At 68.8% G+C, this 112752-nt stretch carries 108 protein-coding genes and 1 riboswitch (1 of these 109 only partly in view); of the genes, 58 read left to right on the forward strand and 50 right to left on the reverse strand.

The window, feature by feature from the left end; all coding sequences use genetic code 11:
* From IT779_RS17590 to IT779_RS17635, 10 genes are all read left to right on the forward strand, one after another.
* Positions 1-209: hypothetical protein (locus tag IT779_RS17590; RefSeq protein ID WP_196150437.1), on the forward strand; the 209-nt coding region annotated here is incomplete at its 5' end.
* Positions 210-358: 149 nt separating this feature from the next.
* Complete coding sequence (locus IT779_RS17595) at positions 359-1228, forward strand: DUF5666 domain-containing protein (RefSeq protein ID WP_196150438.1); 870 nt, start codon at positions 359-361, stop codon at positions 1226-1228.
* Positions 1229-1332: 104 nt separating this feature from the next.
* Positions 1333-2679, forward strand: a complete 1347-nt coding sequence (locus tag IT779_RS17600) for a hypothetical protein (RefSeq protein ID WP_232541867.1) — start codon at positions 1333-1335, stop codon at positions 2677-2679.
* A gap of 39 nt (positions 2680-2718) precedes the next feature.
* Complete coding sequence (locus tag IT779_RS17605) at positions 2719-3531, forward strand: SDR family NAD(P)-dependent oxidoreductase (protein ID WP_196150439.1); 813 nt, start codon at positions 2719-2721, stop codon at positions 3529-3531.
* Positions 3532-3533: 2 nt separating this feature from the next.
* The gene (gene pyrE, locus IT779_RS17610) at positions 3534-4112 is read left to right on the forward strand and encodes an orotate phosphoribosyltransferase (RefSeq protein WP_196150440.1); all 579 of its coding nucleotides are present in this window, start codon (positions 3534-3536) and stop codon (positions 4110-4112) included.
* Between the two features lie 143 nt (positions 4113-4255).
* Complete coding sequence (locus IT779_RS17615) at positions 4256-5320, forward strand: beta-ketoacyl-ACP synthase 3 (protein WP_196150441.1); 1065 nt, start codon at positions 4256-4258, stop codon at positions 5318-5320.
* A complete protein-coding gene (locus IT779_RS17620) occupies positions 5313-6017 on the forward strand; it encodes a lysoplasmalogenase (RefSeq protein WP_196150442.1) in 705 nt (234 codons plus the stop codon). The genes IT779_RS17615 and IT779_RS17620 overlap by 8 nt, the downstream gene beginning before the upstream one ends.
* Positions 6018-6102: 85 nt before the next feature.
* Positions 6103-6531: a DUF4190 domain-containing protein gene (locus IT779_RS37870; protein ID WP_232541868.1), complete on the forward strand. Its 429-nt coding sequence runs from the start codon at positions 6103-6105 to the stop codon at positions 6529-6531.
* Between the two features lie 142 nt (positions 6532-6673).
* The gene (locus IT779_RS17630; RefSeq protein WP_196150788.1) at positions 6674-7339 is read left to right on the forward strand and encodes a TrmH family RNA methyltransferase; all 666 of its coding nucleotides are present in this window, start codon (positions 6674-6676) and stop codon (positions 7337-7339) included.
* Positions 7340-7426: 87 nt separating this feature from the next.
* Entirely contained in the window at positions 7427-8545 is a 1119-nt protein-coding gene (locus IT779_RS17635; protein ID WP_196150789.1) for a glycoside hydrolase family 76 protein, read from the forward strand.
* 28 nt (positions 8546-8573) lie between these two features.
* Here the strand turns inward: IT779_RS17635 and IT779_RS17640 are convergent, their stop codons facing one another.
* Complete coding sequence (locus tag IT779_RS17640) at positions 8574-9239, reverse strand: DedA family protein (RefSeq protein ID WP_196150790.1); 666 nt, start codon at positions 9237-9239, stop codon at positions 8574-8576.
* A gap of 31 nt (positions 9240-9270) precedes the next feature.
* Positions 9271-9924: a DedA family protein gene (locus tag IT779_RS17645; RefSeq protein ID WP_196150791.1), complete on the reverse strand. Its 654-nt coding sequence runs from the start codon at positions 9922-9924 to the stop codon at positions 9271-9273.
* 339 nt (positions 9925-10263) lie between these two features.
* On the opposite strand from IT779_RS17645, the gene fbaA reads away from it, so the two are divergent.
* Together fbaA and IT779_RS17655 are read left to right on the forward strand one after the other, a co-directional pair.
* Positions 10264-11298: a class II fructose-bisphosphate aldolase gene (gene fbaA, locus IT779_RS17650; RefSeq protein WP_196150443.1), complete on the forward strand. Its 1035-nt coding sequence runs from the start codon at positions 10264-10266 to the stop codon at positions 11296-11298.
* Between the two features lie 28 nt (positions 11299-11326).
* On the forward strand, positions 11327-12445 hold the full coding sequence (locus IT779_RS17655) for a BTAD domain-containing putative transcriptional regulator (protein WP_196150444.1): 1119 nt from the start codon (positions 11327-11329) through the stop codon (positions 12443-12445).
* Between the two features lie 18 nt (positions 12446-12463).
* On the opposite strand, the gene IT779_RS17660 is transcribed toward IT779_RS17655, so the two are convergent.
* Both IT779_RS17660 and IT779_RS17665 read right to left on the reverse strand, forming a co-directional pair.
* Positions 12464-12790, reverse strand: coding sequence for an excalibur calcium-binding domain-containing protein (locus tag IT779_RS17660; protein ID WP_332838852.1), 327 nt, complete (start codon positions 12788-12790; stop codon positions 12464-12466).
* Positions 12791-12829: 39 nt separating this feature from the next.
* A complete protein-coding gene (locus IT779_RS17665) occupies positions 12830-13072 on the reverse strand; it encodes an excalibur calcium-binding domain-containing protein (RefSeq protein ID WP_196150446.1) in 243 nt (80 codons plus the stop codon).
* A gap of 549 nt (positions 13073-13621) precedes the next feature.
* Here IT779_RS17665 and IT779_RS17670 point away from each other — a divergent pair.
* On the forward strand, positions 13622-15076 hold the full coding sequence (locus IT779_RS17670; protein WP_196150792.1) for a DUF4185 domain-containing protein: 1455 nt from the start codon (positions 13622-13624) through the stop codon (positions 15074-15076).
* Between the two features lie 4 nt (positions 15077-15080).
* Here IT779_RS17670 and IT779_RS17675 read toward each other — a convergent pair whose 3' ends face one another.
* The 3 genes from IT779_RS17675 to IT779_RS17685 form a co-directional block, all read right to left on the reverse strand.
* Positions 15081-16184 carry a fused (3R)-hydroxyacyl-ACP dehydratase subunits HadA/HadB gene (locus tag IT779_RS17675; RefSeq protein ID WP_196150447.1) on the reverse strand — a complete coding sequence of 368 codons (1104 nt, stop codon included), beginning with the start codon at positions 16182-16184 and terminating at the stop codon, positions 15081-15083.
* Between the two features lie 143 nt (positions 16185-16327).
* Positions 16328-16936: an Rv0361 family membrane protein gene (locus tag IT779_RS37875; RefSeq protein ID WP_232541869.1), complete on the reverse strand. Its 609-nt coding sequence runs from the start codon at positions 16934-16936 to the stop codon at positions 16328-16330.
* Between the two features lie 875 nt (positions 16937-17811).
* Positions 17812-18132 (reverse strand): hypothetical protein, encoded by a 321-nt coding sequence (locus IT779_RS17685; protein WP_196150448.1) that lies wholly within the window; start codon positions 18130-18132, stop codon positions 17812-17814.
* A gap of 2324 nt (positions 18133-20456) precedes the next feature.
* Here IT779_RS17685 and IT779_RS17690 point away from each other — a divergent pair.
* Positions 20457-20921, forward strand: a complete 465-nt coding sequence (locus IT779_RS17690) for a DUF3151 domain-containing protein (protein ID WP_196150449.1) — start codon at positions 20457-20459, stop codon at positions 20919-20921.
* Between the two features lie 50 nt (positions 20922-20971).
* Positions 20972-22066 carry an FUSC family protein gene (locus IT779_RS17695; protein WP_196150450.1) on the forward strand — a complete coding sequence of 365 codons (1095 nt, stop codon included), beginning with the start codon at positions 20972-20974 and terminating at the stop codon, positions 22064-22066.
* A gap of 210 nt (positions 22067-22276) precedes the next feature.
* Here the strand turns inward: IT779_RS17695 and IT779_RS17700 are convergent, their stop codons facing one another.
* Positions 22277-23062 (reverse strand): site-2 protease family protein, encoded by a 786-nt coding sequence (locus IT779_RS17700; protein ID WP_196150451.1) that lies wholly within the window; start codon positions 23060-23062, stop codon positions 22277-22279.
* Entirely contained in the window at positions 23059-23718 is a 660-nt protein-coding gene (locus IT779_RS17705; RefSeq protein ID WP_232541870.1) for a hypothetical protein, read from the reverse strand. The genes IT779_RS17700 and IT779_RS17705 overlap by 4 nt, the downstream gene beginning before the upstream one ends.
* Positions 23719-23973: 255 nt before the next feature.
* Here IT779_RS17705 and IT779_RS17710 point away from each other — a divergent pair, with 255 nt between their 5' ends.
* From IT779_RS17710 to IT779_RS17725, 4 genes are all read left to right on the forward strand, one after another.
* Entirely contained in the window at positions 23974-25263 is a 1290-nt protein-coding gene (locus IT779_RS17710; protein WP_196150453.1) for an adenylosuccinate synthase, read from the forward strand.
* Between the two features lie 84 nt (positions 25264-25347).
* Positions 25348-27951, forward strand: a complete 2604-nt coding sequence (locus IT779_RS17715; RefSeq protein WP_196150454.1) for a LuxR C-terminal-related transcriptional regulator — start codon at positions 25348-25350, stop codon at positions 27949-27951.
* A 315-nt stretch (positions 27952-28266) separates the two neighbouring features.
* Positions 28267-29067 carry a hypothetical protein gene (locus tag IT779_RS17720; protein WP_196150455.1) on the forward strand — a complete coding sequence of 267 codons (801 nt, stop codon included), beginning with the start codon at positions 28267-28269 and terminating at the stop codon, positions 29065-29067.
* 163 nt (positions 29068-29230) lie between these two features.
* Entirely contained in the window at positions 29231-29509 is a 279-nt protein-coding gene (locus IT779_RS17725) for a hypothetical protein (protein ID WP_196150456.1), read from the forward strand.
* Between the two features lie 8 nt (positions 29510-29517).
* On the opposite strand, the gene IT779_RS17730 is transcribed toward IT779_RS17725, so the two are convergent.
* Together IT779_RS17730 and IT779_RS17735 are read right to left on the reverse strand one after the other, a co-directional pair.
* Positions 29518-30078, reverse strand: coding sequence for a methylated-DNA--[protein]-cysteine S-methyltransferase (locus tag IT779_RS17730; protein ID WP_196150457.1), 561 nt, complete (start codon positions 30076-30078; stop codon positions 29518-29520).
* Positions 30079-30126: 48 nt separating this feature from the next.
* A complete protein-coding gene (locus tag IT779_RS17735) occupies positions 30127-30402 on the reverse strand; it encodes a hypothetical protein (protein ID WP_196150458.1) in 276 nt (91 codons plus the stop codon).
* Between the two features lie 61 nt (positions 30403-30463).
* Here IT779_RS17735 and yczR point away from each other — a divergent pair, with 61 nt between their 5' ends.
* Both yczR and IT779_RS17745 read left to right on the forward strand, forming a co-directional pair.
* Positions 30464-31966 carry a MocR-like transcription factor YczR gene (gene yczR, locus IT779_RS17740; protein ID WP_196150459.1) on the forward strand — a complete coding sequence of 501 codons (1503 nt, stop codon included), beginning with the start codon at positions 30464-30466 and terminating at the stop codon, positions 31964-31966.
* A gap of 131 nt (positions 31967-32097) precedes the next feature.
* On the forward strand, positions 32098-32802 hold the full coding sequence (locus IT779_RS17745) for an NUDIX hydrolase (protein WP_196150460.1): 705 nt from the start codon (positions 32098-32100) through the stop codon (positions 32800-32802).
* A gap of 150 nt (positions 32803-32952) precedes the next feature.
* Here IT779_RS17745 and IT779_RS17750 read toward each other — a convergent pair whose 3' ends face one another.
* Positions 32953-34053: a CaiB/BaiF CoA transferase family protein gene (locus IT779_RS17750; protein ID WP_196150461.1), complete on the reverse strand. Its 1101-nt coding sequence runs from the start codon at positions 34051-34053 to the stop codon at positions 32953-32955.
* Between the two features lie 204 nt (positions 34054-34257).
* Here IT779_RS17750 and IT779_RS17755 point away from each other — a divergent pair, with 204 nt between their 5' ends.
* The 3 genes from IT779_RS17755 (at position 34258) to IT779_RS17765 (ending at position 36017) form a co-directional block, all read left to right on the forward strand.
* Complete coding sequence (locus IT779_RS17755) at positions 34258-34908, forward strand: hypothetical protein (RefSeq protein WP_196150462.1); 651 nt, start codon at positions 34258-34260, stop codon at positions 34906-34908.
* Between the two features lie 18 nt (positions 34909-34926).
* Positions 34927-35400, forward strand: a complete 474-nt coding sequence (locus IT779_RS17760; protein WP_232541871.1) for a hypothetical protein — start codon at positions 34927-34929, stop codon at positions 35398-35400.
* A gap of 134 nt (positions 35401-35534) precedes the next feature.
* Positions 35535-36017, forward strand: coding sequence for a DUF456 domain-containing protein (locus IT779_RS17765; protein WP_196150463.1), 483 nt, complete (start codon positions 35535-35537; stop codon positions 36015-36017).
* Positions 36018-36023: 6 nt separating this feature from the next.
* Here IT779_RS17765 and IT779_RS17770 read toward each other — a convergent pair whose 3' ends face one another.
* On the reverse strand, positions 36024-36875 hold the full coding sequence (locus IT779_RS17770; RefSeq protein ID WP_196150464.1) for an amidohydrolase family protein: 852 nt from the start codon (positions 36873-36875) through the stop codon (positions 36024-36026).
* A gap of 69 nt (positions 36876-36944) precedes the next feature.
* Positions 36945-38336: an FAD-dependent oxidoreductase gene (locus IT779_RS17775; protein WP_196150465.1), complete on the reverse strand. Its 1392-nt coding sequence runs from the start codon at positions 38334-38336 to the stop codon at positions 36945-36947.
* A 362-nt stretch (positions 38337-38698) separates the two neighbouring features.
* Here IT779_RS17775 and IT779_RS17780 point away from each other — a divergent pair, with 362 nt between their 5' ends.
* The 3 genes from IT779_RS17780 to IT779_RS17790 all read left to right on the forward strand — a co-directional run bounded on the left by IT779_RS17780 (position 38699) and on the right by IT779_RS17790 (position 40938).
* Positions 38699-39145 (forward strand): Rv0361 family membrane protein, encoded by a 447-nt coding sequence (locus tag IT779_RS17780; protein WP_196150466.1) that lies wholly within the window; start codon positions 38699-38701, stop codon positions 39143-39145.
* 34 nt (positions 39146-39179) lie between these two features.
* A riboswitch (SAM riboswitch) is annotated at positions 39180-39295 on the forward strand.
* A 15-nt stretch (positions 39296-39310) separates the two neighbouring features.
* The gene (locus tag IT779_RS17785) at positions 39311-39727 is read left to right on the forward strand and encodes a rhodanese-like domain-containing protein (protein WP_196150467.1); all 417 of its coding nucleotides are present in this window, start codon (positions 39311-39313) and stop codon (positions 39725-39727) included.
* Positions 39724-40938: an O-succinylhomoserine sulfhydrylase gene (locus IT779_RS17790; protein ID WP_196150795.1), complete on the forward strand. Its 1215-nt coding sequence runs from the start codon at positions 39724-39726 to the stop codon at positions 40936-40938. The genes IT779_RS17785 and IT779_RS17790 overlap by 4 nt, the downstream gene beginning before the upstream one ends.
* A 301-nt stretch (positions 40939-41239) precedes the next feature.
* Here IT779_RS17790 and IT779_RS17795 read toward each other — a convergent pair whose 3' ends face one another.
* Together IT779_RS17795 and fgd are read right to left on the reverse strand one after the other, a co-directional pair.
* Positions 41240-41815 (reverse strand): hypothetical protein, encoded by a 576-nt coding sequence (locus tag IT779_RS17795; protein WP_232541872.1) that lies wholly within the window; start codon positions 41813-41815, stop codon positions 41240-41242.
* A 209-nt stretch (positions 41816-42024) separates the two neighbouring features.
* Positions 42025-43035 carry a glucose-6-phosphate dehydrogenase (coenzyme-F420) gene (gene fgd, locus IT779_RS17800; protein WP_196150468.1) on the reverse strand — a complete coding sequence of 337 codons (1011 nt, stop codon included), beginning with the start codon at positions 43033-43035 and terminating at the stop codon, positions 42025-42027.
* 174 nt (positions 43036-43209) lie between these two features.
* On the opposite strand from fgd, the gene IT779_RS17805 reads away from it, so the two are divergent.
* A complete protein-coding gene (locus IT779_RS17805) occupies positions 43210-43965 on the forward strand; it encodes an HAD-IIA family hydrolase (protein WP_198428680.1) in 756 nt (251 codons plus the stop codon).
* Positions 43966-44028: 63 nt separating this feature from the next.
* Here IT779_RS17805 and IT779_RS17810 read toward each other — a convergent pair whose 3' ends face one another.
* The 3 genes from IT779_RS17810 to IT779_RS17820 are packed head-to-tail and all read right to left on the reverse strand — an operon-like array spanning position 44029 to position 45637.
* The gene (locus IT779_RS17810; protein ID WP_332838853.1) at positions 44029-44478 is read right to left on the reverse strand and encodes a MarR family winged helix-turn-helix transcriptional regulator; all 450 of its coding nucleotides are present in this window, start codon (positions 44476-44478) and stop codon (positions 44029-44031) included.
* Positions 44479-44511: 33 nt separating this feature from the next.
* Positions 44512-45150: a type 1 glutamine amidotransferase family protein gene (locus IT779_RS17815; RefSeq protein ID WP_196150470.1), complete on the reverse strand. Its 639-nt coding sequence runs from the start codon at positions 45148-45150 to the stop codon at positions 44512-44514.
* A 43-nt stretch (positions 45151-45193) separates the two neighbouring features.
* Entirely contained in the window at positions 45194-45637 is a 444-nt protein-coding gene (locus IT779_RS17820; protein ID WP_196150471.1) for an RpiB/LacA/LacB family sugar-phosphate isomerase, read from the reverse strand.
* Between the two features lie 129 nt (positions 45638-45766).
* Here IT779_RS17820 and pta point away from each other — a divergent pair, with 129 nt between their 5' ends.
* Both pta and IT779_RS17830 read left to right on the forward strand, forming a co-directional pair.
* Entirely contained in the window at positions 45767-47851 is a 2085-nt protein-coding gene (pta, locus tag IT779_RS17825; RefSeq protein WP_196150472.1) for a phosphate acetyltransferase, read from the forward strand.
* Complete coding sequence (locus IT779_RS17830) at positions 47848-49047, forward strand: acetate kinase (protein ID WP_196150473.1); 1200 nt, start codon at positions 47848-47850, stop codon at positions 49045-49047. The genes pta and IT779_RS17830 overlap by 4 nt, the downstream gene beginning before the upstream one ends.
* Positions 49048-49155: 108 nt before the next feature.
* Here IT779_RS17830 and thiG read toward each other — a convergent pair whose 3' ends face one another.
* From thiG to thiO, 3 genes are read right to left on the reverse strand one after another with little or no spacing between them, the layout of a single operon-like run.
* Positions 49156-49932 carry a thiazole synthase gene (gene thiG, locus IT779_RS17835; protein ID WP_196150474.1) on the reverse strand — a complete coding sequence of 259 codons (777 nt, stop codon included), beginning with the start codon at positions 49930-49932 and terminating at the stop codon, positions 49156-49158.
* Positions 49925-50143 (reverse strand): sulfur carrier protein ThiS, encoded by a 219-nt coding sequence (gene thiS / locus IT779_RS17840; RefSeq protein WP_196150475.1) that lies wholly within the window; start codon positions 50141-50143, stop codon positions 49925-49927. The genes thiG and thiS overlap by 8 nt, the downstream gene beginning before the upstream one ends.
* Positions 50143-51234, reverse strand: coding sequence for a glycine oxidase ThiO (thiO, locus tag IT779_RS17845; RefSeq protein WP_196150797.1), 1092 nt, complete (start codon positions 51232-51234; stop codon positions 50143-50145). The genes thiS and thiO overlap by 1 nt, the downstream gene beginning before the upstream one ends.
* A gap of 65 nt (positions 51235-51299) precedes the next feature.
* Between thiO and thiE the strand changes: the two genes are divergently transcribed.
* Entirely contained in the window at positions 51300-51998 is a 699-nt protein-coding gene (gene thiE, locus IT779_RS17850; RefSeq protein ID WP_196150476.1) for a thiamine phosphate synthase, read from the forward strand.
* Between the two features lie 131 nt (positions 51999-52129).
* Here thiE and IT779_RS17855 read toward each other — a convergent pair whose 3' ends face one another.
* Positions 52130-52789, reverse strand: coding sequence for an NUDIX hydrolase (locus IT779_RS17855; protein ID WP_196150477.1), 660 nt, complete (start codon positions 52787-52789; stop codon positions 52130-52132).
* Positions 52790-52926: 137 nt separating this feature from the next.
* On the opposite strand from IT779_RS17855, the gene IT779_RS17860 reads away from it, so the two are divergent.
* The 8 genes from IT779_RS17860 to IT779_RS17895 all read left to right on the forward strand — a co-directional run bounded on the left by IT779_RS17860 (position 52927) and on the right by IT779_RS17895 (position 62289).
* Positions 52927-54297, forward strand: a complete 1371-nt coding sequence (locus tag IT779_RS17860) for a hypothetical protein (protein WP_196150478.1) — start codon at positions 52927-52929, stop codon at positions 54295-54297.
* On the forward strand, positions 54294-55271 hold the full coding sequence (locus IT779_RS17865) for a glutamate ABC transporter substrate-binding protein (RefSeq protein ID WP_196150479.1): 978 nt from the start codon (positions 54294-54296) through the stop codon (positions 55269-55271). Before IT779_RS17860 ends, IT779_RS17865 begins: the two co-directional genes overlap by 4 nt.
* Before the next feature lie 536 nt (positions 55272-55807).
* Positions 55808-58078, forward strand: coding sequence for a serine/threonine-protein kinase (locus tag IT779_RS17870; protein WP_196150798.1), 2271 nt, complete (start codon positions 55808-55810; stop codon positions 58076-58078).
* A 102-nt stretch (positions 58079-58180) separates the two neighbouring features.
* Positions 58181-58633, forward strand: a complete 453-nt coding sequence (locus IT779_RS17875; protein ID WP_196150480.1) for a Panacea domain-containing protein — start codon at positions 58181-58183, stop codon at positions 58631-58633.
* Complete coding sequence (locus tag IT779_RS17880; protein WP_196150481.1) at positions 58623-59042, forward strand: hypothetical protein; 420 nt, start codon at positions 58623-58625, stop codon at positions 59040-59042. Before IT779_RS17875 ends, IT779_RS17880 begins: the two co-directional genes overlap by 11 nt.
* Positions 59043-59203: 161 nt before the next feature.
* On the forward strand, positions 59204-60181 hold the full coding sequence (locus tag IT779_RS17885) for an ABC transporter ATP-binding protein (RefSeq protein ID WP_196150482.1): 978 nt from the start codon (positions 59204-59206) through the stop codon (positions 60179-60181).
* Positions 60181-60996 (forward strand): ABC transporter permease, encoded by an 816-nt coding sequence (locus tag IT779_RS17890; protein WP_196150483.1) that lies wholly within the window; start codon positions 60181-60183, stop codon positions 60994-60996. Before IT779_RS17885 ends, IT779_RS17890 begins: the two co-directional genes overlap by 1 nt.
* 447 nt (positions 60997-61443) lie before the next feature.
* Positions 61444-62289 (forward strand): adenylate/guanylate cyclase domain-containing protein, encoded by an 846-nt coding sequence (locus IT779_RS17895; protein ID WP_408637771.1) that lies wholly within the window; start codon positions 61444-61446, stop codon positions 62287-62289.
* Between the two features lies 1 nt (position 62290).
* Here IT779_RS17895 and IT779_RS17900 read toward each other — a convergent pair whose 3' ends face one another.
* Positions 62291-62446: a hypothetical protein gene (locus IT779_RS17900; RefSeq protein ID WP_196150833.1), complete on the reverse strand. Its 156-nt coding sequence runs from the start codon at positions 62444-62446 to the stop codon at positions 62291-62293.
* Between the two features lie 188 nt (positions 62447-62634).
* Here IT779_RS17900 and IT779_RS17905 point away from each other — a divergent pair, with 188 nt between their 5' ends.
* Genes IT779_RS17905 through IT779_RS17935 form a run of 7 tightly spaced genes read left to right on the forward strand, consistent with a single transcriptional unit; the run spans position 62635 to position 71726 of the window.
* Positions 62635-64359: an acyclic terpene utilization AtuA family protein gene (locus IT779_RS17905; RefSeq protein WP_196150484.1), complete on the forward strand. Its 1725-nt coding sequence runs from the start codon at positions 62635-62637 to the stop codon at positions 64357-64359.
* Positions 64356-65534, forward strand: coding sequence for an acyl-CoA dehydrogenase family protein (locus IT779_RS17910; RefSeq protein ID WP_196150485.1), 1179 nt, complete (start codon positions 64356-64358; stop codon positions 65532-65534). The genes IT779_RS17905 and IT779_RS17910 overlap by 4 nt, the downstream gene beginning before the upstream one ends.
* Positions 65531-67129 carry an acyl-CoA carboxylase subunit beta gene (locus IT779_RS17915; protein ID WP_196150486.1) on the forward strand — a complete coding sequence of 533 codons (1599 nt, stop codon included), beginning with the start codon at positions 65531-65533 and terminating at the stop codon, positions 67127-67129. The genes IT779_RS17910 and IT779_RS17915 overlap by 4 nt, the downstream gene beginning before the upstream one ends.
* An 8-nt stretch (positions 67130-67137) precedes the next feature.
* Positions 67138-69138, forward strand: a complete 2001-nt coding sequence (locus IT779_RS17920; RefSeq protein ID WP_196150487.1) for an acetyl/propionyl/methylcrotonyl-CoA carboxylase subunit alpha — start codon at positions 67138-67140, stop codon at positions 69136-69138.
* A 16-nt stretch (positions 69139-69154) separates the two neighbouring features.
* A complete protein-coding gene (locus IT779_RS17925; protein ID WP_196150488.1) occupies positions 69155-70315 on the forward strand; it encodes an acyl-CoA dehydrogenase family protein in 1161 nt (386 codons plus the stop codon).
* A 23-nt stretch (positions 70316-70338) separates the two neighbouring features.
* Positions 70339-71109 (forward strand): enoyl-CoA hydratase family protein, encoded by a 771-nt coding sequence (locus IT779_RS17930; RefSeq protein ID WP_196150489.1) that lies wholly within the window; start codon positions 70339-70341, stop codon positions 71107-71109.
* A gap of 5 nt (positions 71110-71114) precedes the next feature.
* Positions 71115-71726: a TetR/AcrR family transcriptional regulator gene (locus IT779_RS17935; protein WP_196150490.1), complete on the forward strand. Its 612-nt coding sequence runs from the start codon at positions 71115-71117 to the stop codon at positions 71724-71726.
* Positions 71727-71981: 255 nt separating this feature from the next.
* On the opposite strand, the gene IT779_RS17940 is transcribed toward IT779_RS17935, so the two are convergent.
* The 3 genes from IT779_RS17940 to IT779_RS17950 all read right to left on the reverse strand — a co-directional run bounded on the left by IT779_RS17940 (position 71982) and on the right by IT779_RS17950 (position 76016).
* Positions 71982-74015, reverse strand: coding sequence for a glycosyltransferase family 39 protein (locus tag IT779_RS17940; RefSeq protein WP_196150491.1), 2034 nt, complete (start codon positions 74013-74015; stop codon positions 71982-71984).
* Complete coding sequence (locus IT779_RS17945) at positions 74012-75292, reverse strand: bifunctional glycosyltransferase family 2/GtrA family protein (RefSeq protein WP_196150492.1); 1281 nt, start codon at positions 75290-75292, stop codon at positions 74012-74014. Before IT779_RS17945 ends, IT779_RS17940 begins: the two co-directional genes overlap by 4 nt.
* A gap of 82 nt (positions 75293-75374) precedes the next feature.
* The gene (locus IT779_RS17950; protein ID WP_196150493.1) at positions 75375-76016 is read right to left on the reverse strand and encodes an SAM-dependent methyltransferase; all 642 of its coding nucleotides are present in this window, start codon (positions 76014-76016) and stop codon (positions 75375-75377) included.
* A gap of 99 nt (positions 76017-76115) precedes the next feature.
* Between IT779_RS17950 and IT779_RS17955 the strand changes: the two genes are divergently transcribed.
* Complete coding sequence (locus tag IT779_RS17955) at positions 76116-76841, forward strand: TetR/AcrR family transcriptional regulator (RefSeq protein WP_196150494.1); 726 nt, start codon at positions 76116-76118, stop codon at positions 76839-76841.
* A gap of 119 nt (positions 76842-76960) precedes the next feature.
* Here IT779_RS17955 and thiD read toward each other — a convergent pair whose 3' ends face one another.
* The 4 genes from thiD to IT779_RS17975 all read right to left on the reverse strand — a co-directional run bounded on the left by thiD (position 76961) and on the right by IT779_RS17975 (position 81006).
* Positions 76961-77806: a bifunctional hydroxymethylpyrimidine kinase/phosphomethylpyrimidine kinase gene (gene thiD / locus IT779_RS17960; protein WP_196150495.1), complete on the reverse strand. Its 846-nt coding sequence runs from the start codon at positions 77804-77806 to the stop codon at positions 76961-76963.
* Between the two features lie 252 nt (positions 77807-78058).
* Positions 78059-78682: an NAD(P)-dependent oxidoreductase gene (locus IT779_RS17965; protein ID WP_196150496.1), complete on the reverse strand. Its 624-nt coding sequence runs from the start codon at positions 78680-78682 to the stop codon at positions 78059-78061.
* Positions 78683-78807: 125 nt separating this feature from the next.
* A complete protein-coding gene (locus tag IT779_RS17970; protein WP_196150497.1) occupies positions 78808-79602 on the reverse strand; it encodes a thioesterase family protein in 795 nt (264 codons plus the stop codon).
* 150 nt (positions 79603-79752) lie between these two features.
* Positions 79753-81006 (reverse strand): KasA/KasB family beta-ketoacyl-ACP synthase, encoded by a 1254-nt coding sequence (locus IT779_RS17975; RefSeq protein ID WP_196150498.1) that lies wholly within the window; start codon positions 81004-81006, stop codon positions 79753-79755.
* A gap of 31 nt (positions 81007-81037) precedes the next feature.
* Here IT779_RS17975 and IT779_RS17980 point away from each other — a divergent pair, with 31 nt between their 5' ends.
* The 5 genes from IT779_RS17980 to IT779_RS18000 all read left to right on the forward strand — a co-directional run bounded on the left by IT779_RS17980 (position 81038) and on the right by IT779_RS18000 (position 85308).
* Positions 81038-81595 (forward strand): TetR/AcrR family transcriptional regulator, encoded by a 558-nt coding sequence (locus tag IT779_RS17980; RefSeq protein ID WP_196150499.1) that lies wholly within the window; start codon positions 81038-81040, stop codon positions 81593-81595.
* 256 nt (positions 81596-81851) lie between these two features.
* Positions 81852-83018, forward strand: coding sequence for a helix-turn-helix domain-containing protein (locus IT779_RS17985; RefSeq protein ID WP_196150500.1), 1167 nt, complete (start codon positions 81852-81854; stop codon positions 83016-83018).
* Positions 83019-83205: 187 nt separating this feature from the next.
* On the forward strand, positions 83206-83490 hold the full coding sequence (locus tag IT779_RS17990) for a helix-turn-helix transcriptional regulator (protein WP_196150501.1): 285 nt from the start codon (positions 83206-83208) through the stop codon (positions 83488-83490).
* Between the two features lie 169 nt (positions 83491-83659).
* The gene (locus tag IT779_RS17995) at positions 83660-84895 is read left to right on the forward strand and encodes an MFS transporter (protein WP_196150502.1); all 1236 of its coding nucleotides are present in this window, start codon (positions 83660-83662) and stop codon (positions 84893-84895) included.
* Complete coding sequence (locus IT779_RS18000; RefSeq protein WP_196150503.1) at positions 84892-85308, forward strand: ArsR/SmtB family transcription factor; 417 nt, start codon at positions 84892-84894, stop codon at positions 85306-85308. The genes IT779_RS17995 and IT779_RS18000 overlap by 4 nt, the downstream gene beginning before the upstream one ends.
* A gap of 216 nt (positions 85309-85524) precedes the next feature.
* Here IT779_RS18000 and thiC read toward each other — a convergent pair whose 3' ends face one another.
* The 4 genes from thiC to IT779_RS18020 form a co-directional block, all read right to left on the reverse strand.
* Positions 85525-87141 carry a phosphomethylpyrimidine synthase ThiC gene (gene thiC, locus IT779_RS18005; protein ID WP_196150504.1) on the reverse strand — a complete coding sequence of 539 codons (1617 nt, stop codon included), beginning with the start codon at positions 87139-87141 and terminating at the stop codon, positions 85525-85527.
* A 356-nt stretch (positions 87142-87497) separates the two neighbouring features.
* The gene (fahA, locus tag IT779_RS18010) at positions 87498-88673 is read right to left on the reverse strand and encodes a fumarylacetoacetase (protein WP_196150800.1); all 1176 of its coding nucleotides are present in this window, start codon (positions 88671-88673) and stop codon (positions 87498-87500) included.
* Positions 88673-89869 carry a homogentisate 1,2-dioxygenase gene (locus IT779_RS18015; RefSeq protein WP_196150505.1) on the reverse strand — a complete coding sequence of 399 codons (1197 nt, stop codon included), beginning with the start codon at positions 89867-89869 and terminating at the stop codon, positions 88673-88675. The genes fahA and IT779_RS18015 overlap by 1 nt, the downstream gene beginning before the upstream one ends.
* 133 nt (positions 89870-90002) lie before the next feature.
* On the reverse strand, positions 90003-90629 hold the full coding sequence (locus tag IT779_RS18020) for a TetR/AcrR family transcriptional regulator (protein WP_196150506.1): 627 nt from the start codon (positions 90627-90629) through the stop codon (positions 90003-90005).
* Positions 90630-90774: 145 nt separating this feature from the next.
* Here IT779_RS18020 and IT779_RS18025 point away from each other — a divergent pair, with 145 nt between their 5' ends.
* Positions 90775-91884, forward strand: a complete 1110-nt coding sequence (locus tag IT779_RS18025; RefSeq protein WP_196150507.1) for a hypothetical protein — start codon at positions 90775-90777, stop codon at positions 91882-91884.
* A gap of 24 nt (positions 91885-91908) precedes the next feature.
* On the opposite strand, the gene IT779_RS18030 is transcribed toward IT779_RS18025, so the two are convergent.
* From IT779_RS18030 to IT779_RS18040, 3 genes are all read right to left on the reverse strand, one after another.
* Positions 91909-92724, reverse strand: a complete 816-nt coding sequence (locus tag IT779_RS18030; protein WP_196150508.1) for an exodeoxyribonuclease III — start codon at positions 92722-92724, stop codon at positions 91909-91911.
* A gap of 313 nt (positions 92725-93037) precedes the next feature.
* Positions 93038-94033: an N-acetylglutamate synthase, CG3035 family gene (locus tag IT779_RS18035; protein WP_196150509.1), complete on the reverse strand. Its 996-nt coding sequence runs from the start codon at positions 94031-94033 to the stop codon at positions 93038-93040.
* Positions 94023-94613, reverse strand: a complete 591-nt coding sequence (locus tag IT779_RS18040; RefSeq protein WP_196150510.1) for a peptide deformylase — start codon at positions 94611-94613, stop codon at positions 94023-94025. Before IT779_RS18040 ends, IT779_RS18035 begins: the two co-directional genes overlap by 11 nt.
* Before the next feature lie 170 nt (positions 94614-94783).
* On the opposite strand from IT779_RS18040, the gene IT779_RS18045 reads away from it, so the two are divergent.
* From IT779_RS18045 to IT779_RS18065, 5 genes are all read left to right on the forward strand, one after another.
* The gene (locus IT779_RS18045) at positions 94784-95146 is read left to right on the forward strand and encodes a DUF3263 domain-containing protein (protein WP_196150511.1); all 363 of its coding nucleotides are present in this window, start codon (positions 94784-94786) and stop codon (positions 95144-95146) included.
* A 58-nt stretch (positions 95147-95204) separates the two neighbouring features.
* Positions 95205-95777, forward strand: a complete 573-nt coding sequence (locus tag IT779_RS18050) for a LytR C-terminal domain-containing protein (RefSeq protein WP_196150512.1) — start codon at positions 95205-95207, stop codon at positions 95775-95777.
* A 136-nt stretch (positions 95778-95913) separates the two neighbouring features.
* The gene (sodC, locus tag IT779_RS18055; protein WP_196150513.1) at positions 95914-96600 is read left to right on the forward strand and encodes a superoxide dismutase[Cu-Zn]; all 687 of its coding nucleotides are present in this window, start codon (positions 95914-95916) and stop codon (positions 96598-96600) included.
* A gap of 12 nt (positions 96601-96612) precedes the next feature.
* Complete coding sequence (locus tag IT779_RS18060) at positions 96613-97758, forward strand: glutamate--cysteine ligase (protein ID WP_196150514.1); 1146 nt, start codon at positions 96613-96615, stop codon at positions 97756-97758.
* Positions 97759-97826: 68 nt separating this feature from the next.
* Positions 97827-99188, forward strand: coding sequence for a phosphatase PAP2 family protein (locus IT779_RS18065; protein ID WP_196150515.1), 1362 nt, complete (start codon positions 97827-97829; stop codon positions 99186-99188).
* Positions 99189-99207: 19 nt separating this feature from the next.
* Here IT779_RS18065 and mnhG read toward each other — a convergent pair whose 3' ends face one another.
* From mnhG to IT779_RS18125, 12 genes are all read right to left on the reverse strand, one after another.
* Positions 99208-99540 carry a monovalent cation/H(+) antiporter subunit G gene (gene mnhG / locus IT779_RS18070; protein WP_196150516.1) on the reverse strand — a complete coding sequence of 111 codons (333 nt, stop codon included), beginning with the start codon at positions 99538-99540 and terminating at the stop codon, positions 99208-99210.
* Positions 99537-99797 (reverse strand): monovalent cation/H+ antiporter complex subunit F, encoded by a 261-nt coding sequence (locus tag IT779_RS18075; protein WP_196150517.1) that lies wholly within the window; start codon positions 99795-99797, stop codon positions 99537-99539. The genes mnhG and IT779_RS18075 overlap by 4 nt, the downstream gene beginning before the upstream one ends.
* The gene (locus IT779_RS18080) at positions 99794-100393 is read right to left on the reverse strand and encodes a Na+/H+ antiporter subunit E (RefSeq protein WP_196150518.1); all 600 of its coding nucleotides are present in this window, start codon (positions 100391-100393) and stop codon (positions 99794-99796) included. Before IT779_RS18080 ends, IT779_RS18075 begins: the two co-directional genes overlap by 4 nt.
* A complete protein-coding gene (locus IT779_RS18085) occupies positions 100390-101991 on the reverse strand; it encodes a Na+/H+ antiporter subunit D (protein WP_196150519.1) in 1602 nt (533 codons plus the stop codon). Before IT779_RS18085 ends, IT779_RS18080 begins: the two co-directional genes overlap by 4 nt.
* Entirely contained in the window at positions 101988-102371 is a 384-nt protein-coding gene (locus IT779_RS18090; protein ID WP_196150520.1) for a Na(+)/H(+) antiporter subunit C, read from the reverse strand. Before IT779_RS18090 ends, IT779_RS18085 begins: the two co-directional genes overlap by 4 nt.
* Positions 102368-105250, reverse strand: a complete 2883-nt coding sequence (locus tag IT779_RS18095) for a Na+/H+ antiporter subunit A (protein ID WP_196150521.1) — start codon at positions 105248-105250, stop codon at positions 102368-102370. Before IT779_RS18095 ends, IT779_RS18090 begins: the two co-directional genes overlap by 4 nt.
* 112 nt (positions 105251-105362) lie before the next feature.
* Positions 105363-106661, reverse strand: coding sequence for a hypothetical protein (locus tag IT779_RS18100; RefSeq protein ID WP_196150522.1), 1299 nt, complete (start codon positions 106659-106661; stop codon positions 105363-105365).
* A gap of 121 nt (positions 106662-106782) precedes the next feature.
* Positions 106783-109044 carry an AAA family ATPase gene (locus tag IT779_RS18105; protein WP_196150523.1) on the reverse strand — a complete coding sequence of 754 codons (2262 nt, stop codon included), beginning with the start codon at positions 109042-109044 and terminating at the stop codon, positions 106783-106785.
* A 47-nt stretch (positions 109045-109091) separates the two neighbouring features.
* Positions 109092-109526, reverse strand: a complete 435-nt coding sequence (locus IT779_RS18110; RefSeq protein WP_196150524.1) for a hypothetical protein — start codon at positions 109524-109526, stop codon at positions 109092-109094.
* A gap of 188 nt (positions 109527-109714) precedes the next feature.
* Positions 109715-110056, reverse strand: coding sequence for a UBP-type zinc finger domain-containing protein (locus tag IT779_RS18115; protein ID WP_196150525.1), 342 nt, complete (start codon positions 110054-110056; stop codon positions 109715-109717).
* 56 nt (positions 110057-110112) lie between these two features.
* Positions 110113-111564 (reverse strand): ATP-binding protein, encoded by a 1452-nt coding sequence (locus IT779_RS18120; RefSeq protein WP_196150526.1) that lies wholly within the window; start codon positions 111562-111564, stop codon positions 110113-110115.
* A 26-nt stretch (positions 111565-111590) separates the two neighbouring features.
* A protein-coding gene (locus IT779_RS18125; RefSeq protein ID WP_196150527.1) for an FAD-dependent oxidoreductase crosses the window boundary here: on the reverse strand, positions 111591-112752 show its 3' portion. Its footprint extends 506 nt past the window's final position; 1162 of the gene's 1668 nt are visible here — the last part of the coding sequence; its start codon lies beyond the right edge, outside the window — the gene reads right to left on this strand; it ends in the stop codon at positions 111591-111593.

A 112752-nucleotide genomic window follows, 5' to 3' on the forward strand; every position in this document is an offset into this window, starting at 1 on the left:
TGAAGTTGGACGTCAGCGACTCGGCGCGGTTCTGGCTCGCGGTACGCGGCTACGACCCGGTCTACGGCGCGCGTCCGCTGCGCAGACTGATCCAACAGTCCATCGGCGACACCCTCGCCAAACAACTACTCGCGGGTGCGGTCACCGACGGCGACGTGGTACAGGTCGACCTCGCGAAGGACGGTGACAACCTCATCGTCGGCAGGTGATTCGCCGCCGCCGAACAGGACACAGCGCGCCGTATCCGGCCTGTCCGGGTACGGCGCGCTCTTGTGTCCGACCCCAGCGGCGGCCTGGCGCCGGTGTGATCGGCGTGACCTGACTGCCGGATGCGCGCGCCCGGCATATCGTGGATGCCATGAACAACCCGAAGGATCCCTGGGCGCCACGGCCGGACGACGAGCCGACCCGACAGCTCGGTCCGCAGGGGCGGTCCGGACACCCCGGAAACGACGCCGTTGGCGGCACCGACGACCCGACGGTCGCCTACGGCGCCAACCAGCAGGCGGCGCCGCGGTATCCGTCGACCGAACAGTTCGCGCCGTGGACGCCGCCGCCGGTGAACGCCACCCAGCAGTTGCCGACCGCCGAGAACCAGTGGGGCGCTTACGAGAACGGCGGCAGCTACGAGGGCGGCGGCGCCTACGGCGGATACGGCCCGCAGTGGTCGGGATCGCCGGGGCAGCCCGGTGCGATGCCGCCGGGCGCGCCGCCGCCGGTCGACCAACTGCCGCCGCACGAGCCGCCGCGCAAACGCAACACCGGTCTGTGGATCGCGCTCGCCCTCGGTGTGCTCGCCCTGGTCGCGGTCGCGGGCATCGCGGCGGGCGCGCTGCTCGGGGACAAGAACTCGGATTCGAGCACGGCGGGAGCAGGCGTCACCACGACCCGGGTCCTCCCGCCACAGGCGACGATTCCGACTGTCCCGAAATCGTCGGGTTCGAACAGCCCGAGCGGTCTGCCCGGACTGCCCGGCCTCGATGATCTCGGTGCGACCGCGGGCACCATCAGCGCCAACAGCGGCGGCACGCTCACGCTGGAGACCATGTCCGGGAAGAACGTCACGGTGCGCACCACCGACAAGACCCAGGTGATCTCGCTGTCCGGCGCGAAGGCCAGCGATCTCCCGGTCGGCGATGTGGTGATGGTGCAGGGCGACAAGGCCGCCGACGGCTCCATCAACGCCAAGGTCATCATCAGCACCGGCCTGCCTGGGGGCCCGCGATGACACCGCGGCGGGCGTGGTGCTTCGATCAGTCGACAACCCTCGCCCGGCCCGGTGCGGGGACAATGGCGGGCTCTGTGCCGCCGGGACCATTAGGGTAGAGCGCGATGACGGCAATGTGGTTCGGGTTGGCGGCGATCGCGCTGGTCGGTGCGATCGTGCTGCTCTATTTCGATCGGGTCCAGCGGCAGCGGACCGGTCACGCCCGCCAGGTCTGGGCGAAGTCGCAGGGCTACACCTACGTGTCGGTGGAGCCCGCGCTGCCCGCGACCTGGCGGCGCGGCGCGCTGGCCAAGCTCGGCTACCTGTCGGCTGTCGACGTGGTCTCCGGTATTCGCAAGGGCGAGAAGTTCGTCCTGTTCGATCTGGAGGACGCGGCGACGCTGGTCGCGGTGCGCAGGCAGATCGGCTCCGACATCGACGTGGACATGCGGCTCAAGACCGCGGCGCCGCCCAAGGACGCCGACCTGGAACTGCTCGGCGCGATCGGTGACCGTGTGGTCTTCGCGACCAATCCCGAAATCGCAAGGCACGCCGTCGATCAGCGCATGGTCGCGTTCATCGAATCGCTGCCGGACACCGTCCAGATGCTCTGGAGCGAGGGCAACTGGACCCTCGGCATGCTCTCGGTCGGCACCTCGTCCAAGGACTGGGAGACCGCCATCGACGCGGTCCTGCGGCTCTCGGGTCTGCTGCACGTGCTGCCGCCGGTCGCCGAACCGCGCACGGTCGAATCCGGTGGACACGATCCGGGGCGGCCGCATCCGAACCGGCAGCCGCAGGGCGAGTCCGGCGCGGCGGGCCGCAAGCGGTCGCCCGAGGCGGGCGATGAGTCCGACCGGGCGCGTGCGGATCGGCCGCGCGAGCAGGGCCGTGCGGATCGCAGGCGGGAGCAGGCCGGCGCGGATCGCCCGCGCGAGCAGGGCGGCGCGGGGCGCGAAGCCGAGTCCGAGGCGGGCGCCGATGGCCGCGCGTACGCCGGTCGCCCGTATGACGACGAGTCCGAGGCGCCGTCCGGTCGTCGGCCGTCGCTGGCTGTCGTCCCCGACGCGCGTCAGCGGACCGGTGCGGAACGCTCCGACGACGGCGCGCACGAACAGGCGAGTCCCGACCGGTCCGCCGCCGCTGCCCGGCGCGAGGAAACAGCCGCTGCCCGGCGCGAGGAAACAAGCGCTGCCCGGCGCGAGGAACAGGCCGGTGTGCGGCGCGAGGAACCGGTCGGCGCCCGGCGCGACCGAGCCGGTGTGCCGCGCGAGGAGCAGGTCGAGTCCCGGCGCGAAGCCGCCATCGAGTCACGGCGCGAAGCCGCCGCCGAGTCACGGCGCGAAGCCGCCGCCGAGGCGCGACGCGACGACGACCCCGCCGAGGCGTCCGACGCCCGCGCGGACCTGCCGCCCGCGGGCGGCCCGTTCCACCCCGGATTCCGTCCGTATCAGGGGCCAGTGCCACGATGACCGCGGGTCGCAGCGGCCCGCTCGATTGGATTGTCTCGCATGACAGCTAGCGCCGATTCCGCCCGCCTCCCCGGCGCGATCCGCCCCGTCGCCCTCATCACCGGACCCACATCGGGTATCGGGTTGGGTTATGCGCGCAGGTTGGCCGCGCTCGGTTACGACCTGGTGCTCGTGGCCCGGGACGAGGAGCGGCTATCGGGTCTTGCGGACGAACTCGATCGCAAGTTCGCGACCCGTTCGGAGGTGCTCGCCGCCGACCTGACCGACGCGGAGGACCGGGCGAGAGTGGGCGAGCGGGTGGCCGCGGGCGTCGAATTCCTGATCAACAACGCGGGATTCGGTTTGTCCGGCGAATTCTGGGAACTGCCTTACGAGCGGTTGCAGGCTCAGCTCGACGTGAACGTGACAGCGGTCGTCCAGTTGACCCATGCCGCGCTGCCCGCCATGATCGCTGCCGCCAAGGGGTCGGTCGTGAACGTGGCCAGCGTCGCGGGTCTGATACCGGGACGGGGATCGACGTACTCGGCGTCCAAGGCCTATCTCGTATCCTTCACCGAGGGGTTGTCGAGCGGCCTGGTCGGTACGGGCGTGCGGATCCAGGCCCTGTGCCCCGGATTCGTGCACACCGAGTTCCACGAGCGGGCGGGCATCGAGATGTCGGCGCTGCCCGAACGGCTGTGGCTGTCCGTCGAGCAGGTGGTCGCCGATTCCCTCAGCGATCTGGAGAAGGGCCGGGTGATCAGCGTGCCCGGTGTGCAGTACAAGGTGCTCACCACGGTGGCCGGGATGATCCCTCGGCCGCTGCAGGTCCGGGTCAACCGCGGCCTGTTCAACTCACGCGGAAGGACTTAGACATGATCGACCAGGCGACGGGGCACGAAGTCGCGCTCGGCGCGGGCGGTTCCGACCGGGACCGGTTGGCCGCGCTGGTCCGCGAACTCGCGGTGGTGCACGGCAAGGTCACGCTCTCCTCGGGCAACGAAGCCGACTACTATGTCGATCTACGCCGCGCCACCCTGCACCATCTGGCCGCGCCGCTGATCGGCCGGTTGTTGCGTGATCTGGTGTCGGACTGGGATTTCGAGGCGGTAGGCGGGTTGACGATGGGCGCCGACCCGGTGGCGCTGGCCGTGATGCACGCGCCGGGCAGGCCCATCAACGCGTTCGTGGTCCGCAAGGCCGCCAAGACCCACGGCATGCAGCGCCAGATCGAGGGACCCGATATCGTCGGCAAGCGGGTTCTGGTCGTCGAGGACACCACGACCACCGGGAATTCGCCGCTCACCGCCGTGCGCGCGCTGCGCGAGGCGGGCGCGACCGTGGTCGGCGTGGCCACCGTGGTCGACCGGGAGACCGGCGCCGATCAGGTCATCGCCGCGGAGGGGCTGGAGTACCGTTCGATCCTCGGCTTGAAGGATCTGGCGCTGGGCTGACCCGGCTGGGATTATCGAGGGGAAGTGCGGTTCTCGTTATCCGGCGAGGCGGGTTACCTCCTGCGGGTCCGACACACACCGGTCTGGGCTAGCCTGAACACAGTTCCAATAGGTCCGGACGGTAGAGGACGTGTGATACGGCTGTGGTGAGCATTGCGGTCAATAAGAGTCGCCAGAACGTTGCGATGCTCGGAATCGGCGCATACCGACCCCAGCGCGTGGTCAGCAACGCGGAAGTGTGCGAACTGCTGGAATCTACGCCGGACTGGATCTTCGAACGCACCGGAATCCACAACCGCCGCTGGATCAGCGGCGATGAGACACTGCGGTCCATCTCGGCGGGCGCGGGTGAACGCGCGCTGGTCAACACCGGTATCGACCGGTCGAAGATCGGCGCGCTGATCCTGTGTACGTCGAGTTGGCTGAAGTTGACGCCGCACGGCGCGCCGACCGTCGCCGCCGATCTCGGGCTCAACGGCATCGCGGCCTTCGACCTCACCTCGGGCTGCGGCGGCTTCGGCTACGGACTCGGCGTCGCCGCCGACCTGATCCGCGCGGGCTCGGCCGAATACGTCCTGGTGATCGGCGCCGAGACCATGACCGTCGGACTCGACCCCACCGATCGCGGCACCGCCATGATCTTCGGTGACGGCGCGGGCGCGGTGGTGGTCGGCCCGAGCGAGGAGAACGGCATCTCGCCGACCGTGTGGGGCAGCGACGGCGAGAACGCCGAAGCCATCGCCCAGGACGTGGACTTCCTGGAATACATGAACAAGGCGCAGGAGTCGCAGGGCACCGACCCGGCGGTCGAACCGCTCGGGCGGATGTCGCTGCGGATGGAAGGGCCTCGGGTGTTCCGTTGGGCCGCCGTCACGCTGCCGCGCGCGCTGGCCTCGGCGCTCGAGGTCTCCGGCGTCTCCAAGGAGGAGATCGAGGTCTTCGTCCCGCATCAGGCCAATGCCCGCATCAACGAGTTGATGAAGAAGAATCTCGGTCTGGCCGAGGACATTCCGATGGCCAACGACATCGAGAACACCGGAAACACCTCGGCGGCCTCGATTCCGCTTGCCATCGAGGAGATGCTGGTCACCGGCAAGGCCAAGGGCGGGCAGACGGCCTTGCTGCTCGGCTTCGGCGCTGGGCTCAGCTACGCTGGGCAGGTCGTCACGCTGCCGCCGGCGCCGAAGGAGCCCAGTTTCGATGCCTGAGCGCCGACGGGTGCGGCCGCTGCGTCTGGGTTACGCGGCGGCGGCAGCTGTCACGGTGTTCGGTGCGGTTACCGGCCGGGAGCGATGGCAGGTGGTGGCGAAACCGCTGCTCATGCCCCTGCTCGCCGCCGACGCGGCGGTTTCGGAGTTTCCCTCGGGCGCCGATCGCGCGCTGCTGTTCGGTGCGCTCGGCGCGGCCACCGTCGGCGATGTGCTGCTCATCCGACCCGATGACGATCGCCGCCTGGTCGCGGGCGCGTCGTTCTTCGGGGTGATGCAACTCGGGTACACGGCGCTGTGGTTGCGTCGCGGTGCGCGTCCCACGGTCGCGAATGTCGTTCCGCGCCTGGCCGCTTGGCTCGGCGCGGCGGCGTTGCTGCGCGCGAAGTCGCCCGCGGTCGCGCTCCCGCTCACCGGGTACGGCGCCACCCTCGGCGTCGCGGCCGTCCTCGCGTCGGATCCGGCGTTGGCTCCCGGCGCTACCACCCTCGCGGGGGTGAATCTGCCCGGCCGCGATCCACGGAGTCGGATCGGTCTCGGCGCGCTGTTGTTCACGCTGTCGGACGGTTCGATCGTGCTGCGTCGGATCTTCGCCCGCACCGAACGATCCCGTCGCCTGACCGAAGGGGTCGTGCTCGGCACCTACGCGGCCGCGCAGTACTTCCTCACCGACCCACGCGCGCATATCACCCCCTGAGCCGGGGTGGACAGACCGCGCTCGCGGCGTTGCCTCCCGTGCCGGGCTCGGTACGGAAATCACGTGCCCCGGCTACCATCACCGCATGAGTTATCCGCCGCCGATGGACAAGTACGGGCAGTCCGACCCGTCGTATCCGCAGCAGCCCTACGGTCAGCAGCCGTACGGCCAACAGCCCTACGGCCAGTACCCGCCGCAGCCGTACGCGCAGCCCTACGGCTACGGGTACCCGCCGCCGCCGGACCACCCGCAGGCAACCACGATCCTGATCCTCGGCATCCTGAGCCTGGTCGTCTGCGGTCTGTGCGGACCCTTCGCCTGGTCCATGGGTAGCAAGGCGCTCAAGGAGATCGACGCGGCGGGCGGCACGATCGGCGGTCGCGGCAATGTCAAGGCGGGCTACATCTGCGGGATCATCGGGACGGTGTTCCTGATCCTCGCGGTCCTGTTCGTCATCCTCTACATCATCCTGATCGTGGTGGCGATCGGAGCCTCCTCGCCGAGCAGCTACTGACCCCGGACCGGCCATCGCGGCGGGGGCGATACTCGGCGGCATCGGTGCGACGGCCGGAATTAGCATCGACGGGGTGAATCAGTCGGCGTCGGAGCTCGCGCACGGGCAGCCTGCCCCATCGGAGAACACCTCGGGGGAAAACATCGCGGGGGCGGATCTGCCCGGTCCCACCGAGTGGGGCGAGCATCCGCACGGGGTCGGGCCGTGGGTGGCGGAGTACGGCACGCCCGCGCCCGACGATCCGCGTCTCGATCCCGAACTGCTGGCCAATGGTGATCGCCGCAATGTCGTCGACGCCTACCGCTACTGGACGCGTGACGCCATTGTCGCCGATATCGATCGGCGCAGGCACACCTTCCACGTCGCCATCGAGAACTTCGGCCACGACGCGAATATCGGCACCGTGGTGCGCACCGCCAACGCCTTCGCGGCCGCGGCCGTGCACATCGTCGGCAGACGCCGGTGGAATCGGCGCGGCGCCATGGTGACCGATCGCTACCAGCACATCGAACACCACACCGGCATACCGGAATTGCTCGAGTACGCCACCCGGCACGATCTGACCGTCGTCGCGGTCGACAATGTCGCGGGGTCGGTGCCGCTCGAGACCGCGGAACTGCCGCGGCGCTGCCTGCTGCTGTTCGGCCAGGAAGGGCCCGGCGTCACCGAGGACGCGAAACACGCGGCGGCCCTGACGGTATCGATCGCCCAGTTCGGTTCGACCCGCAGTATCAATGCCGGAGTCGCCGCAGGTATCGCGATGCACGCATGGATCCGCAGCCATGCCGATTTGACCACATCTTGGTAACGGAATGGGGCGCAGAATTCGGGCGCGACCTGGCACCATTGAGGCATGACGACGCGGAGCCCACAGACCGGGCATGACGCCGCACCGATGCCGGCGGTGTGGTCAGAGCGCGCCGATATGGCCGAGTCCGCGGTCATCACCCGGCACCTGCGGGCACTGTGGGCGCTGCCGGGCACCGAACTCGGCGTGGTCGGCTGGCCCGCCACGCGCCGGGAACGCGTCTTCGGTTCCTGGCACTACTGGTGGCAGGCGCACCTCATCGACTGCGCCGTCGACGCCGCGAACCGGGTGCCGACGCCCGCGCGCCGCAAACGCATCGCCGAGATCGTGCGCACACACCGTCTCCGCAACATCACCGGCTGGACCAACGACTACTACGACGACATGGCCTGGCTCGCCATCGCCGCCGAGCGCGCCGAACGCACCCAGGGCATCGAGGAGGCCCGCCGCGGCCTGCTCGCGCTGGAGCGCAAACTCTACGAGGGCTGGCAACCCGAGGTCGGTGGCGGCGTGCCGTGGAAGGTCGGCACCGACTACTTCAACGCCCCCGCCAACGGACCCGTCGGGATCGCGCTGCTGCGCCTCGGCAGGCAGGCGCGCGCCGAGCAGATCGCCGACTGGATCGACGCGACGCTGCGCCACCCCGAGAACGGTCTGATCCTCGACGGCATCCACCTGCCGTCCGGGACCATCGAATACCCGACGTTCTCCTACTGCCAGGGCGTCGTCCTCGGCCTGGAGACCGAACTCGCGGTGCGCACCGGCGAGCCGAGGCACCTGGAGCGCGTGCACCGGTTACTCGCCGCGGTGCGCGAGCACATGACCACCGGCGACATCGTGCAGGGCGGTGGCGGCGGCGACGGCGGACTGTTCAACGGCATCCTGGCCCGCTACCTCGCGGTGGTCGCGATGATGCTGCCCGGCGAGGACCGCGACCAGGTCGCCGACCGCCGTGCCGCCGCCGCGATCGTGCTCGCCTCGGCGGGCGCGGCCTGGTCGAACCGACTCGATGTCGAGGGCGAACCGCTGTTCGGGGCCGACTGGCGCACCCGCGCGCGGCTGCCGGGCAGCAGCCTCGGTGCGGGCGAGTTCACCTCGGGCGGTTCGGTGACCGCGTCCAAGGTGCCCGAACGCGATATGTCCGTGCAGTTGTCGGGCTGGATGTTGATGGAGGCGGCGCACCAGGTGAGTGCCGCCGGGTACTGAGCGGTATCGGTCGGTGTCGACGGCGGCGTCAGTCGGCGTCCACGCCTGCGGGCGCCGCGTCGAGATCGAAGTCCTCGGCGGGCCGCGACATCTCCTGGCGGTAATGCCGCACGCCGATCACGGTGCCGATGACGAGGCCGACCACCAGCGTGCCGATCACCGCGGGCATGAGCCACGGCACCCGTTCCAGGAATCCGCCCGCGTAGTAGCCGATCAGCAGCAGCACCGGCGCCCAGATGATCGCGCCGATGGTGCTCGCGACGGTGTATTTGCGGTGGTCCATGTGCGCCGCGCCCGCGACCATCGGGCACAGCGTGCGAACCCACGGAATCCAGCGCGCCACCAGCACCGCGAGGAAGCCGTGCCGCCGCAGCAGTTCGGTGACCCGCGCCAGATTGCGGGTGTTGATATATCGGCCGTTCTTGCGGGCGACCAGATGGTGACCGGTGCGCTGGCCGAACACGTAACCGACCTGGTTGCCCGCGATCGCCGCGACCATCGTGCCAAGCGAGAGCGCCCACACCTGGGCCTCGCCGTCCGCGTGCGAGGCCATCACGACGCCCGCGGTGATCAGCATCGAGTCGCCGGGTAGGAAGAGCCCGATGATGAACGCGCATTCCAGGAACACGAAGGTGAGCACCACCGTCCACACGAGCGCGGGGCCCGCGGAGATCAGTGGATCGAACCTGCCCATGGCGATGGGCAACGCCGCCGCCGACACCGGTTCAGCGGGTCGGCTCGTTCGTGGCGGCGGTCAACTCGGCCTCCGGCCGCGTGGGTTCCGCGCCGCGGTTGAGCAGCTTCTTCGCGACCGCGATGATGCCGGGCAGAATCGACACGAACACGATCAGCAGGAAGATCGCCTCGACGTGATCGCGGATGAAGGCGACATTGCCCAGGAAGTAGCCGAGCACGGTGATGCCGCCGCCCCACAGGATCGCGCCGATGATGTCGAAGGCGACGAACGTGCGGTAGTCCATCTTGGAGACGCCCGCGAGCACCGGCATGAAGGTGCGCACGATCGGCACGAAACGCGCGAGGATGATCGTCTTCGGGCCGTGTTTCTCGAAGAAGGCGTGCGTCTCGGTGATGTAGTGCTTCTTGAAGAAGCGGGTGTCCTCTTTGTGGAAGATCTTGGGGCCGATGCCGCGCCCGATCCAGTAGGCGGTCTGGTCGCCCGCGAACGCGACGAACGTGACGGCCGGGACCAGGATCCAGATGTTGACCGGCGGATTCTCCTGTGCCGCGAGCAGGCCGCCGGTGAACAGCAGCGAGTCGCCGGGCAGGATCGGGAACAGTAGACCCGTCTCGATGAAGACGATGATCAGGATCGCAGGCAGTACGGCGTTCTTGAGCCACGATTCGGTGAGCAGATACATCGGATCGAGCAACTGGGTCAGCGCGACGTTGCTCGTCACCGATTCGGTCGCTGCCAGCAGAAACACGCGGCCTCCTGTCGGGAATGCGGCCGGCCAGGGGAACTGCCTCGCCACCGCGAGACATGCGGCCGGCGCAAGTACGTCGACCACCCTACCGTCTGTTCGCGCGAACTACGGACCGAGTACGAAACTACTCGCGGGTCACCAGCTACCGCACAGCCCGCCTGCCTGCGGGGAGAGCAAGGGGGGATGACCCCGGGTGCCTTGGGTCACGAAACATCCCTGCCTTAGTGTTGGCCTGAAAGAATCGTCTTCTGCCGCACAACACGGAGGTTTCAAGTGCCCATCGCGACTCCGGAGGTCTACGCCGAGATGCTCGGTCGGGCCAAAGCGCACTCCTTCGCCTTCCCGGCCATCAACTGCACGTCATCGGAGACGATCAACGCGGCGATCAAGGGTTTCGCCGACGCGGGCAGCGACGGCATCATCCAGTTCTCCACCGGTGGCGCGGAATTCGGTTCCGGCCTCGGTGTGAAGGACATGGTCGCCGGTTCGGTCGCGCTGGCCGAGTTCGCCCACGTGATCGCCGCCAGGTACGACGTCACCATCGCGCTGCACACCGATCACTGCCCCAAGAACAAGCTCGACGGCTTCGTCCGCCCGCTCATCGCGATCTCGCAGGAACGCGTCAACGCGGGCAAGAACCCGCTGTTCCAGTCGCACATGTGGGACGGTTCGGCGGTCCCGATCGACGAGAACCTCGAGATCGCCAAGGAACTGCTGAAGGCCACCGCCGCCGCGAACATCATTCTCGAGGTCGAGATCGGTGTCGTCGGCGGTGAGGAGGACGGCGTCGAGGCCGAGATCAACGACAAGCTCTACACCACCTCCGAGGACTTCGAGAAGACCATCGAGGCGCTCGGCGCGGGCGAGAACGGCAAGTACCTGCTCGCGGCCACCTTCGGCAACGTGCACGGCGTCTACAAGCCGGGCAACGTGGTGCTCAAGCCCGAGGTGCTGGCCGAGGGGCAGCGCGTCGCGGCCGCCAAACTCGGCCTCGGCGCCGACGCGCAGCCGTTCGACTTCGTCTTCCACGGCGGCTCGGGCTCGCTGAAGTCCGAGATCGAGGATTCGCTGCGTTACGGCGTCGTGAAGATGAACGTCGACACCGACACCCAATACGCGTTCACCCGCCCGATCGCCGGACACATGTTCGCAAACTACGACGGCGTGCTGAAGATCGACGGCGAGGTCGGCGACAAGAAGACCTACGATCCGCGTTCGTACCTGAAGAAGGCCGAAGCGGCGATGTCGGCGCGGGTCGTCGAGGCGTGCAATGATCTGAAGTCCGCGGGACGGTCGATCAGCGCCTGATCCCAAGATCGCTCGAGGGCCCGAGTTCATGAGTCTCGATGTGCGTGTGCTCGGGCCCGTCCGTTTGTTCGTCGGTGGTGAACCGGTGGCGGTGGGCGGGCCCAAGCCGCGGGCTTTGCTTGCCGCGCTCACCGTCAACCGGCGGCGGGCCGTGGCCTCGGCCGCATTGGCCGACATGGTGTGGAACGAAGCTCCACCGGATTCCTACGCCGCGAGTCTCCAGGTCTTCGTGTCGAATATCCGGAAGGCGCTGCGCAATTCCGGCGTCGATCCGGCGCAGGTGCTGCGCACCGAATCCTCCGGCTACCGGTTGGAGATCCCCGAGAGCGCCTGCGATATCGGCCGTTTCGAAGCGGCCCGCGACGCCGCCGCCAAATGCGCCGAAGTGGGCGACCACTCGGGTGCGTCCCAACTGTTCGGCACCGCGCTGCGGGAATGGAGCGGGCGGGCGCTGGCCGACCTGTCCGGCCTGCAATTCGCCGACGGATTCGCCACCGCCATGGACGAGGAGCGGCTGCTCGCCGCCTCGGCCCGCATCGACGCCGAGATCGCCTGCGGGCGCGCGTCGTCGGTGATCGGCGAACTGGTGTCGATGACGGGAGAGCATCCGCTGCGCGAACCGCTCTGGGCGCAGTTGATCACCGCGCTGTACCTGTCCGGTCGCCAGGCCGACGCGCTCGACGCGTGCCGCCGGGTCCGCACCGTGCTCGCCGACGAACTCGGTATCGATCCGAGCCCGCCGCTGGTCGAGTTGGAGCAGCGGGTGTTGCGGCAGGAGCCGCTGAACACGGTGGAACTCAAGCGTTCCGAGCGGTTGGCGGCGGCCATGACAGAAACGGTCACCGAGATGCCGCGCTCGGTGCGCGCCGGACAGTTGCGCATGGCCGACGGGCGGATACTGGTCATCGGGCAGGGCGGTATGCGCATCGGCCGGATGACCGACAACGACTTCGTCCTCGAAGACCCCAAGGCCAGCCGCTATCACGCGCACATCATGCCGAGCCGCGCCGGCCTGCTCATCAAGGATCTGCATTCGGCCAACGGCGTGTACGTGAACGAGGAAGCCATCGACAGCGGCACTCTGCTCGCCGACGGCGATGTGATCAGAATCGGCGCGACGGTCCTCACCTTCCAGGCGTTGACCTAGCAGGCGCGAGGCGCTGACCTAGCAGGCGCGGCCGTCGCCGTCGGGGTCGAGCAGCCGTGAGTAGCCAGGCTGGCCCGCGTACAGCGGCCACTTCCCGTCGATGATCACCTCGGTGCAGTTGGTGTAGTGGCGGTTCGGCGCCTTGTCCTCCGATTGCGGCGGAACCACATTCGAGCCCTTCGGGCCGGGACGGTAGGTGGGTGCGGGTTCGTCGGCGTGCGGTCGGGAGACCGGGAGCCGGGGATCGGCGGCGGCCGCCACCGGCGCCGATCCCACGCCGAGGGCGATGAGCCCCAGCGTGCCGACGGCGAGCAGGGCGCGGTGCGGATGTCTGTGTAGGGTCACGCCATCCATCGTGCGCCCGTATCGTCGTCGCGGCACGTCCTACTTGGTTTCGCAGGCGATGCCGTCGCCGTCGCGGTCCAGGTGCGAGGCGTAGCCGGGCTGGCCCTGGTAGAGCGGGGCCTTGCCCGCGTTGCGGACCTCGGTGCAGTTCTTGTAATACACCTGATCCTGGTTGGACGGCTGCGCGGCCGCGACGGTGATTCCGGTGAGGGTTGCCGCACCCGCCAGCAACAGGGTGGCGCCGGTGCCGACGATGGTGCGCAGACGTGTCGAATTGCTCATGGTCGCGAATCCTGTGAGGTCGGCGGGCAGCTGAAATAGCAACGCCCGCAGTCGATATTATGAACAACCGAGATCTGCCGCCTCCCGGTCGACGCCAGCTCCCCCCGACAGGAGTGTCGCGTTGAAAAGGTTAGCAGGGTTGTCGCTCGTGACTCGGAAGAATGCCGCAAATCGGTCCGGTTAATCGCCTCGAGGCGTGTCGATCCGACCGAATTCGGATGTGTGGTCGCGTAGGGCGTGACTGGAGGGGCGCGTTCGGGCCGGGCGTGGTCATGACGAGGCGTTCGGGTCGGGTGCGGTCAGGAGAAAGCGGTCAGGAGGAAACGTTCGGGCCGGGTGCAGTCGGAGCGAAGTTCGGGGTAGGCGTGGTCAGACAAGGTGAATTCACTGTTGCCGTCCTTGTCGCGGGGTTCTCGATCCGAGATGCGGCGCGACACAGCTGTGCTGTCGGGCTGCCGAGTCGGGGGTGGCCGGGTAGGTTCGTGCGCTGATGCGGACCGTCGGGGAACGCACGCGAGGGAACGAGGGGTGACCGAGGTGAGGCGTCTCATGGCCGCTGTCGGCGCGGTGATCGTCGGTGCGGGAACGCTGGTCTGTCTCGACCGAGCGAGCCTCGCGCAGGCGGAAACCGAAGTGCCGAGCGTGATTCCGGGTGTCGGACCGTGCCCGACCGCCGCCGCGCCGACCCACGAACCGCTGGTGCCGAAAACCGTCGAGGTGCCGGTGCCCATTCCGGTCGTCACCGTACTGCCGCCCGCGCCGCCGGACCCGACCCCCGCCCGCGTCGACATGACCCTGCCCGCCGACCCGTGCGCGAACCCGTGCCCCGACCTCACCGACGGCCCCACCCCGCCGCCCGGCCTCCTGCGCCAGTTCGGCATACCCGAACTCCTGTTGACCCCCAAGCCTTTCTACTTCGCCATCCCCGGACCCGGCCCCGATCCCGGACAGGCGCCACCACCGCCGCCGCGCGTCGAACCGCCGACCGAACCGGCCGCGCGCACCGCCGCCCGGCCCGCGCCGAACATCACATCCGTGCGCGAGGTATCCAAACAGACCGGGGCCGATTCGGTGAACCGCACCGACAAACGCTGGCAGGTCGAAGGCACCGACCTCGGGATCATGTGGGAGAGCGCGCCAGGCCGGATCGCCACCGCCTTCGGCGACACCGTGGGGCGCGGCTTCCACCCGCCCGGCGGCATGGGCGGTGACTACCGCAGCAATGTGCTCGCCTTCAGCAGTGACCGCGACCTGTCCGACGGCATGAGCTACGACAGCATGGTCACCGACACCCGCTGCCACGCCGCCGAAGTGCTCTCCAGCCGCAAACTCGACAATGTCGAGGTCACCACCATTCCGACCTCCGGATTCGCCCTCGGCGACCGGCAATATATGAGCTACATGTCGATCCGCACCTGGCAGAGCGTGCCAGGCACCTTCTACACCAACTACGGCGGCATCGCCTACTCCGACGACCAGGGCCGGACCTGGACCAAGGACCCGCACGCCCGCTGGGACAACATCTTCGGACTCGCGAACTTCCAAGTCAGCGCGATGGTTCCGCACGAAGGTCACGTCTACATGTTCGGCACGCCCAACACCCGGCTCGGTGCGGTGGGACTGGCAAGGGTGGCCGAGGACCAGATCCTCAACACCAGCGCCTACCAGTACTGGATCGACGGGCAGTGGAGCCCGGTCGGCGGATTCGCTTCCGCCACACCCATTGTCGACGCGCCCGCGGGCGAGTTGTCGGTGCGCTACGACGCGGATCGGAAGGTGTGGCAGATGAGTTACCTCGACACCGCGAAGGCCGCGATCGTTGTGCGCGAATCGGATTCACCGCAGGGCGCGTGGTCGCTCGGTTCGCCCACGGTGACCGTGCTCGACCACGCCGAGCTCTACGGCGGGTTCATCCACCCGTGGTCGAGCGGACCCGACCTCTATTTCACGATCTCCACCTGGAGCGATTACAACGTCTACCTGATGCACGCCACGCTCGGCTAGCGGATCAGGCGAGGCGGACCTCGACGAATGCGCGCCCGAAGACTTCTCGGCCCGCGCACGCGGCGGTGAGAGCGAGGGTGGCGGTGCGGGCGGTCGGGTCGACGGATCGGACGCGCGCGCCGAATGTGACTTCGGTCGGTGCGTGCGAACCGACCGGGACGAAGCCCACGAACCGCACACTGATCCGTCGGACGGCGGTGGGGTCACCGAGCCATTCGGTCACGTGGTCGACGGCCAACCCCATGGTGAACACGCCGTGTGCGACGACCGTCGGCAGGCCGATCGCCCGCGCCGCGCGCTCGCTGAAATGGATGGGGTTGGGGTCGCCCGTGACGCCCGCGTAGTTCACCAGGTCGCCGCGCGTGATCGTGGTGGTCACGGTCGGTAGCGCGAGTCCGGGGGTGAGTGCATCGAGGTCGGGAAGAGTATGTGGGACAGCGGGTTCCATGGCGATCGCGGTCGTGGTGTATGCGGTGCGTGCCTCGCGTCCGATAGGGGCCTCGCGTGTGGCGGCGGGTTCGTGCGCGAAAGTGGACGCGCGTGCGGTGGACAACTCGTGTGGCGGGAGGCTCGACGGTCGTGTGCGTGCGAGGACGTTCGCCGCGGCGGCTGCCAGGTTCGGGTCGATCTGCGTGTCGCGGCGCGCGGTCATCGTCACCGAACCGGTCTGGATCGGCTCCCCGCGTGGATCGGTGAGGACGAATGCGATTCGGATGACGTCGTTCTCGCGGTAGCGGCGGATCGACTCGATTCGCAGTTCGGTGTGGACGCTGTCGCCCGACAGGATCGGGCGGTGGATCTCGAAGACCTGCTCGGTCTGGAGGAGCTGGGACCGGTCGTATTCGGTGAGGACCGTGTCGAGCAGGTCGCGGATGCAGGCCGTGCCGATCACCGTGGAAAAGGTCGGCGGTGCGATAGCTGATTCATAGCCGAGCTTGCGGGCGTCGGGTTCGAACCGGTGTGCGCCGTGACGGTTGCGTACCGCTCGGGCGAACTCGCGCACCTTCTCCCGGTCGACCACGTAGTGGTCGCGCACGCGGAACCGCCGCACCGGGGCTATCTCCGGTGAAACCGTTCTATCCGGCGCTTCCGTGATCTCCGTGCCCATGATCCGGGCCACGTTACCCGGATATCGACCCGGAATTCGGGGGCGATCGCGAGGGTGACGCCGCCGGGTCGCGGCGGTGCGGCGATCCGCCCAGGTCGGAGCGATATCGCGCCGGTCGTATAGTTAGCTAATTGATAGCTAAATCAAGGTGTCGTGGCGGGGTCGCACACCTTCCATCCGGAATCGGAGCGTTGCAGGTCGAAAGTGCGCGCCGAACGCTTCGCCGGATCGGCCTCGGTGTACACCGTCGCCTCAGCGATCGCCGTATCGCCGGTGATCGAGATCGCGTTCACCGCGTCGACCACCGGAATGCTCTTGCGCTCCAACGACATCCGATGCACGTTCGCGAACTGGTCCTCCGGGATCTTGGCGTAGAAATCGTGCAGCGGACCGCACGTGCTCGACCGCAACTGCGCCAGGTTCCCGGTGCGCAGCCCATCGGTGTACTGCGAGATCGCGGCACGCACCTCGGCATCCGGCGACGACCCGGACTTGCCGACCAGCGCGAACGCCACCGCGACGATGATCGCGACCAGCACCGCCGCCGCACCGAGCACCGCGAGCAGCCACTTCTTCGACCGACCGCCCGCCGCACCGTCGGACGGCGCCTGATCGACCGGCGGCGGCGTTGGCGCGATCCGCTGCGGCGCGGCGATCGGCCGCTGCCCGACCGGAGCGCCCCGCCCGACCGGAGCACCCTGCCCGACCGGAACACCCTGCGGATGATTCGTCGACTGCACCGGTGACGTCATCTGCGTATCCGCGGGCGAAGGCGCCTTCGCCACCGAAGGCCGAGGGCGCCCCGGCGGCAGCGGTGGCGTGGGTCGTGTGTCCTCCACCATTCCCGGCGGCCCACCCTGCGGCCCTTGCCTCGGCCCCTGCGCGGGTCCGGCCTGCTTGGGCCCGGCGGGTCCCGGCTGCTTCGGCCCTGCCGCAGGTCCCGCTTGCTTCGGCCCTGCCGCGGGTCCCGCTTGTTTCGGCCCCGTGGCGGGCCGCGGCGTCGCGGGCGGCTTCGACAACGGCACCCCCGGCCGCGTACCGACCACCCGATCCGTCCCCGCCTGCCCCGTCCGAATCCGCTGCGTAGCCTGCTGATCCGGCGGCGTCTGCACCGGCATCGCCATCGTCGGCGCATTCGCCGGATCGATGAGCGGCATGGCGACGGTCTGGTCTTCACTCACATCGTCCGCGGGACCCGGCCCACCCACCGGAGGCACCCGCATGACCATCGTCTTGTCACCCGAACCGTCCGCGACCTCAGCCGCGCCCGCCTCCACCGCATCCTGCGGCTCCGCGGCGCCACCGCCCGGACTCGCACCCCGCTGACCGACATCGCCCCGCCCGGGCCGACGGATAACGGTTGTCTTACCCGCGTCATCGGCGGCGGAATCCGATCCGGAAGCGCCCTCCCGCGCACTTCCCCCGGCCGCGCGCCGCACATCTTCCGCATCGACCTTGTCGGTGACCGCCCCCGGAGCATCGGCCGCTCCGGGCCGCCCACCCCCGGCCGCGGCACTCGCCACGCCCGCGGCGCCACGCCCTGAACCGGAGCCGCCGTCCGCCGACCCAGCCGACTCCCGGTCTTCAGCGCCACCCTGCGCACCGCCGCGATCGGTGCCCGCGCCACTCACGTCGGCGGATGAACTCCCCGGCGCACCAGCGGTTTTTCCCGCCGCCGCACCTGCTGCCGCCGCACCTGCTGCCGCCGCACCTGCTGCGGCCGCAGCACCCGCGACTCCCGCTGCCGCCGCTTTGCCGACTCCGCTTCCCGCAGTCGCCTCCTTCGCCGCACCGCCGGTCCCGCCGGACCGCTGTGCACCCGCGTCGGATCCACCCGCCGCTGGGCCCGCACTCGCATCGGACCGCGATCCCGCAGTCTCAGCAGCGCCTTCTCCCACGACGGCACCTGCGGTTCCCGCCGATCCGGTCGCGGCCGCACCGCCCCCACTCGCACCTTTCGCGGCTGATTCCGCCGCAGCCGCGTCGGCCGCGGCACGTGGCTGGGCACCCTTCGCGGGCTCGCCGGAAGGTGCGGCCCCACGACCACCACCCGCGACCGATGCACCCCCGCTCGCCGTGCCGCTACCGCCCTCGCCAGAGGCGCCCGCCGGTTCCGCGGAAGTCCGAGAACCCGCCGCAGTGGCCGCCTTGTTCGCGTCCTCGGTAGCCGCGCCGCCACCCAGAGTCGCACTGCCTCCCGTCGCGCTGCCCGGTGCTGTGCCGCCACCCGGTGCTGTGCCGCCCCCCGGAGTCGCGCCGCCCCCCGGAGTCGCGCCACTGCCCGCTGTCGCCCCGCGAGCTGTTGCCGTGCTGCCCGGGGTCGCGCTTCCTGGAGTCGTGCCGCCTGGAGTCGTGCCGCCCGGAGTCGCACTGCCTCCCGTCACGCTGCCCGGTGCTGTGCCGCCACCCGGAGTCGCGCCACTGCCCGCTGTCGCCCCGCGAGCTGTTGCCGCGCTGCTCGGAGTCGTGCTGCCCGGAGTCGCATTGCCTCCCGTCGCGCTGCCCGGTGCTGTGCCGCCACCCGGAGTCGCGCCACTGTCCGCTGTCGCCCCGCGAGCTGTTGCCGTGCTGCCCGGAGTCGCACTGCCTGGAGTCGCACTGCCTGGAGTCGTGCCGCCTGCTGCCTTGCCGCCGCCTGCTGCCACGCCGCGAGCCGCTGCCGCGTTGCTCGTTACCGCGTTGCCTGCTGTCGTACCGCGATTTATCGCTGCGCTGCTTGCCGCTGCGCCGACTTCCGGCGTTTCGGCACCGGATCCGCCTGGCGTCGGGCCGGGCTTTGCCGGTGCGGGGCCGTCTGCTGTCGCGCCGCCGCGGCCGGCCGGACCGCCCTGGCGGGGCGGGTTCGGTCCTTGTGGGGCGGCGGGGATACGCACGGTTCGATCGGTGGGTCCGCCTGTCGGTCCACGTCCGGTGCCGGGAGTCGGCTGTGCGCCGGAGGGTTTGCCGGGCGCGGGGGTTCCGTCGCGGCGGACGACGGTCGTCTTGCCGTCTTGGTCGGGAGTGCGGCCCGCCGGGGCGCCCCCGGTGTTCGCGGTGCCGCTGGAACCGCCGTCTCCCGCGGGGCGGGTATTCATCGATACCGTCCGGTCGTCAGAGGGGGCGTGCGCTGTGTCCGGGACACTCGGTGTACCGCCTGCCTGTGGGTTCTCAGGTCCGCCTGGTGCGTCCTGACCGCGCTGAGCCGCTCCCAACGGTTCACGTCGGAATACAGCGGGTTCGCCGAACATCCCGCCGCGCGCGCCGGGCGCCGGTCGACCACCTTGCCCCCGACCGCCGAGCCAACCGCCCGGTCCACCCGCACCTTGCTGCGGACGCCCGCCGGACGCGGCCCCATCCGGCCCCGACGGCCGGTCACCGGAGGCCGCACCGACATTCGGCGCCGCGGATCCACCGGCAGGCCGACCCCTCTCCGTCGATCCGCCACCCGCCGGTGCCTGCCGACCACCTTCGCTCGCCGGTGCGGAATCCGGGGCACGGTCACCGCCCGTACGTGCCCCATCTCCGCTCGCAGCCGAACCGCCGCCCGCCACTGAACTCCCGCTCACGCTCGATCCGCTGCTTGCTGCCGATCCGCTGCCCGCTGCCGGACTGCCGCTCGCACTCGATCCGCCGCCTGCTGCCGAACCGCCGCCTGCCACTGAACTCCCGCTCGCGCTGGATCCGCTGCCTGCTGCTGGACCGCCGCCCGTTGCCGAACCGCCGCCTGCCACTGAACTCCCACTCGCGCTGGATCCGCTGCCTGCTGCCGAACCGCCGCGCGCCGCCGAACCGCCGTTTGTCACCGAACTGTTGCCTGCGGTCGACCCGCCGCTGGTGGTCGAACTGCCACCCGCGGATGAGCCGCCACCGTACGTCTCCGCACCGGCACGACCACCTCCGCTCGCCGATCCGCCGCTCGCGCCCGACCCACCGCGCACCTCCGCACCGGCACTCCCCGAACCGGGCGTCGGCTTCGGATCGGCCTGCGGTGCGGCTTTCTCGGCGGGACGGTCCGCACCACCGGACGACGGCCGCGCCGAGGTGTCCGGGCGTGCCTTCGCGGCCTCGGTGCTTCCTCGCGCCGGGTTCTTCTCGTCGTTCGGGTCGGACACCTCATACCCCTCGGCTCGGGCGGATCAGTGGAACTCGACGGTCAGCCTAACGGCCCCGGCCGACCGAGGTCCGTCTATGGATCGCCTCGTGCGGCCGCGGTCGTTAGCGACCGGCTGGAAATATTCGTGACGCCGGGACGCGCGCGTCCCCGACCGGGTTCCCGGTGCAAGAATGATGCGCATGACCTCGTTCGGTGATCTGCTCGGACCCCAGCCGGTACTGCTTCCCGAAATCTCGGAGGCGGAGGACGCGCTGCTCGACGGTACCGACCCGGTTCGGGTCGCCGCCGATCATCCGGCCGCCTCCATCGCCTGGGCCGCGCTGGCCGAGGCCGCCTTGACGCGCGGTGGCATCGACATCGCGAAGGCCGCGGGGGACGAGTCGATCGTGAACCACGATATCGTCGCCGCCTACGCCTTCGCGCGCACCGGTTACCACCGCGGCCTCGACCTGTTGCGCCGCAACGGCTGGAAGGGTTTCGGTCCGGTGCCGTGGAGTCACGAACCGAATCGCGGGTTCCTGCGCAGTGTGGCCGCGTTGGCGCGGGCGGCGCGCGCGGTCGGCGAGTCCGAGGAGTACGCCCGCTGCCTGGATCTGTTGGAGGATTGCGATCCTCGTGCGGCCGCCGAGTTGGGTCTGGGCTGAGTTCGCCCCGGCGGTTTTCGCGGGTCGCGCGCGACAGCGGTAAGGATCGGTTGCGTCGTTCGCTGGCGCGGCTGCGTCTTTCGGCGCTGCCGATCGTCCAGTGCGCGCTGGGTGCGGCGCTGGCGTGGTTCGTCGCGCACGACATCATCGGTCACGCGCTGCCGTTCTTCGCGCCGACCGCGGCGGTGGTGTCGATCGGTATCTCGTTCGGCGCGCGGCTGAAACGGTCGGTGGAGTTGGTCGTCGGTGTCGCGGTCGGCATCGGCATCGGTGATCTGTTCATCAGCCGCGCGGGCACCGGGGTGTGGCAGATCGCGCTCGTGGTCGCGGTGGCGATGGCGTTGGCGGTGTTCCTCGACGGCGGTTCGATCATCACGATGCAGGCCGCCGGGTCGGCGGTGTTGGTCGCCACGTTGATGCCGCCGTCGGCGGGCGGCAGCCTGTCGCGCATGATCGACGCGTTGGTCGGCGGTCTGGTCGGGGTGGTGATGGTGGCGGCGATTCCGCTGCATCCGGTGCGGCGCGCCCGCGATCATGCCGCGCAGGTGCTCGCGGTGCTCGGTGACGGGCTGTCGCGGTGCGCGGACGGTCTGCTGGAACAGGATCCGGACAAGATCCGCGCGGCGTTGGCGGCGGCGCGCGCGACGCAACCGCAGATCGATTCGCTGCGTTCGACTCTGGAGGGCGGCCGCGAGATCAGCCGCATCTCACCCCTGTACTGGAATTCGCGCGCCCGCCTCGAACGCATCCGTGCGACCGCGGATCCACTGGACAACGCGGTCCGCAACGCCCGTGTGCTGCTGCGCCGTTCGCTCACCCTGGTCAACGACGACGAGATCCTGGATCCGCGCTTGATCGATGAGGTCGATGGCCTCGCGCGCGCGGTGCGAGTGGTGCGCGCGATGATGCTGGCCGATCCGGGGGAGCAACCGGATCGGGCCGAGGCGGCGCGCGCGCTGCGCACGGTCGCGAAGGGCGCACGGCCGGAACTGGTAGCCGGCGCCGGGCTTTCTGCGCACGTGGTGTTCGCGCAGCTCAGGTCGATCGTGGTGGATCTGATGCAGGTGTGCGGTATGCAACGCATCTCGGCGATCGCCCTGCTGCCCCCGACGGTCCCCAATCCGTATGTGCGCCCACAAGACTGACTCCCCGGTTTTCGCGTAGTCCACTACTCGTGTGCCAGAGCGCCTCCCGGCCATAATCTCGTTTTCGAGATCGCGGCCGTCGAGGGGTGCCGCGGTCGGCATCTCCGCCCGCGTCTCGCGCGGTAGCGGTCACGGGGTGGGTGGCCGAACCCGAACGAGCGGGCGGAGTGGGTCGCCCGGTCCGTGGGGGGATCGGGCGACCCGATCCGCTCAGCGCCAGAAGCGGGTGAGGTAGTCCCCGTATCCTGCCCAATCCCTTGGGACGCCGGACAGTTCGTAGAGGGCGAAGACGGCGTCGAAGAAGACTCGGTTGATGCTGGGGGTGAACAGCAGGGCGAACAGGATCAGCATGCCGAAGGGCTTGAACTGGTCGAGGGAGCGCCGGGTCTGGTAGCTGAGGGAAGGTTCGAGTACCCCGTAGCCGTCGAGTCCGGGGAGGGGCAGGCTGTTCAGCAGGGCGGCGGTGACCTGGAGGAAGGCCAGGAAGCTGAGTCCGTACCAGAACGCGGAATGCGCCGAGCCGCTGCCGAATATCCGGATGACCGCGAGCAGGATTATGGCGCACAGCAGGTTCACGGCGGGGCCCGCGCCGCTGATGAGGCGTTGGGTGCGTGCGGATACGGCGTGGGTGTGCACGTAGACGGCGCCGCCGGGCAGGCCGATGCCGCCGAGTGCGATGAACACGATCGGCAGCACGATCGACAGCAGCGGGTGCGCGTATTTCAGCGGGTTCAGGGTGAGGTAGCCGCGCAGTTCCACTTCGCGGTCGCCCGCCCGCCACGCGAGGTAGGCGTGCGCGAACTCGTGCAGGCACAGCGAGACGATCCAGCCCGCGACGACCAGTACGAACACCCCGATCTCGGCGCGCGTCGAGGTCAATTCGGAGGTCCAGGCAAGCACGCCGCCCGCCACGGTGATCGCGACGACGAGCAGGAATACGGGACTCGGCCGAACGGCGCCGCGGCCCGGCCGCGACGGTGTGTACGGGTCGTTCATCGCACCAGGTACCAGGATTCGTCGTGGCGGTAGAAGCTGGACCGCGGCACGGGTCGTTCGCCGCGGATCCCGTCCCTGGTGACCAGCGCGGCGGGGCTGCCGAGCTGCGCCGCCCTGCCTTCGATCCAGCGACGCTTGCGCAGGCCTTTGTGTATTCCGGCCCGCACTCCGGGCAGGTGCAGGGTCGGCGAGACGAGCATCGCGTTGACCTTGCCTCGGAACAGCAAGGAATCGTCGACGTACGCCTCGCCCTCGAGCCTGCTGTTGTCGACGCCGGTGATGGTGGCGCGCCCGACGAGGACGGTGCCGGTGTCGTCGCGGATCAGCGGTGTCTCGGTGGCGCGCCCTTCGATGGCGCGTTTGGCGGCGGCGTTGCCGGTGCCGGTCTCGTAGGCGCGCGAGCCGTAGGTCTTGTCGACGGGGACGTAGCCGATTTCCACGTGCAGCCGTTCGGTGCGCATGAGGTGGGTGAGTACCGCGGCCAGCGCCGCGTCGTCACCGAGCACGATGAGCCGGGGCAGGCTGTCGGCGGCGAGGACGGGCAGCAGTGTGTCGACGACGGAAGTCTCTGGGATGGCTGCCGTTTGGGTGGTGGGTAAGGCGGAGAGGGCAATCGGGACAGGTGCGCCGTCGCAGCGGAGAACATGGGTACTCAAACCGCCGTACAACCCTCCTCAGGTCCGGCCGACACACCCGTCGGCCCCCTCGCCACTTCCGGGCGAACCCCGTTCGGGATGCGCTCCGTGCCCAACCATAGCCGTGATCATGGGGTCCCGCCCTACGGCTCGGCTCCGATACGGTTCCGAGCCGGTCACGGGGCATCGGCTAAAATGAATTACCGGCCACCTCCTCCACACGGCAGGTAGCTGCGACACCGCGGTGTCGCGCCCCCGACTCGTAGGAGACAGACCATGCCGGCAATCGTCCTGATCGGCGCCCAATGGGGCGACGAGGGCAAGGGCAAAGCGACCGATCTGCTCGGTGGCCGCCTGCAGTGGGTCGTCCGATACCAGGGCGGCAACAACGCCGGTCACACCGTTGTGCTGCCCAACGGTGACAAGTTCGCGCTGCACCTGATCCCGTCCGGCATCCTCACCCCCGGCGTCACCAATGTCATCGGCAACGGCGTCGTGGTCGATCCCGGCGTGTTGCTCGCGGAGCTTGCGGGGCTCGAGGAGCGTGACGTCGACACCTCCGGGCTGCTGCTGTCGGCGGACGCGCACCTGATCATGCCGTATCACGTGGCCATCGATAAGGTCACCGAACGGTTCCTCGGCAACAAGAAGATCGGCACCACCGGCCGCGGCATCGGCCCCTGCTATCAGGACAAGGTCGCGCGGGTGGGGGTCAGGGTCGCCGACGTGCTCGACCCGAAGATCCTCACTCAGAAGGTGGAGGCGGCGCTCGAGTTCAAGAATCAGGTGCTGGTCAAGATCTACAACCGGCGCGCGCTGGACCCGCAGCAGGTGGTGGACGAGGTGCTCGAGCAGGCCGAAGGGTTCAAGCATCGCATCGCCGACACCAGGCTGCGGTTGAACGAGGCGCTCGAACGCGGTGAGACGGTGCTGCTCGAGGGGTCGCAGGGCACGCTGCTCGACGTCGATCACGGCACTTATCCCTATGTCACGTCCTCGAATCCGACCTCGGGCGGCGCCGCGGTCGGGTCGGGTATCGGGCCGAACAAGATCGGCGTCGTCTTCGGCATCCTGAAGTGCTACACCACCCGCGTCGGTTCCGGGCCGTTCCCGACCGAACTGTTCGACCAGTTCGGCGAGTTCCTGGCGAAGAACGGCGGCGAGGTCGGCGTCACCACGGGTCGCGCCCGGCGTTGCGGCTGGTTCGACGCGGTCATCTCCCGCTACGCCACCAGGGTCAACGGCATCACCGACTACTTCCTCACCAAACTGGACGTGCTGTCCGGTCTGGACACGGTGCCGATCTGCGTCGCCTACGACATCGACGGCGAGCGGGTCGAGCAGATGCCGACCACACAGACCGATTTCCATCACGCCAAGCCGATCTTCGAGGAGCTGCCCGGCTGGTGGGAGGACATCTCATCGGCCCGCACCTTCGAGGAATTGCCCGCCAACGCGCAGGCGTACGTGCTGCGGCTGGAGGAGTTGTCGGGCGCGCGGATCTCCAGCATCGGCGTCGGTCCCGGCCGCGACCAGACCATCGTGCGCCACGACGTGCTCGGCTGAAGTCGCACCCTATCCGGGTGCGCGCGTTCGGCGTCGACGGCCGACTTCGGATTATCGGACGCGGTGAAGATCTACAGTTGATCCATGGCTCGGAAGTGGCCGATCATCGAGCGTGCGACCGAGTTCGCCGCCATCCGATCCGCACTCGCCGGTCGCGACTACGTCGGTGCGGTGGTGACCGGTGACGCCGGGGTCGGCAAGACGACCCTGGCCAGGCAGGCCACTGCCACCGTCGGCGGCACCATCCGCTGGGTCGCGGGCACCGAGTCCGCGCGCGGCATCCCGCTCGGGGTGTTCGCCCACATGGTCAGCGTCTATACCGCCGCCCGCGACCCCGTGACCTTCATCGCCGCCGCCCGCGAGGCGCTGCTCGCCGACGGACACACCGTGATCGGCGTCGATGACGCCCACCTTCTCGATCAACTCTCCGCCACATTGTTGTTGCAATTGGCCACCGATCGGGCCGCGCGGATCGTTGTGACCGTGCGCAGCGGAGTGGCCGTTCCCGACGCGGTGACCTCGCTGTGGAAGGACAGCCATCTGGTCCGTGTCGACCTGTCGCCGTTCAGCCGCAGCCAGAGCGTCGCTCTGGTCGAATCCGTGCTCGGTGGGCACCTCGAGGGGTTCACAGCCGACCTGATGTGGGAGTCCTCCGGCGGCAACGGCCTGTTCCTGCGCCATCTCGTGGAGGGCACGCTGCAAGCGGGGACGTTGCGCCAGGTCCGCGGGGTGTGGCAGTTGCGCGGACGGGCTTCGGTCACCGCGGAATTGGCGGCGTTGCTCGCGGATCGCGTGGAGCGACTGCCGGATTCGGTGCTCGGTGTCCTCGAACTGCTGATCTTCTGCGAGCCGATCGACCTGGACGTGCTCGCCGAGCTGGCGGGTGAGGACGCGGTGGAGGCCGCCGAAACCCACGGCGTGATCAGGGTGGTGCAGAACGCGGGGCGGCTCGCGGTGCGCTACCACCATCCGCTGTTCGGCGAGGTCATCCGGCATCGACAGGGCATCGCGTCGGCGCGGCGGATGCGCGGACGGCTGTATGCCTCGTTGCGGCAGCGCCCGATCGAATCGGCCGCCGACCGCATTCGACTGGCCCAATTGGCGCTCGACAGCGACGCGTCCGCGGATCTGGAGCTGCTGCTCGCGGCCGCCGCGGATGCCGTCAATCTGGCCGATCTGGCGTCGGGGGAGCGGTTCGCGCGCGCCGCCCTCGCGTGCGGCGGCGGCGTCGAGGCCGCCGACCTGCTGGCCCGTGCGCAACTGTGGCAGGGCCGCCGTGCGCAGGCCGAACGGACATTGACCGGGTTCGACCCGGATCTGCTCGACGAGGTCCAGTTGACGCGCTGGGGTTCGACCAGGGTGTCGAACCTGTTCTGGGCCATGGGCGACGGCGACCGGGCGCGCGGGGTGATCGCGCTCATGCGGGACCGGGTGCGGCATCCGAGGGGCGCGCTGGTCGTGGCGGGTCTCGCCGCGGCGTGCGCGGTCAACGAGAACCGGCTCGCCGACGCCGTCGCCGACGCCGACACGGTGATGCGCGCGAACGACGCGCCGCCGTGGGCGATCTGGTGGGCGTCCTTCGGCGGCGGATTCGCGCTGGCACTGATGGGGCGGGCCGACGCGGCCGCGCACTGTGCCGCGCGCGGTCACGAGGTCGAGTCGGTCATCGACGGACTCAACCGTTCCATCTCCGCGCACGCCGAAGTGCTCGCCTTGGTCCTCTGCGGCGAGTTCGACGCCGCGCAGCGGTGTGCCGCGCACACTTTCGACTGTTCGGCGCCGGGCCGCTATCTGGCGTGGGCCATGTCGAAGATCTCACAAGGCATCACCGACGTCGCCTGCGGACGGTTGCCGGACGGCATCGAACACCTCGAGCAGGCGTTGGCGGCCACCATCGCCGAAGGTGTCGCGTCGTGGATCATTCCGGCGCGGATCCGATTGGCGGAGGCATACGCGGCGCTCGGTCGCCGGGCCGAGGCCGCCGCCGCCATCGAGGACGCGGAGCGGCGCGGCGGCGACCACACCGCGGTCTACGACCCGATGCTCGAAATCGCCCGCGCGTGCCTGGCGGGCGCCGAAGGCGGCGTCACGACGGCGGTCCGCGCGGCGCTGCGGGCTGCGGACGCGGCGGCGGGCAGCCGCCAGTTCGCGGTCGAGGCGACCGCGTTGCACACCGCGGCCCGCTTCGGCGACACCTCGGTGGCCGAGCGGCTGGCGCGACTCGCCACCGAGGTCGACGGCCGACTCGTGCGCGCGCAATCCGCGCACGCGGTGGCGTTGGCCGCGCACGACGGCGCCGGACTCGACGCGGCCGCGTCGGTCTTCGAGGAGATCGGCGCGCTGCTCTCGGCCGCCGACGCCGCCGCCCAAGCCGCATCGGCGCACGCGCGCTCCGGCGACCGCCGCCGCCTTTTCGACTCTTCCTCCGCCGCCAACCGACTCGCCGCGGCCTGCGGCGGCGCGGTCACCCCCGCGCTGCGCCAAGCCGCCCAGCCGCTGCCGTTGACCGCGCGGGAACGGGAGATCGCGAACCTGGTCGCGGCCGGTTTGACGAACCGCCAGATCGCCGATCGGCTGACCGTTTCGGTGCGCACGGTCGAAGGTCACCTGTATCGCGCGTGCGCGAAAATGGATGTGACCGACCGGGAATCGCTGGGCGCGCTGATTCGCGGCGCGCCGCGCGATTGACACGCTGGTGGGCCGTCGTCATGGGGATGGTGGTGGGCCGCTGTGATCGGGACGCTGGTCCGCCGCGCGATCGACGCCGTGGTGAGGCGTGCGATCGATACCGTGGTGAGCCGCGTAAATGACTTCGGCGTGCCCGCCGCGAACCGCCGGGGCCGATTGTGCTGTAACTTACTGTCCGGGAATAGGGTTGATCGCGGGTCGCGATGGGAAATCCTGGCCCGCAGTGTTCGCCTTTACGCAGTGGGAGTGTTTGCCGTGGCAGGTCGGCATCGACGGGTACAGAACTCGGGGGCTCGAACAGCGATGGTGGGCGCGGTGCCGATCGCACTAGCCGTGGTCTGCGCGGGAACCGCGAGCGCCGATCCAACGGCCGCGCCGACGAATCCGGGGCTGAGCCAGACCGAGCAGCCGGTGCAGCCCGCGTCGGTGCCGCAGGAGAAGCCGCGCCAGCCCGGTATCACCACCGAACCGGAGCGCCCGGTGGATACGCCGGTCGTCGCGCCCGAACAGGATCCCGGTCTGCAGTACGCCGAGCCGACGCCGCCGCGCCCGATGCAGGTGCCGCAGGGCGCCGCCGACGTGCCGCCCGACCTGCCGGTCCTCGAACCGGCTCCGCCGGTCGCGCCCCCGCACGAGCTGCGTCTGGCCGGTTTCACCGCGCCGATGCCGCAGGAGGTGCCCGCCGATCTGCTGGCCGGTGTCAATGACGGTTTCGCGCAGCTCGAATCCCAGGTCGCCGCGGCCACATCGATCGACCAGCACCGGGCGAACAACATCGCCACCGGCGCGCTGATCGGCGCGGCCGCGACCGGGATTCCGGGTGCGGTGGTCGGCGGTGTCGGCGGCGGATTGATCGGCGCGGGTATCGGATTCGGTGTGGGTGTGGCGGGCACGGCGGCGGGCGGCGCTATCGCGGCGGCCGCGGCAGGTGTGCCCACCGGCGGCGCGGGCGCGGTTCCCGCGGTCGGCGCGGCCCTGGTCGCGGCGTTGCCGGTCGCCGGGTTGGCCACGGTCGCCGGCGCGGGCATCGGTGCGGCGGTCGGCGCCGCGGCGATCGGTCTTCCGGCGGCCGCGGTGGGCGGCGTCGTCGGCGGCGCGGTGGGTTCGCTGGTCTGATTCGCTCGTGCGCGGAGCCGCCGGGTTCCGCGCACAGCTCGAACATCGCAGCAGGTCATCCCGTTCCGGGGCGATCGGCCGCCCCCACCTGCGTTTCCACCCGTTGAGTATCGCGCCGCGCCATCCGTCGGTACGGTCTGTGATGGTCGACGTGGAGGTGTGGATGACTGGGCGATTGGCGGTTGTCGGTGCATTGACGGTAGTCGCTGTCGGATTGCTGTCGGCCTGTTCCGAGGAGAAGGGCGCGCCGGTCCCGGTGACGACCGTCGTGATACCCAGCCCCTCCGCACCGTCCGGCGTCGACCGCAGCAGGCGTATCCAGCAGCGATTGCTCGAACTCGGATGTTCCACCAACAGCTGTATCCAGACTTACTTCGCCTGCATGGACGGCTATCTCACGGGCGACCCCTGCGAGTTCTACCGCCTGCATCCACCGGAGTGACCATCCGGTCAGAACAGCGTCGGCTCTCCGAATCCGGGTGTGCGCTCGATCTCGAGCAGTCGCAGTTTCGTGGTGATACCGCCGGGCGCGGAGAATCCGTGCAGCGCGTGATCGGCGGCGAGTACCCGATGGCACGGGATGATCAGCGGAATCGGGTTGCGGCCGAGCGCCTGCCCCACGGCCTGGGCCGCGCCAGGCGCGCCGATCCGGTCGGCGACCTGGCCGTAGCTGAGGGTGTGGCCGGGATCTATCGCGCGGGTGACCTCGTAGACGCGCCGGTGGAATTCCGGGAGGTCCTCGATGTCCACCGCGATCCCGCGCAGATCGTCCGATTCGCCCGCGAGGTGTCCTCGGATGCGGTCGACCGCTTCGGCGATCACCGAGGTGGGTTCGGCGGACTCGACGCCGATGTCGCCGTGCGCGCGGGTGATCCGCCGCCGGACCGCGTCGGGGCGCGGGTCGGGTAATTCGAACCGGAAGATGGTGTCCCCACTCCACGCGACCGCGCACCGGCCGATCGATGTGTCGAACAGTGCCGCGTACGCGGGCGGTCGAGTGGAGACACCCATGGGCACAGTGTGCACCTCCGGTCTGACAATTCTGGAATACCAGTCCAGTTACCCAAAACTGGCCTTTGCCGCCCCGATGTTCGATTCGGGCAGTGACGCCAACGGGTTCCGCAGCGTGCGCGCGGCGGGTTTCCCGGCGGACTCGGCGGGTTCGTAGCGGGCGTGCACCGCGCTCAGATCCGAGTATCTTCGCTGGTAGTCGTAGTCAGAATGATCCCTCGGGTGGATACGGTGTAGTCGAAAGTCCGTCTCGGAGCGCGGGGCGAAGCGTCGGATCGCGTAGGCGGAGGCGGCCAGTATCAGCAAGGCGAGCAGTGCGGTCATGATTCAAGAGTCCGCGAACTGGACTTGCGAAGAAATATCCAATCCTTGAATACTGGACTGTATGGCGACGAGAGTGATCGGTGCGAGCAGTCTGGCGAGGGATCTCGGCCTGTGGCGCAATACGGATACCGGCGACGGCGAACCCGGCAAGCGGTCCGCGCGCCCCGCCTATCTCGCGCTCGCCGAGGGCATCCGCCTGCTCATTCACGACGGCAGGGCGCCGCTCGGCGTCGCGCTGCCGAGCGAACGCGACCTCGCGACCACCCTCGGCGTGAGCCGCACCACCATCACCTCCACATACGCGCTGCTGCGCGAACACGGCTACCTGATCAGCAGACAGGGTTCGCGCAGCACCGTCGCGCTGCCGCCCGCCCTACCCAACGACGGCACCAGACCCGCGCGCAGCATCGTGGCCATGATGGCCAAACCGGAGATCACCACCATCGACATGACCTACGCCGCGATGGCCGCGCCGCCGGAGATGCAGGAAGCGTATTCCGCTGCGCTGGAAGGGCTTCCGGCCTACCTCGGCACCCACGGCATGGACCCGGTCGGCGTGCTCGCGCTGCGCGAGGCGCTGGCCCGCCGCTACACCGAACGCGGTCTGCCCACCGAACCCGACCAGATCCTGGTCACCCTCGGCGCGCAACACGGCCTGCGCCTGCTGCTCAACGTGCTCACCGCGCCGTCGGCCCGCGTCCTCATCGACCACCCAACCTACCCCAACGGCATCGAGGCGATCCGCGACGTCGGCGCGCGCCCCGTTCCCGTTCCGCTGCGCCCCGAGAACCCCGAAAAGGGCTGGGACCTGGACGGATTACGCAGCGCCGCCCGCCAAACCGCCGCAACCCTTGCCTATCTCGTGCCCGACTACAACAATCCGACGGGCCTGCTCATGGACGCCGAAGGCCGCGCCGAACTCGCCGCCATCGCCAGGGAAACGAGGATGACGGTGGTAGTCGACGAATCCATGGTCGACCTCCGCCTCGACGGCACGCCGCCGCCTCCACCCGTCGCCGCCTTCGCCAAAGGCTCCGAAATCGTCACCATCGGTTCGGCGTCCAAATCCTTCTGGGGCGGCCTGCGCGTCGGCTGGATCCGCACCAACCAGGCGCTGATCACCAAACTGCTCGGCATCCGCTCCACGGTCGACCTCGGCACCCCCGTCATGGACCAGTTGGCCACCGTGTACCTGCTCGGCGACGCCGAAGCCATCCTCGACCGCCGCCGCGACCAGTTGCGCTCCCAACGCGCCGCCCTGCTCGACGCGCTCGCGGAGGACCTGCCGGACTGGCGTGTCATCGACGGCCGCGGCGGCATGTCGCTGTGGGCCCAACTCCCCGCCCCGGTCTCGACCGCCCTCGCCGCCACCGCGCCCAACCACGGCGTGCTGCTCGCGGCAGGCCCGCGCTTCGGCGTGCAGGGCGCATACGAACGCTTTCTCCGCCTGCCCTACACCCACTCCGAACCCGAACTCCGCCTCGCCGCCAAAGGCATCGCCGCCGCCTACCAAGCTCTCACCCCGCGTGCCTCCGACCCGCTACAACCATTGACCTGCTACTGACGGGTCCGCGTGGGAGCGCGGTCGTGAAGGGCCGAAACGACCCCGACCGATCGGCGGCGGTGAGCACCGGGCACCGCTCTGTTCACCCGTCCGTCGTCCAGCGGGGTTTCCGTATCGTGCACTATCGAAGGATGGTTGTGCTGTCCGGATCCGGCTTACCGGCCGATGTCGAAGAGTTCCGCGCGTCGGCCACGGCGCGGTTGGGCGCGTTCCCACACCTGGAGGTGCCCGACGACCCGGGCATCCGCCGCGCCGCCGTACTGCTGTGCGTGGCGGCGAGCCCGGACGGACGCCCCGCCGTGATCGTCATCCGCCGCGCGTACCGCGGCCGCAACGCGGGCCAGTGGGGCCTGCCCGGCGGACGCCTCGACCCCGGCGAAACCCCGAGTCGAGCCGCGATTCGCGAACTCCACGAAGAACTCGCACTGACGGCCGCCCCCACCGACATCATCGGCCGCCTCGACGATTTTCCCGCCGCATCGGGCTTCGTCATATCCCCCTTCGTCGCCGCTCTCGCCGACATCAAGACACTGACCCCGAGCCCCGACGAGGTCCACTCGGTGCACTTCATCGACCTGGAACGCCTCGCCGCCGAGGACGTACCCCACTGGGTGCACCCGGAGCACGCCGTCCGCCAAGACGACCTCCCCGCCGAAACCCCACCTCCCATCGCACCGGGCCACGGCCTACTCCAGATGCGCTTCGCCCCGGACATGACCATCCACGCCCCCACCGGCGCGATGCTGTGGCAGTTCCGTGAAGTCCTCCTACTCGGCCGCGACCCAGCCGAGGCCCGAATAGCCGATTTCGCCCAGCCCGACTGGACCAGACACTGACGCACGCCTAGTCCGCCGGCAGCCCGCGCGCCTGTATGTAAGCCCGTATGAACCCGGTGTAGGTGAGTCTCGATTCGCCCGGATGGCAGTCCGCCTGGAATCCGGCGTGAGTTGTGGGTAGCCCGCCGGGATCCGGCGGGCACTCGCGTCTCAGTCTGCCCAGACCGCGTCGAACGGGGTCGCCTCGGTGGGCGGCGGGGTCGGGATAGTGGTGGGGGTGCGGGAGAAGCGGGGGGCGGGGGCGTGTTGCACGATGCCGCCGATGTCGACCAGACCGGTGCGCGCCACGATGTGCGGGTTCTGTTCGGCTTCGGTGAAGGTCAGTACCGGGGTGGTGCAGGCGTCGGTGCCGTCGAAGATCGCGGCCCATTCGTCGCGGGTCTTGGATTTGAACTTCTCGCTGAACAGTTTCTTCAGTTCGTCCTGACCGGCGGGGTCGAGTTGGTGTGGCAGACCTTCCTGGTCGATTTCGAGGCCGCGCAGCAGTTCGGCGTAGAACTGCGGTTCGATGGCGCCGACGGCCATGTATTTGCCGTCGGAGGTCTCGTAGGTGTCGTAGAAGGACATGCCGGTGTCGAGCAGGTTGGTGCCGCGTTCGTCCGTCCACAGGCCGACGCCGCGCATGCCCCAGATCATGTGCGACAGGGCGAGCGCACCGTCGACCATGGCCGCGTCGATCACCTGCCCCTTGCCCGAGCGCTGCCGTTCCACCAGTGCCGCGAGCACGCCGAACACCAGGAACATGGAGCCGCCGCCGAAGTCGCCGACCATGTTGAGCGGCGGGACCGGGCGTTCACCCTTGCGGCCGATGGCGTTGAGCACACCGGTGAGGGAGATGTAGTTGATGTCGTGACCGGCGCGTTCGGCGAGCGGACCGGACTGCCCCCACCCGGTCATCCGCGCGTACACGAGTTTCGGGTTGCGGGCCAGGGCCTCGTCGGGGCCGAGACCCATGCGTTCGGTGACGCCGGGGCGGAATCCTTCGATGAGGACGTCGGCCTTCTCGATGAGGCCGAGCACCCGCTCGACATCGGCCGGGTCCTTGAGGTTGGCTTCGACGATGGTCCGCCCGCGCCACTGCGCCCGGTCCATGTGGCCGGGCAGCATGTTCGGCCGCTGCACCCGCACCACGTCGGCGCCGAGGTCGGCCAGCAGCAGTGCCGAGTGCGGGCCGGGGCCGATGCCCGCCAGCTCGACGACCCGGATGCCCGCGAGCGGGCCCTGCGCGGTGGGGGTGGATGGTGTGCTCACGCCGTACCTCGGTTCGTGTCGATCTGCGCACCGGTCGAGCCGGCGCCCCTGGGGAGTCGGGGTAATTGACAGTATGACAATAACGCTCCGCCGACTCCACCATCTGTGACCGCACGGGTCACGACACTCCTCGCAGGTTCCGTTCCGATAGGCAGCTATCGCCTAGCATCTTCGGCGTTCACCGCGGAGGAAAGCAGGTCGAGCATGGCGCATCTCGAGCCGAGAAGGCTCCGCCCCCTGTCCACCCCGCGCGCCGCCGCCGTCGCGGGCATCGTCTTCGCCGTCCTGTTCACCGTGAGCATCGTGCTCCTGCGCACCACGCTGCCCGGCGACCCGTTCAGCGAAGCCGCATGGGCGGGCCCGCGCGGCGTCCGCATCAAGATCGCGCTGATCGTCTCCCCGCTCGCGGGCATCGCCTTCCTCTGGTTCCTCGGTGTGATCCGCGACCGCCTCGGCGACTACGAGGACCGCTTCTTCTCCACTGTGATGCTCGGCAGCGGATTGCTTTTCCTCGCAATGGTTTTCGTGTCGATGGCCATCGCGGGCGGCATCCTTGCCACCGCCCGTCACGTCGCGACGCCCGACGACGATCTCGTGTATTTCGGTCGCGAAGTCATGCTCCAGATCAACGGCGTCTACGCCGTCCGCATGGCGGGCGTCTTCATGATCTCCCTCGGCACCATCTGGCTCCGCACCGCCCTCATGCCCCGCCTCCTCGTCATCACCACCTACACCCTCGCCCTCTTCCTCCTCCTGGTGGTAAGCCTCAGCGTCTGGGTAGCCCTCGTCTTCCCCGCCTGGGTCCTCCTCATAAGCCTCTACATCCTCACCAACCCGCTGGCACATCAGAACTAGTTCTGATGTAATGGATTCATGGGCGAGACGGCGACGACCACATTCTCCGAGTTCCTGAGACATCCCAACGAGGTCCTCGCTGAACTGGAGGGGGGAGGAGAGGTGGTTCTGACCCGACGCAGCGCGCCATCGCTCCGTCTGACCCAGGAAGCCGAGAGCAGGGACGAACTGACGACCCTCGGCTTCGTAGGACATCTTTTCGCCGCCAGCCTCGACGAGGTCGCGTTGGAACGGATCGCGACCAGGCTCACCGTACTGCTGCCCTGGATCGCGTTGCTTCCGAAGCACACCCACGCCGAATTCATCGCCGAGTTCCAGGCCACGGCTCGCGCATGTATTGCTGTGGCCAGATTCGACCGCCTGAGAATTCTGCTCGAGGCATGGAAAGCCACTGCCGAGGCATACGCAGATCCGCGATTGTCGCCCGATGGCGAAGATCTCGAATATCTCGAAGTCCTGGAGCCGGTCGCCGATCCGAGTCTCGACGCATGAGCAAGCGGGGGGAGGCGGTCGACAGGCCGATCAAACGCACTGGTGAACTTGTGTTGCGCACGCGGTGCGCGGGGGCTCGGGATGGGCGAGAATCCTGGCAGCGTGACTGGGCGCGGTGAGTGGAGGGATCAGCGGTGAGTGGTTGGGGCGAGGTTGTCGTCGGGCTGGTGATTCTGGTCGGGTTGGTGGGGATCATCGTGCCGGTGCTGCCGGGGGTGATCCTGATCTTCGGGGCGATCGCGGTGTGGGCGTTCATGACGGGCGGTGCGGGCGCGTGGGCGGTGTTCGGGGTGGCTACCGCGTTCCTGGTGATCTCGGGGGTGGTGAAGTACACGTGGCCGGGTCGGCGGATGAAGGAAGCGGGGGTGTCGAATCGGGCGCTGGTGATCGGCGCGCTGCTCGGCATCGTCGGGTTCTTCGTGGTCCCTGTTGTCGGCCTGCTGATCGGATTCGTTCTCGGCGTCTATCTTTCGGAGTTGCAGCGGTTGGGCAACAACGAGTTGGCTTGGCCCGCTACGAAACACGCGCTCAAGGGCGTCGGTCTGTCGATGCTCGTCGAACTGTTCGGCGGGCTGCTCGCTACCGGTGTTTGGGTCGCGGGCGCGATCGCCGTATAGACCGTCTCACCGCTCGATGATCGGCAGCGGGATGGTGTCATCGGGTGGGAGGGTGGGGAGTTGGTCGCGGCGCAGCGGCAGGGTGGGGCTTTCGTCGCGGTGGGCGGGGCGCGCGGCGGTGGTGCTCGGTAGGCGGTAGAAGGCGCGGGCGTTGTCCTCGAGCACCGCGAACATGTCGACGCCGACCACGTCGCAGATCAGGTCCACGTCGGAGTCGCGGAAGGGGCGACCCGCGCGGGTGCCGGGTAGGTCGGTGCCGAACATGAGCGCTTCGGGGTTGACGGCGTGGATGCGGCGCAGCGTGTTGGCGACGTTCATGCTCACGCGGCCGAAACCCGTTGCCTTGACCCGCGCCCCGCGGTCGACGAGGTCGAGCAGATAGGGCAGTCCTTCGTCGGACATGCCGAGGTGGTCGATGGCGAACGACGGCAGTTTGGAGATGACGGGCTGCAGCGAGGTGAGCATCTTGCCGTCGATGTAGACCTCGACGTGCCAACCGACGAGTTCGTGAGCGCGCAACGCCTGCAACGTCATCGCGGTGATGTCGGCGGCGGCGCGTTTGACGTTGAACCGCAGCGCGCGCACGCCGACGCGGTCGAGTTCGACGATCTCCTCGTCGGAGGCTTCCAGGTCGAGCGCGGTCACCCCGACCCAGCCGGGGCCGAGTTCGGCCAGCGCCGCCTTCAGATAGCTCTGATCGGTGCCCTGGAACGATCCGCTGACTACGGCGCCACCTTGGATATCGAAGCGCGACATGCGCTTTCGATAGTCCGCGATGGTGAAGGGCGCGGGCAGGTAGCCGTCGTTCTCGGCCAGCGGGAAACGCGGATCGAAGATGTGGACATGGGCATCGAACACTTGTACAGAATGCCTCAGCGGAGAAGTTTCCGCTGCCGTGTCGTCACGTCCGCACGGCAGCGGCGCGGATCAGACCTTGTGCGGTTCGCTGGCGCGCAGCATGTCCTCGCGTTCGACGACCTTGACCCGTTCGCGTCCCTCGGGTTCGCCGAGCGCGCGTTCGTGGGCGTCGAGGCGGTACCAGCCCTGCCAGGTGGTGAACGGGATGCCTTTGCCCTCGAGGAACTCGATCACGGCCTCGGGTTCGGGCGCGGGCGCGGGCACGAAGTGCGGGGCGTCGTCGAGCAGGCACGCCACTGTCTCGTTGGCGTCGCCCTTGGTGTGGCCGATGAGGCCGACGGGGCCGCGTTTGATCCAACCGGTGACGTAGGTGCCCGGCACGTAGCGCGCTGGTCCGTCGGCGTTCTCGTCGGCCAGTACGCGGCCCGCTTCGTTGGGGACGGTGCCCGCCTGGTCGTCGAAGGGCAGGGCGGTGATGTTCTGCGACAGGTAGCCGACCGCGCGGTACACGGCCTGGATGTCCCAGTCCTTGATGACGCCGGTGCCTTTGACGTTGCCGGTGCCGTCGAGCTGAGTGCGTTCGGTGCGCAACCCGACGACCTTGCCGTCGGCGTCGCCCACGATCTCCGCCGGTGATTCGAAGAAGTGCAGGAACAGTTTGTGCGGTCGGTCACCGTGGTCGCGGATGGCCCACTGCTCGAGGGTGTTGGCGACCATGTCGACCTGCTTGGAGTGCCGTCGTGCGGCCTCGGAACCCTCGTCGTAGTCGATGTCCTCGGGCGCGACGATGACCTCGATGGTCGGCGAGTGGTCGAGCTCGCGCAGCTCCAGCGGCGTGAACTTGGCCTGAGCCGGTCCGCGGCGGCCGAAGACGTGCACCTCCAGCGCCTTGTTGGCCTTGAGGCCCTCGTAGACGTTCGGCGGGATCTCGGTGGGCAGCAGCTCGTCACCGGTCTTGGCCAGCACCCGCGCCACGTCGAGGGCGACATTGCCGACACCGAGGACCGCGACCTTCCGCGCGTCCAGCGGCCAGGTGCGCGGCACGTCGGGGTGCCCGTCGTACCAGGACACGAAGTCCGCGGCGCCGTAGGAACCGTCCAGTTCGATGCCGGGGATGTCGAGGGCGCGGTCGGCGTTGGCGCCGGTGGAGAAGATGACCGCGTCGTAGAAGCGGCGTAGGTCGTCGAGGGTGATGTCGACGCCGTAGTCGATATTGCCGAGCAGCCGCACCTGTTCCTTGTCCAGGACCTTGTGCAGGGCGGTGATGATGCCCTTGATGCGCGGGTGGTCGGGGGCAACGCCGTAGCGGATCAACCCGAACGGCGCGGGCATGCGCTCGTACAGGTCGATGCTCACCTCGGCGTCGGACTTCATCAACGCGTCGGCGGCGTAGATACCGGCCGGGCCCGCGCCAACGATCGCAATACGAAGCGGACGTGTCGCTGCTGCATGTTCGGTCATCTGTTTACGCGCACCTTTTGGTCGAAATTAATGGCGTTCTTCTTAGCTTAGGCTAAGTTCACGCGTCGTTTGGGCGGCACCCTTCGGGATGCTGCCGGCTCGTCGCTGCACGGCCACCAGCTCGCCGCGCCCCGAGCTGTCTTCTCGCTATGACAGCAGGCCGCGGTCTCGCGATTCTATCGGTGACCCGGCGAACGGCCCGTGGGGGTCTCGTGAACTGGGGGTGTGCTCCGGCGTCGCGACCCGTTCGTCCGGCCATACCTCCAGGCTACCGACCGACCGTCCGGTCCTGAGCGGCATCCCGCCGCGGCGGGTGCGGGGGTGGGCGTCGGTTATCCGCGCCGACCAGGGATCATCGGTGTATGACCGAGAAGCCGACCGCGCCGGAAGACGACGAGCCGATCGTGGTCGACCAGACCGACAAGCGCACCGTTCTACCGTTCGTGGCGGCGGCGGTGTTCGCGGCGATCGTGCTGGTCGCGGTGGTCATCGGCGGGGTGCTTTCGCCCGCTGAGAAAAATGTCACAGAGGCGGATCGGATCGCGGGCGCGGCGCAGAATTACGCCAGTGCGCGCAACGCGAGCGACCGCAGACCCCCGCCGGGGGTCGCCTGCGACGGATTCGACGAGGGCAGATCCCCGTTGGCCGCGCAGTTCGCGGGCGACACGGCGACCATCCCGAAGGTCGCGGACCAGACCGTGAACGGTGATCGGGCGAAGGCCGCGGTCACGGTGCGGGTCGGGGATCGGGAGACCACCGAGACCTGGGATTTCACCCGCGCGGGCGACAAATGGCTGGTATGTGATTGACACCGTGACCGTTGTCCGGGCAATCTCATGCGTAGGTCATGAGAACCAGCGCCAAGCCCCGGCTCGCTGGTCGGCAACCCTCCTCCGCGGTGGGGTGCTCCGGGTGACGACCTGGCCTCGCACCGAAACCTGGTGCGGCAAGTGCGGATTCACAGGAGGTACGACATGAGTTATGCCGGTGACATCACCCCGTCCCAGGCGTGGGAGATATTGCGCGACAACGAGAACGCCGTCCTGGTCGACGTGCGCACCGAAGCGGAGTGGCGTTTCGTCGGCGTGCCCGACACCAGCGGCATCGATCGTCCCACCCACCTGATCGAATGGGTGGACAGCAACGGTGCGCGCAACCCCCGGTTCGCCGACCAGCTCGGCAAGGCGCTCGAGGGCCGAGGCGCCGACGCCCCCGTGGTGTTCCTGTGTCGCTCCGGTCAGCGCTCGGCCAACGCGGCCACGATCGCGACCCAACTCGGCATCGCACCCTCCTACAACGTGGTGCAGGGCTTCGAAGGCGGACTCGACGCCACCGGCCACCGCGGCGGCGAAGGCTGGCGCGCCGACGGACTGCCGTGGCGGCAGTCGTGATCACCGGCGGAGCCTTCGACAAGCCACTGCCCGGGAACGTCGGCCCGGCCACCCTCGGCGTGCGCGGCGGATTGCGTCGTTCCGGATTCGAGGAAACCTCCGAGGCGCTGTATCTGACCTCGGGATTCGTCTACGAGAGCGCCGAAGCCGCCGAGGCCGCGTTCACCGGTGACGTCGAGCATTTCGTCTACTCCCGCTACGGCAATCCAACGGTCGCCATGTTCGAGGAGCGGATGCGACTGCTCGACGGCGCCGAGGCGTGCTTCGCCACCGCGAGCGGCATGTCGGCGGTGTTCACCGCCCTCGGCGCGCTGCTGAAGGCGGGCGATCGGCTGGTGGCCGCGCGCAGCCTGTTCGGGTCCTGTTTCGTGGTGTGCAACGAGATCCTGCCGCGCTGGGGCGTGGAGACGGTGTTCGTCGACGGCGAGGACCTCGACCAGTGGGAACAGGCGCTGTCCGAGCCGACGGCCGCGGTGTTCTTCGAGACCCCGGCCAACCCCATGCAGACCTTGGTCGACGTGCGGCGAGTCACCGAACTCGCGCACGCCGCGGGCGCGAAAGTGGTGCTGGACAACGTCTTCGCCACACCGCTGCTGCAACGCGGATTCGATCTCGGCGCGGACGTGCTCGTCTATTCCGGCACCAAACACATCGACGGCCAGGGCCGTGTGCTCGGCGGCGCGATCCTCGGCGCGCGCGACTACATCGAGGGCCCGGTGAAACACCTGATGCGCCACACGGGTCCGGCGCTGAGCCCGTTCAACGCGTGGACGTTGTTGAAGGGCTTGGAAACGATGCCGCTGCGGGTTCGGCATTCCACCGAATCGGCCTTGCGGATCGCGCGCTTCCTCGAGGACAGCTCCGCGGTCAGCTGGGTGCGCTACCCGTACCTGGAATCGCATCCGCAGTACAGCCTCGCGACCTCGCAGATGAGCGCGGGCGGCACCGTGGTCACCTTCGAACTCGACGCCCCCGAGGAAGAGGGGAAGAAGCGAGCGTTCGAGGTGCTCAACCGATTGCGGATCGTCGACATCTCCAACAACCTCGGCGACTCGAAAACCCTCATCACCCATCCCGCCACCACCACCCACCGTGCCATGGGACCGGAAGGCCGCGCCACCATCGGACTCTCCGACGGGGTCGTGCGGATCTCGGTGGGACTCGAAGATGTCGAGGACCTGCTCGGCGATCTGGAACACGCCCTGCGCTGAGACAGATTCGCGCCCAACCGGACATGTTCGCGCTCGGATGAGAACCGCGCTGAGCGCGTCGCCCTCGGCCTGCGCGTACTGACGTGGGCGGGGCTGGTCGGCCGGTCCCGATGGCGCGGTTGCAGGCCGGACATTGGTCGGTTCGGTCGAGCGGGCATACATCACATGGGAACCGTGTTAAGGTTGTCGAGAGCAATGAGCCGGCGTTCCCGACTTCGGTTGCGATAGTTGGTCAGGCCCTCGGTGTAGCTACGGCAGCCGGGGGCTGCTTTGTGTCGGGGGATCGGTGTTCGGGAACCTGTCAGTCGATCGGCTTCGCGAAGTGGACCCGGTGTTCGACCGCATCGAACAGGGTCTTCGTGTCGTCGTTGTGGGTGATACTGCGCCGGTAGGCCGAGGAAACGAGGTCCGGCAGCCACAGCAGACGTTCCACCCCCGGTGAGGTCTGCAACAGCCGAGTCGGCTGTGGGATCCGCGTCTCCGAGATCAGCTGCGTGTGGTTGAGCTTGTTCTTGGCGCGGAAGTTGTTCTGATTGCGTTCCTCGAGCAGGAACAGGTCCACGGGACTCCAGGCTCCCACGCGGCCTGCGGCGAGTTCGACAGCCAGGCTCCGATAGCAGGCGCGGCGTGCGACCTCACCGTCGTGGTCGTCGTGCTCGACAGGGACCTGGAAGGCGATAATGCAGGTCTCGGAGCCTTCACCGAGGAATTTCAGCATCTCGCGGGTTTTCGCGCGGCCGCTGTCATCGAGTAGGGCCTGAGTTGTGTGCCACCAGTTGCTGCCGGCGATATCGCGCAAACCCTCTCGTAGTTCGGCCATCTGGTCGAACTCGACGATCACCGCGGTGAAGATGTAGAACGTTTCGGCGGGTGCCACCAGGGGTCCGGCACCTGGTACGACTCGTCCAGATACGCCATCGGTCCACGGCTACGTCGGTATGCCTCCTCGAGAATGCGGGTTCGCACGTCGTTCATCACCCGGCAATCGTATTCGGCTGGACCGGAGTCGGTTTCGTGTTGATTCGAGTTGGCGCCGACACGGAAAGGACCCCATCCGAGTGGATGGGGTCCTCGCGGGGGTGTGGTTCAGGTCAGCGCGCGCAGGCGGGGAGCCAGATCGCGTTGGAAGAGGTCGAGGAAGCGGCGCTGGTCGTGGCCGGGGGCGTGGAATACCAGGTGGTTCAGTCCGGCGTCCAGGTACGGCTTGATCTGGCCGACCGCGTCGTCGGGATCGCTGGCCACGATCCAGCGCTTGGCGATCTGCTCGATCGGCAGCGCGTCGGCGGCGGCTTCCATCTCGATCGGGTCGGTGATGCTGTGCTTCTGTTCCGCGGTGAGCGACAGCGGCGCCCAGAATCGCGTGTTCTCCAGCGCCAGTTCGGGATCGGTGTCGTAGGAGATCTTGATCTCGATCATTCGGTCGATGTCGGAGACCTGCCGGTTCGCCTTTTCCGCGCCTTCGGCGACCGCGGGCATCAACTTCTCGGTGTAGAGGTCCATGCCCTTGCCCGAGGTGCAGATGAATCCGTCGCCCGCGCGACCGGCGTAGCGCGCGACCAGCGGACCGCCCGCCGCGACGTAGATCGGGACACCGCCCTTGGGCACGTCGTAGATGGACGCGCCGACCGTCTTGTAGAACTGGCCGTCGAAATCGGTGCGCTCACCGGTCCACAGCGCGCGCATCAGGTCGACGGATTCGCGCAGCCTGCCGAAACGTTCCTTGAATTCCGGCCATTCGCCGGTGTAGCCGGTGGCGATCTCGTTGAGCGCCTCGCCGGTGCCGACACCGAGCATCACCCGGTCGGGGTAGAGGCAGGCCATGGTGGCGAAGGCCTGCGCGATCACCGCCGGGTTGTAGCGGAAGGTCGGGGTGAGCACCGAGGTGCCAAGTTGGATGCGCTCGGTGCGTTCGCCTACGGCCGCCATCCAGGACAGCGAGAACGGCGCGTGGCCGCCCTTGTGCCGCCACGGCTGGAAATGGTCGCTGACCGTCGCGCTGTCGAGTCCGTGTTCCTCGGCGAGCACCGCGATTTCCACCAGTTCACGCGGCCCGAATTGTTCTGCCGACGCCTTGTATCCGAGTTTGAGACCACTCATGTGTGCGCCACTCCTGTCGCTCGCTGACGGCCGCGGCCGTGCCGTAACCGTCTTCGACCATAGCCGGCGGATGTGACGCTCCCGTTCACCGGCCCGCCACGCCGTGTCGACCGGGTGGCCGATAATCGACCGGTGACCCCTGACGACGAGCCGATCCTGTCCTACCTCACCGATATGGACGGCGTCCTCGTGCACGAGAACCATCTCGTGCCCGGCGCGGACGATTTCCTCGCCGAACTGCGCGCGAAAGACATCCCTTTCCTGGTCCTCACCAACAACTCCATCCGCACCCCGCGCGACCTCCAGGCCCGACTGCGGCACACCGGACTCGACATCCCCGAATCCGCGATCTGGACCTCCGCGCTGGCCACCGCGACCTTCCTCGACGAGCAACGCCCCGGCGGCACCGCGTACGTGGTCGGCGAGTCCGGGCTCACCACGGCACTGCACGAGATCGGCTACGTCCTCACCGACAGCGATCCCGACTACGTGGTGCTCGGCGAGACCAGGACCTATTCGTTCGAAGCGATCACCACCGCCATCCGCCTGGTCGACCGCGGCGCCAGATTCATCGCCACCAACCCCGACGCCACCGGCCCTTCGCGCGAAGGCGTCCTACCGGCCACCGGTTCCGTCGCCGCCCTCATCACCCGCGCCACCGGCCGCGACCCGTACTACGTCGGCAAACCGAACCCGCTGATGATGCGTTCGGCACTGCGCCGCATCGGCGCGCATTCACAGTCCACCGTCATGATCGGCGACCGCATGGACACCGACGTGGTCGCGGGCCTGGAAGCGGGTATGCGCACGATCCTGGTGACCAGCGGCATCTCCACCCGCGAGTCGGTGGAGCAATACCCCTACCGCCCGACAACGGTCCTCGATTCCGTCGCCGACCTGGTTGGCAAGACCTCCCGACCATTCGGCTGATCGCCGCCGGGCCATCGATCCTTCTGTTCGGCGGCTCGTGTAAAGCCGCGGACAGGAGGTTCGTCAGCCCTCGGTGAGGGCGTCCAGGGCGGCGGACAGGCGGGTCAGCACTTCGACGGTGTCGGCGAGTTCGTCCGCGCCGAGTTCGGCGGCGAGGCGGTTCGCGAACTCCGCGTGCGGCGGGTCGATCCGGTCGATCGCCGCGCGGCCCGCCTTGGTCACCGCGACCAGTTTGGCTCGGCGGTGCGCGGGATTCGGGCGGTATTCCGCGAGCCCTTTGTCGACCAGCAGGTCCGCGATTCGCTGCACGCTCTGTCGGGTGATCCCCATCTCCCTGGCGATTCCGGCGACCGGGAGCGGTTCGTGGAGGACGGCGCCGAGCACCTGCCACCACGCGGCGGTCAAGCCCGCGGGTGCGGCGAGATCTTCGGCTATCGCGAGGAACTGGCCGTTCAAGCGGAACGAGGTGATGGCCGCGGTGCTGAACAGCGCTTGGATGTTCTCCTCAGGCACCGCGCGCTCCGATTGTCCCCGTCGACACGGGTGTCACAGCGGCACCGAGCGCGCCCGCTCGTAGGCGTCGAGTTCCATGTAGGCGGCGGGGTCGCGGTCGGTGAAGAGGCGGTACCACGCGTCGAGGATATGCGGCTCGTAGACGCCGAGGCGGCGCAGGATCTCGCGGGCGAATTCGATGGGTGCGACTCCGGATGCGGTGATGACATCGCCGTCGGTGACCGCCGGTTCCGGCGCGTAGTGCGGTCCGCCCGCGTATCCGCTGTAGGTGAGGAATTCGGCGGCGTTGCTGGTGTGGGCGCGGGTGTCGAGCAGGCCCGCGCGGGCGAGTCCGTAGGTCGCGCCGCAGATGGCCGCGACGGGGACGCCCGCGGCGACGAATTCGCGCGCGGCGCTTTCGAAGGCGGACAGTTCGCCGCTCATCCACAGGTCGGAGCCGGGGAGGATGAGCATGGCGCTCGTCTCGGGGGTCAGTTCGTCGAGGGCGATGTCGGGTGTGATGTGTACGCCGCCCATGGTGCGGATCGGGTCGCGGGTGCGGCCGACGGTGCGCAGTCGGAACGTTCCCGGCGCGACCTGCCACTCGGGTTTGCCGATGTGTGCGATGGCCGCGCCGACCTCCCAGTCGGCGAGGGTGTCGTAAACAGCCGTGTACACCGTCTTCGTAGCCATGACAGCATCCTGTCATATTTGACAGGATGCTGTCAATGACGTGTCAGTCGCGTTCGATCTCGGACAGGTGGGCGATATTGGCGCGGTCGTCGTCCCCCTCGCTCGCCGCGCCATCGAACCACGCGTCGAGGATCTCACCGAGCTCCGCACTCGAAGTGGTCCGCAGACTCAGTGCCAGCACATTCGCGTCGTTCCACTTGCGCGCCCCGCTCGCGGTCACGGCATCGGCGCACAGTGCGGCCCGCACACCGTCGACCTTGTTCGCCGCGATCGACGCCCCGGTCCCCGTCCAACAGCAGACCACGCCCTGATCCGCGCGCCCCTCCGCCACATCGCGCGCCGCGGCCTCGCTCGCCCACGCCCAATCGTCGCGCTCGGAATCCGAGAGCGCACCGTGCAACACCGTGTCGAAGCCGCGTCGCCGGAGCTCGCGCACCACCTCGTCGGCCACACCGACCCGCTCGTCCGCAGCCACAGAAATCCGCATGCCACAAGGGTATGCGCGCGTGGCGATCGAGCGGTTCGGCCGCCGGTGCGGCAACCTCGACCCGCGCCCATGGCGATTCTCCGGATAGTTGCCGAGTTCACGCCGCCCGCGCTCATTATGCTCGGCGACATGGCCGACTCTGCTCCGTCCACCGTGTACATCGCGTCGCCGGAAGGTGACACCGGGAAATCGACGGTCGCGCTCGGCGTACTCCAGATGCTGTGCGCGAGCACCGCCCGCGTCGGGGTGTTCCGCCCGATCACCCGCTCGACCACCGAACCCGATTACATCCTGGAACTGCTGCTCGAGCACAGCACGGCCGATATCGACTACGCGCAGGCGATCGGCGTCACCTACGAGCACGTGCACGCCGATCCCGACGCCGCGATCAGCGAGATCGTGATGCGGTTCCACGATGTCGCCAAGGCGTGCGACGCGGTGGTGGTCATCGGCAGCGATTACACCGATGTCGCGAGCCCGAGTGAGCTGCGCTACAACGCGCGGATCGCGGTGAATCTCGGGGCTGCGGTGTTGCTCGTGGTGCGTGGCGCGGGTCGGGAGCCGCGCGAGATCGACCAGCTCGCCGAACTCTGCGCCGCCGAACTCCACCAGGAGCACGCCCACCTCACCGGAATCGTCGCCAATCGCTGCGATCCGGATCGACTCGACGAGATCCGTTCGGCGCTGGGTGATTTCGACGTGCCGTGCTGGGCTCTGCCCGAGGTGCCGCTGCTGATCGCGCCGACCATGGCCGAACTGTGCCAGGCCGTCGACGGCCGGATGTACAGCGGCGACCCGGAACTGCTGCAACGCGAGGCATTGAAGGTCATGGTCGGCGGCATGACGGCCGAACACATCCTGGAACGGCTCAGCGACGGCGTGGTGGTGATCGCGCCTGGCGACCGGTCCGATGTGCTGCTCAGCGTCGTGAACGCGCACGAGGCGGCCGGATTCCCCTCGCTGTCGGGCGTCATCATGAACGGCGGCATGCTGCCGCATCCCGCGGTGGCGCGGCTGATGGAAGGGCTCAAACCCCGACTACCCATCCTCACCACCGAACTCGGCACCTACGACACCGCGAGCGCCGCCTACCGCACCCGCGGCCGCATGTCGGCGGGCAATCCGCGCAAGGTGAACACCGCGCTGGCGATCATGGAACAGCATGTGGACGCCCCGGAGTTGTTGCGCCGCATCGAGGTTCCTTCCACCAGCGTGGTCACGCCGCAGATGTTCGAATACCAGCTCATCGAGTGGGCGCGCGCCGACCGCAAACGCATCGTGCTGCCCGAGGGCGCCGACGACCGCGTTCTGCGCGCGGCGGGCCGGGTGCTGCAACGCAAGATCGCCGACCTGGTGATCCTCGGCGACGAGGCCGCGATCCGGGCCAGGGCCGCCGAACTCGGGGTCGACATCGCCGCCGCCGAAGTGCTCGACCCCGCCACCTCGGGGCACCTGGAGGATTTCGCCGCCGAATACACCGAATTGCGCGCGCACAAGGGCATGACCCCGGAACGTGCCCGCGAAACCGTCAGTGACATATCGTATTTCGGGACGATGATGGTGCACCGCGGGATCGCGGACGGCATGGTCTCCGGCGCCGCGCACACCACCGCGCACACCATCCGCCCGTCCTTCGAGATCATCAAGACCGTGCCGGGCGTCGCGACGGTGTCGAGCGTGTTCCTCATGTGCCTGGCGGACCGGGTGCTCGCCTACGGCGACTGCGCCGTCGTCCCCGACCCGACCTCCGAACAGCTGGCCGATATCGCCATCTCCTCGGCGCGCACCTCGGCGCGTTTCGGCATCGAACCCAGAATCGCCATGCTGTCGTATTCGACCGGCGAATCCGGCAGCGGCGCGGATGTGGACAAGGTGCGGGTGGCCACCGAGCTGGTGCGTGAACGCGCGCCGGAACTGTTGGTTGAGGGCCCGATTCAATACGACGCCGCCATCGAGCCGAGCGTGGCGACGACCAAACTCCCGGATTCCGAAGTCGCCGGTCGCGCGACGGTATTCGTCTTCCCCGACCTCAACACCGGCAACAACACCTATAAAGCCGTGCAGCGCAGCGCGGGCGCGATCGCCATCGGGCCGGTGCTGCAAGGATTGAACAAGCCGGTCAACGATTTGTCCCGTGGCGCGCTGGTGGCCGACATCGTGAACACCGTCGCCATCACCGCCATTCAGGCCCAGAGCGAGGGGGATGCGTCGTGAACCCCGTGGTGCTGGTCGTCAACTCCGGTTCGTCGTCGATCAAATACCAACTGCTGGAACCGGAAACGGGTACGGTCGCCGCGTCCGGGTTGGTGGAGCGGATCGGCGAGGACGACGGCGCCGTCGCGCATCGGGCGGGCGACCGCACGGTCGAACATCGCGGGCCGATCGCGGATCACAAGGCAGGTCTGCGGCTGGTCTTCGACATGTTCACCGAGACCGGGCAGGATCTGGCCGATGTCGGGGTGCGCGCGGTCGGTCACCGGGTCGTGCACGGCGGCGAGGTGTTCTACGAGCCGACGCTCATCACCGACGACGTGGTCGCCGCGATCTCCGCGCTGTCCACCCTCGCGCCGCTGCACAATCCGGCCAATGTCACCGGCATCGAGAGCACCCGCGAACTGCTGCCAGGCGTACCGCAGGTCGCGGTGTTCGACACCGCGTTCTTCCACGGCCTGCCCGAGGCCGCGAAAACCTACGCCATCGACGCGGAACTCGCCGCCGCGCACGGCATTCGGAAATACGGATTCCACGGGACCTCACACGAATACGTGGCGGGTCAGGTCGCGCGCCTGCTCGACCGCGACCCTTCGCACATCGACCAGATCATCTTCCACCTCGGAAACGGCGCCTCCGCCTCGGCGATCCGCGCGGGTCACCCGATCGACACCACCATGGGCCTGACCCCGCTGGAGGGCCTGGTGATGGGCACCAGGGGCGGTGACCTCGACCCCGGCATCCTCCTGCACCTCATGCGCACCGCCGACCTCGACGTCGACGGCGTCGACCGTCTCCTGAACCGCGACAGCGGCATCAAGGGCCTGTCCGGTGTCAACGACTTCCGCGAACTGCGCCGACTCATCGACGCGGACAACGCCTCCGCCCGCCTCGCCTACGCCGTCTACATCCACCGCCTGCGCCGCTACCTCGGCGCCTATCTGATCGCCCTCGGCCGTGTCGACGCCATCACCTTCACCGCAGGCGTGGGCGAGAACAGCCCCGACGTCCGCGCCGACGCCCTCGCCGATCTCGAACTCTTCGACATCACCGTTGATCCCGCTCTGAACACGGCGAAATCCCGCGCCCCACGCCATATCTCCCCGCCCGACGCCCGCATCCCGGTTCTCGTTGTCCCCACCAACGAAGAGCTGGCCATAGCCAGATCCGCTCTCCAGGTGGTGGATTCTGCCGGATAGCAGGCGTGCTCCGGAGGAGCGCAAGATGACGCGGTCGTCACGCATCCGACTGTGCGCGTCGGCCCGGCCCGAAAGTAGCGGTCGGGCCGTACGCCGAAGGAGCGGCCCTCAGAGTGCCGGTGAAGAGGCTTGGGCCCAGAAGCGTTTCGGTATGCGACCAGCCTCGCGAGCGAGATAGCCCGCGCGCACGGCATCGGACATGGCGGCGGCCATCAGGGCGGGGTTGCGCGCACGGGTGACAGCGGTGGCGAGCAGAACCGCCGAACAGCCAAGTTCCATCGCGAGTGCGGCGTCGCTCGCGGTCCCGATACCCGCGTCGAGGATGACGGGAACGCCCGCGTCGGCGACGATCATCTCCAGGTTGTGCGGGTTGCCGATGCCGAGACCGGTGCCGATGGGGGAGCCGAGCGGCATGACGGCGGCGCACCCCGCGTCCTCGAGGCGGCGCGCCAACACCGGGTCGTCGTTGGTGTAGGGCAGCACGGTGAATCCGTCGTCCACGAGTTGTTCAGCGGCGCTGAGCAATTCGATCGGATCGGGGAGCAGCGTGCGCTCGTCGGCGACGACCTCGAGTTTCACCCACGAGGTGTCCAGCGCTTCGCGGGCGAGTTGCGCGGTGAGCACGGCTTCGGCGGCGCCACGGCAGCCCGCGGTATTGGGCAGCGGGGTGATGTCGAGGCGTTTGAGCAGGTCGAGTACACCGGTCCCGCCCGCGGCGTCGACGCGGCGCATCGCGACGGTGGTCAGTTCGGTGCCGGAGGCGAGCAGCGCTTCTTCGAGCACGTGCAGCGACTCCGCGCCGCCGGTGCCCATGATGAGCCGGGAACCGAACTCACGGTCGGCGATTCGCAGCGGCGGCGGTGTGTACGCGGGCGTGTCAGCCACCCTGCACCGCCGTCAGCACCTCGATGGTCCAGCCGCGCCCGACCGGTTCGTCCCAGCGCGATTTCGGGAACACCGCGCCGTCCACCGCGAGCGCGACGCCGCGGACGGGCAGCTCGAGGCGGGTCAGCAGTTCGCGCACGGTGAGCGGTTCGGCGAATTCGTGGTCGTGTCCGTTCACGGTGACACCGATGGGGACTGATGTCGCGGTCATTACACTCCTCTGTCCGGAAGCGGTTGTGCGGAGCCGACTGTCGCGAAGCGTCGCGGATCGGCGACTTCGGCGTCGGCCTCCGGTCGGCCTTCCAGCAGGCCGAGTGTCGCGTCGACGGTGAGCGGGATGCCGAGTATCCCGTTGCGGCCGTGGCCGGTCGCCGCCACGACGCGATTGTCGAGTCTGCCGATCAACGGCAGGTTGTCGGGTGTCACCGGTCGTGCGCCCGCCGCAGCTTCGGCCAGTTCGTATTCGCCGATGCCCGGCAGGATCGCTTCGGCGTCGGCGATGAGGTCACGGACGCCGCCGACGGTCACGGTGGTGTCGAAACCGGCCTCGTACTGTGTCGCGCCGACCACGATGCCGTCGGCGCGCGGGACGAGGTAGACGGCACGGCCGTGCACCCTCGCCCGGATCACCCGCTTCGGCACGGGTACCGCGCCCGGACGATGCCGCAACCGCAGAATCTCACCCTTGACCGGCCGCACCGGCAGATCGGGTCGCAGCCGGGCCGAGGCCGCGCCCGCCGCGAGCACGACCTGGTCGAAAGGCAGCGCGTCGATGTCGTCCACGGTCTCGGCGTGAATCGCGACACCCGAATCGAGGCAGGCGCGGTGCAGCGCGTCGAGCAGCAGTCGATTGTCGACCGCGGATTCGGTGACCGACAGCAGACCCGCGCGCACCGTCCGCGCCAGCGCGGGTTCGTGCGCGCGCACACCCGCGCGGTCGAGCATGGTGGGCTGGTGACCGTGTTCGACCAGGAAATCGGCGACCACGCGCAGGTCGGCGGCATCCGCGCCGTCGAGGGCGACCGACAGCGTCTGTTCGGCCACGAACACCCCGACACCGGTGACGGCTTCCAGGCGTTCCGCGAATTCCGGCCAGCGCCGCAGCGACGCCGCACCGAACGCTAGTTCGCGACTCGCGTGCGGCCACGCCTCCGACAGCGGAGCCAGCATCCCACCCGCGACTCGGGAGGCGCCGGAAGCGACGGTCGGATCGAACACCGTGACCGACCAGCCCGATTCGGCGGCTCGCCACGCCACGGCGAGGCCGATGGCTCCGCCACCGACGACGGCCAGCGTCCGCATCACTTCCACCTGCCTTCTGGCCTCCTTGTTCGCATCCCCACGGTAGCGCGGCTACGGTCGAAGGCGTGCAACCCTCCCAACCGAAGCGACCCTTGCCGCCGCGGGAACGTCTCGCCACGGCGTTGCTGTATCTCTGCACGGACGCGCGTCGGGAGCGCGGCGATCTCGCCAGGTTCGTGGACGCGGCGCTCGCGGGCGGGGTCGACATCGTCCAGTTGCGCGACAAGGGCTCGCCAGGCGAGGCGAAATTCGGGCCGTTGGAGGCCAAGGCCGAACTCGGCGCGCTCGCGGAGTTGAAGGCGGCGACGCGCCGCCACGGCGCCTTGCTCGCGGTGAACGATCGCGCCGATATCGCGGCGGCCGCCGGGGCGGATGTGCTGCACCTCGGTCAGGGCGATCTGCCGCCCTCGTACGCCAGGCAGATCGTCGGACCGGATGTGGTGATCGGCCGATCCAGCCACAATCGCGCGCAGGCCGGACTCGCCGCGATCGATGATCACATCGACTACTTCTGCGTGGGGCCGGTGTGGGCCACCCCGACCAAACCCGGCAGGCAGGCGGCGAGCCCCGACCTGGTGCGGTCCACCGCCGACGCGCATCCGACGCGGCCGTGGTTCGCGATCGGCGGCATCGACGCCGAGCGGCTGCCCGAGGTGCTCGCGGCGGGCGCGTCGCGGATCGTGGTGGTGCGCGCCATCACCGCGGCCGACGATCCAGAGGCCGCCGCGCGCGAACTGAAGTCCGCACTCGTGGCGAACATCTGATCCACGTGCGCACGTCGACGGTTCCTCGCGTGCGCCCGCCGCGCGGGGCGAAACAGTCGGGGTCGGGGCGGCAGTGTGAATCGGGTCACCGGCGCGGGGGTCAGCGGGGTGGCTCGGCGCGCTGGTGTGGATCAGGACAGCAGTTGCTCCCTGGTCAAGCTGAAGCCGTTCGACTCGGTGGGTACGGGCGTCCGGATGATCCTGGCGTGCGCACCGGGTCCGTCGGGTTCGGTGTGCAGCCACAGGAAGCCCTGGTCGGCGAGGTCGACGATGCGGGGGAGTGCGGCGGCGAGCATGCCCGCGTCCTCGATGTCGTCGAGGCACACGCGTGCGGGCGTCGCGCGCAGACTCGGCCAGGCCGCCGCGAATCCGGGATGCAGCGGATGGTCGATCACGTCGTCCTCGGGGACCCACGCCAACGCGGTGCTCTCCGGGTTGCCAACGGTCGCCAGCGGCTCTGTGGTGTCGGCGACGACCGTCGTGTAGATCCAGCCGCTCGGCGCGGAGGCGGTGACGCGTTCGCCGCGGATCCGCACGTCCGCCGCGCGAATGCCCGCTTCTTCCCACGCTTCCCGCACCGCGGCCTTCGCCGGTGTCTCGTCGCTGTCGAGGGCGCCGCCGGGCAGCGCCCATGTGCCGCCCTGATGGCTCCACGGGGCGCGGTGTTGGAGCAGCACCGCCACACCTCCGCCCGCGAGCGGCGCCCGCAGCAACAATCCGGCAGCGCCGTATATGCCCCAGTGCCGCATTCCGTCCGGGCTCGAAGACCACCCGTCACCGTCACCACGCATCGCTACCCATCCTCATCCAGCCGCCGCTGCGCCCGCCCCCGCCGGGACTGGGGTGTCGGACGAGCCGCGGCACCGGTACGACCACAATAAACTGCGACGCAGGCGCCCGAGGGTGGCGCGGACCCACGGAGGTGGATATGGCACGGACCGGGCAATCGGTGGCCGCGCGCCCACCGACGGCCGACGGCGGGTCAGCGCGCCGGTACCTGGCCCACCTGCCCGCCGCGGTGGTGCGCGAACGCTTCGACCCGGCCGAGCTGCGGTCCTTCGCGAGGTCCTCGCCCGCCCGGCTGATTGCCATGGGATTGCTGCTGATCGGATTGTGCCTGGCTGCCGGGACAGTGGCGTCCGACACCGTCGGCGCCCGACAAGAGGCGTTGGACGTCCTGCTCGCCGACACCGAACCCGACGCCGACTCCGCGCACCGCCTCTACACCACGCTGTCCATCGCCGACGCCGCCGCCAGCACGGCGTTCATCTCCGGCGGTGTCGAACCGGAATCGGTGCGCGACCGGTACACCCAGGCGATCGGCGAGGCCGCCGCCGAACTCGTGATCCAGTCCGGGCACGTGGGCGGCGGCATCACCTCGGATGTGCGTCTGCGCACCGGCATCGCCACCGGACTGCCCGTCTACACCGGCCTCATCGAGACCGCGCGCACCAACAACCGCATCGGAAACCCGGTCGGCGCGGCGTATCTGAGCGAGGCGTCGAACCAGATGCAGACCACGCTGCTGCCGATGGCCGAGGAACTCCAGGACCAGCGCTCCGACGCGGTGGACACCGCGCAACGCGATCACGTGCGCCCACCGTGGACGGCGATAGCGCTGCTGATACTCGCGCTCACCGTATTGGTCTGGGCGCAAGTCGAATCCGCCAAACGCTGGCGGCGCACCTTCAACGCGGGCTTGCTGCTCGCCTCCGCGGCCATGGCGATTCTGTTGGGCTGGACCGTGATCGCCGGGTCGCTGTCGGCGACGGCCATGATCCAAGGTCGCGACCACGGCGCGGTGCCCGCGTCCCGGCTCACCGAAAGCCGGATCCTGGCCCAGCAGGCGCGTTCGGCCGAGACCTTGAAACTCGTGCGCCGCGACGCCACCGGAGACTACGACCGCACCTTCGACTCCGGAATCGCCCGCCTCGACGAACTGCTCGGCGGTTATCCGGCCGACGCCGCCGCGCGCGGGTCCGTGGCCGAGGCCCGCGCCGCGCTCGCCCGGTGGCGCGCGGCCCACCAACGCATGAACGACGCACTCGCACACGGTGATTTCCAAGGCGCCGCGCTGGTGGCGACCGGTCAGGGCGCGGCGGATTCGGCGGCCCAGGTCGAAGCGCTCGACCGCGCGCTCGGCCAGGGCATCGCCGAGACCAGACAGACCTTGCGCGGCCGAATCGCCCGTGCCACAGGGGCTCTCACGCTGCTCGCCCCCGGCGCCACCGTGCTCGCCGTACTCGCCACGATCTACATCGGGCTCGGCGTGTGGCCGCGACTGCGGGAGTACCGATGAGGCGCTCGCGCGGCGTGCTCGCCGCTGTCCTGGTCGCCGCCGCGATGCTTTCCGGCTGCGGCGCCGATTCCGCTTCGACCTCGACCAAATCCGGCGACTACACCGAGCCGCCGCTGCCCGCCAAAGCGGTGCCGCTGCTCACCGATATGCCGTTGCCGCCCAATGCCGAAGTGCGATGCGGCGATCCGACCGCGAGCCTGCGCCCGACCGGCGCGGGCGACGCCGCGCGCGGCGCCACCATCGACGCGATCCGCGCGCGCGGCCGCCTCGTGGTCGGATTGGACACCGGCAGTAACCTTTTCAGCTTCCGCGATCCGCTCAGCGGAGCCATCGTCGGCTTCGACGCCGACATCGCGCGCGAGATCGCCCGCGACCTGTTCGGCAGTCCCGACCTGATCGAATTCCGCAGCCTCGGATCCGCCGAACGCGAAGACGCGCTGCAGAACCACACCGTCGACATCGTCGCCAAAACCATGACCATCACCTGCGAGCGCCGCGAGCGTGTCGCCTTCTCCACCGTCTACCTGCGCGCCGGGCAGCGGGTATTGGCCATGAAGGACTCCGGCATCACCGGAGTCGCCGACCTCGCGGGCAAACGGGTGTGTGTGGTGCGCGGCACCACCTCGCTCGAACGCATTCGCCGCGAACAACCCGCCGCGACCCTGCTGACCGTGCCCACCTGGGCCGACTGCCTCGTGGTCCTGCAACAGCGCCAGGTCGACGCGGTGAGCACCGACGACGCGATCCTCGCCGGACTCGCCGCCCAGGACCCCTACACCGCCCTCGTCGGCGCGAGCATCAGCGCCGAACCGTACGGCATCGGCATCCCCCGCGACGCCGACGACCTCGTGCGCTTCGTCAACGGCACCCTCGAACGCATCCGCGCCGACGGCACCTGGACCCGACTCCACCGCCAATGGCTGTCGATCCTCGGCGACCCCGACAGCCCACCGTCCCCGGTGTATCAGGACTGACGATGAGCGACAAGCCACGCGACCCCCGAGCCGATTCCCCCGATCCCGGCGACACCGAATACGCCATCCCGACCATTCGCTGGTCGGAAGTGGTCTCCGGGCAACGGGACTCGTTACCGACCGAACCCGGAGTGGAGGACGGCACCGAGCCGCTGTATCGAGGGTTCTGGTCGGAGCCCGAGTCCGCGGCAGGTGATCGGGCGAACCCCGCCGCCGACGAAGTCGAGCAGGTGACGCAGGCGACCGCCACCTGGACCCCGGCGCGGGCGGCGGCGTTCGGCGCCGAATCGGATCAGCCGACGATCATGGCCGGTCGCGCCCGGAACGACCGCGAGGACAGCGCGGCGCCTGCGGACACCGGTGCTGATCCGGCCGTCGACGAACCGACCGCGCGCTGGTCGCCCGGTGCCGCGGTGGCGAACCCCGAGGCAGGCGGCCCGGGTGCGGGCGGCTTCGGCCCGCCGACCGTGGCGGCGCCTGTCGGAAAGGGCGTCGGGCGTGCGGTCGAGGAACCCGCAAGCGGCGGTCCGCCCACCATGGCGGTTGATGACGGAAAGGGTTTCACCCGAGCGGGTTTCGCTTCGGGTGCGGATCCGGAGGGCACTGCTGTCGCCGGGCGCGGTTCGAGCGAACCCGGTTCGTTCCGCGATTCGGATGCGGCACTGCGTACTTCGGGTCGAAGCGTGCGCACCGCGCGATCGCGCCCGACCGTGCGCAGGCTCGGCGCCGGACTGGTGACCATTCCGGCGGTAGCCCCCGCCGACCCGATGACCGCTGTCCTCGCCGATCCCATTGTCGCCGAAGGGAAACGCTTCTGTTGGCGATGCGGGAACCCGGTCGGCCGCGCGACGCCCGCGCATCCGGCCTCCACCGTCGGTGTCTGCGAGAACTGCCACGCGCCTTTCGATTTCCGTCCTTCGCTGAGTCCGGGCGATATGGTGTCGCACCAGTACGAGATCCAGGGCTGTATCGCGCACGGCGGACTCGGCTGGATCTATCTGGCGATCGACCGCAATGTCAGCGACCGGTGGGTCGTGCTGAAGGGTCTGCTGCACGCCGGTGACGCGGAAGCGCAGGCGGTGGCGGTGGCGGAACGGCAGTTCCTCGCCGAGGTCGCGCATCCGAGCATCGTCAAGATCCACAATTTCGTGGAGAATCCGGGTCCGGACGGTGAACCCATCGGTTTCATTGTCATGGAGTACGTCGGCGGACGGTCGCTGCGAACCATCCTGGACGGCTACCCGCGACCGCGCCGCATGCCGGTCGCCGAGGCCATCGCCTACGTGCTGGAAGTCCTACCCGCGCTGGAGTACCTGCATTCGATCGGCCTGACCTACAACGACCTGAAACCCGACAATGTGATGGTCACCGAGGACCAGGTCAAGCTGATCGACCTCGGCGCGGTAGCCGCCATCGAAGCGTACGGAAATCTCTACGGCACAAAGGGTTTCCAAGCGCCGGAGATCGGGCAGACCGGCCCGACGCCCGCCTCCGACATCTACACCGTCGGCCGCACGCTCGCGGTGCTCGCCCTGAACCTGCCGATGGAACACGGCCGCTACCGCGACGGCATCCCCGACCCCGACGACCACCCGATGCTGCACCGCTACGAGTTCTTCCACCGCCTGCTGCTGTGCGCGACCGATCCGGAGCCGGGCCGCCGTTTCCCGTCGGCGCGCGCCATGTCCGCCCAGTTGGCGGGCGTGCTGCGGGAGGTGCTCGCCCTCGACACCGGCGCCGAACATCCGCAACTGTCGACCGTATTCAGCCCGCAGCGCGGCAGTTTCGGCACCGACGAACTGATCAGCCAGACCGACGCCTACGCCGACGGCATCGGGCGCAACCCCACCTTGCGCGCGTCCGATATCGTTGCCGCACTGCCGGTCCCGCTACTCGACCCCACCGATCCGTCCGCCGCGTTGCTGGCCGCGACGGCGCAGCCGGATCCGCGCAGGGTGCTCGCCGCGTTGGCGGAGGCGCGCACGCGGGCCGTGGCCGATCCCGGCAACGCCCCGGAGACGCTTGACCTGGAACTGTCGATGGCCGAGGTCCGCGCCCGCCTCGACCTGGGCGAATCAGTCGAGGTCCGCGAACTGCTTGCCCGATTGTCCGCCGCCGACTGGCGCGTCGACTGGTTCATCGGCCAAACCGAACTCCTCGACGGCAACTACGAACGCGCCTACGCCGCCTTCGACGAGGTCCTGCGCGTACTCCCCGGCGAGATCGCTCCCAAACTGGCTCTCGCCGCGACAGCGGAACTTGTTCTGCAACACTGGGATTCGAACGACCTCGAACAGTGGCGCGCCTATGCCGAAAAGTTCTACGCCACCGTATGGCGCACCGACCGCGCCGTCGTGAGCGCCGCCTTCGGCCTCGCCCGCCAATTGGCCGCCGCCGACCGAGTCGAAGAGGCCGTCGCCGCCCTCGACGAGGTCCCCGCCACCTCCCGCCGCTACGCCACCGCCCGCCTCACCGCGGTCTGGCTCCTCCTCACCGCGGGCCCTATCGCCGACCTCGACGAATCCACTCTGCACACCGCCGCGACCAGAGTCGATGCCCTCCCACCCGGCGAACCCCGCGCCCTCCAACTCCGCGTCCTCGTCCTCGGCGCCGCCCTGGCCTGGCTACAAGCCGACAACACCCCAACCCCCGACGCCACCCTCTTCAACGCACCCTTCACCGAACGAGCCCTGCGCGCGGGCACCGAATCCGGCCTCCGCACCCTGGCCAGAACCGCCCCCGCCCGCACCCACCGCTACGCCCTCGTAGACCTCGCCAACACCATCCGCCCCACCTCCTGGTTCTGAGATGCCCGTCGGTTCCGAGCTTCCACGTGGGCTCCTGGCAGGTGTCATAGCAGACCTGTATGCTCCCGGTGACCGGAATCGATCAGGCGGGGGATGATGTCGATGGTTGCCGAACTGTGTGCGTTGGACTTCGCGAAGTGGTTCGTGGCGTGGGCCGAGAACATCGACGCCGAAGTGTCCAATCTCAAGGTGCAGAAGTTGCTCTACTACGCACAGGGCACCCACCTGGCAGAACGCGGTAGACCGCTGTTCGCCGACCCCCTCGAAGCATGGGCACACGGTCCGGTGGTGTCGAACGTCTACCACGAATTCAAGCGGTTCGGCAAAAGCCCCATCGACGCCGACGCCGTACTCGACGACAGTTTCGACTGGGATGATTTCAAGGACGCCGAGCCGGTACTGCTGAAGACCTGGGACACCTACGGCAGTCTCGCCGCGTGGGCACTTCGAGAACGAACACATCGGGAAAGCCCATGGCGCAACGCATTCGACGAGTCCCGAACCAAGACGATCACCGCCGACCAACTCGAGGCATTCTTCTGCCGTGCCCGATAAGAAGAGCACGGCTCGCAGGGGAACGCCTCCGAAACACGATCCGCACCCCGACCCGCCGGCACGCACGCCGACAGGCGAACGCGGCTATCCGATCCTCTGCCTCCGACATCTGCAAACCGGCTGGGGAATCGACCGACTGACCCCGGCGCAGTGTCGTGAATTCCTGGTCAAGTGGCACAAGCGCACCGCATTTACCTGGAACGAGCTGATTCAGCACGGCAAGCACGGCCTCGGCCACGAGCAGCTGCCGAAGGTGACTTTCAAACCGCGAATTCCGGAATGGCTGGAGCGGGACAGCTACATGGTCTTCCGACACGAACGAAACCTCCCGTTCGTGGGCTTCCGCACGGGCGACGTCTTCCATGTCCTGTGGATAGAGACCCGTTACGGGGAGCTGTATGACCATTGACATCGACGCCATGCTTCGCTCCCCTGGTTGCGATCAGCTCGCGATGCGTCGCGAGAACTGCTAGCACGCCGACCGATACTCTCGCCTGTCATACCTGAGGATGACCTCGGAGCCCACTTTGTGGGGACGCGCGACGGGGTTGCGTAGGGAAAGCTGGGGGCATGATCGAGCTTCGGGGCCTGACCAAACATTATGGGCAGACCGTCGCGGTTCAGGACCTCAGTTTCACCGTGCGACCGGGTGTGGTGACGGGGTTTCTCGGACCGAACGGCGCCGGTAAGTCGACCACCATGCGGATGATCCTCGGGTTGGACCGGCCGAGTGCCGGTACCGCGCTCATCCAGGGGAAGCGGTACGCGGAGTTGGAGAGTCCGCTGCGGAAGGTTGGGGCCTTGTTGGATGCGAGATGGGTGCATCCGAACAGGTCGGCGCGGGCGCATCTGCAGTGGATGGCGGCTTCGAACGGGATCGAGAAGTCGCGGGTGGAGGAGGTGCTGCGGCTGGTCGGGCTCTCGGAGGTGGCCGGTAAGAGCGCGGGTGGGTTCTCGCTCGGCATGTCGCAGCGGTTGGGGTTGGCGGGCGCGTTGCTCGGTGATCCGGAGATCCTGTTGTTCGACGAGCCGGTGAACGGCCTCGATCCGGAGGGGATTCTGTGGATTCGGCGGTTCATGCAGCGGCTGGCGGCGGAGGGGCGCACGGTGCTCGTGTCGAGTCACCTGCTGTCGGAGATGGCGCATACCGCCGAGCATCTGATCGTCATCGGGCGCGGGCAGTTGATCGCCGACACCACAACCAAGGAGTTCATCGACAAGTCCTCCGAGACCGCGGTTCGGGTGCGCAGTCCGCAGCTCGACCAGTTGCGCAGTCTGCTCACCTCCAACGGCATGACGGTCAGGGAGGACGGCGAGGGCGCGGGTGGGCCCGCGTTGTTGGTGGCGAATATCAGCAGTGACGAGGTCGGCAAGTTGGCGGGTGCGAACGACATCACGCTGTTCGAGTTGTCACCGCAGCGCGCGTCGCTGGAGGAGGCGTTCATGCGCATGACCGGCGGCTCGGTGCAGTACCACGGCGAAGGCCCCGATGTGCCGGGTGCGCAGTCGGGTCCCGGTTCCTACACGGCTATGGGAGGTGCGCTCTGATGGGCGTGTTGGCGGCGGAACGGATCAAACTGACCTCGACGAGGTCGCCGGTGTGGTGCACGGTGCTGATGGTGGTGGCGGTGCTCGGTATGGCGCTGCTGTTCGGGCTGCTGCTCAAGTTGGGGGTCGACCAGTTCAACAAGGACGTGGAGGCGGGCAAGGCCGATCCGGCGGATATCCCGTATCCGACCAATTCCATCGCCAGCCTCGGCATCACGGGCCTGGCCTCGGGTTTTCCGGGTTTCGGGTACATCCTTGTGATGATCGTCGCGGCGCTGGCGGTGACCAGCGAGTACCGGTTCGGCACGATCAAGGCGACGTTCCTCGCGCTGCCGAATCGCGCGTCGGTGCTGGTGGCGAAGGCCGGTCTGATCAGTGTGGCGGCGGCGGTGCTGTCGGCCGTGCTCACCCTGCTCAGCTTCCTGATCTTCAAGGGCGTGACGGGCAGCGACGCGGGGCGTGAGCTGAGTCTCGCTGACGGCGACAACAAGGTGTTCTACGCGGTGCCGCTGTTCATCGTGCTCGTGGTCTTCCTGTCGATCGGTGTCGGCGCGTTGCTGCGCCAGTCGGCGGGCGCGTTGGCGGTGCTGATCGTGTGGCCGGTGCTGATCGAACCGATCGTCGGCTTCTTCGGTGAGCGCGGCGAGCAGGTGCAGGTGCTGCTGCCGTTCCAGAACGCGGGCCGTTTCCTCGACACCGTGCGCACCGACCTGCCGTGGCATTGGGGTCCGTGGGGTGGTCTGGCCTATTTCGCGGTCTTCGTCGCGCTGGTGTTCGGCGCGGCCCTGTTCGTGGTGAATCGACGCGACGCCTAGGCGTCCAGTCCCCCTGACTGCCCGAGTCGCTTTCCCTCGCCACTCGGGCACGGGGTTCCCGGTCTTGTCGGGAGATCGAAGGACCCCACGTCGACCGCCACTGCCCGGTGGTCGATGTCCGGCGGGCCCGGTGCACTCCTTCAAGCACCGGGCCTGCCCTTTTATGTGTTTTAGAGTTACATTAACTTCCGGGAAACGATGCCGCGCGGCCCTGTCGCATCGGCTACCGATAGGTAGCATTTGGGCAGCAACTCAGACGTAGTCCCGCGGCGGCCTCGATGACGCGTTCGCCGGAATTCGTTCGGGAGGTGTCCGGTGACGATGATCGCTAGTCTGCCGAGGATCGAGTGGCTGAGCTACGCTCGGTCCGTGAGCGAAACACCTTCCGGCGGTGGCGGGTCCGGTCCGGAGCCGGGTGCGGGCGCCGCCGCCTCGCCCGAGGCCACGATTCCCGATGGGAATTCGCGGGAATCAACGCGAAGTCGACGCTCCGGCCAGGGGTTTCGCCGCGCTCAGCTGTCCGCGATGATGAATGCCGCCAATCAGCGACCCGATCTGATCGACGTGCTGCGCAAGGCGCGCGAACAGCTGCCCGGCGATCCGGCCTTCGGTGACCCGCTGTCGGTTTCGGGTCCGGGCGGCCCGAGGGCGGTGGCGCGCGCCGCGGACAAGCTCGTCGGCGATTCGCCCAGTGCGGCCCGTGAGATCGGGTTCGGCGCGCTGCAGGTCTGGCAGGCGATGCTGGAGCGGGTCGGGCGCGGCAAAGGTAGCCAAGAGGTAACCATCATGTTCACGGATCTGGTTTCGTTCTCCAGTTGGTCGCTCACCGCGGGCGACGAGGCCACCCTCGAACTGCTGCGTCGCGTCGCCAAGGCCATCGAACCGCCCGTCGCCGAATACGGCGGACACGTCGTCAAGCGCATGGGGGACGGGGTGATGGCGGTGTTCCCGTCCGCCGATGGCGCGGTGCGCGCCGCCGTGGCGGCCAAGCGGAATCTGGAACGTGTCGAGATCGGCGATTATCGGCCGCGAATGCGGATGGGTCTGCACACCGGCTCGCCGCGCGAAATCGGCGGCGACTGGCTCGGCGTCGACGTCACGGTGGCCGCGCGGGTCATGGAAGCGGGTGGCAACGGCAACACCATGATCTCCCAGGCCACCCTGAGCGCACTCGGCGCGGACACCCTCGCCGAACTCGGGCTCGGCGCGAAGCCTTATCGGCGCAGCTTCTTCGCGGCGCCGCTCAACGGCGTGCCCGAGGACCTGCGGATCTTCCGGTTGACCCGTAGCTGATCTAGAACCACCAGACCAGCGCGCCAACGGCGGCGAGCAGTCCGCAGACGGCCAGTGCCACGGATGCTGGCCGCGAGGTCTTCCACAGTGAGTAGGACCCGCCGAGTAGGAAGCCCGCCAGGGCGAGGAGGAGGATCACCGATACATCGCTGGACACGTCGAACATTCTGCCGTTCCCCGCTCCGGTTATCCTCGCCGGGGTCCTGACCTGCTGGAATCTTAACAAGCACGCAAGCTTGATTTTTTCTCGCACGGATGTGATGCTGGTCGACGGAACGCGAACGGTTCCGGCGCGGCAATGCGGTCGCGTGCGGTGCGTTCGCCGCACAGGGAGGCGAAAGCCGAATGGGTAAGCCTGCCGCCGATCCGGACGTGATCCGCATCGGCAACTGTTCCGGGTTCTACGGCGACCGACGTTCCGCCATGCGGGAAATGCTCGAAGGCGGGCGGCTCGACGTGCTCACCGGCGACTACCTCGCCGAACTCACCATGCTGATCCTCGGCCGCGACCGGATGAAGGATCCGAGCCTCGGCTACGCGAAGACGTTCCTCGCCCAGATCGAGGAATGCCTGGCTCTCGCGTTGGAACGCAAGGTGCGCATCGTGGCGAACGCGGGCGGGCTGAATCCGGCCGGACTGGCCGAGAAACTGCGCAAGGTGGCCGCTGAACTGGGGCTCGACGCCGCCATCGCGCACGTCGAAGGCGATGATCTGCTGCCGCGCGCGGAAGAACTCGGGCTCGGTGCACCACTCACGGCCAATGCCTATCTCGGCGCGTGGGGCATCGCGGCCTGCCTCGATGCGGGCGCGGATGTCGTGGTGACCGGGCGGGTCACCGACGCGTCCGTCGTCGTCGGTCCCGCCGCCGATTATTTCGGCTGGAGCACAACGGATTACGATGCGCTCGCGGGCGCCGTTGCGGCCGGTCACGTGATCGAGTGCGGCACTCAGGCCACCGGCGGCAATTACGCCTTCTTCACCGAACTCGCCGACCTCGGCCGCCCCGGCTTCCCGATCGCCGAGATCCGCGCCGACGGCAGCAGCGTCATCACCAAACACGAAGGCACCGGCGGATCGGTGACCGTGGATACGGTTCGGGCTCAACTGATGTACGAGATCCAGGGCGCGCGGTACGCGGGACCGGATGTCACGACGCGGCTCGACAGCATCGCGCTGAGCCAGGAGGCGCCAGATCGGGTGCGCATCGGCCCGGTCATCGGCGAGCCGCCGCCGCCCACGCTGAAGGTCTCGCTCAATACCATCGGCGGCTTCCGCAACGAGATGGAATTCGTGCTCACCGGACTCGACATCGAAGCGAAAGCCGAACTCGCGCGCCGCCAATTGGAATCCTGGCTGCCGGTGCGCCCGGCCGAGCTGGACTGGACGCTCGCGCGGCTCGACCGTCCCGACGCCGACACCGAGGAAGGCGCGAGCGCACTGTTGCGGTGCGTGGTGCGCGATCCCGATCCGAACAAGGTCGGGCGTGGATTCTCCAATGTCGCTGTCGAACTCGCGCTGGCGAGTTATCCGGGCTGCACCTTCACCACCCTGCCGGGCAACGGGTCGCCCTACGGGGTGTTCATGGCGGGCTACGTGGATGCCGCCGAGGTGGCGCACATCGCGGTCCTGCCGGACGGTACGCGGGTCGACATCGTGCCGCCGACCCGCACCGCCGCACTCGAGCCGGTGCCCGAACCCGAACTCCCGCGACCATTGCCACGGGGGGCGACCAGGCGCGCGCCGTTGGGTGAGATCGCGTTGGCCCGCAGCGGCGACAAGGGTGGCGACGCGAATATCGGTGTGTGGGTGCGCACCGAGGAGCAGTGGCGCTGGCTCGTGCACGCCCTCACCGTCGAGGAATTGCGCCGACTGCTGCCCGAAGTCGGTGAACTGCCCGTCACCCGGCACGTGCTGCCCGACCTGCGAGCCGTCAACTTCGTGGTGTCGGGGCTGCTCGGCGAAGGCGTGGCCTATCAGGCGCGATTCGACCCGCAGGCAAAGGGACTCGGCGAGTGGTTGCGCTCCCGATACGTCGACCTGCCTGTCGACCTGCGCCGTGTTTCCGCATGACATCGAACGACGAGGCATCGACCGTGAATTCACCGTGGACCACCCGGGAACGGCGTGAATTACGCGCCACTGTAAGGGCTTTCGCCGAGCGCGAGATCCTTCCCTATCTCGACGACTGGGAGCGCGATGGCGAGATCCCTCGCGAATTGCACAAGAAGGCAGGCGAACTGGGGCTGCTCGGCATCCAGTTCCCCGAAGCCTGCGGCGGTTCCGGCGGTGACGGTATCGACGCCACGATCGTCTGTGAGGAACTGCATCAGGCCGGATGCTCCGGCGGACTGTTCGCCTCCCTGTTCACCTGCGGCATCGCGGTGCCGCACATCATCGCCTCCGGAAACCGGGACCTGATCGACCGTTTCGCGAAGCCGACGCTCGCGGGCGAGCTCATCGGGTCGCTGGCCATCACCGAACCCGGCGGCGGCTCGGACGTCGGGCATCTCACCACCACCGCGCGCCGCGACGGCGACCACTACATCGTGAACGGCGCCAAGACCTACATCACCTCCGGCTGCCGCGCCGATTTCGTGGTGACGGCGGTGCGCACCGGCGGCCCCGGCTCCGGCGGCATCTCCTTGCTCGTGGTCGAGCGCGGCACACCGGGTTTCACCGTCAGCCGCAAACTCGACAAGATGGGGTGGCGCGCCTCCGATACGGCCGAACTGTCGTATGTGGATGTGCGGGTGCCGGTTTCCGATCTGGTCGGCCCGGAGAATTCCGGATTCCTCCAGATCGCGGGCGCGTTCGTGAGTGAACGCGTCGGTCTCGCGGTGCAGGCGTATGCGCAGGCGCAGCGGTGCCTCGATCTCACCTTGGACTGGGTGCGTGCCCGCGAGACCTTCGGGCGCCCGCTCATCAGCAGGCAGGCGGTGCAGAACACGGTGACCGAAATGGCGCGGCGCATCGATGTCGCCAGGGTGTACACGCGGGAGGTCGCACGGCGCAGCGCCGAGGGTGAGACCGACCTCATCGCGGAAGTGTGCTTCGCCAAGAACACCGCGGTCGAGGCGGGCGAATGGGTCGCCAACCAGGCCGTGCAGTTGTTCGGCGGACTCGGCTATATGCGCGAATCCGAGGTGGAACGCCAGTACCGTGACATCCGCATCCTCGGCATAGGCGGCGGCACCACCGAAATTCTCACCGGACTGGCGGCGAAGCGATTGGGGTATCAGTCATGACGGTATTGCGCAGCGCGCTGGACAGCGGGTCGGCGGAATATCTCGCGGCCGCCGCGGCGATGGACGGGAAACTCACCGAGATCGAGGGCGAATTCGCCAAGGCCGTCGCGGGCGGCGGACCGGACAAGCTGGCGCGGCATCGCAAGCGCGGCAAACTCACCGCGCGCGAACGCATCGAACTGCTCGTAGACGAGGATTCGCCGTTCCTCGAACTGTGCCCGCTCGCGGCCTGGGGCAGCGAATTCCAGGTCGGCGCCAGCGTGATCGCGGGCATCGGCATCGTGGCAGGCGTCGAATGCGTGATCGTCGCGCCCGATCCGACGGTGCGCGGCGGCACCTCGAATCCGTGGACGCTGCGTAAGAATCTGCGCGTCAACGATATCGCCATGGAGAATCGGCTGCCGGTGATCGGACTCGTCGAATCCGGCGGCGCGGATCTGCCGACGCAGAAAGAGGTCTTCGTGCCCGGCGGCCGGATGTTCCGCGACCTGACCAGGTTGTCGGCGGCGGGTATCCCGACCATCGCACTGGTCTTCGGCAATTCCACCGCGGGCGGGGCCTATATCCCCGGCATGTCCGACTACACGGTCATGATCAAGGAGCGTTCCAAGGTATTCCTCGGCGGGCCGCCGCTGGTGAAGATGGCCACCGGTGAGGAATCCGACGACGAATCCCTCGGCGGCGCGGAAATGCACGCCAGGGTCTCCGGACTCGCCGACTACCTGGCCGCCGACGAACAGGACGCGATCCGCATCGGCCGGTCCATCGTGAAACGCCTGAACTGGACCAAACGCGGTCCGCGCCCGCGCGCCGAGGTACTAGAGCCCCGATTCGATCAGGAAGAACTGCTCGGTATCGTGCCGAGCGATCTGAAGATTCCGTTCGATCCGCGCGAGGTGATCGCGCGGGTGGTGGACGACTCCGATTTCGACGAGTTCAAACCGCTCTACGGCAGCAGCCTGGTCACCGGATGGGCGGAACTGCACGGATATCCGGTGGGCATCCTCGCCAACGCGCGCGGCGTGCTGTTCTCCGAGGAATCCCAGAAGGCCGCGCAGTTCATCCAATTGGCGAATCGGAAGAACACGCCGCTGCTGTTCCTGCACAACACCACCGGCTATATGGTCGGTCGCGAATTCGAGCAGAAGGGCATCATCAAGCACGGGGCGATGATGATCAACGCGGTCTCCAACTCGAAGGTGCCGCACCTCACGCTGCTGATGGGCGCCTCCTACGGCGCCGGGCACTACGGGATGTGCGGGCGCGCCTACGATCCGCGGTTCGTCTTCGCTTGGCCGAGCGCCAAATCCGCGGTGATGGGCGGCGCGCAACTGGCCGGTGTGATCTCGATCGTCGGGCGCGCCGCGACCGAGGCCAAGGGGTTGCCGTTCGACGAAGCGGCCGACGCGGGGATGCGCGCGGCGATCGAGGCGCAGATCGAGGCGGAGTCACTGCCCATGTTCATGTCGGGGCGGCTCTACGACGACGGCGTGATCGATCCGCGCGACACCCGCACGGTATTGGGAATGGCCCTGTCGGCCGTCCACAATGCCCCGATCGAAGGCGCCGACGGTTTCGGCGTCTTCCGGATGTGAGGCAAGACATGACGGTGCTTGTCGCCAATCGCGGCGAGATCGCGCGGCGGGTGTTCGCCACCTGCCGCCGCATGGGTATCGGCACGGTCGCGGTGTATTCCGACGCCGACGCGGCGGCCCCCCACGTCGCCGAGGCCGATGCCGCGGTGCGGCTGCCTGGCAATACGCCCGCCGAAACCTATCTGCGCGGTGATCTCGTCATCGAGGCGGCGCTGTCGGCGGGTGCGGAGGCGATCCACCCCGGCTACGGATTCCTCTCGGAGAATGCCGATTTCGCGCGGGCGGTGATCGCGGCGGGGTTGACCTGGATCGGTCCGTCGGTCGAGGCGATCGAACAAATGGGTTCGAAGGTCGCGGCCAAGAAGATGATGGACGCCGCGGGTGTTCCGGTGCTGGCGGAACTCGATCCAGCCCAGGTCACCGCCGCCCAGCTGCCGGTGCTGGTCAAAGCGTCGGCGGGTGGCGGCGGACGCGGTATGCGGGTGGTGCGCGAACTCGCCGAGTTGACACCGCAGATCGAGGCCGCGCGCCGCGAGGCGCAGTCCGCGTTCGGCGATCCGACGGTGTTCTGTGAGCGTTACCTCGAGACCGGACGGCATATCGAGGTGCAGGTCATGGCGGATGCGCACGGTCGCACGTTGGCGGTGGGTGAACGCGAGTGCTCGATCCAGCGCAGGCATCAGAAGGTGGTGGAGGAGGCGCCGTCGCCGCTGGTCGAGCGCACACCGGGGATGCGGGAGCGGCTGTTCGAGGCGGCGCGGCTGGCCGCCGAGGCCATCGGTTACACCGGGGCGGGCACCGTCGAATTCCTCGCCGACGAAGCCGGGGAGTTCTTCTTCCTGGAGATGAACACCCGCCTCCAGGTGGAGCATCCGGTGACCGAATGCACCACCGGACTCGATCTGGTTCGCCTTCAGATCGAAATCGCCTCCGGGGCAGCGCTGCCCGAGCGGCCGCCCGCCATGCGCGGACATTCGATCGAGGTCAGGCTCTACGCCGAGGATCCGGCCAACGACTGGCAGCCACAGAGCGGAACTGTGCATCGTTTCGAAATACCCTCGGTGCGAAGCGAGTTCGAGTTGTTCGACGGTGCGGGCGTGCGTCTCGACACGGGGGTGGTCGACGGGTCGGTGGTCGGGGTGCACTACGACCCGATGTTGGCCAAGGTCATCTCCTACGCCGAAACCCGCACCGAGGCAGCGCGACTGCTCGCCGCGGCGCTGCATCGAGCCCACATTCACGGGCTGGTGACCAACCGCGATCTGCTGGTTCGCGTGCTACGGCACCCGGCCTTCCTCGCGGGCGACACCGACACCGCGTTCTTCACCACCCACGGGCTCGACACGCTCGCCGCACCGCTGGTCTCGGAATCCGACGCGGCGCTGTCGATCGTGGCCGCCGCCCTTGCCGACGCCGCGGCCAACCGCCGCGCGGCGCGGGTGGGCGGCGGGTTGCCGAGTGGCTGGCGCAATCTGCCCGCGCCATCGCAGCGCAAGTCCTACGAGGCACGGTCCGGCGAAATCCACGAGGTGGGTTACCGGTTCGGCCGGGGTGGGCGGGTCGCCGTAGCAGGCCACGACGGGCTGGAACTGGTGGCGGCGGAACCGGAACGGGTCGTGCTCGCGGTTCCCGGTGCGCGCGGTCCGGTGCGCAGGCAGTTCGAGGTCGCCCGCTACGGGGATCTGGTGTGCGTGGATTCGCCGCTCGGGCCGGTGAGCGCGCGGCGTCTGCCCCGGTTCAGCGATCCGGCCGATCAGGTCGCGACCGGGTCGCTGCTCGCGCCGATGCCGGGCAGCGTGATCCGGGTCGGCGCGCGGGTCGGTGACCGGGTCGAGCAGGGGCAGCCGATCCTGTGGCTGGAGGCGATGAAGATGGAGCACACCGTCGCCGCCCCCGCCGCGGGCGTGCTCAGCGCCCTCGAGGTGAGCGTCGGGCAGCAGGTCGATATCGGCGTGGTCCTCGCGGTGGTCGACCCCGACACAGCGCCCACCGAATCCGCACAGGCATGAATCAGGAGTACCGAGTATGAGTTTCATCGAATCCGACGAGCGCAAGGCCCTGCGGTCCGCTGTTTCGGCGCTCGCCGCCAAGTACAGCTACCGCGACTACGTGGTGCACAAGGCGCGCAAGAACGAGCCGCTCACCGAATTGTGGGACGAGGCGGGCAAACTCGGCCTTCTCGGCGTGAACCTGCCGGAGGAGTACGGCGGCGGCGGTGCGGGCATGTACGAACTGTCGCTGGTGCTCGAGGAACTGTCCGCGCACGGCGCGGGCCTGCTGCTGATGGTGGTGTCGCCTGCCATCTGCGGCACGATCATCACGAAATACGGTACGGACGAGCAGAAGCAGCTGTGGCTGCCGAAGCTGGCCGACGGCAGTGCCAAGATGGTCTTCGGCATCACCGAACCCGACGCCGGATCCAATTCGCACCAGATCACCACCACCGCGCGCCGCGACGGTGACGACTGGATTCTCAACGGCCGCAAGATCTTCATCTCCGGTGTGGATCAGGCCGAGGCGGTGCTCATCGTGTCGCGCACCGAGGACCACAAGACCGGCAAACTCAAGCCCGCGCTGTTCATCGTGCCCACCGACGCACCCGGTTTCACCAAGGTGGCTCAGGAGATGGACATCATCGAGCCGGACCACCAGTACAACCTGTTCCTCGACGATGTCCGGCTGCCGTCCACCGCGCTGGTCGGCAGGGAGGACGCCGCACTCATGCAATTGTTCGCGGGCCTGAACCCGGAGCGGATCATGGGCGCGGCGATGGCCGTCGGCATGGGTCGTTACGCGGTGGACCGCGCGGTGGAATACGCCAAGGAACGCACCGTCTGGAAGACCCCGATCGGCGCGCACCAGGGTATCGCGCATCCGTTGGCGCAGGTCAAGGTCGAAATCGAACTTGCGAAGTTGATGATGCAGAAGGCCGCCGCGCTCTACGACGCCGGTGACGAGATGGGCGCGGCCGAAGCCGCGAACATGGCGAAATACGCCGCGGCCGAAGCCAGTATCAAAGCACTGGATCAGGCCATCCAGACCCACGGTGGCGCCGGGTTGACCAAGGACTACGGGCTGGCCGCCATGTTGGCCGCCGCCCGCATCGGTCGCATCGCTCCGGTGAGTCGCGAGATGGTGCTGAACTTCGTCGCCCAGCATTCGCTCGGGCTGCCGAAATCGTACTGATGGCAGCGGATTCGGAGGCTCCCATGACCGACCCCTACGTGCGCTACGAGGTGCGCGACGGTTTCGCGACCCTCACCCTCGACTCACCGCACAACCGTAACGCGCTGTCGTCACGCTTGGTCGGCGAACTGCTGCGTGGCCTCGACGGCGCGGCCGCCGATCCGGATGTGCGCGGAATCGTATTGGCGCACACCGGGAACACCTTCTGCGCAGGCGCGGATCTCAGCGAGGCCGCGGACGCCGATCCGGCGGTGGCCGCCGACGACCGGACCAGGGTGATGATCGGGGTGCTGCGCCGCCTGGTGGAAATCCCCAAGCCGGTGATCGCGCGCGTCGACGGCAATGTGCGCGCGGGCGGCATGGGAATCGTGGCCGCCTGCGACCTCGTCGTCGCCGGTCCCGCCAGCTCCTTCGCGCTGACCGAAGTGCGAATCGGCTTGGCGCCGTTCATGATCTCGCTGACCCTGCTGCCGCGACTCGATCCGCGCGCGGCGAGCCGCTACTACCTGACCGGTGAGAAGTTCGACGCCGCGACCGCCACGGCCATCGGCCTGGTCACGGTCACCGCCGATGACCCCGCCGCCGAGGTCGCGCGGCTGTGCGGGGAACTGCGCAAGGGCGCACCGCAGGGCCTCGCCGAAGCCAAGCGGCTGGTGAACGCCGACCTGCTCGCCGGATTCGACGCCTCCGCCGAAGAGCTCGCGCGGCGTTCGGCGAGCTTCTTCGGAACTCCCGAGGTGCTCGAGGGCATGACGGCCTTCCTCGAGCGCCGCCCGCCCGCCTGGGCAGAATAACGACCATGGCGACACCCCACGAACCCAAACAGGACCGCAGCCGCGCCACCCGGCAGCGCCTGTTGGCGGCGACCATCGACTGCCTGGCCGAAACCGGCTGGGCCGCAGCCACCGTCGCCGTGGTCGCCGAACGTGCCGGCGTGTCCCGCGGCGCCGCCCAACACCACTTCCCCACCAGGGAGGATCTGATCACCGCGGCGCTCGAGTACATGTTCGACACCCGCAACGACCAGGCCAAACACGAGGCCGCCGCACTGTCGGGCCTGGTCGAGGGCGTGGCCCGCACCGAAGCCGTGGTCGCGGGCCTGGTCGAGTCCTACACGAGCGTCCTGTTCAAAGCCGCCCTCCAGGTCTGGACCCACGCCGCCGCCGACCCCGCCCTGCGCGAACGCATAGTCCCCCTCGAAGCCAAGTTCGGCCGCGCCTCCCACCGCCGCGCCGTCGAAGCCCTCGGCGTCGACGACCGCGACCCGGTAGCCCACCACCTCGTCCAAGCCACCCTCGACCTGGCTCGTGGCCTCGGCCTAGCCGATGTCCTCACCGACGACTCCACCCGCCGAAAACAAATAGTCACCCAATGGTCCGCCACCCTCCACACGGCCCTGCACCCGGACTGAAGCAGGGCTGACGACGGTTCGACGACGGCGTGCCGGACCGGAACTGTTCGGCGCCGCCGCCGCGGACCGAGCGCCGTGGTCGGCGCCGGACTTGCCTACGACACGAGGCGCGCCCGGTGCTCGCTCGAGAGCCTGCGTCGATCTCGAAACGGTCAGCGGCGGTGCGTGATATGCGCCGAAGGCTCCTCGCCGCAGGTCACGCACCGCCGCACCGGACCGGCCGTTTCGGGGCCGATCAGGTGCGTTGCGAGCGGGTCAGTGTTGTCGGGTCAGGTCGTAGAGGGTTACGCCGTCCACTTCGGTGGCGGTGAAGTTCTCCTGGACCCAGGTGGTGATGGCTGAGCTGGTCGACTCGCCGCTTCGGTTACCGCCGCCGGTGATGAAGTAGTGGATTTTTCCTTCGGCGACGTACTGCTGGAATTGGGCGAGGGTGGGGGAGGGGTCGCTGCCGTTGAAGCCGCCGACGGGCATGATCGGGAGTTCGGTGGCGAGTTGGTAGCCCGCGGCGCTGTTGGAGCCGATGGTCGCGGCGGCCCAGGTGTAGGTTTCGCTGTCGGATTTCAGGAGGGTGATCACTCGGTCGCTGGGGCGGCTCGAACCGAGGAGTCCGCCCATGGCGCCGGGGCCATCGGCGTTCATGCCGCCGTCCGGTGCGCCGCCGTCGGGGAGATTGCCGCCGTTCGCGGGACCTGTCGCGCCGCCGGGGGCGGGCTGCGTCCCGGCAGCGCGTCGGCCGCCGTCCTGTCCGTCCGGAATCCGGTTCTGGCCCATGGCTGTTCCGTCGTCTCGGCGTCCGTCACCTGGACCGCCGCCGAATCCACGCATACCTCCGGCGTTCGGCCCCGCGGAGGGGATCGCGCCTTGGTGGGCCGAGGTGAGGGTCTGCACGGAGTAGGCGACCGGTCCGGCGAGGCCGACAAGCACCGCGGCCAGCGCCGTGACCACGGCGATCCCGCGCGGGGTCGGGGCGAGGATCGCGAGGGCGGCGAGGATGCCGAGGATCAGGACGGTCCAGCGCAGCCATGGCAGGAAGGTGGCGCTGCGGGAGAGCAGTAGCCAGGCGGTGGCGGTGGTGAGCGCCACCGAGAGGGCGAGGGCGCAGCGCACCGACGGGCGGTGGCGTTCGCGCCACATCTGGACCGCGCTCGCGCCGACCAGCGCCGCGATCGCGGGGGCGAGGGCGACGGTGTAGTACTGGTGGAAAATGCCCGCCATGAAGCTGAACACGAGCGCGGTGACCACAAGCCACCCGCCCCAGAGGATCAGTGCGGCGCGTCGTTGATCGGTGCGAGCGGCCTTGCCACGCAGCAGGATTCCGGCGGCGAGTCCGACCAGCGCGGCGGGGATGAGCCACGCGATCTGACCGCCTTGCGCCGGTTCGAACAGGCGGGTGATGCCGGTGCTGCCCCACATGCCGTTCCCGCCGGCAGGCAGGTCGCCGCCGGGGCCGACGCTGCCGCGCTCGTTGCCGTTGAGGCGGCCGAGTCCGTTGTAGCCGAGGGTCAGCTCCAGGATCGAATTATGATGCGAGCCACCGATCCACGGCCGCGAGTCGGCGGGCCACAGTTCCACGGCCAGCAGCCACCAGCCCGCCGCGACCACCATGGCGGCTCCGGCCGCGAACAGTTGCAGTATCCGTTTGCCGAGCGCGGGCGGTCCGGCGACGAGATAGGCGAGCGCGAGCGCGGGCACGACGAGAAGTACCTGCAATTGCTTTGTGAGGAAACCGAATCCGATGAAGACGCCGGTGAGTACCAGCCATCTGGTTCGGCCTTCGCGGATCGCGTTGGTCATGGCCCATGCGGCGGCGACCATGAGGAACACCAGCAGCGCGTCGGGGTTGTTGAAGCGGAACATGAGGGTCGCCACGGGGGTTACGGCGAGCACGAGGCCGGCGAGCAGTCCGGCGGCGGGGCCGAACGGTTTGCGCACGGTGGCCCACAGCAGTGCGACGGCGCCGACGCCGAGCAGCACCTGCGGGACCAGGATGCTCCAACTGTTCAGTCCGAACATGCGGACCGACAGTTCCATCAACCACAGCGAGGCGGGTGGTTTGTCCACCGTGATGGAGTTCGCGGCGTCGGAGGAGCCGAAGAAGAATGCTTCCCACGACCGCGAACCAGCCTGTACCGCGGCGGAATAGAAGGAGTTGGCCCAGCCGTTGGCGCTCAGGTTGCACAGGTAGGCGATCGCGGTGCCGAGCAGCAGCGCGGCGAGCGCGGGGTATTCCCAGCCGATGGGGCGTTTCTGGACGGCGCGGGGAGCTGCCGGGGTGAGGGTGGCGGTCATCGGTCGCTCACCTCGCGCTGGAATTCCGGTCCGGCGAAGGCGGGCGGGCGCGCACCCGTCGGTGCGGTGTCGCGGAAAACCCAGCGCAGCCCGACGAATCGAGTGACGGTGGCGACGAGATTCGCCAGTACCAGCGCGACGAGTTCCAGATGCACGGAGGCGCCGGGCGCGAGCCGGTGCAGCGCGAACAGCGACCCGCTGGTGATCACGAGCCCGAACGCGAAGATCAGCAGTCCTTGGAACTGGTGGGCGACGACGCCGTGTGCGCCGCGTACTCCGAAGGTGAAGGCGCGGTTGGCGGCGGTGTTGCCGATCGCGGTGAGCAGCAGCGCGGCGAAGTTCGCGACCTGCGGCCCGGCCATCGGCTGGATCAGCAGGTAGAGCAGTGCGTAGGCGAGCGTCGAGCACACTCCGACGATGGCGAAGCGCGCCACCTGTCCGACCATGCCGAGCGGTACGCCGGGCACCAGCGGTTCACGTCCTACCGCGGCCCGCAGTTCCTCGAGAGGTATCGCGCCCGTGGTCAATCCGCGCAGCAGACGCCATACGCCGAGCAGGTCCTTGCGTGCGGTGTCGACGATGTCGACGGTGCTGTCCGGGTCGTCGATCCAGTCCACTGGCACTTCGTGGATGCGCAGTCCGGCGCGTTCGGCGAGCACGAGAAGTTCGGTGTCGAAGAACCATTCGCCGTCCTCGACCAGTGGCAGCAGTCGCCGCGCGATCTCGGTGCGCATGGCTTTGAATCCGCATTGCGCGTCGGAGAATCCGGCCCGCAGCGAGGCGCGCAGGATGAGATTGTAACAGCGCGAGACGAATTCGCGTTTCGGGCCGCGCACCACCCGCGACGCCGCGTCGAGCCTGGTGCCGATCGCGACATCGGAATGCCCGGTGATCAGCGGCGCGACCAGCGGCAGCAGCGCGTTGAGGTCGGTGGACAGGTCGACGTCCATATAGGCGACCACTTGCGCGTCGGAGTGTTCCCACACCGCACGCAGCGCCCGCCCACGGCCCTTGGCGTCGAGGTGCACGACGCGGACCTCGTCGAATTCGGCGGCGAGGTCGCGCGCCACCCGCATGGTGTCGTCGGTGCTGGCATTGTCGGCGATGGTGATTCGAGCCGGGAAGGGGAAGCCGTCGCCGAGGTGGGCGCGCAGTCGGCGCACGCACACCGCGAGATCGGACTCCTCGTTGTAGACGGGGATCACGACGTCGAGTACGGGCGTGATCACCGCTGCGGTCGGTTCCGCACGGTACGCGGCGGTCGCGGTTTCGGTCATGGGACCACCATCGTCAGCCGCGCTACAGCCAGGCCGGCTCTCCGCTGTGAGGTTGCTGTGACCTGGGGGACGCAGCGTGCGCTCAGTCCAGTCGGCGCAGTCGCACGATATTGTCGGCGCGGGTGCCGGTGCGGCCGTCCGGCCAGGTCACCTCGCGTTCGACCTCCTCGGCCGCCTCGACCCGCCACCGCTGTTCGGGCAGGTCGAGACCGGCCAGCACCTCGTCGGTGCTCGGCAGGTGCACATGCGAGTGTTCGTGGTCACCTTCGACGAAGGACGGCCACCCGGCGTGACCGGCGATGAGCAACACCCCGCCCGACGCGACCGCCTCGGCGGCGCGGCGCAGCACCGGAAGGCGTTCGGTGTCGCCGACCGGGGAGTGGAAGAACTGCGCCGACACCAGGTCGAAGGCGCCATCGGGGAAGCTGTGACGCAGGTCGTGCTCCGCGGTGACGATGCGCTCCCCGACACCGGCCTGCGCCGCGTGCTCGGCGGTGCGCGCCAGGGCGGTCGCCGAGATGTCGACGGCGGTGACCTGCCAGCCGCGCGCGGCCAGCCAGATCGCGTCACCGCCCTCGCCGCAGCCGAGGTCGAGTGCGCGGCCAGGCGCCAGGTCGGCGGCCTCGCGCACCAGCAGCGGATTCGGCTCGCCGCTCCAGATCCGATCCCGCTCGGTGTAGAAGGTCTCCCAGAACTCGCGGGCGTCGGTGGTGGTATCGCTCATGCCGTCATCCTGGGGGTTCGCCTCGCGCGCCGGCTAGTTTTGTTGCCGTTTCGGCAAGGAGCCCGCGGACCCCGTGACAATGATTGGTACGGTCGGGGCGTGACGCAGCGTGGCCGGACAACCGAACGGGCGCCCGGCGAGCGCGTCGATGCCCGCACCGAGCGGTGGCGTGCACACCGGCGCAAGGTTCGCGCGGAATTCGTCGATGCCGCGTTCCGCGCGCTCGACAAGTTCGGCCCCGAGGTCAGCATGGGCGATATCGCCAAGGAGGCGGGCGCGGCCAAACCCAAGCTGTATCGGCATTTCGAGGACAAGGCCGATCTCTACGACGCGATCGTGGACCGGGTCCGCGACATGCTGTGGGGCCGTGTGGTTTCCACCATCGACCTGGCCAACGACACCGCGCGCGAACTCATCGGGCGCACCGCCGCCGAATACGTGCTGGTGGTGGTGGAGCATCCGAATGTGTTCCGGTTCATACTGCACAGCCATTTCACCCGGCGCGCCTCGGAGTCCGATCGTGCGCTGCACACCGCGCGGCAGTCGGCGCGGCGCGCGGCCGAATTGTTCGGCGGCTTGCTCGATGACGTGTCCGTGGATGTGGAAAGCGTCGAGCTGCTGAACTATTCGATTTTCGGTGCGGTTGCCTCGGCCACCGATTGGTGGCTCGGGGTGAACCGGCTGCGGGAGCCGACCATGCCCGCCGAGGATTTCATCGCCTATCTCGCCGAAATCGTCGCCGCGCTGGCGACGGCGAACGCCCGCCGCACCGGCTTCACGGTCGACACCGACCTCCCGATGCACCTGGCCTTCCGGCCCGCCTGATCCGCCGCGCATCCGGTCGAACGCCGTTGTCCGAGACCGGGACCCGCCGCTTCGTCGAGGCCGGGGTTACGCGTCTCCCCAAGTATGCGCCCGCCCACCGACAGGTTCGCGCCACCCGCTCAATGTTCGTGCAACCGCCACAAAGGGGACACCGGGCCGTGGCCTTTGCCCAGGTCGTAGGCGGCGTGCAGGCAGCGGCGGGTCCATTCCTTGGCGAATTCGACCGCGTCGGGAACGCTGTAGCCGTTCGCCAACGCGCAGGCGATGGCGGCCGCGAGGGTGTCGCCGCCGCCGTGGTCGTTGCCGGTGTCGATGCGCGCGGCGGTGAACTCGAGGAAGTTCTCGCCGTCGAACAGCAGGTCGGTGCTGTATCGGGAGGTGCGAAGATGGCCGCCCTTGACGATCGCCCAGCGCGGTCCGAGCGCGTGCAGCGCGCGAGCGGCGCGGCGCGCGCTCGCGTCGTCGGTGACGTCGATGCCGGTGATCAGCCTGACTTCGTCGAGGTTCGGGGTGACGATGGTCGCCAGCGGAATCAGCGTGTGCCGCACCGCGTCCAGAGCTTCTTCGTGCAGGAGCGGATCGCCGTGCATCGAGGCCGCGACCGGGTCGACCACGAGCGGAATCGAGCCGTTCGCGCCGATGCCGGTTTCCCGGCACACGTCCGCGACGGCTTCGATGATGGCGGTCGAGGCGAGCATGCCGGTCTTGGCTGCGCCGATTCCGATGTCCCCGGCCACCGAACGCACCTGATCGGCGACGATGTCCGGCGGGATCTCGTGGAATCCGCTCACCCCCACCGAATTCTGCACCGTGACCGCCGCGACCGCGACGAGCGCGTGCACGCCGCACAGCGCCATGGTCCTGGTGTCGGCCTGGATGCCCGCACCGCCGCCGGAGTCGGTGCCTGCGATGGTGAGGACGCGGACCGGAGTCTGCCCTTCGGCGGGTATCGGCAACAGCTTCACGGTTCGACCCTACGATGTCGGGTCGGTGTCCGGTATGACCGGTGACCCACCCGGCGTTTGGAATTGTTAATGAAAATCGTTATCATCTTCTCGTGTCCTTCACCTCGCGCCGAGACCGCCCGCCCTGCGGCGTGAGCCGATTGCGCCGATACTTTCCCGCGTGGGACGAACTCCACGAACACGCCTGACGCGGGAATCTTGCGCACCGCGAGCCACGATCATTGAGGGGACCGTGGCTCGCGGTCGCGCGACTCAATTCGAGATGCCCGGCGTGCGAAGCACATTGGCGGTGTCGGTCAGTTGGTCCAAGAGGAATTCGGCGATGTCGGCGCGGGCGATCCGCAACGTGAGACCGGTCGCGTCACCGGGGATGTCGCGTCGGTACGCGCCGGTGCGCGGGCCGTCGGTGAACGCGCTCGGCCGCACGATCGTCCAGTCCAGATCGGCGGCGCGCACCAGGGTCTCCTGGCGGACGTGATCGTCGTATGCCTTGCGCAGCAGCAGCCCGAACATCACGTGCTTCCAGACGAAATTCAGATTCTGCCTGCTCTCGCCGACCCCGAGGGTGCTCTGGCAGATCAGCCGCCGCACCCCCGCGCGCCCCATCGCCTCGACGATCGCCCTGGTGCCCGCGAACCGCACCGCCCCCTTGCGTCCGTCGCCGAGGGTGACTATGACGGCGTCCTGGCCGGTGACGGCGCGTTCGGCCGCTGTGGCGTCGAGGACGTCGCCCTCGACCACGCGCAGCCGCGCGTCCTGTCGCGTGACGCCCGCCGCGTTGCGTGTGAAGGCCGTCACGTCGTGGCCGCGCTCGAGCGCCTGCTCGACGACGTGGCGTCCGACCGTGCCGGTGGCTCCGAAGACCGCGATTCTCATGATGTGCTCCCTGTGTGCCGATGCTGTCGAACCGGTGGTGAATCCAGTACAGCGGCGGCGCGAGCGAACGGACATGGTCGCGCGTCTCGTGCTCATAAGCGAGTGTCCAGGACGGAATCGGCAGGTCAGCGGCGCGCGACCAGCAAGGTCTGGGTCCCGCGGCCGAGTGGTCCGCGCTCGTCGAACAGCGCGGTTTCCGCCATGCCTATCCCGTGCGGCTGCGGGTAGGTGACGGCGTCGAGGCAGACCCATTCCCCGACGGGTTGGCGGTGCAGGGTCACCGTCAGGTCGGTGTTGATGAACAGGTGACTGTCCCAGTCGAGCACCGCGCTCACGCCGTTGCCGGAGTCGGCGGCGGCCAGCGTCCGTTCCAGCGGGCTCGGGGTGGTGCCCGCGACGATGGGATGCTTCAGGCGAATCCAGCAGATCGCCGGACCCGGTTCGGCGAAAGATCCGGTGACGAAACGGTATTCGATGGCGGTGTGGAAGCCCACCGGTTGATTCGACGGGAACGGTGCGGGTTCGGCCGCGTGCTCGGGTCCGGGCCGCGCTCCGGTCGGCAGAAACATCTCGGGCAGTTCGAGTTTCGGCTCGGCGAGTTTGAAACGCCAAGCGTTGGCGGTCATCACGGGTCCGCGGTCGGTGGAAAGGATGGCCTGCACGAGTTCCACCGACCGCCCGGGACGCGCCACCTTCGTCTCCACGGTGAGCGGCGCCAGCGGCACCGGCCCCAGGATTTCCACCGCGACCCGCCCCACCTGGAAACCCTCCCTCGGCTCGCACCGCTCGATGGCGTGGCCGAGCAGCGCCGAAGGCGGACCGCCGTGCTGGGCGTCGGGCGACCACGGCCCCCGGGTCGACTCGGTGGAGAAGTAGCGGCCCGGCTGCTCCGGGTCGGGCAGGTAGAAGGCGTCGCTCACGTTCGTCGTCCGTCCCTCGGGCCGTCGGCGTTCTTCCGCGGCATTGTCGGTTCGCCCACCGATTCTGCTACGCACGTCCGCGCGCGGATTCAGGGCAGTAGAGCCGCACATCCAGGCCTGACTTCTAGCTACGCCCGCCCGCGCGCGGATTCAGGCCCGGCCGAACGCGAGCGCGACGTTGTGCCCGCCGAAACCGAAGGAGTTGTTGACCGCATAGTCCACGCGCTGCGGTCGGGCCGCGCCCGCGACGACGTCCAATTCGATCTTCGGGTCGAGATTGTCGAGGTTGAGGGTGGGCGGCACCTTCCCGTCGCGCACGGTCAACAGCGTGAGGATCGATTCCAGCGCGCCGACCGCGCCGATCGAATGCCCCAGCGCCGATTTGGGCGCGTAAACCGACGCGTCGGGGGTGACCGCGGCGATGGCCTCGGCTTCGGAGGCGTCGCCGATGGAGGTCGAGGTGGCGTGCGCGTTCACGTGTCCGATATCGGCGGGCCGGAGTCCCGCGGTGCGGATGGCCGCGCGCATGGCGCGGGCCGCGCCGCGGCCGCCCGGTTCGGAGGCCACGATGTGGTATGCGTCGGAGGTGATGCCCGCGCCGAGCACCCGGCCGTGCACCCGCGCGCCCCTGGCCCGTGCGTGCCGCTCGGATTCGAGGACGAGCAGCGCGCCCGCCTCGCCGAACACGAAGCCGTCGCGATCCCGGTCGAAGGGCCGCGACGCCCGGTGCGGTTCGTCGTTGCGGGTGCTCATCGCGCGCATCATGGCGAAACTCGCGATGGGCACGGCGTGGATGTGGCCTTCGACGCCGCCCGCGACCACCACGTCCGCCTCGCCGGTGCGGATCAGCCGCCAGGCGTGCGCGATGGCCTCCGAACCCGACGAGCACGCCGAGACGGGCGCGAACACCCCGGCTTTGGCGCCGATCTCGAGTCCGACGGTGGCGGCGGGGCCGTTGGGCATGATCATCGGCACCGAGGCGGGCGACACCCTGCGGTAGCCGCCCGCGCGCATGGCGTCGACGGCTTCGATGAGCGCGTCCGCGCCGCCGAGTCCGGTGCCGATGGCGACGGCGAGCCGTTCGCCGTCCACACCCGGCGCGCCCGCGGCTCGCCAGACATCGCGGCCGAGTACCAGCGCCAACTGTTCGACGTAGGAAAGGCGCCGTCGTTCGATCCGGGTCAATCGGTCGCCGGGATGGGAGCGCAGCGGGCCGCCGATGCGGACCGGCAGGTCGAATTCGGTCACGAAGTCCGCTTCGAGCTCGCGGATGCCGCTGCGGCCTTCCAACAGCTGTGACCAGGTGGTATCCGCGTCGTCGGCGAGTGCGGTGGTGGCGGCGTAGCCGGTGACGACGACCGAGTCCGTAGTTTCTGAAGCGATTGGTACAGTCACGGATGTCATGAATACCTGTAGCGGTCGCTACAGTCAACCCATGCCCCGTCCGCTCGACCACGCCCGGCGCGCCGAACTGCTGCGCGGCGTCGTGGACTACATCGCCGAACACGGACTCGCCGAACTGTCGCTGCGCCCGCTGGCCGCAGCCCTCGGCACCAGCTCCCGCATGCTGATCTACTACTTCGGCACCAAGGAGGAACTGCTCGTCCAAGCGCTCGCCACCCAGCGCCCCGATATCGCCGCGCTGTTCGCTGGCGTCACCGACGCCGCCGCGCTGCGGGCGAGCCTGATCGCCTTCTGCGAATCGAGCCTGACCGGCGCGGGCGCGACCAGCGTGCGGGTGCTGCTGCAAGTGCTCGGCGCGGCGTGCGCGCCGTCGAGCCCCTACGACCGCTACGCCGTCGACGCCATCGCCGCGTTCGTCGCGGCGCTCTCTGCCGCACTGGCCCGCATCGAGACCATCGACGATCCCGAAGCCGTTGCCACACTGCTCATCTCCGGCCTGCGTGGCATCATCCAGGATCAGTTGATCACCGGCGATGTGGAGCGGACCACCCGTGCGGGCCTGCGCTTGGTCGAGCAGAACATTCGGTAGCCGCACGCGGCAACGCATTCCGCGACCACGCTCGGCAAACCGCGGTCGACTGTGCCGCCGTCGCGTGTCGCGCTCGGCGTGTCGGTGGCCCACATGTGGTGGGCGCGAACGGGTCTGCGGGATCGCGGGGTGCGCGGTATGCTCTCGGCAACAAGCGGGCTGCCGGGGAGCTTCGCTTCCGAAGTCACACTTGGATCGGCCGGGGCCCTTTCGCGCGCGTTGGGGTACGCGGTCGGAAAAGGGCTGGGAAGTGTCAATGCAACCTGTCGAATTCGGTCGTGAACTGCGCAGACGGCGTGTCGAGCGTGGGATGAGCCTCGGTGCTCTCGCCAAACTCGTGCACTACAGCAAGAGTCATCTGAGCAGAATCGAGAACGGGATAAAGCGCCCGTCCGAGCAACTGTCGGGCGCATGCGATCGGGAGTTGGGCGCCTGCGGTGCGCTCATCGCCTCGGCGCAGACCGCCGCGACGGAGGAGGCCGAACCGGGTCGTCCGGTGCGGTCCGAATCGCCGCGCCCGCGTGCCGTTTCCGCCGAGATGCTGCCCGGCTTGCGTGAGATGTTCAGGTGCGCGCGGGCAATGGGGCGAACGAACAGTCCGAGTCTGGTGCTGCCGACGGTGCGCGGCATGATCGTCACCGCGGAGAACGCCGCGGCGCACAGTACCGGCAAACAGCGTCGAGACCTGTTGCTGCACGGTGCCCGGATCGCGGAATTCGCGGGCTGGATGGCCCAGGAACGCGGCGACGATGTCGACACCCTCCGGTGGACCGAGCACGCGGTCACGCTCGCGTCGGCCGCGGGCGACAAGCAGATGGGCAGTTACGCGTTCGTGCGCCGGGCGGTGGTGAGCCTGTACCACCGCGATCCCGCCGAAACCGTCGGACTGACCGAACGGATCTACGCCGACCACGCCGTCCACCCGCGGATTCGCTGGCTGGCCGCGCTCGGCGCCGCGCAGGGATACGCCATCGGCAAGGACAAGAAGAAGGCCACGCTCGCGCTGGATCACGCGGCGACACTTTACGACGCCGTGCGCCGCTGCGGCGAAGGCGAGCAACTCGGCCCTTCGGCGTTGCTGCACGACCGCCCGATCTTCATCCAGGCGTGGTGCCACTACGATCTGGGCGACCTCGACGCCGCCGCGGAGCTGTTCGAGCGCGCCATGTCGTCGTGCCCGCCGAGCTCCGACCGGGATCGTGCGCGTTTCGGCACCCGGCACGCCCTCGTGCACGCGGCGCGCGGGGAACCGCGGCGCGCGTGCGAACTGATCGCGCCGCTGCTCGAGCTGATCACTGTGCTCGATTCGGCCACGATCCGCGCTGATCTGCGCATTCTCTCGGGCGCGCTGCACCGGCGCAGCGACGATCCCGCGGTGCGGGCGATCCTCCCCGCGCTCGCGGGCGCGTTGTCCAGGTCCTGAAACTTGTTTGCCGGTTGCCGCTTCGGAAGTGGCAACGCCGCGCGGGAACGGGCAACAGGCAACACCTTTCGCGCGCGGCGTTTCGGTCGGATGCTGGAAGAAAGCCAGCGATCCGGACCGGGAGGGGTCCGGGCCGGTGCGCGCCCGCTGCACACGGGCGAGGAATCTTTCGGCAAAGGGATGGAAGATGAGTGTCGTAGTCGATTATGGGGACGATTCGGGAACACGCGGGCCCGTGGGGCGTAAGCGTCCGGTGCTGAGCGATCGCGAGGTCGAGGTGTTGTTGGCGTGGATCGCGTCGGATTCGAAGGTGGAAGTGGGTCGCCGCCTTTATATCTCGCTCGGAACGGTGAACACGCATCTGTCGCGGATCAGGGACAAGTACGCGGCGGTTGGGCGGCCCGCGCCGACGAAGGCCGCGTTGATGGCGCGGGCATTGCAGGACACTCTCATCGTGCTCGAGGACCTCTGACGCGGTAGTCCTCGCGGGTGCGGGCTTGCCGGTTGTTCGCCCCGGTGTCGTGGCGGCAGCCGACCGGTCCGTTCTCTGAGGATCGAACGCCGAATTCTGTCCTATAAGTGCGCACGTGCGCACATGAAGGATAGTCTGGGGCGGTCGGTTCGACACGAGAGGTTTCGCCGTGCTCGCAGTGCTCGGAAATCAGGTGTTCCGGCGGCTGTTCGCCGCCCAGGTCGTCGCGCTGGTCGGCACGGGACTGCTCACCGTCGCGCTCGGCCTGCTCGCCTACGACCTGGCGGGCGGCGACGCCGGCGCGGTACTCGGCACGGCGCTGGCGATCAAGATGATCGCCTACGTCGGCGTCGCACCCGTGATCGCGGCGGTCACCGAATGGTTGCCGCGCCGGGCGCTGCTGGTCGGCGCCGACGCGGTGCGCGCGAGCGTCGCGGTGCTGCTGCCGTTCGTCGACCAGGTCTGGCAGATCTACGCGCTGATCTTCGTCCTGCAAGCCGCATCGGCGACCTTCACGCCCGCGTTCCAGTCGGTGATCCCGTCGGTGCTGGTCGACGCGAAGGACTACACGCGCGCGCTGTCGCTGTCACGGCTCGCCTACGACCTGGAGGCGGTGCTGTCACCGCTGCTCGCGGCGGCGCTGCTCACCGTGATCGGATACCAGTCGCTGTTCGTCGGCACCGTCCTCGGCTTCCTCGGCTCGGCCCTGCTCGTGGTGCGCACCCCGCTGCCCGCCCTGCCCGCGCCCGACCGGTCATACTCACTCGCCGATCGGATTCTCGCGGGCGCGCGGGTGATGGGGCGACGACCAGAATTGCGCGCCCTGCTGGCGATGAATCTGGTGGTCGCCGCCGGGACCGCGCCGGTGCTGACGAACACCGTCGTCTACGTCCGTGACCTGCTCGGCTCCACCGATATCGGCGTCGCGGCCGCCCTCGGCTGCTTCGGCGCCGGATCGATGCTGGTCGCGCTGATGATCCCGCGCGTACTCGCCGCGGCGCCGGACCGCACGGTGATGCTCGCGGGCTGCGCGGTGATCGCGGTCGGACTGGTCGCACTCACCGCGTTCGTCGCGATCCGCCCCGCACCGCCCGCCGGATGGGCGGCGCTCGGACTGCTGTGGGCGGCGCTCGGCGCGGGCACTTCGCTGGTGCACACGCCTTCGGCGCGGCTGCTGCGCTACGGATCCGAGGAGAGCGAGCGGCGGGCGGTCTTCACCGCGCAATTCTCCCTGTCGCACGCCTGCTACCTGCTCACCTATCCGGTGGCGGGGGTGCTCGGCGCGCACGCCGGTCAAGCGATCGCGGTCTCGGCGCTGGCCGTGCCGGCTACACTGGCAGCCATCGCGGCCGCACGTCTGTGGCCCGTGCGCCGGTCCGCCGTCGCAGCCGTGGCGATCCGATGAAAGTGGTGAGGCTCGTGGCCGAGCGCGCCGACGAACCAGCGCCGGTCGGCGTAGGTCTCACCCACCCCGCCGCACGCGGTGCCAGCCTCACCCACCCCACCTCACCCGACCGCGCCCGCCTCGACGCCGCCACCGGCATGTTCCAGATGCTCGCCGACTCGACCCGCCTGCACATCCTGTGGCGGCTCAGTCAGGGCGAGGCCGACGTCACCGCGCTCGTCGAAGCCTGCGGCGCCTCGCGCACCGCGGTCAGCCAGCATCTGGCCAAACTGCGCTTCACCGGACTGGTCGACACCCGCCGCGAGGGCCGCCGCGTCATCTACCGCCTGCACGGCGGCCACGTCACCCGCCTGATCCGCGAAGGACTCAGCCACGCCGACCACATCATCACCGGCGAACCACCCCACGAATGACAACACCGCACGAATAAGCCCGCACCGCGCGCGAGGCAGGACACCCCGCCGTCCCCCCGGCTGAACTCGAGGGGCACCGAAGGTGTCCGGTTCGCGGCCGTCTCGCGTCCGAGCGGTCGAAACGCATGCGACGAAGTCGCGAGTTTCGACCGCTCGGACGCGAGACCTGAAGGGCCGCGAACCCGCGGCGCCGCAGGCGACGCAAAATAGACACAGTCAGACCACGGGCAGATATACCTTGTTGCCGGTTTCGGCGAACTCGGCGGACTTCTCCTCCATGCCCGCCCGCAACGCCTCCGAATCCGTCAGCCCCTCGCGCTCGGCGTAGGCCCTGACATCGGCGGAGATGCGCATCGAGCAGAACTTCGGACCGCACATGGAGCAGAAATGCGCGGTCTTCGCGGGTTCGGCGGGCATGGTTTCGTCGTGGTACTCGCGGGCGGTGTCCGGATCGAGGGCGAGCGCGAACTGGTCGCGCCAGCGGAATTCGAAACGGGCCTTGGACAATTCGTTGTCGCGCTCCTGGGCGTGCGGATGCCCCTTGGCGAGGTCGGCGGCGTGCGCGGCGATCTTGTAGGTGATCACGCCGACCTTGACGTCGTCGCGATCGGGCAGGCCGAGATGCTCCTTCGGGGTGACGTAACACAGCATCGCGGTGCCCGCCTGCGCGATGATCGCCGCGCCGATGGCCGAGGTGATGTGGTCGTAGGCGGGCGCGATATCGGTGGCGAGCGGCCCGAGCGTGTAGAACGGCGCCTCCTCGCACAGTTCCTCCTCGAGCCGAACGTTCTCCACGATCTTGTGCATCGGGACATGGCCCGGGCCCTCGATCATCACCTGCACGCCACGGGATTTCGCGATCTTCGTGAGTTCGCCGAGGGTGCGCAGCTCGGCGAACTGGGCCTCGTCGTTGGCGTCGGCGATGGAACCGGGACGCAGGCCGTCACCGAGGGAAAAGGTCACGTCGTAGGCGGCGAGAATGTCGCAGAGTTCGGCGAAGTTGGTGTACAGGAACGATTCCCGATGATGGGCCAGACACCACGCGGCCATGATCGAACCGCCGCGCGACACGATCCCGGTGACCCGCCGCGCCGTCAACGGCACGTAGCGCAGCAGCACCCCCGCGTGCACCGTCATGTAGTCGACACCCTGTTCGCACTGCTCGATCACGGTGTCGCGGTAGATCTCCCAGGTGAGCGCGGTGGGGTCGCCGCCGACCTTCTCCAGCGCCTGATATATGGGAACGGTGCCGACCGGGACCGGGGAGTTGCGCATGATCCACTCGCGCGTCTCGTGGATGTTCTTGCCGGTGGACAGATCCATGATGGTGTCGGCGCCCCACCTGGTGGCCCACACCATCTTCTCCACCTCCTCCGCGATCGAGGAGGTGACCGCCGAGTTGCCGATATTGGCATTGATCTTCACCAGGAACTTCTTGCCGATGATGGTCGGCTCGAGTTCGGGATGCCGGTGATTGGCCGGAATGACCGCGCGGCCCGCGGCCACCTCGGCGCGCACCAATTCCGGATCGACGCCCTCGCGCGCGGCGACGAAACGCATCTCCGGGGTGAGCACGCCACGGCGCGCCCAGTTCAACTGGGTCGCAGGCCCCTCCACCGGCGGTTTCGTCCAGCCGTCGCGCAGCTTCGGCAGGCCGTTCTCGAGATCGATGGCGGCCGAATCATCGGTGTACGGACCCGAGGTGTCGTGCACGTCGAAGTGCTCGCCATTGGTGAGATGGATGCGCCGCACCGGAATTCGCAGGTCGTCGAACTCGCGATAGTGTTTGACGCTGCCCTCGATGGGGCCGGTGGTGACGGACGTGTTCGTCATGTGTTCCTCCCTACGCCGGCATTACCCGGTCAGGTTCATACGGTCGACGGCCCTGTCCGCTCCGTGGAGCTAGCCGTCCTCTCAGCCCGCTGGTGCGAGCCCCCGTGCCGGTATGAATTTGTCCCGACCGACCATACCTGGCGCCGGAAGCTGCCCCGGTCAGAACCCGTCGCGGGCCGCCGGACCGGTCGGAAGGTCCGATTTCCGCGCATCTGGAGGGCGGCGTGTCCGGGGCGACAGTGGTCTGCGTGGGCACGGGGTGCCTCGGCGCGGCCGCGATCGATGTCGGTCAGCGTGCGCGTCCCAATCGTGCGCGTCGCCAACCGTGCGCGTCGGCGGGCGATGTGCGTCGGCGGTCAGTGTCCGATAGCGGGCAGGATTCGGCCGCGCACCTCGCCGAGGCCGATGCGGCTGCCGGATACGCCGGGGGCATCGGCGGTGATCACCACTTCGTCGCCGTCTTCGAGGAAGGTTCGCCGTGCGCCGCCTATCTCGACTGGTTCGTCTCCACCCCAACATAATTCGATGAATGAGCCGCGCTGCTCGCGGTGCGGCCCGGAGACGGTGCCGGAGGCGTACAGGTCGCCGGTCCGGGTGGCGGCGCCGTTCACGCTGAGGTGGGCGAGCATCTGCGCGGGCGACCAGTACATGCGCGCGTAGGGCGGATGGGAGACGGCGCTCCCGTTCCACTCGATCGTGAGGTCGATGTCCAGACCCCAGTCCTCGGTTTCGCACAGGTAGGGCAGTGGTCGCGGGTGCTGCTCCGGCAGGGGGACGCGTGCGGCCTCCAGTGCGGCGAGCGGTGTGATCCAGGCCGATATCGAGGTCGCGAAGGATTTGCCCTGGAACGGTCCGAGTGGCTGGTATTCCCACGCCTGGACGTCGCGAGCCGACCAGTCGTCGACCAGGACGACGCCGAAGACGTGCTCGGCGAACGCGCCGGTGTGTATTCGTGTGCCGAGCGGGGAACCCACGCCGACCACGAAACCGAGTTCGGCTTCGATGTCGAGGCGCCGTGTCGGGCCGAAAGCCGTTACGCCGGAATCGGTTCGGTGTTGGCCGCAAGGTCGGTGGATCGCGGTACCCGACACCACGACGGTGCCGGACCGGCCGTGGTAGCCGACGGGGAGATGCCGCCAATTCGGCAGCAGTGGTTCGGAATTCGGACGAAGCAACCGCCCGAGGTTGGTGGCGTGGTCGATGCTCGCGTAGAAATCGACATAGTCACCGACCTGGATCGGCAGCAGTTGGTCCACCTCGGTGAGCAGGTGAACGGCGGCATCGGGGATCAGGCCGTCCACCAGATCGCGTAGGCGGTGGCGTATTTCGTGCCAGCGCCGCGGGCCGCGCGCGAGGAACTTGTTCAGCGTCGGCGCCGCGAAATCGGGGTCGTCGAATACCGACGACAGGTCGATCGCGTAGTCGCCGAGGCGAACGCACACCCGAGGGCCGCCGTCGCGCGGCGCGCACACGCCGTAGGGCAGGTTATCGGGACCGAATGGCGAATCCGGCGCGGTCTCGATGCGGGCCATCAGCGCGGCCCTCGGCCCGACCAACTCCACGCATAGTTCGGATCCTCGCAGGCCAGTGCTCCTTCGCCGAGTCCGAGGGGATGGAAGGTGTCGACCATGACCGCGAGTTCGTCGAAGAAGTCGACGCCGATTCCGGCCTCGTAGGCTCCCGGCTGCGGACCGTGCGCGTAGCCGCCGGGATGCACCGACACCGAGCCCGGCCCGATTCCCGCCCCTCTGCGTGCCGCGTAGTCGCCGCCGCAGTAGAACATGACCTCGTCGGAGTCGACATTGGAGTGGTAGTACGGCACCGGTATGGACAGCGGGTGATAGTCCACCTTGCGCGGCACGAAATCGCAGACCACGAAGCCTGCGCCCGCGAATGCCTGGTGCACGGTCGGCGGCTGGTGCACGCGTCCGGTGATCGGTTCGAAGTCGTGGATGGAGAACGTGTACGGGTACAGGCAGCCGTCCCAGCCGACCACGTCGAACGGATGCGTCGCGTAGCACAGCCGGGTACCGACTATTCCGCTGCGCACGCGGTGTTTCACCAGCACCTCCACATCCTCGCCCGCGACGAGTGCGGTCTCGGTCGGGCCGTGTAGGTCGCGTTCACAGTAGGGTGCGTTCTCGAGGAGCTGCCCGAACCGCGACAGGTACCGCTTCGGCGGCGTGATGTGTCCCGACGCTTCGATCACGTAGGCGCGCAATGGTTCCTGGCCTTCGGGCACCCAGCGGTGGGTGGTCGCGCGCGGGATGAGCGCGTGGTCGCCGCAGGTGACGGGTAGCGTGCCGAATACCGTTTCCAGCAGTGCCGCACCGGATTCGACGTAGACCAGCTCGTCGCCGATGGCGTCGCGGTACAGCGGTGAGGTCGCCGCGGCGACCACGTAGGAGATGCGCACGTCGGCATTGCCGAGTAGCAGGCGTCTGCCGGTCACGGCATCGGTGTGCGCGTGGCTGTCATCGGGAAACAGTTCGTGCGGGCGCAGATGTCGATGCCGCAGTGGATGATTCGGTGCGGTGGTCGGGTCGGGGAGTGCCCAGGTCGTCGAATCGACGATGGCGGGCGGCAGGCCGAGGTGGTACAGCAGGGCGGAGTCGCCGGAGAATCCCTCCTCGCCCATCAGCTCCTCGCGGTACAGCTTGCCGTGCTCGTCGCGATGCTGGGTGTGCCGTTTGGGCGGCACCGAACCCACCTGCCGATAGAACGCCATCACCGCACCTCCCGCGGGTCGGATTGCTCACCTCCATAATAGTGACCTGCATCACTATCGTCGGAAGATATTGCGGCATTCTCCAGATTTGCCCGCTGATCGACGGTCAATCTCCTATCAGGCCGGAGATTTATTAGGCTTCGCGCAGTGCTCGGAAGACCGCCGAACCGACGAACGCGCCGAGATCGTGCACGTTCCACGTGCCGTCGCCGTCCAACAGGGTGCGCACCGCGCCCTCGCCCGCCGACACCCACAACTCCACCAGCACCGGTAGTTTGCGCTCGATGTCCTCGGTGCCCCAGGCGCGCAGCGTCGGACGCAGCAGCTCCGTGCAGCGCTGTACCGCGAGCGCGCGCCCGCGACCGAACGAATTCGCCACGGCCGGATCGGGATTGCCGTGCAACAACCGCCAGGCGTCCGGTCGGGTGCCCGCGATCTCGAGCAGCTTGCGGAAACCCTCGACGAAAACGGTCTCGCCCGCGTCCACCGTCCTCGGCGGGGTCGCCTCGAGCAGGCCGCTGATCAGATGGCCTTCCTCGCGCCGGATGAGTTCGCCGATCAACTCGACCCGGTCGGCGAAACACGCGTACACCACGGGGCGCGTCACGTTCATGCGCTCGGCGACGGCCGCGATGGTGACCGCGGCGATGCCGTCGCGCACCGCGATGGCGAGCGCGGTGTCGAGCACCTGTGGCCTGCGGCGCTCGGGTCCGAGATGCTGTGCCCGCACCCGAGTCCGCGTGACCTGCTCGATGCCCATGACGTCAAGATATCAGCGATACTCGGCCCCCGAGCCCGATTACCGCAGGTCGGATGGCATCGCCGGGTAATCGGTCGGCAAACCGCAATGGCACGATCTCATTGCGATCCGGCGAGGATACGACGCGGGGATTAGGTTGTGAGGCATGCAATCCGAGTTGCCTGCGCCGGATGTCCTGTGGGGGCGCACTCTTGTGGTCCAGGTCGTCCAGGATCCCGACGGCTCCGGGCAGCTCGGCGAGTTGACCGGCGGCCGTGTGACATTCGATATGGGATACCAGGACAACTGGTTCACCCTGGTCCGCTACCGCGGCGGCAAGGCCGTGGTGTTCGGACGCGGCCGCGACGAAACCTATATCGCCCCCGAACATCCGCAGGACCTGCTCGCGGGCGCGCCGCCGTGGGTGCCCGCCGACGAGCTCACCGCGCCCGCGCTACGCGAGGAAATCGACTTCGTGCGCTGGTGGGACGGCCGCTGGGGGCACGCCGACCGACTCGAATCGCTGCGCGTCGACTACGAGACCGCCGTCGCCCTCTACCCGCTGCTCGAATCCGAGCAACTGGTCGCGGTTTTCACCGAATCGCTGCCCGGCGTCACCCACGAGGAAGTCGCCGCGCTGTTCACCGCCGCCGAATCCGGCACGGTCAAAGCCGAACTGCTCGCCGGACTCGACGCCGAACTGTCCGACGCCGTGATCGGCTATCTCACTCGCGGCGGGGTCATGGCCGACGCCGAAGCCGTCTTCGACCCGCTGCCCGCACCCGCGACCGGTCCGCGCCCGCGCCGCCGCATCACCTCGGCGCGGCATCGTCGCCAACTGGTCGACGCGATGATCGAGGCGTCCGAAATGACGCGCAACGCCCCGCCGGACACCCCCGAACTCACCGACCTGCTGGCCAGAATCGAACTGCTGCACCACGATTTCGGGCACGTCGACTTCGCGTTCCGCGTCGGGCGCGGCATCGGTGTCGGCGCGCCGCGCAACCTGCGCCGGATACCGAGCGGACTGCGGCGGCTGCGCGATATCGAAGCGGGAGAGTCCGGCCGCTGGCTGTTCATCCGTTTCCTGGTGACCGACAGGCACATCCGGGTCGAACGCGCCTACGACCACTGGCCGAGCTGGTACCCGCGCAACCCCTACGACAACGACCCCGACCGCCGCGACCTACTGGACGAACTCACGCACCGAGCGCCGAGCGCGCGTCCGCCGTGGGCCGAGATCGCCGCCGACGAATACGCCTACGCGTTCGACTGAACGTCGACCGGCCCGCGCGTTCGGTCAGTCGGTGAATTCGGCGATGACCGGTGCGTGATCGCTCGCGCCCTTGCCTTTGCGCTCCTCGCGGTCGACCGTCGAATCCACCGCGCGGCCCGCCAATTCCGGTGTGGCCAGCACGAAGTCGATGCGCATGCCCTCCTTGCGGGGGAAACGCAGCTGTGTGTAGTCCCAGTAGGTGTAGACGCCGGGGCCGGGCGCGAACGGTCGCATGACGTCGGCGAAACCGGATGTGAGCATGGCTTCGAAGGCGTCGCGTTCGGGCTGGGAGGTGTGGGTTTTGCCTTCGAAGAACTCCGGCGACCACACGTCGTCGTCGGTGGGCGCGATATTCCAGTCGCCGACCAGCGCGATGCGCGCGGCCGGATCGGCGGCCAGCCATCCCGCCCCGGTTTCGCGCAGCGCCGCGAGCCAGGCCAGTTTGTAGGTGTAGTGCGGATCGTCGAGCGCCCGCCCGTTGGGCACGTACAGACTCCACACCCGCACACCGCCGCAGGTCGCGCCGAGCGCCCGCGATTCGACCACCGGCGTGCTGATCAGCGACTCGCCCGCGTCCTTGTCGAATCCCGGCTGCCCGGGAAAGGCCTGCTCCACCTCGGTCAACCCGACGCGGGACGCGATGGCAACGCCGTTCCACTGGTTCACCCCGAGATGGGCCACCTCGTAGCCGAGTTCGTCGAACCGCTCGTAAGGGAACTGGTCGTCACGGCATTTGGTCTCCTGCATGGCCAGCACATCGATGTCCTGGCGGTCCAGGAATCCCGCCACCCGATCGATACGGGAGCGGATCGAATTGACATTCCAGGTCGCCAAGCGCACGACATGCCTTCCTTCGTCATCGGCCGATATCTCCGTTCTACGCCAAGCCCGCCCGCCCACTCCGCGCGGTATCGATAGCCACGCTCGCTCGCCGAGTGGCGTCGCGCTCATCGAGATGCCTGCGCCCTGCTCAACGTGGTGGGAGCCCGCGGTGCTTGCCGTGCAGTTTCGTGGCGTTCGACGCCGTGCAGTTCGTGGCGTTCGACGCCGTGCAGTTCGTGGCGTTCGACGCCGTGCAGTTTCGTGGCGTTCGACGCCGTGCCGTTTCGTGGCGTTCGACGCCGTGCCGTTCAGCGTGCGCACCGCGCGGGGTTCAGCGCGGGGGTTCGGCGTAGCGGTAGCGGTGGTGGTCGACGAATCCGAGGTCGCGGTAGAGGGCGAGCGCGGCCTCGTTGTCGGCTTCGACCTGCACGTAGGAGTGGGTCGCGCCGCGGTCGCGGCCCCAGCGGATCAGTTCGGCGCACACCAGCGCGCCCAGTCCGTGGCGGCGGTGTTCGCTGGCGACGGCGATACAGCTCAGCCCGATCCAGCGGCGCCCGTCCGGGGCGGTGGTGAGCGCGCCGCGCCCGACCGCGATGGGCGTCGGCACGCCGAGTGCGGCGAATCCGAGGTCGCCCTCGTGGACGGCGGTCAGCACCTCGGGCACCGGAGGCAGGTCGATGCGGGTCTGTTCGGCCTCGCCGCGTCGGTGGTAGAGATCGAGCCATGCGGCGTCGGGAGCGGGATGCACGCGCACCATCGGCGGGCCCTGCGGCAGGAAGAAGTTCTCGATATCGATGCCGAGGACGACGGTTTCCTTGCGCACCTGCCAGCCCACCGGCACCGAGGCCAGCCGATCCGGCAGCGCGAGCAGCACCGGCAGACTCCGCACCGCGTACCACTCGGCGATATATTGCATGGTCTGCGCGCCGCTGGCGCCGCGCGCGGTGGTCGTCTCCGGATCGCCGAGCGGCACAGCGGAATTCGCGCGATCGGTGAAACCGTATCCGGCGCGCACCAGCCAGCCGTCGATCCAGGCGTGTTCGATGCCGGGCCACCCGAACGCCGCGGCCGCCTCCAATGCCCTGATCTCGCCGACCCGAATCGGCCTCGGCCCCAACGCTTTCATGGCGACGACCCGGTCGGGCTCGGCCGAGACCACGGTGCCGTCGCCACCGCGCACGGTGGGCGGATCGAGGGAGACCAGTTCGCCGATCACATCGGTCAGCGGCGGCTCGTGGCCATCGGGCAGCCGGTACCGCATGACGACCCGCTTGCCGAGCGGGATGTCGCCCGCGGTGTGCACCGGATCACTCGAATCAGTCGTCATGGCCGAACGGGTCGGGGACGGCGCCGGGCAGCCAGCTCAGGCCGGGCACGCCCCAGCCGTTGCGTTTGATGGCCTTCTTCGCCGCGCGCGCGTTGCGCCCGATCAGGACGTCCACATACAGGAAGCCGTCGAGATGGCCGACCTCGTGCTGCAGCATCCTGGCGAAGAAACCCTTGCCCTCGATGTCGACCGGCTCGCCGTGCTCGTCGACGCCGGTGACCCGCGCCCACTCGGCCCTGCCGGTGGGGAACTGTTCGCCGGGCACCGAAAGGCAGCCCTCGTCGTCATCGTCGGGGTCGGGCATGGTCTCCGGTAGCGCCGAGGTCTCGAGCACCGGATTGATCACCGCCCCGCGGCGCCTGGCGGCCTTCCCGTCGGCGCCGACGTCGGGGCAGTCGTAGACGAACAGCCGCAGCGGCACCCCGACCTGGTTGGCGGCCAGGCCGACACCGTGCGCGGCGTCCAGCGTCTCGTACATGTTCGCGATGAGTTCGGCCAATTCCTCCGGGGTCTGACTGACCTGCTGCGTCGGGTTGTGCAGTACCGGGTCACCGACGATCACGATGGGGAGGATTGCCATGGGCGGTAAGCCTACTGGGTGCCCTCCGGCCCGCCACCGGGTGCCGAGCCGTCGTGGCCGGTCACCGAACACGCCGGGACGAAGGCGGAGGCCCCTTCGGGACGCGTGGTTCAATGATGCGCGACGTACAGGCATATTTTCCCCAGGTGGTCACTCGGCGAGGGAGCGGGATGGACGGCGCAGCGGCACGCGATCTTGCGACGGAAGGGAATATCCCCGACGACCGGGACGACGCTCCCGCGAGCGAGGATTCGCGCCCGGACGCCCCCGCCCCGGCCGATTCCGGTCTGAGTGCTCGCGAACAGGAGATCCTGGCCTTCGAGCGGCAGTGGTGGAAGTACGCGGGCGCCAAGGAAGAAGCCATCAGGGTGCAGTTCGGTCTTTCGCCGACCCGCTACTACCAGGTGCTGAACGCGGTGGTCGACAGGGCCGAAGCGCTCGCCGTCGACCCGATGCTGGTCAAGCGGCTGCGCAGACTCAGGGCGAGCAGGCAGAAGGCGCGCTCGGCCCGGCGTCTCGGATTCCAGGTATGACCCGAATTCCCGACGCGACACGGGCGGTTCGGCCCGCTCTGCGACTAGGGTCGAGGCCGTGAGTAACTCCGATCCCACCTCCGGCGGACCGCCACTGCGGGCGCTGGCAATGGTGTTGATCGCGCTGGCCATCGTCTTCGCGGGCCTCGGCGCGATGTCGCTGTCGAGTTCCGACGACGACACCGAGACGGTCGCGACCGCGTCGAGCAGCACGACGACGGCCGCCGCGCCGACCACGACGGTCGCGCGGACGAGTACCGACACGGCCGCCGCCGCCACCACCGAGCCGGTCACCGCGACGACAGCGAGCACGACCACCGTCGCGCCCGCGCCGCCGCCCCCGCCCGCCGTCGACCGCGCGGTGCCGGTCCGCGTCCTCAACAACAGCCTGGTGCCCGGGCTCGCCGCGCGCACCGCGACCCAGTTGCAGACCGACGGCTGGGCCAACGTCACCTCCGGCAACTACTCGGGCGGCACCGTCGCGAAAACCACCGTGTACTACGGGGATTCACCGGGCGAACGGGAGGCGGCGCAGGCCATCGCGCAGGAGCTCGGCGCGACGGCCGAACCCAAGACCGGCGGCCCCGGCGACACCGTCACCGGCGTCATCGTCATCCTGACCGGTGGCTGACGCCGCGCGCGGACAGTGCGCAGGCCCACACCGCCCTGTCATCGAGCGGCCTCGCGGGCGTGGCATCATCTGTCCGGTAACGAACGCGTCCACTCGGCTCAGCCCGTAAACTCGGTACTCGTAAAGGAGTTCCCCGATGGCCCCGTCCACAACTCGTCGCCCCTCCTGGTGGACTGTGACCCCGGTGCTCGCGGTCGCGGTCCTCGGCCTCGCTGCCTGCTCCAACAGCCAGGAGTCCAGCGATGTCAAGGGAACGACGCCGCCGGTGTGGACCGGTGCCTCCGCGCCGCCGTCCGGTGCGTCCGAGAGCCCGCACGGCAGTCCCGCCGCCGGTTCGGGCGCGAAGGTCGATCTGAAGGACTCCTCGGGCAAGTCGGTCGCCACCGCCACCGTCACCGAGGTGGGCGGACACCTGCAGCTCCAGGTCGACGCGAGCGGTCTGCGTCCCGGATTCCACGGTCTACACATCCACCAGATCGGCAAGTGCGAACCGAATTCGACGCCGCCCGCCGGTGGCGCGGCAGGCGACTTCCTGTCCGCCGGTGGGCATTTACAGGTCGGCAGCGCCAACGCGCATCCGGCGAGCGGTGACCTCACCTCCCTCGAGGTGCGCAACGACGGCTCCGCGCTGCTGGTCACCACCACCGACGCGCTCACCATCGCCGATATCAAGGGCAAGGCGCTGATCATCCACGCCGACGCCGACAACTTCGGCAACATCCCCAACCGTTATTCCCGTGCCGACGGCGTCGCGGGCCCGGACGACACGACACTCGCCACGGGTGACGCGGGGGGCCGCGTCGCCTGCGGCGTCATTTCCTAGACAAGGGGATTCATGGCCGGGGCACAGAGAGAGCATGTTCCGTTCAAAGGTTCGCCCCGGCCCACCATCGGCATCGAATGGGAGATCGCGCTCGTCGACAAGGTGACGCGCGATCTGTCCAATACCGCGTCCGCCGTCTTCGACGAGGTCGGCGACCTGCGCGCCTGGGACGGAACTCCGCAGCTCACCAAGGAGTTGCTGCGCAACACCGTCGAGATCGTCACCGGTGTGCACGAGACGGTCGGCGCCGCGGTGCAGGATCTGCGCGGCACCATGGACACCGTGCGCCGCGCCGCCGACGCGCTCGGCGTCGACCTGTTCTGCGCGGGCACCCATCCGTTCGCGCAGTGGTCGGCGCAGCAGCTGACGCGCTCGGAGCACTACGACGAACTCATCGAACGCACCCAGTGGTGGGGTCGCCAGATGATGATCTGGGGCGTGCACGTGCACGTCGGGGTCTCGCACCGCGACAAGGTGCTGCCCATCATCAACTCGCTGCTGCTGATGTATCCGCATCTGCTCGCGCTGTCGGCGTCCTCGCCGATGTGGGCGGGCTCCGACACCGGCTACGCCAGCAACCGCACCCTGATGTTCCAGCAGTTGCCCACCGCCGGACTGCCGTTCCAGTTCGAGAAGTGGAGCCAGTTCGAGCATTTCGTGCACGACCAGCTCAAGACCGGCGTGTTCGAACAGCTCGGCGGCATGCACTGGGACATTCGGCCCGCGCCCAAGTGGGGCACCATCGAGGTGCGGATCTGCGACGGCATGTCGACCAGCGCCGAATTGGCCGCGGTCGCGGCGCTCATCCACTGCCTGATCGTCGATCTGGATCGCCGGGTTGAGGAGGGCGAGCGGTTGCCGACGCTGCCGCCGTGGCATGTGCAGGAGAACAAGTGGCGGGCCGCGCGGTACGGACTCGACGCGATCGTCATCGTGGACGCGCAGAGCAATGAGCGCCTCGTCACCGACGACCTGCTCGAGGTGTTGAATCGGCTCGAGCCGACGGCGGCCCGGCTGGGCTGCGCCGACGAATTGGCATCGGTCGCGGATATTCCCGTGCGCGGCGCGTCCTATCAGCGGCAGCGCAAGGTGGCCGCGGCGGCCGACGGCGATCTGATCGCGGTGGTGAACGCGCTGGTCGAGGAGCTGAACCGATAGCGGGCAGCACCGCGTAGGTCGACTGGTGTTCAGCTCGCCGGAGGGCGTGCGTTCATCGTCTGTTTACTATGGTCGATGTGCTAGTCGAAGATCCGGGTCCCGGTGCGGGAGAAGCGGTGCGACGACCGCGATCACCGGGGCCGAGGGTCCGGGTCGCGGTCGTGCTCGGTGCGGTTCCCGTGCTGTTGATCGCCTTGCAGGTCGCGGCGTCGAGGCAGGGGTTCCAGGGGCCGCTGGACAGTCTGTGGCGTGATTATTTCGGCACCCCGAAATCCATGTCGGTGCCGTGGGCCGGGCTGATCCTGGCGTTGGTCGGGATTCCGCTGCGGCGTCGCGTCCTCGCGTTGAGCGCGGCCATCGCCATCGACGTGGTCTGTGCGGGCGCGCGGATGCTCGCCGACGAACCGTTCGCGGTCGGCAACGGAGCCGTGATCGTGCTCACGGCCATCGCGGTGCTCGCTGTGGTGCGCTGGGAGGGCGTCGACCGCGTGAACGCCCTGCGCGCGGCCGGTCTCGGCGCGCTGCTGATCCTCGCCACCAAGGTCGGGGACGTGTGGTTGCACGTCACGGTGGTGGCCAATCCCGAAGTGTTCGACCGGTACGTGATGCTGGCCGATCACGCGCTCGGCGATCCGTCGTGGGTGGTGGGCCGCATCGTCGACGCCCTCGGGCCCGCCGTATACGCCGTCCTGCACTGGGTGTACATCGAACTTCCGGTCGCGGCGATCGTGGTCGCGGTGTGGCAGCTGCGCCGCGTGGTGCACGAGGGCGTGTGGCCGACGCACTACCTGGTGCGCACATTCCTCGTGCTCGGCCTGCTCGGCCCCATCGTGTACGTGCTGTTCCCGGTGGTCGGCCCGATGTTCGCGTTCGGCGCCGACGGGAACGGTCTGCAACTCGGCGACTTCTGGCCGAATGTCGTGCCGCCCATCGACCGTGACCCCGGGGCGCTGCTGTTCGACGGGGGCACCCCGCGCAACTGCATGCCGTCCATGCACACGGCTTGGGCGCTCGCGGTGTTCCTGCACACCCGCCGCGACATCGACGGATCGCTCGCTCCCGCCTGGTTGCGCTGGGGCGGCGCGTTCTGGCTGGTCGCCACCCTCGTCGCGACCCTCGGCTTCGGCTACCACTACGGCGTCGACCTGGTCGCGGGCGCGGTGCTGTGCCTGACCATCGAATCCGCGCTGCGCGAACCGGAACGCGGCTGGGGCTGGTTCCGCGTCCGCCTCGTCGCGGGCGGTGTCGTCCTGCTCGCCGCCCTGCTGCTGTCCTATCGTTTCCTCGCGGTGCCGATGGCCGAATACTCGGTGTTGGCGGGCACTCTCGTGCTCGGCTTGCTGGCCGCGCTGGCCGCGCTGTTCCACGCCACCTGGTTCGCTTCCGACCGCGCGTCCGTCACCGCGGCCCCCGAACCCGCCACCTCGTAGCGGACCACCTCGTAGCGACTCAGTCGACCTCGTCGCCCAGCTCGTTGACGCGCAGCAGACCGTCGCGGTGCCGCTGTTCGCGGTAGGCGGTGCGGCCGATCAGGTGTGCGATGACGGGGGCGGTGAGGGTGGTGAACAGGGCGACCAGGATGAGCATCCAGGCGTTGGCGTCGGCCCTGATCTGGACGGCGGTGCCGATGAGGATGAGGATCAGGCCGACCACCTGGGGTTTGGTGGCCGCGTGCATGCGGGTCAGGGTGTCGGGGAAGCGCAGGATGCCGACGGCGGCGGTGAAGGCCAGGAACGCGCCGGTCAGGATGAGGACCGCGGAGAAGATGTCGAGAAGCGTCATCGGTCGTCCCTGACCCGGAAACGCGACACCGCCGCGGAGCCGAGGAAACCAACGAGGGCCAATGCGACGACGGCCGGGATGACGGTGCTGTCACCGCTGTAGGCGGCCCACACCGCGAGGCCGGACGCGGCGATGGCGATCAGGGAATCGATGCCGACGACCCGGTCGAGGGTGTTCGGCCCGGCGAGGATGCGGTAGCAGGTGATCACGGCGGCCGCGGCGAGCAGGACGCCCGCGATGACGGCGACGACGGTCATCGTTGCACTCCGTTCGGCGGCTCGGTGTTCGGATCGGGCGCCAGGATGTCGCCCGCGGGCTTGCTGACCGCATCGCGCGGGGTCAGCGGTCGTTCGAAGGCGTCGATGAGCAGCCGTTCGAGGCGGCGGGTGGTGCGGTAGAACTTGTCGACGGCGGCGTCGCTGCTCACGTCGAGGACGTGCACGTACACCACGCAGCGCTGCCGGTCGATCTCGAGCACCATGGTGCCGGGGATGAGGTTGAGCAGGTCGACGCACAGCACCAAGACCAGGTCGCTGCGGGTGCGCAGACTCACCCGCAGCACACCGGACACCGGCGTCGGCGCGGGACGCACCGCGAGCCAGGCCACCTGGAAACTGGATTCCAGGGCGTAATACGTGCTCACCGCGGCCAATTCGAGCAGCGGAAGCGGGTTGAGGCGGCCGTTCACGGGCAGCAGCGGCAACGGCAGCGCGACCATGATCACCAGGCCGATCACCAGACCGCCGAGCAGATTCCCGACGCTCAGGTCACCCCACAGCGCCATATAGACCAACGTCAGCCACACCAGCAGCCCGATTCGCACCACATTGTCGCGGCTGAGCGCGGCCCTCATCGCAGCGCCTCGGGATCGCCGAGTACCGAGCTGATGTAGATGGCCGGATCGTCGAGTTCGGCGGCGGCGCGGTCGGCGATGCCGAGGATCGGTCCGGCCAGCACGGTCAGTCCGAGTCCGGCGGCGGCGAGTGCGGCGGTGGCGACCAGCATGAGCGGCGGTATGCGGCCCGGGTCGACGCGCTCGTCGTAGAGCACGTCCTCGGAATCCTCGATCAGGGTGGGTGGATTCGCTGCGGCGAGATGGCCTTCCGGCGCTTCCGAACGCGGCCGCCAGAACGCCTTGGCCCACACCCGCGCCGCGACGTAGAGCGTGAGCAGGCTGGTCACGACGGCGCCGCCGACCAGCGTCCAGGCCAGTACGCTGCCATCCGCGACGCCCGCTTGCAGCAGCGCGACCTTGCCGATGAAGCCCGAGAAGGGCGGTATGCCGCCGAGATTGAGTGCCGGAACCAGGAACAGCACCCCGAGTATCGGACTCGCCGCGGCCAGTCCCCCGAGGCGGCGCAGCGAGGTCGAGCCCGCTTGGCGTTCGATGAGTCCGACGACGAGGAACAGCGTGGTCTGCACGAGAATGTGGTGCGCCACATAGTAGATCGCGCCCGCGAGTCCGGCCGCGCTACCGAGCCCGACGCCGAACACCATGTAGCCGATATGGCTGACCAGCGTGAACGAGAGCAGTCGTCGGATATCGCTCTGCGCGATGGCGCCGAGAATGCCGATGATCATGGTGAGCAGGCCGCAGATCAACAGGACCGTGTCGAATCCGCCGTCCGGGAAAAGCAGTGAATGGGTGCGGATGATCGCGTACACGCCGACCTTGGTGAGCAGTCCGGCGAAGACGGCGGTCACCGGCGCGGGTGCGGTCGGGTACGAGTCGGGCAGCCAGTTCGACAGCGGGAAGACCGCGGCCTTGATGCCGAAGGCGACCAGCAGCACCGCGTACACGGCGGTGCGCACCCCGTCGGGCGCGGCCTCCATGCGCAGCGCGAGTTGCGCCAGGTTGAGGGTGCCGCCGGTGGCGTAGGCGAGTCCGATGCCGACCAGGAAGATCAGCGACGACAGCATCGACACCATCACGTAGGCCACCCCGGCGCGGATGCGCTGCGCTGTCGCGCCGACGGTGAGCAGCACGAACGACGCGGCGAGCAGCATTTCGAAGCCGACGAACAGGTTGAACAGGTCACCGGCGAGGAAGGCCGCCGAGACGCCCGCGGTGAGCACCAGGTAGGTGGGGCGGTAGATGGAGGTCGGTTGCTTGGCGCCGCCGTCGCGGATGTTCTGGCCGGAGCCGTAGAGCGAGACCGCGAGCAGCACCACCGAGGAGACCAGCAGCATGCCCGCCGAGAGCCGGTCGACCACCAGCGTGATGCCGATCGGGGTCTCCCAGCCGCCGACCTGCACCGCGGTGGTGCCGTCGCGGTCGGCCAGATACAGCAGCAGTCCGCTGATGACGACGACGGCGGTGAGCGCGAGCGACACCACGAAACCCTGGATGCGCGGCTGCCTGCCGAAGACGAGGGTCGCGGCGGCGGCGAGCAACGGGACCAGCACGGGCAGCGGCGCGAGTGCGGGCAGCAGGCCGGAGGACAGGCTCAAACTTCGGGGTCCTCTCCCTCGCGACGGCTGGCGACCTCCATATCGGCGGGGTCGTTCTGCACGTCGTCGCTTGTGGTCAGCATGTAGGCGCGGTAGGCGAGGGCGAGGACGAAGGCGGCGAGGCCCATGGTGATGACGATCGCGGTGAGCACCATGGCCTGGGCCAGCGGGTCGGCGAGCCCTTCGTGCTCGGCCTGCGACCCGGCGCGGATCGGCGGGTCACCGTCCGGTCCGCCGACGGTGAGGATGAGCAGGTTCACCGCGTTGCCGAACAGGATCATGCCGAGCAGCATCTTCGACACCGTGCGTTCCAGGATCAGGTACACCCCGCACGCGACGAGCACGCCGATCAGGACCAGCAAGGTCAGATTCGAGGTCATCGCGACCCTCCCGCCACGGGTTCGGCGGCTTCGGCCAGTTCGCTGTCCAGTCGCGCGCCGAGGCTGCGCAGCACGTCGAGGACGAGGCCGACCACGATCAGGTAGACGCCGAGGTCGAAGAACAGCGCGGTGACCAGTTTGACGTGTCCGACCAGTGGCAGGGTCACCTCGATCACCGCCGAGGACAGCGGCGGCGCGCCGAACAGCAGAGAAGCGGCGGCGGTGCCCGCGGCCAGGGTGAGTCCGGCGCCGAGGATCTGCCCCGCGTCGACGGGCAGTGCTTCGCCGAGTTCGTAGCGTCCGCCCGCGAGGTAGCGCAGGGTGAGCGCGAGTCCGGCGGTGAGGCCGCCCGCGAAGCCGCCGCCGGGCGCGTTGTGGCCCGCGAAGAAGAAGTAGACCGACAGCACCATGATGGTGGGGAACACCAGTCTGGTGGTGATCTGCAGCACCATCGAGCGGTCCTCGCGCCGCATGAGCCTGGCGGCGGACAGCCAGCTCACCGCGTCGGGGTCGTAGCGCGGCGAGTCGACCGCGCGCGGCGCCGAGCCGAAGCGCCTGGTGCGGAACACCAGGGAGGCGACGCCGGTGGCGGCGACGATCAGCACCGAGATCTCGCCGAGGGTGTCCCAGGCGCGGATGTCGACCAGCAGCACGTTGACCGCGTTCTTGCCGCCGCCGAATTCGTAGGCGGCGTCGGGGATGCGGTGCCAGATGGGTTCGGCGGAGCGGGCGGCGGTGGCGAAGGCGGCGAGCACCGCGACGGTGGCGCCGACCGTGGCAGCGAGCAGTGCGCGGCGCACCTTGAAGTCGGCGGTGCGGGTTTCGTCGATCTCGGCCGGGAAGGCGCGCAGGACCAGCACGAAGATGACCAGGGTGAGGGTTTCCACCAGGAATTGGGTGAGCGCGAGGTCGGGTGCGCCGTGCAGGGCGAAGATCACGCCGCAGCCGTATCCGGTGACGCCGACGACCAGCACGTTGGCGAGTCGGTTGCGCAGCACCGTCGCGCCGAGCGCCATGGCGATCATGATCGCGCCGATGGCGAGCTGTAGTGGCGAGTCCCACAGCCGCAGGCGCACGCCGGTGCGGGTGCCGACCGCGAGCGCGACCACGGGGAGCACGATGAGCGTGACCAGGATGGTCGCCTGACTCAGCGGCAGCGAACCGCGCTGCACCGAACCGGTCATTCGCAGCGAGAGCCGGTCCATGGCGCGCAGGGTGGCGTCGTAGGCGCGGTCGGCGTTGCCGAGGATGTGGTGCGCGGACTCCACGATCCGCCCGCGTTCGAGGAACAGCGCGACGCCCGCGGCGACGATGAACACCGTCAGTCCGAGCGGCACGGTGAATCCGTGCCACAGCGCGAGATGATCGTGTGGCGTGCCGTGCAGGGTGCTCGCATAGGGATCGAGTAGGCCGTCCACCCAACCCGCGCCGGGTCCCGCGACCAGCGAGGCGACCGCGAGGACGGCGGGCGGCGCCAGCAGCAGCGCACCCGGTGCGTGCCACCGCCCACCGCGACCCTCGATCTGCTTGCCCTCGATCTGCGCGGCCCTGACCTGTGTGTTCTTGACCCACATGTCCTCGATTTGCTTGCTTGCAAACGCGCCCCAGATGAACCGCGCGCTGTAGCCGAAGGTCAGGGCCGACCCCACCGCGACGCCGACCACCAGGGCCATTCGCGCGGGAGCGGCGAGGGTATCGGCGTCGAGCAGGGCGCCGAGGGCACTTTCCTTGGCGACGAAACCGAACAGCGGCGGCAGCCCGGCCATACTCAGCGCGGCCAGACTCGCCACCGCGAGCAGCACCGGCGCGCGGCGGCCGAGCCCGGACAGCTGCCGCAGATCCCTGGTGCCCGCGCCGTGATCGATGATGCCCACCACCATGAACAGGCACGCCTTGAACAGGGCGTGCGCGACCACCATCGCCAGACCGGCCAGCGCCGCCTCCGGCGTGCCGACCCCAACCAGCAGGATCAGGAAACCGAGCTGGCTGACGGTGCCGAAGGCCAGCACCAGTTTCAGGTCGGTGACCTGCAATGCCCGCCAGCCCGCGAGCAGCATGGAGGTGAGTCCCAAGGTGAGGACCAGCGGATGCCAAGGCGGACTGTGCGCGAACACCGGCGCGAGCCGCGCCACGAGGTAGACGCCCGCCTTGACCATCGCCGCGGCGTGCAGATACGCGCTGACCGGGGTCGGTGCGGCCATCGCGCCCGGCAACCAGAAATGCAGCGGCACGATCGCCGACTTGCTGAGCGCGCCGACCAGGATCAGTACCACGGCCACCGACACCGCGACGCCACCCGGCGGCTGTTCGCGCGCCAACAGTTCCGAGAGCAGATAGGTGCCGCTGCTCTGCCCGAGCAGCACGATGCCGACCAGCATGGACAGCCCGCCCGCACCCGTCACCAGCAGCGCCTGGATCGCGGCGCGCCTGCTCGCCGCCCGTTCCGCGTCGTGCCCGACCAGTAGGAACGACAGGACCGTGGTTATCTCCCAGAACACGTAGAGCAGCAACATGTTGTCGCTGGTCACGAGTCCGAACATGGCACCGGCGAAGCCGATGAGCTGGGCCGCGAAGACACCGAGTCGCCGCTCGTCCGCGGCGAAATAGCGACCGCAATAGGCGAGTACGAGCGCGCCGATGCCGAGTACCAGCGCGGCCATGACGGCGGTGAGCGAATCGAAGCGCAGATCGATGTTCATCTCGATCGTCGGCGCCCACTCGAACCGGACCTGTCGCGTGCTGTTCCAGTTCGCGATCACCCAGGTCAGACCGCCCAGCGGGACCAATGCGAGTACGTAGAAGGCGTTGCGTCCCATCACCCGCACGCACAGTGGTGCCGTGAAAGCGGCGAGAACATGTGCGAGCAGGATTGCGAGCAAACTGCACTCCGTCGGGTCGTAGCGGCGGGGTACTTGCCAGTAAACCCTATGTGGATATCCGACGTTTCGCGGGTCCGCCGACTATGTCGTAGGCCATCTTCCGGCGGTTCGGCTATATATCCGCTACCGCGCCCGCCGGTGCCGCCGCCGCGACGTTCGCGCGGGTCAGCGGCCGGTAGCGGTACAGCACAGCCAGTCCAACCGCGCAGCCGAGGGTGATCACCATGGCCGTGCGACCCGAGGTTCCGACGCCCGCGGTCGCGTCGCGGGTCGGCAGTTCGCCCGCCTCGGGCAGCGCCGAGACGACCGAAGGCAGGAACAGCGCGCCGAGCGCGAGCACCCCGCTCGGCACGTACCGGGGCTTGGCGGCGCCGCAGCAGTAACCCGCGACCAGCGCGAGGCCGATGCCGCCGATCCCGTGCAGCACGATATTGCCGTGCCCGGCGACCGCGATCGAGTACACCGCGAGCACCCCGGTCAGGAACAGGCCGAAGGAGGGCATGGGTGCGGCGAGTCCGCCGACGATGCCGAATCCGGCGGCCACCAGGATCGCGACGAGTATCCACAGCGGTCGCGGCGTCGCGCCCATCGACTCGGCGGCAGGCACCAGGCTCGCGGCCAGCAGCAGGCCGGCACCGTCGCGGCGCGGCAGCAGCATGGCGGCCACCGTCGCGGCGATCACCGTTGCGCCGGCCGCCATGGCGATATCCATGGTGTGACCGCCGGGCCGGTCGTATTGGCGGGTCAGCCATTCGGTGCCCGCGATCACCATGAGGCCGAACAGCATTATCGAGATGATCGGCGCTATGGGCAGTTCCGACTGCTCGCCGGGCTCGCGAGCCTGCCGCGCGGGCGAACTGTTGCGGATGGCGCTGAGCGCGATCGACACCAGCGCGGTGAGGATGAGCCAGCGCGGCGGGGTCTGCAGCACGGTGTACGGAGTCTGGACGCGGATGTGCAGCAGTTCGGCGAAGTCGCCGAAGACGAAGAAGCCGACGCTGCCGAGTGCGAATCCGAAGGCGGGCAGCGGTCTGCGCAGCACTGCGGCGCCGAGTGCGCCGAGCAGGAGGCCGCCGCAGATCGAATCCACGTAGTTGCGGGTGGTCAACAGGTCGGGTGCGGAGACATCGGTTCCGACGAGATGATTGATCAGCAGTCCGGACGCGCCCGCGAGCGCGGTGTTCCACGCGACTCGCGGCCGGGCGAAGGTGTGGATCAGTACGGCGACGGTCACGGCGACGACGACGCCGACGGTGGCGCCGCGCGGCACGCTCGCGTAGAGGGCGGCGACCCGGTAGGACGCACTCTCACCGGACCAGGTGTAGGTGAGGGGCAGCAGCAGCGTGACTCCCGCAACGGCGGCTCCGCAGAACGCGGTGATCGTGTCGAATGTCTCGCCGATGCGTCGCACGTCGCCGAATCTACCCGCGCCTACAGTCCGATCCGTGGATTGCCGGGTGATGGGTACGCCATGTCGTGAACGGTGAAAGTCCAGAACCTGACCGGTTGCATGTGAATTGCTATCCGATAGCTTATTGCGCTCGGTTGTCCGCGTATCTACGCAGCGATTCCACTTGTGTTGCCTCCAGTGACGGTCGCACCGCCGCGCGCGCCGCGGCAACGTCGGCGGCCGTCACGTCCGCGGCGTGCACATCGCGTCGCATCGCCGCGAGCGCGGCCTCGCGCAGCAAGGCGGCGCAATCGGCGGCGGAATAGCCGTCCAGATGGGTCGCGAGCGCGGCTAGATCCACCTCGTCGGCCAGCGGCACCGAACGGCCCGCCGTGCGCAGGATCTCGCGCCTGGCCTCGGCGTCCGGCGGCGGAACGAAGATCAACCGCTCCAACCGGCCGGGACGCAACAGCGCCGGATCGATCAACTCCGGGCGGTTCGTGGCGCCGAGCACCACCACGTCGCGCAACGGCTCGACGCCGTCCAACTCGGTGAGCAGCGCCGCCACCACCCTGTCACCCACTCCGGAATCGGTGCTCTGCCCGCGGCGCGGCGCGAGTGCGTCCACCTCGTCGAGGAAGATCAGCGACGGGGCGGAATCCCTTGCCCGCTGGAACAATTCGCGTACCGCGCGTTCGGAGGCGCCGACCCACTTGTCCATCAACTCGGCGCCCTTCACCGCGTGCACGCTCAACTGCCCGGTACTGGCCAGCGCGCGCACCAGGAAGGTCTTGCCGCAGCCGGGCGGGCCGTACAGCAGCACGCCGCGCGGTGGATCGATGCCGAGACGGGCGAACGAATCCGGATGGCGCAGCGGCCACAGCACGGACTCGGTCAACGCCTGCTTCGTCTCCACCATGTCGCCGACGTCGTCGAGGCCGAGACTGCCGATGGCAAGTTCCTCCGCGCCCGAACGCGACAGCGGCCGGATCACCTCCAGCGCACCGACCAGGTCGTCCTGGCGCAGACACGGATCGCTGTGTTCACGGCTCGCCCGCGAAGCCGCGCGCAACGCCGCCTCGCGACACAGCGCCGCCAGATCCGACACCACGAAACCCGGTGTGCGCGAGGCGATCACATCCAAATCCAAGGTGCCGGTCGGCACCCGGCGCAGCAACTGCTCCAGCAGCGCCTTGCGCACCGCCGCCGTCGGCAAGGTCAACGCCAGTTCGCGATCGCACACATCCGGCGCGCGCAGGCGCACGTCGAGCGCCGCCGGATTCGACGTGGTCGCCAGGAACGCCACGCACGGCTCGGACACCGCGGCCCGCAGCTGATCGAGGATCAACGTCGCGACCGGCTCCGCGGTGGCGGGCAACAACGCGTCGATATCGGTGACCAGCAGAATGCCGCCGCGGCCCGACCCGATATCGGCCACCGCCGCCGCCACTTCGCGCAACCGCGCGCCGCTCTCCGAGGCGCCGATCGTCGGTCCGTCCAACTCCACGATCCGACGGCCCGCCACCACCGAACGCGCCAACGTCGCCTTGCCGACCCCGGCCGGGCCTGTGATGAGCACACCGAGATGCGGGGTGGCGCCAAGAGTCCGCAACAACTCCGGTTCGTCCAGTGCGAGACTCAGCCACTCGGACAACTTGGCCGCCTGCGCGTGCGCGCCGACCAGATCCTCCCGCGCCACCACCGTCGCCTCGCCCGCGCGGACCGTCCCCGACCCGTCGGCCACCGCGCGCGCTTCGCCCGCAACCTCGGCGCCACCCGGCAACGCGCCGGAAGACCGGCCGCTCGCCGCGCGGTCGGCGGCATCGAGGGCGGCCACCGTGCCCGCACCCCAACTCACCGCCGTATTCGGTTGCACGCTCACCGGGCCCGGACCCGGATCGGCCGCCGTCACCGTCAACAACTCGGCGGTCCACGCGATGCCGAACGCGCGCGAGAGCGCCTGACTCGCCGCCGACGACGGGATATCGGGGCCGAGGTCGCGAGGCAGCAGCGACACCGCGTCGCCGACGGTCACCACCTTGCCCAACAGCGCCTGCCGCAAGGTGGCCGCCGGGATACTGCGGGTCGCGTGCGCCGAACCGCTCACCGAGATCTGCCGCGCGCCACACACCGCGGCGGGCGCGACGACCACCGTCGAATCCTCGCGCACACCCGCGTTCGACAACGTCACGTCATCGAGCAGGGCGACACCGGCCGGAGTGCCCGCGGGCGCTATACCCGCAACCGCCGCCGTGCGGCGCGCGCCGATCAGTGCGACACCGTCCCACTCGCGTAGGCCGAGCGCGGTCAACACCTCGGGATGCAGTCGCACCACACCGCGCCGTGCGTCGGCCGCGGAAGAATTCAGACGAGCTGTGAGCGCCAGTTCAGCCACCGTGCCCATTGTGCCCGCGCGAGGTCACACCGTCAGGTCGGTCGCATTCGCGCGTCTCAGGTGACGATGCCCGCGGCCTCGGCCACCGTCTTGTCCGCGTTGCTCGACGCCAGGCACACCAGCTTCGCGGTGCCAAGAGCGACATTCGGGCTACCGGCGAACGGGCTGTTCGGGTTCTCCGCCAGGATGCGCTCGATCAGCGCCTTCTCGTTCGTGCTGTCCAGCGCTCGGAACTCCGAACACGTCGTGCTCGACGCGTTGCCCGACGGGCGGTCGGTGGATTTCGCGGTGGTCGTCGGCGCGTTCGCCTGCGTCGGCGACGGTGCTTGCGCGGGCGGGCGGGCGGTTGTGGTCGGTGCGGGCGTGGCCGAGACGGACTCGGTGTTGCCCTTGCGTAAGCCGCTCGCGTCCGAGGACTCCTCCGAGCTGCCGCACGCGGACAGGGACAAAGCCACCGCAGCGGCGGCGGCGATGATCGAAATACGCTTCATCTTCTGCTTTCCCCGGTGGCTGGAGGCGCCGGGACCATCGGCGCGTTCGGTGCAGCGTACCGGGTGCGATCGGAGGGTTTGCACAGTGGTTCTCCGGGCGATCTGGGGCGGGCCGCTTGTGGTTCGCCTGTTGTCGTCCACTGTGGGGGCCGGGGCTTATGGAATGCCCAACGGGCGCTTACGAAAGGTCAGTGGATGTGGGTGCGCCAATCGGCGGGGACTCGGCCTCGGGGGCCGGGGGCGGGTTGGTCGACGGGGTGATTCTGTGGGGGCGCCAGGTCTGGGCCGTCGGAGAAGGTTTCCTGGGAGCGGAAATCGTAGAACCAGGTTTCGCCGGGTTCGTAGCTCTGGATGAAAGGGTGGCCGGTGGATTCGGCGTGGGCGGTGGCGTGTTGGGACGGGGAGGTGTCGCAGCAGCCTATGTGGCCGCATTCGGCGCAGCGGCGGAGGTGGACCCACCAGCCGTTGGATCGGGTGCATTCGAGGCAGCCGGGACCGGATGGGGGGATTTGGGGGTTTATGTGATCCATTTGGGTGCCTTCTCGGGTTTGGGGGTTTGCTTTACTCCGGGGGTGGCTTGTGGTTTTCAGGGTTCTGGGGGTTGGCGGGTCAGGGGGAGGCGGACTGTGAAGCGGGTGTTGCCGGGGGTGGAGTCGACTCTGATGTCGCCGTTGTGTTTGTTGACGACGATTCTGAAGGAGATGTCCAGGCCTAGGCCGGTGCCTTCGCCTACGGGTTTTGTGGTGAAGAAGGGTTCGAAGATTCGGCGGCGGATTTCTTCCGGGATGCCGGGGCCGGTGTCGCCTATTTCTACTACCGCGCAGTCGTTTTCGCGGTAGGTGTGGACGGTCAGGGTGCCGTTGTGGTTCATCGCGTAGCAGGCGTTGTCGATCAGGTTTGTCCAGACCTGGTTCAGTTCCGCGGCGTAGCAGGGGAGGGGTGGGAGGGTGCGGTCGTAGTTCTTCACTACTTTTATGCCGTCGCCCAGTTTTCGGCTCATCATCACCAGGGTGCTGTCGAGTAGTTCGTGTACGTCGATCACCTGGAAGGGGGCCCGGTCCATTTGTGAGTACTGTTTGGCGGCGCCGACCAGGGTGGAGATTCTGGTGGTCGAGTCGCCTATCTCGTTCATCAGCAGTTCGGTTTCGATGGTGTAGTTGAGCCAGCGGATCGCGCCTTCGAATACCTTGTCGGGGCAGGCTTCCAGGGTGCCGCGGACGCGTTCGAGCCAGTCGATGTCGAAGCCGGCTTGGACGAAATTGGGGGCTATCGCCCAGCCGTCCGATATCTCGTGGTCTTCGAGCCATTCGCCGAGGAGGTCCTCGCGGTCGGCGGCTTCCATGGGGGTCAGGTCGGGGGCCTTGGCCACCTGGGCGGCGGCTTCCTCTTGGAGGCGGACCAAGGTGACCAGGACTTCCGGCTGGAATTTGCCTTCGGCCATCATCGCCAACTTGTGGCGCATGCCCGCGACGCGTTCGCGCAGGCCCGCGGTGGCGCGGACGGCCGCGGCGGCCGGGTTGTTCAATTCGTGGGTCAGGCCCGCCGAGAGTGAGCCGAGTGCGAGGAGGCGTTCTCGTTCGGCGACACGCTGGCTGGCGTTACGGTTGCCGTTGAAGGCGCCTTCCAGCAGGTGGACGGCCATCGGGAACCATTCGTGCATCATGCGGGAGAAGGTGCCCGCGTCCAGTACGAAGAAGCGGGACTCGCGCGTGGTGTACATGGAGCTGTTGTAGGTCTGGTCGACCTTGTCGCCGAGGTAGGCGGTCCACGCGCCCGCGTACACCCCGACATACGAGGTGCGGTTCAATTCGATTTCGGTGCCGCCGGAGAGTTTGGTGAGTCGCAGTTCACCGTCCATGAGCACATACAGGCAGGTGGCCGGGTCGCCCTCGCGGAATACCAGTCCGGGTTCCAGGTATTCGACGCGGCCGTCGGTGCACAACCAGTTCAGTTGTTCGTCGGTCAATTTCTCGAAAAGGAACAGCGTGCGCAGTTCCTCCGGATCGCATACCGGCTCGTCGCGAGCGGTTGTCTGCATGGCCTGCCTTTCGACGTCGGACGGCCTCACGCCAGATATCGGTGTACGAGCATGACAGCCATCGCTCCTTCGCCGACTGCGGATGCCACCCGCTTGGCGGAGTCGGCGTGCACGTCACCGGCGACGAATACGCCGGGCACACTTGTTTCCAAGTGGTGCGGTGGCCTCGGTAATTCCCATCCGGCGGGCCGCGCGCCGTCCACGAGCAGGTCGGGGCCTGCGAGGACGAAGCCCGCGGCGTCGCGGGTGACCACGCCGTCGAGCCATTCGGTCTGCGGCGCGGCGCCGATGAACAGGAACAGGCGTTCGGCGTCGGCCTTCTCCTCGGTTCCCGCGGCGTTGTCGCGGAGCACGATGCGCTGCAGGTGGCCGTCGCCGTCGGCGGCGGTGATCTCGGTCTCGGTGTGCACGACGATATTGGGGATCTGCGCGATCTGCTGGATCAGATAGTGCGACATGGATTTCTCCAGCGAATCCGCGCGCACCAGCAGGTGTACCGCGTGGGCGTTGCGGGACAGGAATACCGCGGCCTGTCCGGCCGAATTCGCGCCGCCGACGATGTAGACGTCGTGGCCCGCACATTCGGAGGCTTCGGTCATCGCCGACCCGTAGTAGACGCCGCGTCCGGTGAAATCATCGACGCCGGGTGCGGGATGGCGGCGGTAGTCGACGCCGGTCGCGATGATGACGGTGTGCGCGCTGAGTGTGCCGCCGTCGGCGAAGGTGACCGTCCTGGCCGACCCTTTCACCTCGAGCCCGGTGACCTCGCGCGTGGTGATGACCTCCGCGCCGAACTTCGCCGCCTGACGCCGCGCCCGGTCGGCGAGCTGCGCGCCGGACACCCCGTCGGGGAAGCCGAGGTAGTTCTCGATACGCGAACTCTGCCCGGCTTGGCCGCCGGTGGCGGTGCGTTCGACCAGGACGGTGCGCAGTCCTTCGGACGCGCCGTAGACGGCGGCGCCGAGTCCCGCGGGTCCGCCGCCGACCACGATCAGGTCGTAGAAGTCGCCGGTGGGAGTGACCGTGAGCCCGACCCGTTCGGCCAACTCGCTGTCCGAGGGCTGCACCAGCGGGTCGCCGCCGGAGGTGATCACCACCGGGCAGCGCTCGGGGTCGGCGCCCGCCGCCTCGAGTAGTCGCGCGCCTTCGGGTTCGTCGGCCAGGTACCAGCGGTAGGGCAGCTGGTTG

This window comes from Nocardia bovistercoris (genome assembly GCF_015674855.1).
Classification (GTDB): domain Bacteria; phylum Actinomycetota; class Actinomycetes; order Mycobacteriales; family Mycobacteriaceae; genus Nocardia; species Nocardia bovistercoris.

What these genes read in the sequence shown, in the direction of transcription:
- IT779_RS17670 (WP_196150792.1), top strand. Translation starts at nt 13,622, where the DNA reads ATGGCCGCTGTCGGCGCGGTGATCGTCGGTGCGGGAACGCTGGTCTGT.
- IT779_RS17700 (WP_196150451.1), bottom strand. Translation starts at nt 23,062, where the DNA reads ATGAACGACCCGTACACACCGTCGCGGCCGGGCCGCGGCGCCGTTCGG.
- IT779_RS17780 (WP_196150466.1), top strand. Translation starts at nt 38,699, where the DNA reads ATGACCGAGAAGCCGACCGCGCCGGAAGACGACGAGCCGATCGTGGTC.
- IT779_RS18035 (WP_196150509.1), bottom strand. Translation starts at nt 94,033, where the DNA reads ATGACGACTGATTCGAGTGATCCGGTGCACACCGCGGGCGACATCCCG.
- thiO (WP_196150797.1), bottom strand. Translation starts at nt 51,234, where the DNA reads ATGCGGACGCTGGCCGTCGTCGGTGGCGGAGCCATCGGCCTCGCCGTG.
- IT779_RS17855 (WP_196150477.1), bottom strand. Translation starts at nt 52,789, where the DNA reads ATGCGTGGTGACGGTGACGGGTGGTCTTCGAGCCCGGACGGAATGCGG.
- IT779_RS17910 (WP_196150485.1), top strand. Translation starts at nt 64,356, where the DNA reads ATGACATCGAACGACGAGGCATCGACCGTGAATTCACCGTGGACCACC.
- IT779_RS17785 (WP_196150467.1), top strand. Translation starts at nt 39,311, where the DNA reads ATGAGTTATGCCGGTGACATCACCCCGTCCCAGGCGTGGGAGATATTG.
- IT779_RS17690 (WP_196150449.1), top strand. Translation starts at nt 20,457, where the DNA reads ATGACCTCGTTCGGTGATCTGCTCGGACCCCAGCCGGTACTGCTTCCC.
- IT779_RS17715 (WP_196150454.1), top strand. Translation starts at nt 25,348, where the DNA reads ATGGCTCGGAAGTGGCCGATCATCGAGCGTGCGACCGAGTTCGCCGCC.
- IT779_RS17990 (WP_196150501.1), top strand. Translation starts at nt 83,206, where the DNA reads ATGAGTGTCGTAGTCGATTATGGGGACGATTCGGGAACACGCGGGCCC.
- pyrE (WP_196150440.1), top strand. Translation starts at nt 3,534, where the DNA reads ATGATCGACCAGGCGACGGGGCACGAAGTCGCGCTCGGCGCGGGCGGT.
- IT779_RS17985 (WP_196150500.1), top strand. Translation starts at nt 81,852, where the DNA reads ATGCAACCTGTCGAATTCGGTCGTGAACTGCGCAGACGGCGTGTCGAG.
- thiS (WP_196150475.1), bottom strand. Translation starts at nt 50,143, where the DNA reads ATGACCGCGACATCAGTCCCCATCGGTGTCACCGTGAACGGACACGAC.
- IT779_RS17675 (WP_196150447.1), bottom strand. Translation starts at nt 16,184, where the DNA reads ATGGGCACGGAGATCACGGAAGCGCCGGATAGAACGGTTTCACCGGAG.
- IT779_RS17820 (WP_196150471.1), bottom strand. Translation starts at nt 45,637, where the DNA reads ATGCGGATTTCTGTGGCTGCGGACGAGCGGGTCGGTGTGGCCGACGAG.
- IT779_RS17870 (WP_196150798.1), top strand. Translation starts at nt 55,808, where the DNA reads ATGGCGGTTGATGACGGAAAGGGTTTCACCCGAGCGGGTTTCGCTTCG.
- IT779_RS17600 (WP_232541867.1), top strand. Translation starts at nt 1,333, where the DNA reads ATGACGGCAATGTGGTTCGGGTTGGCGGCGATCGCGCTGGTCGGTGCG.
- IT779_RS17935 (WP_196150490.1), top strand. Translation starts at nt 71,115, where the DNA reads ATGGCGACACCCCACGAACCCAAACAGGACCGCAGCCGCGCCACCCGG.
- IT779_RS18110 (WP_196150524.1), bottom strand. Translation starts at nt 109,526, where the DNA reads ATGAAGCGTATTTCGATCATCGCCGCCGCCGCTGCGGTGGCTTTGTCC.
- IT779_RS17775 (WP_196150465.1), bottom strand. Translation starts at nt 38,336, where the DNA reads ATGACCGAACATGCAGCAGCGACACGTCCGCTTCGTATTGCGATCGTT.
- IT779_RS17865 (WP_196150479.1), top strand. Translation starts at nt 54,294, where the DNA reads ATGAGGCGCTCGCGCGGCGTGCTCGCCGCTGTCCTGGTCGCCGCCGCG.
- IT779_RS17950 (WP_196150493.1), bottom strand. Translation starts at nt 76,016, where the DNA reads ATGAGCGATACCACCACCGACGCCCGCGAGTTCTGGGAGACCTTCTAC.
- IT779_RS17975 (WP_196150498.1), bottom strand. Translation starts at nt 81,006, where the DNA reads ATGACATCCGTGACTGTACCAATCGCTTCAGAAACTACGGACTCGGTC.
- IT779_RS17640 (WP_196150790.1), bottom strand. Translation starts at nt 9,239, where the DNA reads ATGGGCAGGTTCGATCCACTGATCTCCGCGGGCCCCGCGCTCGTGTGG.
- IT779_RS37875 (WP_232541869.1), bottom strand. Translation starts at nt 16,936, where the DNA reads ATGACGTCACCGGTGCAGTCGACGAATCATCCGCAGGGTGTTCCGGTC.
- sodC (WP_196150513.1), top strand. Translation starts at nt 95,914, where the DNA reads ATGGCCCCGTCCACAACTCGTCGCCCCTCCTGGTGGACTGTGACCCCG.
- IT779_RS18015 (WP_196150505.1), bottom strand. Translation starts at nt 89,869, where the DNA reads ATGGCGTTCTATCGGCAGGTGGGTTCGGTGCCGCCCAAACGGCACACC.
- IT779_RS17920 (WP_196150487.1), top strand. Translation starts at nt 67,138, where the DNA reads ATGACGGTGCTTGTCGCCAATCGCGGCGAGATCGCGCGGCGGGTGTTC.
- IT779_RS17885 (WP_196150482.1), top strand. Translation starts at nt 59,204, where the DNA reads ATGATCGAGCTTCGGGGCCTGACCAAACATTATGGGCAGACCGTCGCG.
- pta (WP_196150472.1), top strand. Translation starts at nt 45,767, where the DNA reads ATGGCCGACTCTGCTCCGTCCACCGTGTACATCGCGTCGCCGGAAGGT.
- IT779_RS18025 (WP_196150507.1), top strand. Translation starts at nt 90,775, where the DNA reads ATGCAATCCGAGTTGCCTGCGCCGGATGTCCTGTGGGGGCGCACTCTT.
- IT779_RS18120 (WP_196150526.1), bottom strand. Translation starts at nt 111,564, where the DNA reads ATGCAGACAACCGCTCGCGACGAGCCGGTATGCGATCCGGAGGAACTG.
- IT779_RS18000 (WP_196150503.1), top strand. Translation starts at nt 84,892, where the DNA reads ATGAAAGTGGTGAGGCTCGTGGCCGAGCGCGCCGACGAACCAGCGCCG.
- IT779_RS17725 (WP_196150456.1), top strand. Translation starts at nt 29,231, where the DNA reads ATGACTGGGCGATTGGCGGTTGTCGGTGCATTGACGGTAGTCGCTGTC.
- IT779_RS17925 (WP_196150488.1), top strand. Translation starts at nt 69,155, where the DNA reads ATGAGTTTCATCGAATCCGACGAGCGCAAGGCCCTGCGGTCCGCTGTT.
- IT779_RS17730 (WP_196150457.1), bottom strand. Translation starts at nt 30,078, where the DNA reads ATGGGTGTCTCCACTCGACCGCCCGCGTACGCGGCACTGTTCGACACA.
- IT779_RS17875 (WP_196150480.1), top strand. Translation starts at nt 58,181, where the DNA reads ATGGTTGCCGAACTGTGTGCGTTGGACTTCGCGAAGTGGTTCGTGGCG.
- IT779_RS18045 (WP_196150511.1), top strand. Translation starts at nt 94,784, where the DNA reads ATGGACGGCGCAGCGGCACGCGATCTTGCGACGGAAGGGAATATCCCC.
- IT779_RS18065 (WP_196150515.1), top strand. Translation starts at nt 97,827, where the DNA reads ATGGTCGATGTGCTAGTCGAAGATCCGGGTCCCGGTGCGGGAGAAGCG.
- IT779_RS17735 (WP_196150458.1), bottom strand. Translation starts at nt 30,402, where the DNA reads ATGACCGCACTGCTCGCCTTGCTGATACTGGCCGCCTCCGCCTACGCG.
- IT779_RS17915 (WP_196150486.1), top strand. Translation starts at nt 65,531, where the DNA reads ATGACGGTATTGCGCAGCGCGCTGGACAGCGGGTCGGCGGAATATCTC.
- IT779_RS17905 (WP_196150484.1), top strand. Translation starts at nt 62,635, where the DNA reads ATGGGTAAGCCTGCCGCCGATCCGGACGTGATCCGCATCGGCAACTGT.
- IT779_RS18040 (WP_196150510.1), bottom strand. Translation starts at nt 94,613, where the DNA reads ATGGCAATCCTCCCCATCGTGATCGTCGGTGACCCGGTACTGCACAAC.
- IT779_RS17595 (WP_196150438.1), top strand. Translation starts at nt 359, where the DNA reads ATGAACAACCCGAAGGATCCCTGGGCGCCACGGCCGGACGACGAGCCG.
- IT779_RS18060 (WP_196150514.1), top strand. Translation starts at nt 96,613, where the DNA reads ATGGCCGGGGCACAGAGAGAGCATGTTCCGTTCAAAGGTTCGCCCCGG.
- fgd (WP_196150468.1), bottom strand. Translation starts at nt 43,035, where the DNA reads ATGAGTGGTCTCAAACTCGGATACAAGGCGTCGGCAGAACAATTCGGG.
- fahA (WP_196150800.1), bottom strand. Translation starts at nt 88,673, where the DNA reads ATGGCCCGCATCGAGACCGCGCCGGATTCGCCATTCGGTCCCGATAAC.
- thiC (WP_196150504.1), bottom strand. Translation starts at nt 87,141, where the DNA reads ATGACGAACACGTCCGTCACCACCGGCCCCATCGAGGGCAGCGTCAAA.
- IT779_RS17665 (WP_196150446.1), bottom strand. Translation starts at nt 13,072, where the DNA reads ATGAGCAATTCGACACGTCTGCGCACCATCGTCGGCACCGGCGCCACC.
- IT779_RS17760 (WP_232541871.1), top strand. Translation starts at nt 34,927, where the DNA reads ATGGGCGAGACGGCGACGACCACATTCTCCGAGTTCCTGAGACATCCC.
- IT779_RS17980 (WP_196150499.1), top strand. Translation starts at nt 81,038, where the DNA reads ATGCCCCGTCCGCTCGACCACGCCCGGCGCGCCGAACTGCTGCGCGGC.
- IT779_RS18090 (WP_196150520.1), bottom strand. Translation starts at nt 102,371, where the DNA reads ATGACCTCGAATCTGACCTTGCTGGTCCTGATCGGCGTGCTCGTCGCG.
- IT779_RS17805 (WP_198428680.1), top strand. Translation starts at nt 43,210, where the DNA reads ATGGACGGCGTCCTCGTGCACGAGAACCATCTCGTGCCCGGCGCGGAC.
- IT779_RS17860 (WP_196150478.1), top strand. Translation starts at nt 52,927, where the DNA reads ATGGCACGGACCGGGCAATCGGTGGCCGCGCGCCCACCGACGGCCGAC.
- IT779_RS17635 (WP_196150789.1), top strand. Translation starts at nt 7,427, where the DNA reads ATGCCGGCGGTGTGGTCAGAGCGCGCCGATATGGCCGAGTCCGCGGTC.
- IT779_RS18020 (WP_196150506.1), bottom strand. Translation starts at nt 90,629, where the DNA reads ATGGGCATCGAGCAGGTCACGCGGACTCGGGTGCGGGCACAGCATCTC.
- IT779_RS17655 (WP_196150444.1), top strand. Translation starts at nt 11,327, where the DNA reads ATGAGTCTCGATGTGCGTGTGCTCGGGCCCGTCCGTTTGTTCGTCGGT.
- IT779_RS17605 (WP_196150439.1), top strand. Translation starts at nt 2,719, where the DNA reads ATGACAGCTAGCGCCGATTCCGCCCGCCTCCCCGGCGCGATCCGCCCC.
- IT779_RS17815 (WP_196150470.1), bottom strand. Translation starts at nt 45,150, where the DNA reads ATGGCTACGAAGACGGTGTACACGGCTGTTTACGACACCCTCGCCGAC.
- IT779_RS18080 (WP_196150518.1), bottom strand. Translation starts at nt 100,393, where the DNA reads ATGAGGGCCGCGCTCAGCCGCGACAATGTGGTGCGAATCGGGCTGCTG.
- IT779_RS17620 (WP_196150442.1), top strand. Translation starts at nt 5,313, where the DNA reads ATGCCTGAGCGCCGACGGGTGCGGCCGCTGCGTCTGGGTTACGCGGCG.
- IT779_RS17710 (WP_196150453.1), top strand. Translation starts at nt 23,974, where the DNA reads ATGCCGGCAATCGTCCTGATCGGCGCCCAATGGGGCGACGAGGGCAAG.
- IT779_RS18115 (WP_196150525.1), bottom strand. Translation starts at nt 110,056, where the DNA reads ATGGATCACATAAACCCCCAAATCCCCCCATCCGGTCCCGGCTGCCTC.
- IT779_RS17745 (WP_196150460.1), top strand. Translation starts at nt 32,098, where the DNA reads ATGGTTGTGCTGTCCGGATCCGGCTTACCGGCCGATGTCGAAGAGTTC.
- IT779_RS17945 (WP_196150492.1), bottom strand. Translation starts at nt 75,292, where the DNA reads ATGACCGAAACCGCGACCGCCGCGTACCGTGCGGAACCGACCGCAGCG.
- IT779_RS17755 (WP_196150462.1), top strand. Translation starts at nt 34,258, where the DNA reads ATGGCGCATCTCGAGCCGAGAAGGCTCCGCCCCCTGTCCACCCCGCGC.
- IT779_RS17940 (WP_196150491.1), bottom strand. Translation starts at nt 74,015, where the DNA reads ATGACCGCCACCCTCACCCCGGCAGCTCCCCGCGCCGTCCAGAAACGC.
- IT779_RS17890 (WP_196150483.1), top strand. Translation starts at nt 60,181, where the DNA reads ATGGGCGTGTTGGCGGCGGAACGGATCAAACTGACCTCGACGAGGTCG.
- mnhG (WP_196150516.1), bottom strand. Translation starts at nt 99,540, where the DNA reads ATGACGCTTCTCGACATCTTCTCCGCGGTCCTCATCCTGACCGGCGCG.
- yczR (WP_196150459.1), top strand. Translation starts at nt 30,464, where the DNA reads ATGGCGACGAGAGTGATCGGTGCGAGCAGTCTGGCGAGGGATCTCGGC.
- IT779_RS37870 (WP_232541868.1), top strand. Translation starts at nt 6,103, where the DNA reads ATGAGTTATCCGCCGCCGATGGACAAGTACGGGCAGTCCGACCCGTCG.
- IT779_RS18105 (WP_196150523.1), bottom strand. Translation starts at nt 109,044, where the DNA reads ATGGGCACGGTGGCTGAACTGGCGCTCACAGCTCGTCTGAATTCTTCC.
- IT779_RS17645 (WP_196150791.1), bottom strand. Translation starts at nt 9,924, where the DNA reads ATGTATCTGCTCACCGAATCGTGGCTCAAGAACGCCGTACTGCCTGCG.
- IT779_RS17965 (WP_196150496.1), bottom strand. Translation starts at nt 78,682, where the DNA reads ATGAGAATCGCGGTCTTCGGAGCCACCGGCACGGTCGGACGCCACGTC.
- IT779_RS18075 (WP_196150517.1), bottom strand. Translation starts at nt 99,797, where the DNA reads ATGACCGTCGTCGCCGTCATCGCGGGCGTCCTGCTCGCCGCGGCCGCC.
- IT779_RS17930 (WP_196150489.1), top strand. Translation starts at nt 70,339, where the DNA reads ATGACCGACCCCTACGTGCGCTACGAGGTGCGCGACGGTTTCGCGACC.